The organism is Pseudomonas sp. NCHU5216 (assembly GCF_052156495.1).
Taxonomy (GTDB): Bacteria; Pseudomonadota; Gammaproteobacteria; order Pseudomonadales; family Pseudomonadaceae; genus Aquipseudomonas.
In genome coordinates this window covers 112,602-223,325 of record NZ_JBQLIX010000004.1, presented here as the reverse complement: position 1 = coordinate 223,325, position 110,724 = coordinate 112,602, and the positions used below count along the sequence as shown (strand labels likewise).

Annotated in this window: 104 protein-coding genes, 1 tRNA gene and 2 pseudogenes (2 of these 107 running past the window's edge); 58 read left to right on the top strand and 49 right to left on the bottom strand. The window is 63.8% G+C overall.

Translation table 11 applies throughout. The features are described from left to right. The 5 genes from mdcE to madM all read left to right on the top strand — a co-directional run. Positions 1 to 684 carry the 3' portion of a biotin-independent malonate decarboxylase subunit gamma gene (gene mdcE / locus ACSVIK_RS05380; protein WP_442443329.1) on the top strand. The gene continues 123 nt to the left of window position 1, outside the view, so 684 of the gene's 807 nt are visible here — the last part of the coding sequence; its start codon lies off the left edge, out of view; its stop codon occupies positions 682 to 684. 86 nt (positions 685 to 770) lie between these two features. After that, positions 771 to 1,406 (top strand): malonate decarboxylase holo-ACP synthase, encoded by a 636-nt coding sequence (locus ACSVIK_RS05375; protein WP_442443328.1) that lies wholly within the window; start codon positions 771 to 773, stop codon positions 1,404 to 1,406. After that, the gene (gene mdcH / locus ACSVIK_RS05370) at positions 1,403 to 2,329 is read left to right on the top strand and encodes a malonate decarboxylase subunit epsilon (protein ID WP_442443327.1); all 927 of its coding nucleotides are present in this window, start codon (positions 1,403 to 1,405) and stop codon (positions 2,327 to 2,329) included. Before ACSVIK_RS05375 ends, mdcH begins: the two co-directional genes overlap by 4 nt. A 54-nt stretch (positions 2,330 to 2,383) precedes the next feature. Further along, positions 2,384 to 2,785, top strand: coding sequence for a malonate transporter subunit MadL (gene madL / locus ACSVIK_RS05365; RefSeq protein WP_442443326.1), 402 nt, complete (start codon positions 2,384 to 2,386; stop codon positions 2,783 to 2,785). 5 nt (positions 2,786 to 2,790) lie between these two features. Then, positions 2,791 to 3,555 (top strand): malonate transporter subunit MadM, encoded by a 765-nt coding sequence (gene madM / locus ACSVIK_RS05360; RefSeq protein ID WP_442443325.1) that lies wholly within the window; start codon positions 2,791 to 2,793, stop codon positions 3,553 to 3,555. A gap of 146 nt (positions 3,556 to 3,701) precedes the next feature. Here the strand turns inward: madM and ACSVIK_RS05355 are convergent, their stop codons facing one another. Beyond that, a complete protein-coding gene (locus tag ACSVIK_RS05355) occupies positions 3,702 to 4,613 on the bottom strand; it encodes a LysR family transcriptional regulator (RefSeq protein ID WP_442443324.1) in 912 nt (303 codons plus the stop codon). A 218-nt stretch (positions 4,614 to 4,831) separates the two neighbouring features. Here ACSVIK_RS05355 and ACSVIK_RS05350 point away from each other — a divergent pair, with 218 nt between their 5' ends. Together ACSVIK_RS05350 and ACSVIK_RS05345 are read left to right on the top strand one after the other, a co-directional pair. Next, entirely contained in the window at positions 4,832 to 5,284 is a 453-nt protein-coding gene (locus ACSVIK_RS05350) for a PaaI family thioesterase (protein WP_442443323.1), read from the top strand. An 8-nt stretch (positions 5,285 to 5,292) separates the two neighbouring features. Next, a complete protein-coding gene (locus ACSVIK_RS05345; protein ID WP_442443322.1) occupies positions 5,293 to 6,297 on the top strand; it encodes a zinc-dependent alcohol dehydrogenase in 1,005 nt (334 codons plus the stop codon). Positions 6,298 to 6,302: 5 nt separating this feature from the next. Here ACSVIK_RS05345 and ACSVIK_RS05340 read toward each other — a convergent pair whose 3' ends face one another. Next, entirely contained in the window at positions 6,303 to 6,770 is a 468-nt protein-coding gene (locus tag ACSVIK_RS05340; RefSeq protein ID WP_442443321.1) for a MarR family winged helix-turn-helix transcriptional regulator, read from the bottom strand. A gap of 80 nt (positions 6,771 to 6,850) precedes the next feature. On the opposite strand from ACSVIK_RS05340, the gene ACSVIK_RS05335 reads away from it, so the two are divergent. Continuing rightward, complete coding sequence (locus ACSVIK_RS05335; RefSeq protein WP_442443320.1) at positions 6,851 to 7,456, top strand: glutathione S-transferase; 606 nt, start codon at positions 6,851 to 6,853, stop codon at positions 7,454 to 7,456. 6 nt (positions 7,457 to 7,462) lie between these two features. Here ACSVIK_RS05335 and ACSVIK_RS05330 read toward each other — a convergent pair whose 3' ends face one another. Further along, the gene (locus ACSVIK_RS05330) at positions 7,463 to 9,088 is read right to left on the bottom strand and encodes a methyl-accepting chemotaxis protein (RefSeq protein ID WP_442443319.1); all 1,626 of its coding nucleotides are present in this window, start codon (positions 9,086 to 9,088) and stop codon (positions 7,463 to 7,465) included. A 59-nt stretch (positions 9,089 to 9,147) separates the two neighbouring features. Next, the gene (locus ACSVIK_RS05325) at positions 9,148 to 9,945 is read right to left on the bottom strand and encodes an EAL domain-containing protein (protein ID WP_442443318.1); all 798 of its coding nucleotides are present in this window, start codon (positions 9,943 to 9,945) and stop codon (positions 9,148 to 9,150) included. A gap of 373 nt (positions 9,946 to 10,318) precedes the next feature. Here ACSVIK_RS05325 and ACSVIK_RS05320 point away from each other — a divergent pair, with 373 nt between their 5' ends. Then, positions 10,319 to 11,320: an AraC family transcriptional regulator ligand-binding domain-containing protein gene (locus tag ACSVIK_RS05320; protein ID WP_442443317.1), complete on the top strand. Its 1,002-nt coding sequence runs from the start codon at positions 10,319 to 10,321 to the stop codon at positions 11,318 to 11,320. 170 nt (positions 11,321 to 11,490) lie between these two features. After that, on the top strand, positions 11,491 to 13,074 hold the full coding sequence (locus tag ACSVIK_RS05315; protein ID WP_442443316.1) for an aldehyde dehydrogenase (NADP(+)): 1,584 nt from the start codon (positions 11,491 to 11,493) through the stop codon (positions 13,072 to 13,074). Positions 13,075 to 13,209: 135 nt separating this feature from the next. On the opposite strand, the gene ACSVIK_RS05310 is transcribed toward ACSVIK_RS05315, so the two are convergent. From ACSVIK_RS05310 to paaF, 23 genes and pseudogenes are all read right to left on the bottom strand, one after another. Further along, the gene (locus ACSVIK_RS05310; RefSeq protein ID WP_442443315.1) at positions 13,210 to 13,755 is read right to left on the bottom strand and encodes a cytochrome C; all 546 of its coding nucleotides are present in this window, start codon (positions 13,753 to 13,755) and stop codon (positions 13,210 to 13,212) included. A gap of 15 nt (positions 13,756 to 13,770) precedes the next feature. Beyond that, a complete protein-coding gene (locus ACSVIK_RS05305) occupies positions 13,771 to 14,292 on the bottom strand; it encodes a methylamine dehydrogenase light chain (protein ID WP_061237223.1) in 522 nt (173 codons plus the stop codon). A gap of 16 nt (positions 14,293 to 14,308) precedes the next feature. Beyond that, entirely contained in the window at positions 14,309 to 14,920 is a 612-nt protein-coding gene (gene mauD / locus ACSVIK_RS05300; protein ID WP_442443314.1) for a methylamine dehydrogenase accessory protein MauD, read from the bottom strand. Between the two features lie 3 nt (positions 14,921 to 14,923). Next, complete coding sequence (locus tag ACSVIK_RS05295; protein WP_442443313.1) at positions 14,924 to 15,463, bottom strand: MauE/DoxX family redox-associated membrane protein; 540 nt, start codon at positions 15,461 to 15,463, stop codon at positions 14,924 to 14,926. 9 nt (positions 15,464 to 15,472) lie between these two features. Further along, complete coding sequence (locus ACSVIK_RS05290; RefSeq protein ID WP_442443312.1) at positions 15,473 to 16,630, bottom strand: amine dehydrogenase large subunit; 1,158 nt, start codon at positions 16,628 to 16,630, stop codon at positions 15,473 to 15,475. A 321-nt stretch (positions 16,631 to 16,951) separates the two neighbouring features. Then, on the bottom strand, positions 16,952 to 17,707 hold the full coding sequence (locus tag ACSVIK_RS05285; RefSeq protein ID WP_442443344.1) for a methyl-accepting chemotaxis protein: 756 nt from the start codon (positions 17,705 to 17,707) through the stop codon (positions 16,952 to 16,954). Between the two features lie 102 nt (positions 17,708 to 17,809). Further along, a pseudogene (locus ACSVIK_RS05280) lies at positions 17,810 to 18,802 on the bottom strand (HAMP domain-containing protein); the annotation flags it as partial. A 341-nt stretch (positions 18,803 to 19,143) separates the two neighbouring features. Further along, positions 19,144 to 20,469, bottom strand: coding sequence for a hypothetical protein (locus ACSVIK_RS05275; RefSeq protein ID WP_442443311.1), 1,326 nt, complete (start codon positions 20,467 to 20,469; stop codon positions 19,144 to 19,146). Positions 20,470 to 20,691: 222 nt separating this feature from the next. Beyond that, the gene (gene paaZ / locus ACSVIK_RS05270; protein WP_442443310.1) at positions 20,692 to 22,752 is read right to left on the bottom strand and encodes a phenylacetic acid degradation bifunctional protein PaaZ; all 2,061 of its coding nucleotides are present in this window, start codon (positions 22,750 to 22,752) and stop codon (positions 20,692 to 20,694) included. A 58-nt stretch (positions 22,753 to 22,810) separates the two neighbouring features. Next, a complete protein-coding gene (locus ACSVIK_RS05265; RefSeq protein WP_442443309.1) occupies positions 22,811 to 24,043 on the bottom strand; it encodes an OprD family porin in 1,233 nt (410 codons plus the stop codon). Between the two features lie 27 nt (positions 24,044 to 24,070). Then, on the bottom strand, positions 24,071 to 25,714 hold the full coding sequence (locus ACSVIK_RS05260) for a cation acetate symporter (RefSeq protein WP_442443308.1): 1,644 nt from the start codon (positions 25,712 to 25,714) through the stop codon (positions 24,071 to 24,073). Further along, entirely contained in the window at positions 25,711 to 26,019 is a 309-nt protein-coding gene (locus tag ACSVIK_RS05255; protein ID WP_442443307.1) for a DUF485 domain-containing protein, read from the bottom strand. The genes ACSVIK_RS05260 and ACSVIK_RS05255 overlap by 4 nt, the downstream gene beginning before the upstream one ends. A 165-nt stretch (positions 26,020 to 26,184) precedes the next feature. Continuing rightward, the gene (gene paaE, locus ACSVIK_RS05250; protein ID WP_442443306.1) at positions 26,185 to 27,261 is read right to left on the bottom strand and encodes a 1,2-phenylacetyl-CoA epoxidase subunit PaaE; all 1,077 of its coding nucleotides are present in this window, start codon (positions 27,259 to 27,261) and stop codon (positions 26,185 to 26,187) included. A gap of 58 nt (positions 27,262 to 27,319) precedes the next feature. Further along, the gene (gene paaD / locus ACSVIK_RS05245; RefSeq protein ID WP_442443305.1) at positions 27,320 to 27,850 is read right to left on the bottom strand and encodes a 1,2-phenylacetyl-CoA epoxidase subunit PaaD; all 531 of its coding nucleotides are present in this window, start codon (positions 27,848 to 27,850) and stop codon (positions 27,320 to 27,322) included. After that, on the bottom strand, positions 27,837 to 28,598 hold the full coding sequence (gene paaC, locus ACSVIK_RS05240; protein ID WP_442443304.1) for a 1,2-phenylacetyl-CoA epoxidase subunit PaaC: 762 nt from the start codon (positions 28,596 to 28,598) through the stop codon (positions 27,837 to 27,839). The genes paaD and paaC overlap by 14 nt, the downstream gene beginning before the upstream one ends. A 10-nt stretch (positions 28,599 to 28,608) precedes the next feature. After that, positions 28,609 to 28,890: a 1,2-phenylacetyl-CoA epoxidase subunit PaaB gene (gene paaB / locus ACSVIK_RS05235; RefSeq protein ID WP_442443303.1), complete on the bottom strand. Its 282-nt coding sequence runs from the start codon at positions 28,888 to 28,890 to the stop codon at positions 28,609 to 28,611. A gap of 50 nt (positions 28,891 to 28,940) precedes the next feature. Continuing rightward, a complete protein-coding gene (paaA, locus tag ACSVIK_RS05230; RefSeq protein ID WP_442443302.1) occupies positions 28,941 to 29,933 on the bottom strand; it encodes a 1,2-phenylacetyl-CoA epoxidase subunit PaaA in 993 nt (330 codons plus the stop codon). A 418-nt stretch (positions 29,934 to 30,351) separates the two neighbouring features. After that, positions 30,352 to 31,668 (bottom strand): phenylacetate--CoA ligase PaaK, encoded by a 1,317-nt coding sequence (gene paaK, locus ACSVIK_RS05225; RefSeq protein WP_442443301.1) that lies wholly within the window; start codon positions 31,666 to 31,668, stop codon positions 30,352 to 30,354. Positions 31,669 to 31,842: 174 nt separating this feature from the next. After that, positions 31,843 to 33,063, bottom strand: a complete 1,221-nt coding sequence (gene pcaF / locus ACSVIK_RS05220) for a 3-oxoadipyl-CoA thiolase (protein WP_442443300.1) — start codon at positions 33,061 to 33,063, stop codon at positions 31,843 to 31,845. Beyond that, positions 33,056 to 33,505: a hydroxyphenylacetyl-CoA thioesterase PaaI gene (paaI, locus tag ACSVIK_RS05215; RefSeq protein ID WP_442443299.1), complete on the bottom strand. Its 450-nt coding sequence runs from the start codon at positions 33,503 to 33,505 to the stop codon at positions 33,056 to 33,058. The genes pcaF and paaI overlap by 8 nt, the downstream gene beginning before the upstream one ends. Continuing rightward, entirely contained in the window at positions 33,492 to 35,015 is a 1,524-nt protein-coding gene (paaH, locus tag ACSVIK_RS05210) for a 3-hydroxyacyl-CoA dehydrogenase PaaH (RefSeq protein ID WP_442443298.1), read from the bottom strand. Before paaH ends, paaI begins: the two co-directional genes overlap by 14 nt. Positions 35,016 to 35,019: 4 nt before the next feature. After that, on the bottom strand, positions 35,020 to 35,811 hold the full coding sequence (gene paaG / locus ACSVIK_RS05205) for a 2-(1,2-epoxy-1,2-dihydrophenyl)acetyl-CoA isomerase PaaG (RefSeq protein WP_442443297.1): 792 nt from the start codon (positions 35,809 to 35,811) through the stop codon (positions 35,020 to 35,022). Between the two features lie 41 nt (positions 35,812 to 35,852). After that, the gene (paaF, locus tag ACSVIK_RS05200; RefSeq protein ID WP_442443296.1) at positions 35,853 to 36,626 is read right to left on the bottom strand and encodes a 2,3-dehydroadipyl-CoA hydratase PaaF; all 774 of its coding nucleotides are present in this window, start codon (positions 36,624 to 36,626) and stop codon (positions 35,853 to 35,855) included. A 400-nt stretch (positions 36,627 to 37,026) separates the two neighbouring features. Between paaF and paaN the strand changes: the two genes are divergently transcribed. The 5 genes from paaN to ACSVIK_RS05175 all read left to right on the top strand — a co-directional run bounded on the left by paaN (position 37,027) and on the right by ACSVIK_RS05175 (position 41,901). Further along, entirely contained in the window at positions 37,027 to 38,736 is a 1,710-nt protein-coding gene (paaN, locus tag ACSVIK_RS05195; protein ID WP_442443295.1) for a phenylacetic acid degradation protein PaaN, read from the top strand. Then, positions 38,723 to 39,322, top strand: coding sequence for a phenylacetic acid degradation protein PaaY (paaY, locus tag ACSVIK_RS05190; RefSeq protein WP_442443294.1), 600 nt, complete (start codon positions 38,723 to 38,725; stop codon positions 39,320 to 39,322). Before paaN ends, paaY begins: the two co-directional genes overlap by 14 nt. A gap of 91 nt (positions 39,323 to 39,413) precedes the next feature. Further along, positions 39,414 to 40,337, top strand: a complete 924-nt coding sequence (gene paaX / locus ACSVIK_RS05185; protein WP_442443293.1) for a phenylacetic acid degradation operon negative regulatory protein PaaX — start codon at positions 39,414 to 39,416, stop codon at positions 40,335 to 40,337. A 74-nt stretch (positions 40,338 to 40,411) separates the two neighbouring features. Further along, positions 40,412 to 41,335, top strand: a complete 924-nt coding sequence (gene feaR / locus ACSVIK_RS05180; protein ID WP_442443292.1) for a transcriptional regulator FeaR — start codon at positions 40,412 to 40,414, stop codon at positions 41,333 to 41,335. 197 nt (positions 41,336 to 41,532) lie between these two features. After that, positions 41,533 to 41,901 (top strand): c-type cytochrome, encoded by a 369-nt coding sequence (locus ACSVIK_RS05175; protein WP_442443343.1) that lies wholly within the window; start codon positions 41,533 to 41,535, stop codon positions 41,899 to 41,901. 113 nt (positions 41,902 to 42,014) lie between these two features. Here the strand turns inward: ACSVIK_RS05175 and ACSVIK_RS05170 are convergent, their stop codons facing one another. Next, complete coding sequence (locus tag ACSVIK_RS05170; protein WP_442443291.1) at positions 42,015 to 43,502, bottom strand: aldehyde dehydrogenase family protein; 1,488 nt, start codon at positions 43,500 to 43,502, stop codon at positions 42,015 to 42,017. Between the two features lie 141 nt (positions 43,503 to 43,643). Then, positions 43,644 to 44,705 (bottom strand): extracellular solute-binding protein, encoded by a 1,062-nt coding sequence (locus ACSVIK_RS05165; RefSeq protein WP_442443290.1) that lies wholly within the window; start codon positions 44,703 to 44,705, stop codon positions 43,644 to 43,646. 333 nt (positions 44,706 to 45,038) lie between these two features. On the opposite strand from ACSVIK_RS05165, the gene ACSVIK_RS05160 reads away from it, so the two are divergent. From ACSVIK_RS05160 to ACSVIK_RS05150, 3 genes are all read left to right on the top strand, one after another. Beyond that, positions 45,039 to 45,197, top strand: coding sequence for a YqaE/Pmp3 family membrane protein (locus ACSVIK_RS05160; RefSeq protein WP_003084988.1), 159 nt, complete (start codon positions 45,039 to 45,041; stop codon positions 45,195 to 45,197). 288 nt (positions 45,198 to 45,485) lie between these two features. After that, a complete protein-coding gene (locus ACSVIK_RS05155; protein WP_442443289.1) occupies positions 45,486 to 45,764 on the top strand; it encodes a BrnT family toxin in 279 nt (92 codons plus the stop codon). Then, positions 45,742 to 46,002, top strand: a complete 261-nt coding sequence (locus ACSVIK_RS05150) for a BrnA antitoxin family protein (RefSeq protein WP_442443288.1) — start codon at positions 45,742 to 45,744, stop codon at positions 46,000 to 46,002. The genes ACSVIK_RS05155 and ACSVIK_RS05150 overlap by 23 nt, the downstream gene beginning before the upstream one ends. Before the next feature lie 145 nt (positions 46,003 to 46,147). On the opposite strand, the gene egtD is transcribed toward ACSVIK_RS05150, so the two are convergent. Beyond that, positions 46,148 to 47,110, bottom strand: coding sequence for an L-histidine N(alpha)-methyltransferase (egtD, locus tag ACSVIK_RS05145; RefSeq protein ID WP_442443287.1), 963 nt, complete (start codon positions 47,108 to 47,110; stop codon positions 46,148 to 46,150). A 2-nt stretch (positions 47,111 to 47,112) separates the two neighbouring features. Next, positions 47,113 to 48,393: an ergothioneine biosynthesis protein EgtB gene (egtB, locus tag ACSVIK_RS05140; RefSeq protein ID WP_442443286.1), complete on the bottom strand. Its 1,281-nt coding sequence runs from the start codon at positions 48,391 to 48,393 to the stop codon at positions 47,113 to 47,115. 288 nt (positions 48,394 to 48,681) lie between these two features. Here egtB and ACSVIK_RS05135 point away from each other — a divergent pair, with 288 nt between their 5' ends. Both ACSVIK_RS05135 and ACSVIK_RS05130 read left to right on the top strand, forming a co-directional pair. After that, positions 48,682 to 48,933: a helix-turn-helix transcriptional regulator gene (locus ACSVIK_RS05135; protein WP_442443342.1), complete on the top strand. Its 252-nt coding sequence runs from the start codon at positions 48,682 to 48,684 to the stop codon at positions 48,931 to 48,933. A 167-nt stretch (positions 48,934 to 49,100) separates the two neighbouring features. Then, a complete protein-coding gene (locus ACSVIK_RS05130) occupies positions 49,101 to 49,352 on the top strand; it encodes a hypothetical protein (protein ID WP_442443285.1) in 252 nt (83 codons plus the stop codon). Between the two features lie 198 nt (positions 49,353 to 49,550). On the opposite strand, the gene ACSVIK_RS05125 is transcribed toward ACSVIK_RS05130, so the two are convergent. Then, a complete protein-coding gene (locus ACSVIK_RS05125) occupies positions 49,551 to 50,078 on the bottom strand; it encodes a BRO-N domain-containing protein (RefSeq protein WP_442443284.1) in 528 nt (175 codons plus the stop codon). 96 nt (positions 50,079 to 50,174) lie between these two features. On the opposite strand from ACSVIK_RS05125, the gene ACSVIK_RS05120 reads away from it, so the two are divergent. Beyond that, positions 50,175 to 50,462, top strand: coding sequence for a helix-turn-helix domain-containing protein (locus tag ACSVIK_RS05120; protein WP_442443283.1), 288 nt, complete (start codon positions 50,175 to 50,177; stop codon positions 50,460 to 50,462). A gap of 209 nt (positions 50,463 to 50,671) precedes the next feature. On the opposite strand, the gene ACSVIK_RS05115 is transcribed toward ACSVIK_RS05120, so the two are convergent. From ACSVIK_RS05115 to ACSVIK_RS05105, 3 genes are all read right to left on the bottom strand, one after another. Next, a complete protein-coding gene (locus tag ACSVIK_RS05115) occupies positions 50,672 to 53,701 on the bottom strand; it encodes an SIR2 family NAD-dependent protein deacylase (protein WP_442443282.1) in 3,030 nt (1,009 codons plus the stop codon). 207 nt (positions 53,702 to 53,908) lie between these two features. Then, a complete protein-coding gene (locus ACSVIK_RS05110) occupies positions 53,909 to 54,823 on the bottom strand; it encodes an NERD domain-containing protein (RefSeq protein WP_442443281.1) in 915 nt (304 codons plus the stop codon). Between the two features lie 427 nt (positions 54,824 to 55,250). After that, positions 55,251 to 55,327, bottom strand: a tRNA-Arg gene (locus ACSVIK_RS05105). 340 nt (positions 55,328 to 55,667) lie between these two features. Between ACSVIK_RS05105 and gabD the strand changes: the two genes are divergently transcribed. Next, entirely contained in the window at positions 55,668 to 57,119 is a 1,452-nt protein-coding gene (gene gabD, locus ACSVIK_RS05100; protein ID WP_442443280.1) for an NADP-dependent succinate-semialdehyde dehydrogenase, read from the top strand. Between the two features lie 234 nt (positions 57,120 to 57,353). Then, entirely contained in the window at positions 57,354 to 58,634 is a 1,281-nt protein-coding gene (gene gabT, locus ACSVIK_RS05095) for a 4-aminobutyrate--2-oxoglutarate transaminase (RefSeq protein ID WP_442443279.1), read from the top strand. A 233-nt stretch (positions 58,635 to 58,867) separates the two neighbouring features. Here gabT and ACSVIK_RS05090 read toward each other — a convergent pair whose 3' ends face one another. The 3 genes and pseudogenes from ACSVIK_RS05090 to ACSVIK_RS05080 all read right to left on the bottom strand — a co-directional run bounded on the left by ACSVIK_RS05090 (position 58,868) and on the right by ACSVIK_RS05080 (position 60,463). Continuing rightward, on the bottom strand, positions 58,868 to 59,236 hold the full coding sequence (locus ACSVIK_RS05090; RefSeq protein ID WP_442443341.1) for a CZB domain-containing protein: 369 nt from the start codon (positions 59,234 to 59,236) through the stop codon (positions 58,868 to 58,870). Between the two features lie 24 nt (positions 59,237 to 59,260). Beyond that, positions 59,261 to 59,536 (bottom strand): annotated as a pseudogene (locus tag ACSVIK_RS05085) (methyl-accepting chemotaxis protein); the annotation flags it as partial. A gap of 567 nt (positions 59,537 to 60,103) precedes the next feature. Then, positions 60,104 to 60,463, bottom strand: coding sequence for a cupin domain-containing protein (locus ACSVIK_RS05080; protein ID WP_442443278.1), 360 nt, complete (start codon positions 60,461 to 60,463; stop codon positions 60,104 to 60,106). Between ACSVIK_RS05080 and ACSVIK_RS05075 the strand changes: the two genes are divergently transcribed. From ACSVIK_RS05075 to ACSVIK_RS05065, 3 genes are all read left to right on the top strand, one after another. Then, positions 60,456 to 60,713 (top strand): hypothetical protein, encoded by a 258-nt coding sequence (locus tag ACSVIK_RS05075; protein ID WP_442443277.1) that lies wholly within the window; start codon positions 60,456 to 60,458, stop codon positions 60,711 to 60,713. The two genes, ACSVIK_RS05080 and ACSVIK_RS05075, sit on opposite strands and share 8 nt — an antisense overlap. Beyond that, the gene (locus ACSVIK_RS05070) at positions 60,710 to 62,203 is read left to right on the top strand and encodes an aldehyde dehydrogenase (protein WP_442443276.1); all 1,494 of its coding nucleotides are present in this window, start codon (positions 60,710 to 60,712) and stop codon (positions 62,201 to 62,203) included. The genes ACSVIK_RS05075 and ACSVIK_RS05070 overlap by 4 nt, the downstream gene beginning before the upstream one ends. A gap of 107 nt (positions 62,204 to 62,310) precedes the next feature. Beyond that, a complete protein-coding gene (locus tag ACSVIK_RS05065; protein WP_442443275.1) occupies positions 62,311 to 63,468 on the top strand; it encodes an MFS transporter in 1,158 nt (385 codons plus the stop codon). Between the two features lie 194 nt (positions 63,469 to 63,662). On the opposite strand, the gene ACSVIK_RS05060 is transcribed toward ACSVIK_RS05065, so the two are convergent. Beyond that, on the bottom strand, positions 63,663 to 65,114 hold the full coding sequence (locus tag ACSVIK_RS05060; protein WP_442443274.1) for an aminotransferase-like domain-containing protein: 1,452 nt from the start codon (positions 65,112 to 65,114) through the stop codon (positions 63,663 to 63,665). 163 nt (positions 65,115 to 65,277) lie between these two features. On the opposite strand from ACSVIK_RS05060, the gene ACSVIK_RS05055 reads away from it, so the two are divergent. Further along, the gene (locus tag ACSVIK_RS05055; protein WP_442443273.1) at positions 65,278 to 65,496 is read left to right on the top strand and encodes a DUF1127 domain-containing protein; all 219 of its coding nucleotides are present in this window, start codon (positions 65,278 to 65,280) and stop codon (positions 65,494 to 65,496) included. A gap of 133 nt (positions 65,497 to 65,629) precedes the next feature. Here ACSVIK_RS05055 and ACSVIK_RS05050 read toward each other — a convergent pair whose 3' ends face one another. Then, positions 65,630 to 66,931, bottom strand: coding sequence for an NAD(P)/FAD-dependent oxidoreductase (locus ACSVIK_RS05050; RefSeq protein WP_442443272.1), 1,302 nt, complete (start codon positions 66,929 to 66,931; stop codon positions 65,630 to 65,632). A gap of 190 nt (positions 66,932 to 67,121) precedes the next feature. On the opposite strand from ACSVIK_RS05050, the gene ACSVIK_RS05045 reads away from it, so the two are divergent. Further along, positions 67,122 to 67,475: a YkgJ family cysteine cluster protein gene (locus tag ACSVIK_RS05045; protein WP_442443271.1), complete on the top strand. Its 354-nt coding sequence runs from the start codon at positions 67,122 to 67,124 to the stop codon at positions 67,473 to 67,475. Positions 67,476 to 67,646: 171 nt separating this feature from the next. On the opposite strand, the gene dadR is transcribed toward ACSVIK_RS05045, so the two are convergent. Further along, entirely contained in the window at positions 67,647 to 68,135 is a 489-nt protein-coding gene (gene dadR, locus ACSVIK_RS05040; protein ID WP_442443270.1) for a transcriptional regulator DadR, read from the bottom strand. A 156-nt stretch (positions 68,136 to 68,291) separates the two neighbouring features. Between dadR and dadA the strand changes: the two genes are divergently transcribed. The 7 genes from dadA to ACSVIK_RS05005 all read left to right on the top strand — a co-directional run bounded on the left by dadA (position 68,292) and on the right by ACSVIK_RS05005 (position 75,793). Next, complete coding sequence (gene dadA / locus ACSVIK_RS05035; protein ID WP_442443269.1) at positions 68,292 to 69,590, top strand: D-amino acid dehydrogenase; 1,299 nt, start codon at positions 68,292 to 68,294, stop codon at positions 69,588 to 69,590. A gap of 39 nt (positions 69,591 to 69,629) precedes the next feature. Continuing rightward, a complete protein-coding gene (locus ACSVIK_RS05030; RefSeq protein ID WP_268180551.1) occupies positions 69,630 to 69,977 on the top strand; it encodes a RidA family protein in 348 nt (115 codons plus the stop codon). Positions 69,978 to 70,106: 129 nt separating this feature from the next. Next, positions 70,107 to 71,195 carry an alanine racemase gene (alr, locus tag ACSVIK_RS05025; RefSeq protein ID WP_442443268.1) on the top strand — a complete coding sequence of 363 codons (1,089 nt, stop codon included), beginning with the start codon at positions 70,107 to 70,109 and terminating at the stop codon, positions 71,193 to 71,195. Positions 71,196 to 71,302: 107 nt separating this feature from the next. Beyond that, on the top strand, positions 71,303 to 71,851 hold the full coding sequence (locus tag ACSVIK_RS05020) for a cupin domain-containing protein (RefSeq protein WP_268180555.1): 549 nt from the start codon (positions 71,303 to 71,305) through the stop codon (positions 71,849 to 71,851). 186 nt (positions 71,852 to 72,037) lie between these two features. Next, positions 72,038 to 72,460 (top strand): c-type cytochrome, encoded by a 423-nt coding sequence (locus tag ACSVIK_RS05015; protein WP_346772060.1) that lies wholly within the window; start codon positions 72,038 to 72,040, stop codon positions 72,458 to 72,460. Positions 72,461 to 73,039: 579 nt separating this feature from the next. Further along, complete coding sequence (locus ACSVIK_RS05010; protein WP_442443267.1) at positions 73,040 to 74,407, top strand: glutamine synthetase family protein; 1,368 nt, start codon at positions 73,040 to 73,042, stop codon at positions 74,405 to 74,407. 75 nt (positions 74,408 to 74,482) lie between these two features. Continuing rightward, positions 74,483 to 75,793, top strand: a complete 1,311-nt coding sequence (locus ACSVIK_RS05005) for an NAD(P)/FAD-dependent oxidoreductase (RefSeq protein WP_442443266.1) — start codon at positions 74,483 to 74,485, stop codon at positions 75,791 to 75,793. 9 nt (positions 75,794 to 75,802) lie between these two features. Here ACSVIK_RS05005 and ACSVIK_RS05000 read toward each other — a convergent pair whose 3' ends face one another. Beyond that, the gene (locus tag ACSVIK_RS05000; RefSeq protein WP_322979539.1) at positions 75,803 to 76,585 is read right to left on the bottom strand and encodes a helix-turn-helix transcriptional regulator; all 783 of its coding nucleotides are present in this window, start codon (positions 76,583 to 76,585) and stop codon (positions 75,803 to 75,805) included. Between the two features lie 140 nt (positions 76,586 to 76,725). Here ACSVIK_RS05000 and ACSVIK_RS04995 point away from each other — a divergent pair, with 140 nt between their 5' ends. The 3 genes from ACSVIK_RS04995 (at position 76,726) to ACSVIK_RS04985 (ending at position 81,277) form a co-directional block, all read left to right on the top strand. Continuing rightward, the gene (locus tag ACSVIK_RS04995; protein WP_442443265.1) at positions 76,726 to 77,541 is read left to right on the top strand and encodes a carbon-nitrogen hydrolase family protein; all 816 of its coding nucleotides are present in this window, start codon (positions 76,726 to 76,728) and stop codon (positions 77,539 to 77,541) included. Positions 77,542 to 77,648: 107 nt separating this feature from the next. After that, a complete protein-coding gene (locus ACSVIK_RS04990) occupies positions 77,649 to 78,974 on the top strand; it encodes an APC family permease (RefSeq protein ID WP_442443264.1) in 1,326 nt (441 codons plus the stop codon). Positions 78,975 to 79,144: 170 nt separating this feature from the next. Next, complete coding sequence (locus ACSVIK_RS04985) at positions 79,145 to 81,277, top strand: acetyl-CoA hydrolase/transferase C-terminal domain-containing protein (RefSeq protein ID WP_442443263.1); 2,133 nt, start codon at positions 79,145 to 79,147, stop codon at positions 81,275 to 81,277. A 46-nt stretch (positions 81,278 to 81,323) separates the two neighbouring features. Here the strand turns inward: ACSVIK_RS04985 and ACSVIK_RS04980 are convergent, their stop codons facing one another. Continuing rightward, on the bottom strand, positions 81,324 to 81,953 hold the full coding sequence (locus ACSVIK_RS04980) for a class I SAM-dependent methyltransferase (RefSeq protein ID WP_442443262.1): 630 nt from the start codon (positions 81,951 to 81,953) through the stop codon (positions 81,324 to 81,326). A gap of 432 nt (positions 81,954 to 82,385) precedes the next feature. Here ACSVIK_RS04980 and ACSVIK_RS04975 point away from each other — a divergent pair, with 432 nt between their 5' ends. Continuing rightward, on the top strand, positions 82,386 to 83,627 hold the full coding sequence (locus tag ACSVIK_RS04975) for an MFS transporter (RefSeq protein ID WP_442443261.1): 1,242 nt from the start codon (positions 82,386 to 82,388) through the stop codon (positions 83,625 to 83,627). Positions 83,628 to 83,899: 272 nt separating this feature from the next. Here ACSVIK_RS04975 and ACSVIK_RS04970 read toward each other — a convergent pair whose 3' ends face one another. From ACSVIK_RS04970 to ACSVIK_RS04960, 3 genes are all read right to left on the bottom strand, one after another. Next, on the bottom strand, positions 83,900 to 84,517 hold the full coding sequence (locus ACSVIK_RS04970) for a hypothetical protein (protein WP_442443260.1): 618 nt from the start codon (positions 84,515 to 84,517) through the stop codon (positions 83,900 to 83,902). A gap of 103 nt (positions 84,518 to 84,620) precedes the next feature. Continuing rightward, positions 84,621 to 85,496 (bottom strand): hypothetical protein, encoded by an 876-nt coding sequence (locus tag ACSVIK_RS04965; protein WP_442443259.1) that lies wholly within the window; start codon positions 85,494 to 85,496, stop codon positions 84,621 to 84,623. A gap of 27 nt (positions 85,497 to 85,523) precedes the next feature. Then, the gene (locus ACSVIK_RS04960; protein ID WP_442443258.1) at positions 85,524 to 85,766 is read right to left on the bottom strand and encodes a hypothetical protein; all 243 of its coding nucleotides are present in this window, start codon (positions 85,764 to 85,766) and stop codon (positions 85,524 to 85,526) included. A 770-nt stretch (positions 85,767 to 86,536) separates the two neighbouring features. On the opposite strand from ACSVIK_RS04960, the gene kdpF reads away from it, so the two are divergent. The 6 genes from kdpF to ACSVIK_RS04930 all read left to right on the top strand — a co-directional run bounded on the left by kdpF (position 86,537) and on the right by ACSVIK_RS04930 (position 94,539). Then, the gene (gene kdpF, locus ACSVIK_RS04955) at positions 86,537 to 86,626 is read left to right on the top strand and encodes a K(+)-transporting ATPase subunit F (RefSeq protein WP_017676012.1); all 90 of its coding nucleotides are present in this window, start codon (positions 86,537 to 86,539) and stop codon (positions 86,624 to 86,626) included. A 10-nt stretch (positions 86,627 to 86,636) separates the two neighbouring features. Then, positions 86,637 to 88,325, top strand: coding sequence for a potassium-transporting ATPase subunit KdpA (gene kdpA / locus ACSVIK_RS04950; RefSeq protein ID WP_442443257.1), 1,689 nt, complete (start codon positions 86,637 to 86,639; stop codon positions 88,323 to 88,325). A 13-nt stretch (positions 88,326 to 88,338) separates the two neighbouring features. Continuing rightward, positions 88,339 to 90,411: a potassium-transporting ATPase subunit KdpB gene (kdpB, locus tag ACSVIK_RS04945; RefSeq protein WP_442443256.1), complete on the top strand. Its 2,073-nt coding sequence runs from the start codon at positions 88,339 to 88,341 to the stop codon at positions 90,409 to 90,411. Positions 90,412 to 90,630: 219 nt separating this feature from the next. Next, on the top strand, positions 90,631 to 91,188 hold the full coding sequence (kdpC, locus tag ACSVIK_RS04940; protein WP_442443255.1) for a potassium-transporting ATPase subunit KdpC: 558 nt from the start codon (positions 90,631 to 90,633) through the stop codon (positions 91,186 to 91,188). Between the two features lie 10 nt (positions 91,189 to 91,198). Beyond that, on the top strand, positions 91,199 to 93,847 hold the full coding sequence (locus ACSVIK_RS04935; protein WP_442443254.1) for a DUF4118 domain-containing protein: 2,649 nt from the start codon (positions 91,199 to 91,201) through the stop codon (positions 93,845 to 93,847). Next, positions 93,847 to 94,539, top strand: a complete 693-nt coding sequence (locus ACSVIK_RS04930; protein ID WP_442443253.1) for a response regulator — start codon at positions 93,847 to 93,849, stop codon at positions 94,537 to 94,539. The genes ACSVIK_RS04935 and ACSVIK_RS04930 overlap by 1 nt, the downstream gene beginning before the upstream one ends. Here the strand turns inward: ACSVIK_RS04930 and ACSVIK_RS04925 are convergent. Continuing rightward, positions 94,536 to 94,991 (bottom strand): GNAT family N-acetyltransferase, encoded by a 456-nt coding sequence (locus ACSVIK_RS04925; protein ID WP_442443252.1) that lies wholly within the window; start codon positions 94,989 to 94,991, stop codon positions 94,536 to 94,538. The two genes, ACSVIK_RS04930 and ACSVIK_RS04925, sit on opposite strands and share 4 nt — an antisense overlap. 117 nt (positions 94,992 to 95,108) lie before the next feature. Here ACSVIK_RS04925 and ACSVIK_RS04920 point away from each other — a divergent pair, with 117 nt between their 5' ends. From ACSVIK_RS04920 to cysW, 10 genes are all read left to right on the top strand, one after another. Beyond that, entirely contained in the window at positions 95,109 to 95,747 is a 639-nt protein-coding gene (locus tag ACSVIK_RS04920; protein WP_442443251.1) for a peroxiredoxin, read from the top strand. A 9-nt stretch (positions 95,748 to 95,756) separates the two neighbouring features. After that, positions 95,757 to 96,350 (top strand): NADPH-dependent FMN reductase, encoded by a 594-nt coding sequence (gene ssuE, locus ACSVIK_RS04915; protein WP_442443250.1) that lies wholly within the window; start codon positions 95,757 to 95,759, stop codon positions 96,348 to 96,350. 161 nt (positions 96,351 to 96,511) lie between these two features. Beyond that, positions 96,512 to 97,474 carry a sulfonate ABC transporter substrate-binding protein gene (locus tag ACSVIK_RS04910; RefSeq protein ID WP_442443249.1) on the top strand — a complete coding sequence of 321 codons (963 nt, stop codon included), beginning with the start codon at positions 96,512 to 96,514 and terminating at the stop codon, positions 97,472 to 97,474. Positions 97,475 to 97,566: 92 nt separating this feature from the next. Continuing rightward, on the top strand, positions 97,567 to 98,715 hold the full coding sequence (ssuD, locus tag ACSVIK_RS04905; protein WP_442443248.1) for an FMNH2-dependent alkanesulfonate monooxygenase: 1,149 nt from the start codon (positions 97,567 to 97,569) through the stop codon (positions 98,713 to 98,715). Between the two features lie 322 nt (positions 98,716 to 99,037). After that, positions 99,038 to 99,832 (top strand): aliphatic sulfonate ABC transporter permease SsuC, encoded by a 795-nt coding sequence (gene ssuC / locus ACSVIK_RS04900; protein ID WP_442443247.1) that lies wholly within the window; start codon positions 99,038 to 99,040, stop codon positions 99,830 to 99,832. After that, positions 99,829 to 100,656 (top strand): aliphatic sulfonates ABC transporter ATP-binding protein, encoded by an 828-nt coding sequence (ssuB, locus tag ACSVIK_RS04895; RefSeq protein ID WP_442443246.1) that lies wholly within the window; start codon positions 99,829 to 99,831, stop codon positions 100,654 to 100,656. The genes ssuC and ssuB overlap by 4 nt, the downstream gene beginning before the upstream one ends. A gap of 51 nt (positions 100,657 to 100,707) precedes the next feature. Next, positions 100,708 to 100,923, top strand: coding sequence for a TOBE domain-containing protein (locus ACSVIK_RS04890; RefSeq protein WP_268180608.1), 216 nt, complete (start codon positions 100,708 to 100,710; stop codon positions 100,921 to 100,923). Between the two features lie 230 nt (positions 100,924 to 101,153). Then, positions 101,154 to 102,170 (top strand): thiosulfate ABC transporter substrate-binding protein CysP, encoded by a 1,017-nt coding sequence (gene cysP, locus ACSVIK_RS04885; RefSeq protein WP_442443245.1) that lies wholly within the window; start codon positions 101,154 to 101,156, stop codon positions 102,168 to 102,170. Between the two features lie 255 nt (positions 102,171 to 102,425). Then, the gene (gene cysT / locus ACSVIK_RS04880; RefSeq protein ID WP_442443244.1) at positions 102,426 to 103,265 is read left to right on the top strand and encodes a sulfate ABC transporter permease subunit CysT; all 840 of its coding nucleotides are present in this window, start codon (positions 102,426 to 102,428) and stop codon (positions 103,263 to 103,265) included. Beyond that, entirely contained in the window at positions 103,193 to 104,089 is an 897-nt protein-coding gene (gene cysW / locus ACSVIK_RS04875) for a sulfate ABC transporter permease subunit CysW (protein WP_442443340.1), read from the top strand. The genes cysT and cysW overlap by 73 nt, the downstream gene beginning before the upstream one ends. 4 nt (positions 104,090 to 104,093) lie before the next feature. Here cysW and dibA read toward each other — a convergent pair whose 3' ends face one another. Beyond that, positions 104,094 to 106,385 carry a phosphodiesterase DibA gene (gene dibA / locus ACSVIK_RS04870; RefSeq protein ID WP_442443243.1) on the bottom strand — a complete coding sequence of 764 codons (2,292 nt, stop codon included), beginning with the start codon at positions 106,383 to 106,385 and terminating at the stop codon, positions 104,094 to 104,096. Positions 106,386 to 106,562: 177 nt separating this feature from the next. Here dibA and desA point away from each other — a divergent pair, with 177 nt between their 5' ends. The 3 genes from desA (at position 106,563) to ACSVIK_RS04855 (ending at position 110,554) form a co-directional block, all read left to right on the top strand. After that, positions 106,563 to 107,753 carry a delta-9 fatty acid desaturase DesA gene (desA, locus tag ACSVIK_RS04865; protein ID WP_442443242.1) on the top strand — a complete coding sequence of 397 codons (1,191 nt, stop codon included), beginning with the start codon at positions 106,563 to 106,565 and terminating at the stop codon, positions 107,751 to 107,753. 106 nt (positions 107,754 to 107,859) lie between these two features. After that, positions 107,860 to 108,831: a GGDEF domain-containing protein gene (locus ACSVIK_RS04860; RefSeq protein WP_442443241.1), complete on the top strand. Its 972-nt coding sequence runs from the start codon at positions 107,860 to 107,862 to the stop codon at positions 108,829 to 108,831. 424 nt (positions 108,832 to 109,255) lie between these two features. Continuing rightward, positions 109,256 to 110,554: an OprD family porin gene (locus ACSVIK_RS04855; RefSeq protein WP_442443240.1), complete on the top strand. Its 1,299-nt coding sequence runs from the start codon at positions 109,256 to 109,258 to the stop codon at positions 110,552 to 110,554. Between the two features lie 135 nt (positions 110,555 to 110,689). On the opposite strand, the gene ACSVIK_RS04850 is transcribed toward ACSVIK_RS04855, so the two are convergent. Beyond that, a protein-coding gene (locus ACSVIK_RS04850) for a DUF2388 domain-containing protein (RefSeq protein ID WP_442443239.1) crosses the window boundary here: on the bottom strand, positions 110,690 to 110,724 show its 3' end. 301 nt of this gene lie beyond the right edge of the window; the window shows 35 of its 336 coding nt (coding positions 302–336); the start codon falls outside the window, past its right edge; it ends in the stop codon at positions 110,690 to 110,692.

Sequence of the window (110,724 nt, the reverse complement as noted above, 5' to 3'; positions counted from 1 at the left end):
GTGCGCTATCTGGCGGTGATCGCCGATGCCGACAATCCCTTTCCCCGCGCCCGCAATGGCGAGGTCGGCCTGCTGGAAGGCTGGGGGCTGGCGCAGGCCGTGGATGAGGCCATCGAGGCCGACCGCGACCAGGCGTACAAGCGCGCGCTGATCGCCATAGTCGACGTGCCGAGCCAGGCCTACGGCCGCCGCGAGGAAGCCTATGGCATCCATCAGGCGCTGGCCGGTGCGGTGGACGCCTATGCCCGTGCCCGCCTGGCCGGCCATGCGGTGATCGGTCTGCTGGTGGGCAAGGCCATGTCCGGCGCCTTTCTCGCCCACGGTTACCAGGCCAATCGCCTGATCGCCCTGCGCGACGCCGGGGTGATGGTGCACGCCATGGGCAAGGCCGCCGCTGCGCGTATCACCCTGCGCAGCGTCGACGAGCTGGAGGCGCTGGCCGCCACGGTGCCGCCCATGGCCTACGACCTGGACAACTACGCCTCGCTTGGCCTGCTCGCGGATGTGCTCGACGTGGAGCAGGCGGCGCAACCGACAGCGGCCGATCTGGCCCGCGTGCAGGACGCCCTGAGCCGCGCCCTGGCCAATATCGCCGCCAGCCCGCGCGACCTGCGAGGCCGCCTGGGCGCCGCCAATCGTGCGGCGTCCTCCCAGGTGCGCGAGACGCTGCGCGCGCAGTGGTGAATGGGTCGCGCACGGCACCGTAGGGTGCGCCGTGCGCACCAGAAACCGAATCGGTGCGCATAGCGCACCCTACAGAGGAAGCATCGATGCACACGACACCCTGTCCACATGACCTGCTCTGGGGCCTGCGCCCCGAGCACCTGCCGCAGGAGGCGCCGGCCTGGGCTCGCGCCGCCCTGGGCGGGCATGTGCCGGTGGTGGTGCGTCGTGCTCCCGCTGAGCCCGGCTGGGTGGCGGTGGGTATACGGGGCGCTGCCCGTGAGCAGCGCCATGCCGCGTGGATGCGCCTGAGTGATATCAGCCGCCTGGTCACCCCGCAGGCAGTCGCGCGGGCAGGGCGCTGGCGCAGCCATGCCCAGCCGCAGTGGCCGGCATTGCGCGCGCTGAGCCAACTGGCGCCGCGTCTCGATGCCCTGGGCCTGGCCTGGGGCGTGACCGGCAGCCTGGGTTTCGAGCTGGCCAGTGGCATCGCCGCCGCGCATGCGGATAGCGATCTCGATTTGCAATTACGCGCGCCGTATCACCTGTCCCGCGAGTGGGCCCTTAGGCTGTGCCGCCTGCTGGACGAAACGCCGGGGCGTATCGACCTGCAACTGGAAACCCCATACGGCGCCGTAGCGCTGCGCGAATGGGCCGGCGAGGCACCGCGCGTCTTGCTGAAAACCCAGAACGGCCCGCTGCTGGTCAGCGACCCCTGGCAAGCGCAGCAGGTGGCGGCATGAGCGCGCTCTGGGCCTTCCCCGGCCAGGGCGCGCAGCAGCCCGGCATGCTGCAGGCCTTGCCCGAGGCGCCGGTGGTGCAGGCCTGTATCGAACAGGCCAGCACCGCCCTGGGTGAAGACGTGCGCCGGCTGGATTCGTCCGAGGCGCTGCAAGGCACTCGCGCCGTGCAACTCTGCCTATTGATTGCTGGCGTGGCGGCTGCCCGGCTGCTGGGCGAGCGCGGCCATCGCCCCGATTATGTGGCGGGCCTGTCCATCGGTGCCTATGCCGCCGCCGTGGTGGCCGATGCGCTGGATTTTGCCGATGCCGTGCGCCTGGTGGCCCTGCGTGGCGAGCTGATGCAGCGCGCCTACCCCAACGGCTACGGCATGACCGCCATCCTCGGCCTCGATCAGGCCAGCATCGAACGCCTGCTGGCCGACGCCGAAGGGCCGGTGTACCTGGCCAATATCAATGCCGAAACCCAGTTGGTGATCGCTGGCAGCGATGCCGCCATGGCCAAGGTCGCCGAGCGTGCTCGCGTCCTCGGTGCCGGCTGCGCCAGGCGCCTGGCGATGAGCGTGCCGTCGCACTGCGATCTGCTCGATGAACCGGCCCGTGAACTGGCCGCCGCATTCGCCAAGGTCGAGCTGCGCGCGCCGCAGGCGCGCTACCTGAGCGGCAGCTCGGCGCGCCTGATCCGTGACACCGAAACCCTGCGCGACGACCTGGCCATGAACATGAGCCGCGTCGTCGACTGGCAGGCCACCCTCGTCACCGCCTATGAACGCGGCGTGCGCCTGCACCTGGAACTGCCGCCCGGCGGTGTGCTGACCGGGCTGGCCCGCCGCGTTTTCGAGCCTGGCCAGGCCATCGCTTTCACTGGCGCGCGCCTGGATACACTCGACGCCATGTTGCGTCAGGAGGTAAGCCGCGACCGCTGAGCCGTAGCCTTTACCGAAGCACAAGAACAACAACTTCAAACGAGGACAACAACAATGATCATCTACGGTGTCGCCTTTCTGGCGTTCTGCACCCTGGCAGGCATCTTCATCGGAGAGCTGCTGGGCAAACTCATCGGCGTACCCGCCAACGTCGGCGGTGTCGGCATCGCCATGATGCTGCTGATCTTCCTCGGCAGTTACCTGAACAAACGCGGCCTGTTCACCGGCAAGTCGGAACAGGGCGTGGAGTTCTGGAGCGCCATCTACATCCCCATCGTGGTCGCCATGGCCGCCCAGCAGAACGTCTACGGCGCCCTCAAGGGCGGCCCCATGGCGATTCTCGCCGGTATCGCTGCGGTCGTGATCGGTTTCGCCCTGGTGCCGGCACTGAGCCGGGTGGGGCAAAAGAAGCCTGAAACCGACGCCGCCTCCTCCCTGACCAAAGCGCCACGGTGACTGCCATGTACGAATCTCTGATGAAGGTCATTACCGGCTACGGCCTGCTCAGCGGCTTCGCCATCATCGGCATCACCATGTGGGTGTCGTACTGGTTTTCCGACAAGTTCACCAAGGGTCGCCTGCACGGCTCGGCCATCGCCATCCTGCTCGGCCTGCTGTTGTCCTATATCGGCGGCGCCTACACCGGCGGGCAGAAGGGGCTGGTGGATATCCCCTTGTTCGCCGGCATCGGCCTGCTTGGTGGCTCCATGCTGCGCGACTTCGCCATCGTCGCCACCGGCTTCGGTGTGAGTGTCGAGGAGCTCAAGCGCGCCGGCTTCGCCGGGGTGCTGGCGCTGTTCGTCGGGGTTTTCGCCTCCTTCGTGGCCGGTGTCGGGGTGGCCATGGCTTTCGGTTACACCGACGTGGTCAGCCTCACCACCATCGGCACCGGCGCGGTGACCTATATCGTCGGCCCGGTCACCGGTGCAGCCATCGGCGCCAGCTCCGACGTGATGGCGCTATCCATCGCCGCCGGGTTGATCAAGGCGATTCTGGTGATGGTGGCGACGCCCTTCGTGGCGCCCTACATCGGCCTGAACAACCCGCGCAGCGCGGTGATCTTCGGTGGCCTGATGGGCACCTCCAGCGGCGTGGCCGGCGGCCTGGCGGCCACCGATCCCAAGCTGGTGCCGTACGGCTGCCTGACCGCGGCCTTCTACACCGCCCTGGGCTGCCTGCTTGGCCCATCCTTGCTCTACTTTCTGATGCGCGGCCTTCTGGGCTGACCTTTCGCCCGCCCTCGTGGCGGGCTTTTTCTATACGGCGGGAACATCGTCCCGGGTTTCGCTTCGCTCGACCCAGGCTACGGTGCTTCGCTCGACCCAGGCTGTAGGGTGCGCTGCGCGCACCATGAGCGGCGCCTCGGCACTCCCTAGGATTGTCGGCTGTACATCCGGCACTCGGCCAGCAGCGCCAGCAGGTTGGGGTCGCGCTCGCGGGCCTTGAGGAATACCACGCCGATATGCTGCTGCAGGTGGTACTTGGCCTGCAGCGGGATGAGCTTCACCCGGTTCTCGTACACCGCCGCCACCCGTCCCGGCAGCAGGGCGTAACCCACCCCTGAGCTGACCATGCTGAGCAGGGTGAAGATGTCTTTCACCTGCATCGCCACCTTGGGCTCGAAGCCGGCCTGCTGGAACACCCGCTCGCCGTCACGGAAGGTGGCGTAGCCCTGGGTCAGGGTGATGAAGGTGTCGTTGCGCAGCTCGGCCAGATCCACCTCGGCGTGATCGGCGAAGGGCGAGTCGTTCGGTGCAGCGAGGAAGATGTCGTCGGAGAACAGTGCCAGTTGCTCGCAGTCCGGGTCGCTGACGCCGTCGTCGAGGGCGATGAGGATGGCGTCCAGCTCCATGTTCTTCAGCTTGTACAGCAGGTCGACGTTGGAACCGAGCACCAGGTCGATATTCAGCTCGCTGCGCCGCAGTTTGAGGCCCATGATCAGTTGCGGCACGGTCTTCACCGTCAGCGAATAGAGCGCGCCGAGCTTGAAGCGCTCGGCGCCGAAGCCCGCCGCCTGGCGGGTCAGGCGCACCATCTCCTGGGCATCCTGAATCAGCTTCTGCGCTTTCTCCTCCAGCACGTAGGCGCTTTCCAGCGGGATCAGGTTGCGCCCCTCGTGCTTGAACAGCGGGCAGCGCAGGGCGCTCTCCAGCGAATGAATGGCGCGGTGCACGCTGACGTTGCTGGTCTGCAGCTCACTGGCGGCGCGCGCCAGATTGCCGCTGCGCATGAAGGCGAGGAAGACCTCCAGCTTTTTCAGGGTCAGTTCTTCATCGATCAGCATCGTGCAGTTCCCTCAGGCGCGGTGGGCCATTGTGCCGCATCCACGCTGTCGAGCGGTGAATCGTCCTCGGGGTTGTCGGCAGATGGCGCGCCTGTCTGAAATGCCCGCGCGTTTGTCATTTCAATAATGTTGATGTGATAGCCGCTCAGGGGCTACCGTACAGGCAGCCCTGCATCGCCACCTGCGCCATGCTCCGTCCCCGCCTGAGGAATACCGCCATGAACGACTCCGCCTCGCTGCCCACGACCTCCGGCCTGAAGGCCCTGCAAGCCTTGATCCGCGGCGAACTGCCGGCGCCTTCCATCGGCGAGACCATGGGCATCCAGGCGGTGCAGGTGGAGGTGGGTAGCATCACCCTGGAGGGCCGCCCGGATCAGCGTCATCTCAACCCGGCTGGTGCCGTGCATGGCGGCTTCGCCGCCACCTGCCTGGATGGCGCCGCGGCGCTGGCGCTGTTCTCCACCCTCGAGGTGGACGTGCCGCATTCGACGGTGGATCTCAACGTCAAGTACGTGCGCCCGTTGCGCTCCGGTGAGGTCTATCTGGTGCGCGGCTGGGTGGTCGAGCGCACCCGCAGCCTGGCGATCTGCGACGCGCAGATCGTCGATGCGCAGGGCAAGCTGTGCGCCAAGGCCACCACCACCTTCGTCATCGGCACGGCCAGATCATGAAGGCGCTCATGGTTCAGGGCGCTGGCCAACTGGCCTGGGTCGAGGCACCCGACCCGCAGCTCGCCACGCCGGCCAGCGCGCTGGTGCGGCCAATCGCTTCGGCGTCCTGCGATCTGGATCGACGCCTGATCGCCGGCACTACGCCGTTCAAGCCGCCCTTTGCCCTGGGCCATGAATGCGTGGCCGAGGTGCTGGAAGTGGGTTCGGCGGTGCGCAACCTGCGCCGTGGCGATCTGGTCTCGGTGCCCTGGAAGATCGCCTGCGGCACCTGCGCCCAGTGCCTGGTCGGGCGTTCCAGCGCCTGTATGGCGGTGCCGCCCATGGCCTGCTACGGCGTGCCGGCGGGCGGGCACTGGGGCGGGCTGTTCTCCGAGCGGGTGATGGTGCCTTTCGCCGACGCCATGCTGGTGCCTTTGCCAGCGGGGCTCGACCCCGTGGCCGTTGCCAGTGCCAGCGACAACCTCACCGACGCCTGGGTGGCCGCCAGCCGCCCGCTGGCCACGCGGCAGGATGCTCGTGTGCTGGTGGTCGGTGGCACGGAAAGCCTCGGCGTACTCGCCGTGCAGATGGCCCGGGCTGCTGGTGCGACCAGCGTGGATTACCTCGATGATCATCCCCTGCGCCAGCGACTGGCGGCCAGCAGTGGCGCCGGGGTCGATCTGATGGCGCGCGACCTCGACCGCAGCTACGACCTGGTGATCTCTGCCACCCGCGATCACCAGGCGCTGCGCCGTGGCCTGCTGGCGCTGGCGCCCGGCGGGCATTGCTCGTGCATCGGCATCATCTTTGACGACCCGAAGATCCCGCTGTTCGACATGTACCTGCGCGACGTCACCTTCTCGGTCGGTGCCTGCAGCGTGCGGCAGCATATCCCCAAGGTGCTCGATCTGGTGCACAGCGGTCGCTGCGATCCGTTGCTGGTCGAGCCGCAGGTGGTGGGCTGGGAGGAGGCGCCGCAAGCGCTGATTCAACCGCTGACCAAGTGCATCGTGGTGCGCGAGCGCAGCACCTGATGGCCTCAGTTGAGCTGCTCGGCCAGTGCTCGCATCACCCGGCGCCAGGCCTCCTGGCCGTCGGCGTCGGTACTGGCCAGCGCTTCGCGCAGGGTGCGCCGTTCCAGCTCGGTGGCCTCGGCCTCCAGCGCCGTGCCGGCCTCGCTGAGTGCCAGCAGCTTGAAGCGATGCCGGCCCGGCTCGCGGCTGTATTGCACCAGTTGCTGATCGAACAGATGCGACAGCGGGCGGTGCAGCGCCTGGTTGCTCACACCCAGGGTGCTGGCCAGTTCGCCGACGCTGATTGCTTCGGTACGGGCGATCACATACAGGATGCGATGATGCACACGGGACAACCCGCGCCCTTCGAGAAAGCGGTCGGCCGCCACCGTCAGGCCACGGAAGCCGAAATGCAGCAGCTCGAGACTGGTGTCGAGCGGGTCCAGCGACTTCAGGTTCACGGACGCCGTGTTGATCTTTTTCTCGATGACCATGGGATATTCGCCCTGGTTGAAATGACGCACAGCCTAAGGCTTGCACCAGCCTCCTCACAACACGACACAGGAACACGCCCATGCAACTGATCTACGCCGCCGCTTCACCCTTCGCCCGCAAGGTTCGTGTGCTGGCTGCCGAAACCGGGCTGCTGGGGCGTATCGAACTGCTCGATACCGCTGTGCTGCCGACCACGCTGAACGAGCGGGTCAACGTCCTCAACCCGCTGGGCAAGATCCCGGTGCTGCTGACCGACGAGGGCCAGGCGCTGTACGACAGCCGGGTGATCTGCGAGTACCTCGATACCCTGCACCCAGGGGCGAAGTTGCTGCCCGACGGCGCCGCGCGCTGGTCGGTGCTATGCCTGGCGGCGCTGGCCGACGGCCTGATGGATGCTGCCCTGCTGGCGCGCTATGAGCGCGGTGTGCGACCCGCCGAACTGCAATGGCCAGCCTGGCTGGATGGTCAACTGGGAAAGATCCAACGGGCGCTGGCGGAGCTGGAGCGCCGGGTCGAGCAACTGCAGGGGCCGCTCGACCTGGGGCAGATCGGCGTCGCCTGCGCTCTGGGCTACCTGGACTTTCGCCTCGCCGGCCTCGACTGGCGCGCCGCGCATCCCGGTCTGGCGGCCTTCCAGCAGGCCTTCGCCCAGCGCCCCTCGATGCAGGTCAGCGCGCCGGTGTGAATGCACTCAAAGACGGAAGCGCGTCAGCAGCGTACTGAGCGCCACGGCCAGGCGCGACAGCTCCTGGCTCGCCGCAGTGGTCTGGTCGGCACCAGCCGAACTCTGCAGCGACAGATCACGGATATTGACCAGGTTGCGGTCAACTTCGCGGGCCACCTGCGCCTGCTGTTCCGAGGCGCTGGCAATGACCAGATTGCGCTCGTTGATGGTTCCGATGGCCTCGGTGATCTCATCCAGTGCAGCACCAGCGGACTGCGCCAGTTCCAGGGTCGAGTCGGCGCGCTCCATGCTGGCGTTCATGGTCGCCACGGCCTGCTCGGTTTCCTTTTGGATGGCGCCGATCATCTGCTCGATCTCGCCCGTGGACTGCTGGGTACGCTGAGCCAGCGCGCGGACTTCATCGGCTACCACGGCAAAGCCGCGTCCTTGCTCGCCGGCACGCGCTGCCTCGATAGCGGCGTTGAGCGCCAGTAGGTTGGTCTGGTCGGCGATGGCGCGGATCACGTTGACCACCTGGCCGACGTTGCGCACATTGCCGGCGAGCAGGCTGACCTCTTCCCCCGCGCTGCCGATGTCCGCCGTCAGCAGGCGGATCGAGTCGATGGTTCGGCCGACCTGGGCATGACCATGACGCGCACTCTGATCGGTATCGTGCGTGGCTTGCGAGGTGCTCACGGCATTGCGCGCCACTTCCTCCACCGCTGCGGTCATCTCGGTCACGGCAGCGACGGCCTGCTCGATTTCGGCATTCTGTTGATACAGGCCCCGCCTGCCGTCTTCGGTGACCGCGTGCAGCTCCTCGGACGAGGAAGCCAGCAGGCTGGAGGAGTCGGCGACCTGTTGCAGGGTCTCGCGCAGGTTATGGCGCATGGTGTCGAGTGCCTGGAGCAACTGCGCCGGTTCATCCGTCCCGGTGTCGGAGATGTCGTGGTTGAGGTCGCCAGCGGCGATGTCTTGGGCGATGCTGACGGCCTGAACGAGTGGTTGGGTGATACTCCGTGTGAGCAGCAGCGCGAGGACAATGGTGCTGGCGATGGCGGCTACAAGGGCGATGAGCACGACCTCGATGGCGTTGCTGTAGGCTGACTTGCTTTCGCTAGCAGCCAGCTTGGCGCCTTTCTCGTTCTGCCGTACCAAGGCCTGCAAGGCGACGACGACGGCATTGGCATGCGTGCTCAAGTCGCCTGCGACCAGTTGTTGAACCTGAGCTTCATCGCCCGCGCTCATCGCATTCATGACCTGCGCCTGCGTGTTCATGTAGCGTTCGCGCTCATCCCGAAAACGCTCATAGACATGCTGCTCTTCGTCCGAATTGATCAGCGCGACATAGGCCTGCTCGGCTTGCTCAAGGAGATGCGTGCACTGTTCTATCGTCGCCTGATCGGCGGCCCATTGCTGTGCGTCGCGGATGATATGAGCGCGCAGAGTCAAGGCGCGCACCCTGGACATGTTCATGCTTATGTCTTCGAGGGCCAGTATGGCCGGCAACCAGTTCGTTGCGACGTCATCGGACGCGGCGTCCATGCGCTTCATCTGCGCCAGGGTGATGCCACCCAGCAGTAATACCAGCAAGGCCAGCAGGGCGAAGCTTGCCGCCGCTCGCGTACCGATACGGAGTTTTCTCAACAACATACGAACCTCATGACAGAACGGAGAGCTTGGCTCGGCTCAGTGGATCGGCAGGGTGAGCGCTAGCGAGGTATCCGCTGAATGCCGGGCAGGTCGGCGAGTGCGAAGTCCGGGCGGCCGAACAGGTAACCCTGCAGCCAATCGCTGTCGAGGCTCCTGGCGCGCTGCAGATCTTCTTGCGTCTCGATGCCCTCGACGATCACGCAGGGCGCCAGCGTCTTGCACAGCTCCAGCAGGTACTTGAGGGTTCGCTCGCCTTGTGTAGTGGTGCGGGCACGCTGGATATAGCTCTGGTCGATCTTGATGATGTCCGGCTGGCTCTGCTGGATGAAGGCCAATGTGCCGAAGCCCGAACCGAAGTCGTCTACCGCCACTTGGCAGCCGCTGTTGCGCAGGTGCGTCACCAGTTCCACGGCGCTGCTGTGGCAGGGCGGTACGGTGCTTTCGGTGATTTCCACGACCAGCCGCCGAGCCACGGAATGGTCGGCCTCCAGCGCTTCCAGCGTGCTGTCCCAGTCCTGATCCCAGACCGTGCTCAGGGCCGAGATGTTGCAGCCCAGGGTGAGTGTGGGATGCGCCTGTAGCAGGCCGATCAGGGTGTTCAGCACGCGGTGATCCAGTGGGCGGATGACGTGCAGGCGTTCGAGCAGCGGAAAGGGGTTGAAGCCCAGCCCGCCACCTTCATGGCGCAACAGGCTTTCTCGATAGAGGATCTGCTCGGGGTCATGCGCCGCGACCACCGCCTGGAAGGCCAGGCAGAAGTGCCCACGCTGCAGTTCGTCGTAGAACAGGTGGGCGCGTTGCAGGTCGTCCAGTGCCTCGGGGGCGATGGGCGGCATGAGAGAGGGGTTGCGGATCATGCCCGCGCCCCGTGGCAGAACCTGCATATCGCTGGGCCGTACATCTTTCATTCCTTTGGCGAGGCCGTTGTCGAGCACAGCAACGCGCGTGACGGCGAGAGCCAAACGCCCTTGCCGATGCGGGTTTAAACAAAGCCTGGAGAGTGGTGACGCTGTCGCGATTGCGCCCGCCTGGGCAGGGCGCTCCGCCGCGCAGGCAGCCTCGCTGCGGTGGGCGGACAGGCATCCGCTGTTCTCGGCCAAGGCTGTGAACAGCTAGGTACTATCGTCCCATTCCTGGGCTGGGCAGGAGAAGTGTTCTCAGATACCAATCGCATGTCCACGGAGTCACCACCCCGGTGGCCCGTGGCTCGAACGAGATACAGGAGTTTCGATGCATTCGCTTACCACGTCCTGCTTCCAGGTGCTGTTCAAGGCCTTTGCTGGCCGTGACTCAGCTATTCCGGGGCTGGAGCAGATGCTTGCCAGCGCTGCCCAGATTCCCGTGCTGCAGGTCTACCGTTTTCTCGAGGCGCAGGTGGCCGAGAGCGGTGACCTGGATCTGGGCTTGCGTGCCTACGCACATTTCCATCCCAGCCTGCTGGGGGTGAAGAGCTACGCCATGATGTCCAGCGCGACCCTGAAGGACGCACTGCAGCACATGGTGGATTACCACCCGCTGACCAGTGATGGCTCGCACCTGTTTCTGGAGCAGGATCAGGCCCAGCTCAGGCTGGTGGGGCTGGAGATAGGGGCCGTGCGGCGTCAGGCCCCACGGGCCTTCATCGATGCCGGGGCGGCCCTGGCACTGGCGGCGGTGCATTGGCTGGCGCCCTTCCAGCGGCCGATGCCACTGATGCTGGAGCTGACCTATGCGCAACCCGAGGACACCCGAGCACTACGGCGGCTGTTTGGCGCCGAACTACGCTTCGGCGCTGCCAGGAACTGCATGACCTTCAGTCTGGCCGATGGTGCGATTGCCTTGCCGACGGCCGCGCCAGCGCTGCATCCGTTGCATGTCGAATACGCCAGAACCTGGCTGGACGAGCAGGTCGACGGCTCGCTCGAAGCCAGAGTCCGCCGGGTGCTCAGCACCCAGCTCAGCCTGGGTATCAGCCCTGGCCTGGGCGAGGTGGCGGATCAGCTCGGCATGAGCAGGCGTAGCCTGCAGCATGGCCTGATGCGCGACGCGGTGAACTTCACCCGTTTGCTCGACGACACGCGGCGGCGGCATGCGTCCAGCCTGTTGCGCAACAGCACACGCAGCCTCAAGTACATCTCCGCGCAACTGGGTTTTCGTGACCAGAGCAGCTTCCACAAGGCCTGCATGCGCTGGTTCGGCGTGTCGCCCCAGCACTATCGGCTCACACCCGCTGCGCTCGAGGGTAGCGCCTGAGCAGCAGCCAGGCGCGTCCGTCGATTGTTGGCTCTGCCGGGGGACAAATCTGTTGTTGTCACTTATCATACGTCTGACAACTGCATAGACGGTTGTTCATCCCGGCGCTGCAGCCGGGCCTCATTCAGTGTCCCCGGGTGACCTCGTCGCCCCTCTGACAGGAGAACACCATGCTGAGTCTGACTGGCCACAACTATATCGGCGGTGAGCGCCGCGCTGCCGGCACCACCCGGCTCGAGAGCCTCGACGCCAGCAGCGGTGAAGCGCTGCCCTACAGCTTCATCCAGGCCACGGCGGAAGAAGTCGACGCTGCCGCCCAGGCTGCCGCCGCCGCTTACCCCAGCTACCGCAGCCTGTCGGCCGTGCGCCGTGCCGAGTTCCTCGAGGCCATCGCCGACGAGATCGACGCCCTGGGCGATGACTTCGTCGCCCTGGTCTGCCGTGAAACCGCGCTGCCGGCTGCCCGTATCCAGGGTGAACGTGGTCGTACAAGTGGCCAGATGCGCCTGTTCGCCAAGGTGCTGCGCCGGGGTGACTTCTACGGTGCCCGTATCGACCGCGCCCTGCCGGATCGTCAGCCGCTGCCGCGCCCGGATCTGCGCCAGTACCAGATCGGCGTCGGCCCGGTCGCCGTGTTCGGCGCCAGCAACTTCCCCCTGGCCTTCTCCACCGCCGGTGGCGACACCGCGTCCGCCCTGGCGGCCGGCTGCCCGGTGGTGTTCAAGGCGCACAGCGGCCACATGGCCACCGCCGAATGCGTGGCCGATGCGGTGATCCGCGCCGCCGAGAAAACCGGCATGCCCAAGGGCGTGTTCAACATGATCTTCGGTGGCGGCGTCGGCGAGATCCTGGTCAAGCACCCGGCCATCCAGGCGGTCGGCTTCACCGGTTCGCTGAAAGGCGGTCGCGCCCTGTGCGACATGGCCGCTGCCCGTCCGCAGCCGATCCCGGTGTTCGCCGAGATGTCCAGCGTCAACCCGGTGATCGTCCTGCCGGGTGCGCTCGCGGCCCGCGGCGCTACCGTGGCCAAGGAATTGGCCGGTTCCGTGGTGCTGGGCTGTGGCCAGTTCTGCACCAACCCGGGCCTGGTCATCGGCATGCGCAGCGCCGCGTTCAGCGATTTCGTCGCGGCCCTCAGCGACGCCATCGCCAGCCAGCCGGCACAGACCATGCTCAACGCCGGCACCCTGCGCAGCTACGCCAGCGGCCTGGCACACCTGCACGCCCACGCCAAGGTCACTCACCTGGCCGGCAACGAGCAGGCCGGCAACCAGGCGCAGCCGCAACTGTTCAAGGCCGACGTCAGCATGCTGCTCGAAGGTGACCCGTTGCTGCAGGAAGAAGTCTTCGGCCCCACCACCATCGTCGTCGAAGCCGCCGACAGCGCCGAACTGACCCGTGCCCTGCAGAGCATGCACGGGCAACTGACCGCCACTCTGATCGCCGAGCGTGACGATCTGAGCGCCTTCCGCGACCTGCTGCCGCTGCTGGAGATGAAGGCTGGCCGTGTGTTGCTCAACGGCTACCCGACCGGCGTGGAAGTCTGCGATGCCATGGTGCACGGCGGCCCCTACCCGGCCACCTCCGATGCCCGTGGCACCTCCGTCGGCACACTGGCGATCCACCGCTTCCTGCGCCCGGTGTGCTACCAGAACTACCCGGACGAGGTGCTGCCCGAAGCCCTGCAGAACGCCAACCCGCTGGGCATCCAGCGCCTGGTCGATGGCGTGCATACCCGTGATGCGCTGAGCTGAGCAAGGCCAGCCGTGCCACGGCTGCGCGACTGGCTCAGGAGGCTCTGCCAGCTCTCGCCCTTGCGAGGCTGGCGGAGCAAGCATGTTCGGCGCAACGAAAAGCTCCAGATGATCTGGAGCTTTTTCATGCAGGCCTCACTTGCTGGTGGCCTGTGCTTGCGGATCGCTCATGCCGTCGTTGATCTCGATGCCTTGCTTGACCATCTGGCGAATCAACCCGGCGCGTACATCGGGGAGATTGAGCAAAGAAGCCTTGCGGATTCTCGCCACCTCTTCCGCGGTGTAGGGCTGGTAGTGCTCCGGCATGCTGGCGCCAGCCATGCCATTCTTGTCCAGCAACCAGTTGAGCAGGTCGGCCAGTTGCGCATTGTTCAACGCTGATTGCGACATGCCCGGCACGCGCACGAGAAACTCACGCCCGCCCTCGACCTTGAGGAAATTGCCGACGAAGCCCTTCATCTTCGGCGTGTCGTTGGCCTTCGAGCCCGTGCCGTCACCGAGGTGGCAGCCGGCGCACTGCAGTTGATAGTTCACCGGCGTGCTGTAGCCCGCTTGTGAAATCGGCTTCTGCGGTGCTTCGTTACCTGGCGCGTGCTTCTGATTCGGATCCGGGATGGCACGTGCCATGGCCTGTGGAAGGGCCATGGCAGAGGCCAGCGCAATGATCAGTGGCAAACGCATGGCAGTGCTCCTGGCTCAGATTGCCACGCCACGGATGATCGAGACCGTGCAGTGGTAAATATGCGACTTGGCCGCGAGGCACCAGTTGACGTCGTTGTTGTTGAACGGCCGGTACAGCGGCTCCTCACTGTCGTTGCGGGTACAGGCGCACTGGGCGCAGCTGTGCTTACCGCAGCAGTCGTTGTAGGAAATGATGTAGTCCTTGCCGTCTGCCGGGTTGCGGCAGGTGCCGATCCAGGTCACCTGAGAGGCTTCGGTGCCCGGTGGGCAGGAGGTGACGGAGCCGCCGCAGCAGGAGCAGAGGAAGCCGTCTATGGAGCAGTAGCGCCAGTAGTCGCAGCTATTGGGGTCGCCTGGATCCCCGGCCTGCGGGTTTTCGGCGGCCAAGGCCTTGCTGGTGCGGTCGATGGGCAGCAGCACCGGCAGGGCGGCACCGGCCACCATCATTGAGCCGAGGCGACCGAGGAAGTTGCGCCGCGAGGTGGTGTCGGCCACGTGGCGAGTGGAGCGTTCGAACAGGCGGTCTAGCAATTTCATGTCAGGGCTCCCTGGCTCAGTGGTTGTGCACGCCTTGGGCGGGCTGGCTGTTATGCAGGTACTGCTGGAGGGTGGCGCTGCCCAGGTGTTCGGTCTCGAACAGGCTGTCGAGGTGCTCACGGGAGTTGACCAGGCCCTTGGCACGCAGCACGCCGCCGTTGTCGATCAGCGCGGCGTAGGGCAGCTTGCCGATCTGGTAGGTCATGCCCACTTCCGGGCCGACCACATAGGTGGCGTCTTCCAGCTTGTGCTCGGTGATCAGCGCCTGCTGCGCGTCCATGTCACCGTCGCTGACGTAGACCACGTCGAGGCGATGGGCCTGCTCCTTGGCGATGGACTTGATGGCCGGCAGCAGCGATTTGCAGATCGGGCAGGTTGGCGAGAGGAAGAACAGCAGTTGCGCCTTCTCGCCGGCGTAGCCGAAGTTCACCGGGCGACCGTGACGGTCGGCGGCGGTCACTTGCGGGGCGGGCTCGTTGACGGCCACGCCTTTGTCGACCATCAGTGCGCCGGCGGGCGCCAGGCGACCATGCAGCACGCCGATCTGACGAACCAGGCCCATGATGGCGAAGGCCAGGGCGATCAGCAGGCACCACAGCAGAATGTTAGAAACGATCAGAGCTTCCATGATTCACCTTCCGATGAGTTTGAGCAGACGGGGACCGTTGGCCAGCAGGCCTTCGGCGGTGGCGTAGATGAGCAGGGTCACGGCACTGGCGGCGATGACGACGAAAGCGTCGAACAGGCCCAGGCTGCGGCTCAGTGGCGGCAGGCTCGCAACCAGCGCCAGACCTACCAGAACGGCATTGCGTGCCAGTAGCTGCGGGCGGATCGGCTGAGCTTGCTCCGGGCCCGAGCAGCCGCAGTCGATGTCGCGGCGGCCGCGCCACAGGTTGATGGCGATGGCCAGCGCGTAACCGGCCAGCAGTGCGGCGGCGCCGAGTGCCGCCAGGTGGCGAGCGGCCGGTACCAGCAGAGCGAAAGCCAGGGCAGCCTCGATCCAGGGCAGCGTGCGGGCAACCGGACGTACCAGGGCCGAGGGCAGCAACTGGTAATCCTCCAGTTGATTGGCGAAGCGGGCTGGCGCACGCAACTTGTGGGTCGCGGCGCTGGCCAGGATCACCGTCACAGTGAGTGCGGCGGTGATGATGAAGATCGGATCAGGTTGCATGGGTGCACCTCACCAGTGGCTGAGGATCTGAGTCGCGGTCTTTTGGATGCCTTCCATGGTGCCGGTATGCTTGCCACTTTTCAGATCGAAGACTTCCAGGCCGCCAGTGACGTTGACGCCGAGCAGCAGCGGATTGTCGTCGTTGGTGGCGTTCAGGCTCCAGACCGGGGCAGGGGCTTCCAGGGTGCCGACACGCTTGTGCGTCTTGAGGTCGAAGGCCCAGATGATCGGGCTCGGGTCTTCCCACTTCATCGGCTCATGGGCGTCGTGCATCAGTACGTAGAGGCGGTTGAGCTTCGGTGCCACCGTGATCAGTTGCCAGCCGCCCGGCGCCCAGCCAGCCTTCTTGTCGGCAGCGTCGGTCACCAGTTCCCAGGCGGGGAGAATATTCGGCTGCTTGCCGGAGAAGTCCACGGCGCGCACGGTGCCGGTGGTGCTGACGAAGTAGTAGGTGTCGCCTACGGCGTAGGCGCGTTCCACCAGCTTCTCGGTGTTGGGGTCGAAGAACGCGGTATTGCTGCGGGCGACCTCCTTGCCTTCGTCGTTCAGTGTCACCACCTGCAGGTTGCCGTCGCCGCAAAGTGCGGCGAAGCGGCGCTTGCCCACCGGGTAGTTGAGCATGCAGCCGGGCATGGCGATCTCGCCAGCGACGGTCTTGGCCTGGGTATCTACCACGGTCACCGAGGTGGAGGGGGTGAAGTTGAAGACGTAGACGAAGCGGTCGTCGCTGCTGGTGCCCAGGGAATAGCGTTGGGTCAGGGCCTCGATACGTTTGCTGGGGATCACCACTTCCCAGTCCGGAGACAGGGTGCTGGTGTTCCAGGCGGTGAGCACGTCGGTGCGGGTGCCGCGGGTGCCGCGTGAATAGAACAGATCGGCGGTGTACAGATACTTGCCGTCCCGGCTCAAGGTGGAGGGTGCGGCGAAGCCGGTGCTGACCATGCCGAGCATTTTCTTCTTGTCCGGGTCGACGACAACCACACGACCCGTCACGAAGTTATCGAACTCCACATCGACGATGTAGGCGCGATGTGGCTCGGGGGGGAAAGGAAGGGTGGTTTGTCCTATGCCTGGGTCGGCCGGTAGCTCGGCGTGGGCATTTCCCAGGCCGATGAGCGTGATGCTCAGTGCAAGCGAGGCATGGGCGAGGATCCTGTTTATTCGCATAGGGGGGCTCCCTGATTTTTTGAAATGGATCAACGAGTGCGGAATGAGCCGCTAGCCCTAGTATGCTGCTTGGTTTCCTGGCCGGACTTTAGTGTCCGTGCCATTCGGTTTCCCGTTCGTGCCAGTATCCAGGCTGGCTGTGCCAGCACAGGATCGAGCATTCGCAGGGCGCCAGTCGATTGCGGCGCGCTGATCGGCGACCTCGGCGGGCCTCCGAGCGGTTTACCTTTCGCGTGGCCAGGTGTTGGTCAGCAGGAACGCCACTGCCAGTGCCACAGCAGTGGTCGTTGCTGAGGCCGCCAGTGCGGCCTTGAGCCGTAGTCAGGTACGGAACTGTTGCATGAGCTCTTGCTGGTGGTTGGCGAGCTCGTTGAGCTGGTGGCTGACATGGGCGGATTGATCGGCCTGGCCGGCAAGGGATTCGGTCACATTGCGAATCGCCTCGACATTGCGGTTGATTTCCTCGGCGACGCTGCTTTGCTCTTCAGCGGCGCTGGCGATCTGCAGGTTCATCTCGGTGATGAGGCTGACGGCCTTGTCGATGCGTTCCAGTGCGGCCACGGCCTGTTGCACCTGGCTGACGTTGCGCTGCGCCTGGCCATGGCTGGCTTGCATGGTCTGACTGACTTCATGGGTACCGTTCTGCAGGTTTTCGATGACCTGGCGGATTTCTTCTACCGAGTCCTGGGTGCGCTTGGCCAGGTTGCGCACCTCATCGGCGACCACGGCGAAGCCGCGCCCGGCCTCACCGGCACGGGCCGCCTCGATGGCGGCGTTGAGGGCCAGCAGGTTGGTCTGCCCGGCGATGGAGAGGATCACTTCCAGCACGGAGCCGATCTGCTCGCTGCTTTGCGCCAGGCTCTGTAGCTGCACCATCCCCGCGTTCATTTCCCGTGCCTGGGCCTGAATCGCTTCCGTGGTCTCGGTGATCACATTCAGGCCTTCACGACTAGCGGTATCGGCATTGCGTGCTGCATCGGCTGCCTGCGCCGCACTCTGCGCCGAGGTGTTGGCTGTCGCGGACATCTCGTGCAGGGCGGTGGCCACCTGGTCTATCTCGCGGAACTGATGCTGCATGCCCTCGCTGATCTGGTGGGCGATCTGCGCGGATTGGTCTGCTGTATGGCGGGCGTCGCTTACCGTGCCTTGAACCTTGGCGATCACGGGCTGTAGCTTGTCCAGGAAGCGGTTGAAGGCCAGGGCCAGTCGGCCTAGCTCATCGCGTCGGGCATAGTTCAACCGGCGGGTCAGGTCGCCCTCGCCATCGGCGACGTCTTCCAGCATCCCGGCCAGGCGCAGCAGTGGCCGGGTGATGCCGCGCGCGGTCAGCCAGATCATCGCCACGCCGAGAAAAGCTGCAGCCAGGCCGAGGCCGAACTCCAGCACGGAGCGTTGAACCAGCTCTTGTTCCATGCGTGCTTTCATGGCCTCGGCAGGGGCCAGCAAAACCTGCTCGGGCACGCTCAGCAGAATGCCCCAGGGCTTGCTGCCGGCAAGCGGGATCAGGGGTTGCAGCACGCCTAGGCGTTTCTCCAGGGAGATGGCATGAGGCTTCGTATCGCTCAGGTGGGAGAGAATCTCGTCAGCCTGATTGGGCAGCACCTCCTGCAAGGTCTTTCCCAACTGCACGGCATCCTGACTATGGGCCGCCAGCAGGCCCGCCGGGCTGATGATGCTGACCGAGCCTTGGCCTTCGTACAATTCGTTGCTGGCGGACAGGGCGTCCTGTTGCAGGCTGTCGAGGCTGATGTCGAGGCCGATCACCGCCACGACCTTGCCGTTCTCCATCAGTGGGAAGGCCACGCTGGTGACCAGTCGGCGGGTGCCCGACGAGTCGTCGAAATAAGGTTCCAGCAAGCATAACTGGCCGCTGTCCCGGGGGCAGGTGAAGAACGCATTGAAGGGGGCACCGCTCGGGCCGGGCGAGGTATCGGCCAGCAGTGACTCGTCGCCAAGCACGGCCTGCAGCTCACCGGGCTTGGCTTGCAACCAGTAGAGGGCGAAGCGACCGGCATCGTTGCTGCCCAGGTCGTTCTGCCCGCGGAACTGGCCGTCCTGGCCATCGAGGGCATCGGGCTGGAAGATCAGGAACAGGCCGAGCAGTTCCGGGCGTTGCTCCAGGGCCTTGCGCAGCTCGCTGGTCAGCCTGCTGCGCAGTTGCTCCGGGGGCATCTCGCCCTGGGCGGCCAGCTCGCGCAGGTACATCAGGTGGCGGGCCAGCCCCAGGCCGTATTCGTGCGCGCGGGTGAAGCTGCGCTGGATGCGCAGCGCCTGTACCTGGCCTTGCGCCTGCAGGTTCAGGCGTGCGGCCTCGGCGAGCATCTGGGAGCTGGAGTCCTTGACCCGTTCGGTGCTGGCACGGGTCTCGTAGAGGGACAATCCCACCAGCATGGCCACTATCAGAATCAGGCAAAAGCTGACCAGCAGAGTGATCTTGCTTTGGATGCTCAAATTGGCTCCAGGCATCGTGTGGCGCTCCGCAAGAGATCGGGACACCAGCGCCCCGCAGACAATCAGAACTGAGTAACGAACACCAGTTGGCTATAGAGGTTGCGATCGTCGTTACCTAGCTGGGTACCGCCCTGGTTTGCCTGGCGGTCAGGTTGGTACAGCCCAACGACAGGCATCACGATCAGGTTTTCGCTGACCGCCCACTCAGCATAGACATCCAGCTCACGCCCGTCGAAATTACCCAGGTTGCGATCCAGGGTATTGAAGTCGAACCAGAGGGCACCGACGCTGAGGTTCTCCAGCGGCGACACCTTGAGGGCCACGTGATGAACCTGGGTATTGCTGTTGAACGGCCCGGCGTAGTTGGCCGCGACCTCGCCCTGGAACCAGGTGCCATAGCCCCGGCTGAAGCCGAAGAACAACGGGTCGTAGCCTTCCGAGAAGCGGCTGTAGCGATAGTTGACGCTGGGGCTCCAGGTCACGTCGGAAAAGGTCCAGCCGGCTTCCAGGTACCAGGCGTCTTCCTTGCCGCCGCTCTTCCTGTCCTGCCAGGCATACTCGCCGGAAAGGAACAGGTTCTCTACCCCCGCATTACCCTGGCCGCGCACGCTGTAGGTCTTCATGCCGTCACGCCCGAGTTGCGCGGGTGAGGCGTACTGCTTGTCGATATCGCGGATATCGATGACGGTCAGGCCCAGGGTGCCGGCGTCGGAAACATGCTCCAGAGTACCCACCAGCATCTCCGGCTTGGCCTGGGCGCGGTTGTCCGACTTGAGCCACATCAGGTCGCCACGCAGGCCCTGGTTGCCGCCCAGACGCAACACGGCGGTCTGGTCGAAGGCCTTGCGCGCTGCCAGCCAGTAGGCGCCGCCGCGATCGAACTCGCCATCGGCCAGGCCATTGCCCAGGTTCAGGGCGTCGCCATTGATCAGGAAGCCATCACCGACACGGATGTTCTGACGGCCGAAAGACAGATCCACACCGTCTTCGCCGAGGGCCTCGAAGAGGTTGCCCGAGCGCCAGCCCAGGTAGGCGTCCTCGATCTTGGTGGTGCGCTCGGAGCCGTCGGTGAAACCGGCGGCATCCCCGTCGCCCCAGGTGCCCGAACTCAGCAGGTTGAAGGCGCCGTAGCCGGTTCCCGAACCGGCCAGGCCCTGGTCGAAGCTGATGCCGTACTTCACGTAGCCTTCGCGCCAGGACGAGGTCCCCTCTTTCTTGCTGCCGCTGGTGGCGTAGTTTTCCCGACTGTGGAACAGGCCGAAGGCGGCCTCGAGGTTGGCGTTCAGATGAGTGTCATCGTCCGCATACAGCTCGTAGGCGCTGGCTTGAGTCGCGGTGCCGATCAGGAGGGCGAGAGAGGAGAGTCGTAGTAGACGGGACCTGTGCATGGCGGTTTCCTTGTTCTTAGTATGGGTGCAGGCGTGTGGCTTTGAGCGGATACTAAGACGCCATGAAGAACCTGCCTTGTGCGTCTTTGCCAAGGACTTGATCCTCTGTGCCAGATTAGCCTAGCAGGGAGTGGGTGAGAGTAGGGCGAGCCTGCTCGATTGAGAGTGCGCGCGATGCAGAAACCGGCCCGAGGGCCGGTTGTTCAGCATTTGTAACCTGCGTTACTGCGCCTGTGGGCGTTTCAACACCAGGGTCAGGATGTCGTAGCTGGCCACCAGCTCGCCGAGCTGGTTGCTGACTTCCACGTCCCAGGCCACCACGCCTTGCGGTTCGCCTTTGGGGCTCTTCTTGCCCTGGTCGATCTTGCGCTTGCAGGTCAGGCGCGCCTGGATGGTGTCGCCGATGCCTACCGGGTTGATGAAGCGCAGGCTGTCCAGGCCGTAGTTGGCCAGCACCGGGCCCGGTGCCGGGGAGACGAACAGGCCGGCGGCGGCGGAGAGCACGAAGTAGCCGTGGGCGATGCGCTTGCCGAACTGCGACTCGGTAGCCGCCAGCTCGTCGAAGTGCATGTAGAAATGATCGCCCGACAGGCAGCCGAAGTTGACGATGTCTGCTTCGGTGACGGTGCGGCGATGAGTCAGCAGGGATTCACCGATCTGCAGTTCATCGAAGTAGCGGCGGAACGGATGCACCTCGCTCTCGATCACCTGAGCGCCGCGCACGTGCTCGCGGGTCACCGCCGCCAGCATGGTCGGCGAGCCCTGGATGGCGGTGCGTTGCAGGTAATGCTTAACCGCACGCAGGCCGCCCAGCTCCTCGCCGCCACCGGCGCGCCCCGGGCCGCCATGCTTGAGTACTGGCAGCGGTGAGCCGTGGCCGGTGGATTCGGCAGCGGCCTGGCGATCAAGGATGTGCACGCGGCCGTGCAGAGCAGCCATCACTGGCACTGCGCGGGCGGCGACGGCGGGATCCCTGGTGACCAGGCTGGCCACCAGGCTGCCCTTGCCGCGGGCGGCCAGGGCGATGGCTTCGTCCAGGTCGTCGTAGGCCATCAGCGTGCTCACTGGGCCGAAGGCCTCGATGTCGTGGGCGCCGCCTTCGGCGTGCGGGTCGCGGGCGCGCAGCAGGGTGGGGGCGAAGAAGGCACCTTCGTTGACGCCCTCGCCACGGGGGGCGAAGCCGTCCTGGGCACCGAACAGCAGCTCGCTACCGGCCAGCAGGGCATTCACTCGTTCGCCAACGTCGGCCTGCTGCGCGTGGGAAGCCAGGGCGCCCATCTTTACGCCTTCCACCGAGGGGTCACCCACTACCACCTTGGCCAGGCGCTCACGCAGGCGTTCGGCCACGGCGTCGATGTGTTTCGCCGGGACGATGGCGCGGCGAATGGCGGTGCACTTCTGCCCGGCCTTCACCGTCATCTCGCGGGCCACTTCCTTGACGAAGAGATCGAACTCCGCATCGTCCGGGGTGACCTCCGGGGCGAGGATGGCGCAGTTCAGCGAGTCGGCCTCGGCATTGAAGGGGATCGAGTTGCGCACCAGGTTGGCATTGACGCGCAGCTTGGCGGCGGTGTCGGCGGAGCCGGTGAAGGTCACCACGTCCTGGCCCTGCAGGCGGTCGAGCAGGTCGCCGGTGCCGCCGATGATCAGTTGCAGACTGCCTTCGGGCAGCAGGCCGGACTCATGCATCAGGCGCACCGTGGCCTCGGTCAGGTAGCTGGTGGCGCTGGCCGGTTTGATGATGCAGGGCATGCCGGCGAGGAAGGTGGGAGCGAATTTTTCCAGCATCCCCCAGATGGGGAAGTTGAAGGCGTTGATGTGCACGGCCAGGCCGCCGCGCGGCACCAGGATGTGGCTGCCGGCGAACAGGTTCTGCTTGCCCAGGGCCATGGCTGGGCCTTCGTGGACGATGTTGCCGGAGGGCAGCTCACGGGCGCCGACGCCGGCGTAGGCGAACAGGGTGCCGGTGCCGCCCTCGATGTCGATCCAGCTGTCGGCACGGGTGGCGCCGCTGTGGTGGGAAATGGCGTAGAGCTGTTCCTTGCGCTCGTTGAGGTACAGCGCCAAGGCCTTGAGGCGCGCGGCGCGCTGCTGGAAGTCCAGGGCCATGAGCGCCGGGATGCCGCGCGAGCGACCGAAGTCCAGGGCTTCGGCGAAGTCCAGCGCCTCTTCGTGGGTGCGGAACAGGGGCTGGCCGTTGACCGCGCTACGCAGTAGCTGGGCGCCGTGTTGGCCGATCCAGCGGCCACCGATGAAGCTTTGCAGGGTGGGGGCGTTGCTCATGGGAATTCTCCGTGACAAGGGCCGGCACCTGGGGTACCGGCCGGGGTTCGTGGTTGGCCTACCAGAGGGCGAGGGTGTAGCCGAGGATCAGGCGGTTCTCGTCGAGGTCGGTGCTCAGGCCGTTACCCGAGCGAAAGGTGACGTTGCGCCAGCGCAGACTCAGGCTCTTGAGGGCGCCGCTCTGGATGACGTAGGCGAGGTCGCTGTCGCGCTCCCACTCTTCGCCGCGATCGCCGCTGGCGGTCTTGGCGTTGCGGCCGTCGACGTAGCGGGTCATGAAGCTCAGGCCCGGCAGGCCAAGGGCGGCGAAGTCGTAGTCGTAGCGCAGTTGCCAGGCGTCCTCCTCGGCGCGGGTGAAGGTGTTGTAGGTCACCAGGTTCACCACGTAGGGGTCGCCGCCGTTGAGGAAGGGAAAGGCGCTGCTGCCGGACATGCGTTGCAATGCCGCGCTGAGGCGGTGCCCGCCGTTGCTCAGGCTGAACATGGCATTGAGGTTGCGGTTGTCGATGCGCCCGGCGCGTGCGGCGCCGTCGCCACGGCTGTCGAAGTAGCGCAGGTCGCTCTTGAGGCTGAAGCCGCCCGGCAGCGGCAAGCTGTGCACCAGGCCGACGAACTGCTGGCGGTAGATACCATCGAGCTTGCCGTAGTAGTAGCTGGCGACCAGTTGCGGGTTGATGGCGTAGCTGCCACCGGCGAAATCGAAGGCGTCGCTGCTGGCGGCGCTATAGCCGATGTCGTCTCGCCCCGAGGAGTCGCGCAGGTTGACGCGGGTCAGGCGGCCAGCGTTGAAGGTCAGGCCGTCCAGCTCCTGGCTGGTCAACATCCCGCCCTGGAAGGTGGAGGACAGCAGGCGAGTATCGTTGTAGCTGACCACGGGTAGCACCGGCTGCAGGGTGCCCAGGCGCAGCACGCTCCTGGAGGCGCGCAGCTTGGCGGTCAGCCCCAGCTCGCTATAGTCGTCCACCGGCTGCTTGCCGTTGGGGCCGAAGGGCAGCAGGCCGGTGCCGCGGCGGTCACGGCTGGAGTCCAGCTTGATGCCGAGCTGGCCGATGGCGTCGAGGCCGACGCCGATGCTGCCCTCGGTGAAGCCGGACTCGATCCGCGCGGTGAAGCCCTGGGCCCATTCTTCGGCCTTGGACTGAGCGGCGCCGGGTTGGCGAAAGTCGCGGTTGAGGTAGTGGTTGCGCAGCTCCAGGCTGGCCTTGCTGTCGTCGACGAAGTCGGCCAGGGCTGGCGTGGCCAGAGGCAGAACCAGGGTGGCGAGGAGCGCTAGGGTACGGTCGAGGTTCATTGTTGTTGTGTCCGTCAATCCGTTGGGTTAGTGGCGGCTGGCAGTGCTGGCACCGATGCCGGTCATGGAGCGAATGAACTGCGCCAGGTAGCGGCCGCGCTCCTGGCGGGCGCGCTCGGAGGTGTCGGTCACCGACAGCAGCCAGGCGCTGAAGAAGGCCAGGCTCATGGAGAACAGCGCCGGGTTGGAGTAGGGGAACAGCGGCGCCTCGTGGTGCAGCACGTTGACCCATACCGCCGGGCTCAGCACCAGCAAAACGATGGCCGAGAGCAGACCGGCAACGCTGCCGGCGACCGCGCCACGGGTGGTCAGGCCTTTCCAGAACATGGAGAGGAACAGCACCGGGAAGTTGACCGAGGCGGCGATGGCCAGCACCAGGCCGGAGAGGAAGGCGATGTTCTGCGACTCGAAGAGCAGCCCGAGGATCACCGCCAGCACGCCGACAGCGAGGGTGGCGATGCGTGATACGCGCATCTGCTCGCGCTCGCTGGCCTTGCCCTGGCGCATCACGCAGGCGTACAGATCGTGGGACACGGCAGAGGCAGCGGACAGCGCCAGCCCGGCCACCACGGCGAGGATGGTGGCGAAGGCCACGGCGGAGATGAAACCGAGCAACAGGCTGCCGCCCACCGCCTGCGACAGATGCACCGCCACCATGTTGCCGCCGCCGATGATGGCGCCAGCCGCGTCGCGGAATTCAGGGTTGGTACCGACCATGACGATGGCGCCGAAGCCGACCACGATCAGCAGCAGGTAGAAATAGCCAATGAAACCGGTGGCGTAGAACACGCTCTTGCGCGCTTCACGGGCGTCGCTGACGGTGAAGAAGCGCATCAGGATGTGCGGCAGGCCGGCGGTGCCGAACATCATGCCGAGCCCCAGAGAGATGGCATCGATGGGGTTCGACAACAGCCCTCCCGGCGCCATGATCGCGGTGCCCTTGGCGTGTACCTCGGTGGCGGCGGCGAACATCGCCTCGGTGCTGAAGCCGAAGTGGCGCAGCACCATGAAGGCCATGAAGCTGGTGCCGCAAAGCAGCAGTACCGCCTTGATGATCTGCACCCAGGTGGTGGCCAGCATGCCGCCGAAGGTGACGTAGCAGACCATCAGCACGCCCACCAGCAACACCGCCTGCAGGTACGACAGGCCGAACAGCAGCTCGATCAGCTTGCCGGCACCGACCATCTGCGCCACCAGGTACAACAGCGCCACGGTGAGGGTGCCGAAGGCAGCGGTGATGCGGATCGGTCTCTGCTCCAGGCGGTAGGAGACCACGTCGGCGAAAGTGAACTTGCCCAGGTTGCGCAGGCGTTCGGCGATCAGGAAGAGGATGATCGGCCAGCCGGCGAGCACGCCGAGGGCGTACAGCAGGCCGTCGTAGCCGTTGATGAACATCATTGCCGAGATGCCGAGGAAGGACGCCGCGCTGATCATGTCGCCAGCGATCGCCAGACCGTTCTGGAAGCCACTGAGGCCGCCGCCGGCGGTGTAGAAGTCGGCGGTGGAGCGGGTGCGCAGCGCGGCCCAGCGGGTAATGCCGAGGGTGAACAGGACGAAGGCCAGGAACATGTAGATGGCCGTCCAGTTCAGCGGGCGGCCGCTGTCGGCGGCGAAGGCCAGCGGCGAGGCCAGCAGGCCGACGCCGAGCAGCAGGGAGGTGAGTGCTTTCATGGGGCGAGCACCTCTTTGACCTTGTCGTTGAGCGGATCGATGACGCTGTTGGTACGCGTGACGTAGATACCGGTGAGGGCGAACGACAGCAGGATCACGCCGACGCCCACCAGCATGCCGACGCTGGTGACGCCGCCGCTAAGGGACTGGCCGAGCACGCCGGGAGCGAAGGCCACCAGCAGCACGAAGCCGTAGTAGACGACCAGCATGGCGGCGGTGAGGGACCAGGTCAGACGCTGCTTGCGCCGTACCAGTTGGATGAAGTCCGGGTGTTGCTGGATGCGTTCCAGTTCGTGCGGGCTCATGGTTGCTCTCTCTTGTTGTGTTTGTCAGAGGCGGTGCGACGCAGGTGAAGCGGGTGGAGTCTTTTGCAGGAGCGAGTTCTGCTCGCGAAACCTTGGCTTGAGCATGTGTTCGTTCTCGAGCGGAGCTCGCTCCTACGATTCGGGTGACGCCTTGGCGGGGCGCTGTCAGAGCTGGTCGAAGTCGAGAACCACCTTGTCGCTGAGCGGAAAGGTCTGGCACGACAGCACGTAGCCGGCGGCCACCTCGTAGTCCTCCAGGGCGAAGTTGCTATCCATCTCCACCTCGCCCTCGATGACCCTGCACTTGCAGGTGGAGCACACCCCGGCCTTGCACGAGTAGGGCAGTTCCAGGCCCTGGGCGTTGCCGGCGTCAAGCACGCTCTGGCTGTTGCGCGGCAGATCGAAGGTGAGCTCGCGGCCATCGCTGATCACGGTGATCCGGCTCAGGGCGCTGTCCGCACCTTGGGCCGCCTCGCGGGCTTCGCGGCGTTGCTGGCTACCGGCAGCGGCGAACAGCTCGAAGTGCACGCGCTCGGCGGGCATGCCGTGCTCCTGCAGCAGGTCGCGCACGGTTTCGGTCATCGCCTGTGGGCCACAGATGAAGGCGGCGTCCAGGGCCTTGACGTCGATCCAGCGGCTGAACAGTTGGTTGCACTTGTCGGCATCGATACGGCCGTTGTACAGGTCGACGTCCTGTTGCTCGCGGCTGAACACGAAGATCAGGTTCAGGCGTTGCAGGTAGCGGTTCTTCAGTTCTTCCAGTTGCTCGCGAAACAGCGCCGAGGCACTGGAACGATTGCCGTAGAGTAGGGTGACGCGGCTCTTGGGCTCGTTTTCCAGGGTGGTCTTGATGATCGACAGGATCGGCGTGATACCGCTGCCGGCGGCCACCGCCAGGTAGTGGCCTGTGCGGGCCGGGTCGAGTTCGACATGGAAGTGACCGGCGGGCGGCATCACCTCCAGCCGTTGGCCGGCCTTGAGGCTTTCGTTGGCGTAGGCCGAGAAGCGTCCGCCGGCGACGCGCTTGATGGCCACGCGCAGCTCACCGTCGTTGGCGCCGGTGCAGATGGAGTAGGAGCGGCGTACTTCCTCGCCGTCCAGTTGTGCGCGCATCACCAGATGCTGGCCCTGGGTGAAGCGGAAGGTATCGGCCAGCTCGCCGGGAATGTCGAAGGCGATGGACACCGCGTCGCGGGTCTCGGGACGTACTTCCTTGATGGTGAGGCTATGGAACTTGCTCATTGTCGTTCTCCGGCGCAGGAACGGCGGCGCATGCATGCAGCGCTCGCGGCGGTTCCCTCTATATGCACTTGAAGTAATCGAAGGGTTCCCGGCAGTCCTTGCAGCGATGCAAGGCCTTGCAGGCCGTGGAGCCGAATTCGCTCAGTCGCTCGGTATTGGCGCTGTCGCACTGCGGGCAGCGGATCTCGCCGCCTTCGCCCAGCAGGCTGCGCTTGCTGGCGCTGCCGGCGGGTGGGGCGATGCCGAACAGGCGCAGCGCCTCGCGCCCGCGCGGCGTGATCCAGTCGGTGGTCCAGGCGGGTGTCAGGCGACGCTCCAGGTGCGCGGTGAAGCCCGCCTGATAGAGCGCCTGCTCGATGTCCCGCTCGATCACCTCGGTGGCCGGGCAGCCGGAGTAGGTCGGCGTGACCACGACGTGCAGCGCTCTGCCCTGGACTTCCAGCGCCCGGACGATGCCGAGGTCGACCACGCTGACCACCGGCACCTCCGGATCCATCACCGCTTCCAGAACCTCCCAGGCGCGCTGCAGGTCGTCAGGCTCCAGCGGGTCGCGGCCACGGTCGCTGACGATCAGTTCACCAGGATGCATCGGGGTAGGCTCGCTGGAGGAACTGCATCTCGGCCAGCAGCAGGCCCAGATGCTCGGTGTGCAGGCCGCGGCGACCGGACAGGTAGAAGTGGCTGGCCGGTTCCGGCAGCGGCAGGGTAGCGCTGGCCAGAACGTCGCCGACCTTGGCCTGCCAACCGCTGGCGATATGCTGCGGATCCGGGGCGATGCCGGCGTCGAACAGGCGTTGCTCCACGTCGTCGGCATTCACCAGTTCGACGGTGAAACGCCACACTTCTTGAACGGCGGCGAGCATGCGGCGGTGGCTTTGCTCGGTACCGTCGCCCAGGCGCTCGACCCATTCGGCCGAGCGGCGCAGGTGATAGGTGACTTCCTTCAGGGCCTTGGCGGCGATGCCGGCGACACGTGGATCCTGGGAGCTGCACAGGCCATGCAGTACCTGGAAGTGCCAGGCGTCGTAGAGGAATTGCTTGGTCATGGTGACGGCGTAGTCGCCGTTGGGTTGCTCCACCAGCAGCAGGTTGCGGTAGGCGCGCTCGTCACGACGGTAGGCCAGGTGGTCGGCGTCGCGGCCGTCGTCCAGCAGCTCGGCGGCATAATCCAGCCAGTTGCGGGCCTGGCCCACCAGGTCGAGGCCGACGTTCATCAGCGCCAGTTCTTCTTCCAGCGCCGGTGCGCGGCCGCACCATTCGCACAGGCGCTGGCCCTGGATCAGGGCGCTGTCGCCGAGGCGCAGCAGGTATTCGATCAGATCGTGCTTGGCATTCATGGCGGGTGCCTCACATATGGCCGACTTCAGGCGGCAGCTCATAGAAGCTGGCGTGGCGGTAGACCTTGTCCTGGGCGGGGTCGAACAGCGGCTCCTTCTCGTCCGGCGAGGAGGCGGTGATCAAGGCCGAGGGCACTACCCACAGGCTCACCCCTTCATTGCGGCGGGTGTAGAGCTCGCGGGCGTTCTCGATGGCCATGCGGGCATCGGCGGCGTGCACGCTGCCGACATGCTTGTGGTTGAGGCCGTGCTTGCTGCGCACGAAGACCTCGAAAAGGATCCATTCACTCATGCGGGTATCTCCTCGCGTTGGCCTGCCACGGCAGGCCAGGGGTTGTCGGTTCAGGCGGCGTCGCGTTTGTGTTGTCGTTTGCGGGCATGGGCCACGGCGGCTTCACGCACCCAGGCACCGTCTTCGATGGCCTTGCGGCGGGTGGCGATGCGCTCGTGGTTGCAGGGGCCGTTGCCCTTGAGCACTTCGTAGAATTCGCTCCAGTCGATGGCGCCGAAGTCGTAGTGGCCGCGCTCTTCGTTCCACTTGAGTTCGGGGTCAGGGGCGGTGCAGCCGAGCAGCTCCAGTTGTGGCACGGTCTGGTCGATGAAGCGCTGGCGCAGCTCGTCGTTGCTCTGGCGCTTGATCTTCCAGGCCATGGACTGGGCACTGTTGGGGGAGTCGGCGTCGCTCGGGCCGAACATCATCAGGGCCGGCCACCAGAGACGGTTGATGGCGTCCTGCACCATGTCCTTCTGTGCCTGGGTACCGTGGCGCATCATGTGCAGGAGGATTTCGTAGCCCTGGCGCTGGTGGAAGGATTCTTCCTTGCAGATACGGATCATGGCGCGCGAGTAGGGGCCATAGGAGGTGCGCTGCAGCACCACCTGGTTGACGATGGCGGCACCGTCAACCAGCCAGCCAACGGCGCCCATGTCGGCCCAGTTCAGTGTCGGGTAGTTGAAGATGCTGGAGTACTTGGCCCGGCCGCTGTGCAGCTTGGCCACTTCCTCGTCGCGGCAGGCGCCCAGGGTTTCCATGGCGCTGTACAGGTACAGGCCGTGGCCGGCCTCGTCCTGGATCTTGGCCATCAGTTGCAGTTTGCGCTTGAGCGTCGGGGCGCGGGTGACCCAGTTGCCTTCCGGGAGCATGCCGACGATCTCGGAGTGGGCGTGCTGGGAAATCTGCCGGATCAGCGTCTGCCGATAGGCGTCCGGCATCCAGTTCTTGGCTTCGATCTTGATCTCGGCGTCGATCTTTTCCTGAAAGGCGCGCTCCTCGGGGGACATCTCCTCCAGCGCCTTCACGTGCTTCACGCCTGTCTCAACCAATTGTGCGTACATGCCGTTCTCCAGTCATGCAGGGTTCGTGGGGTGGCTAGGCCATGGCTTCATTTTTAAATGATACGTAAAAAAATATCAAACACTGATATGTGTATCGTATTAGATTTTTGTATCGCTTCTGTCGCTCGTCCTCATGCTTTCTGGTCATGAGCGATGGAAAGGCGATCGCCTCACAATGCCCATGAATGCAGAGTTTCTCTGCTTCGCAGGGGCGTTGCAGTGGTGCTGATAGCGCCCGAGGCCGTGGCGCGGGGTATTCCATAAAGGGATACAAAAAACTTTTAATAGTCTTTTTCTTGGGTTTTATATGGCGAGCGAATGCAGCCCGAGGGGCAGCCGGCTGCCGCTCGGGTCGCTGTCGGTAATGAGGGTCGGCGTGCGGGACGCTGGCGATGCAGCGCTCCGCACGGTGGTGCGCTTACTGGTTGCGCTTGTCGTACACGTGGCAGGCCTTGCCTTCGGAGCGCTTCAGCGAATAGCTGGGGCGCAGGACGATGCGCGAGCTGATGCCGATGTAGGTCTTGATGTGCTTCGACAGCTCGTCGCAGAGCGCTTTCTGCCGGTCTTCGGCAAGGCTTTCGTGCTCGTGCTTGAGTTCGACGTGTACTTCGATGCTGTCCAGGTTGCCATTGCGGAACAGGTGGATCTCGTAGTTCTCGGATAGCTGGCGCACCTTGAGCACCTGCTCCTCGATCTGCGTCGGGAACACGTTGACGCCACGGATGATCAGCATGTCGTCGCTGCGCCCGGTGATCTTGTCCATCCGCCGCATCGGACGTGCAGTGCCGGGCAGCAGGCGGGTGAGGTCGCGGGTGCGGTAACGGATCATCGGCAGCGCCTCCTTGGACAGGGAGGTGAACACCAGCTCGCCGTATTCGCCGTCCGGTAGCACCTGGCCGGTCACCGGGTCGATTATTTCGGGGTAGAAATGGTCTTCCCAGATGGTCGGGCCGTCCTTGCTTTCCGCGCATTCCATGGCGACGCCCGGCCCCATGATCTCCGACAGGCCATAGATGTCCAGGGCGGTGATGCCCAGGCGCTCCTCGATGGCGCGACGCAGCTCGGCCGTCCAGGGTTCGGCACCGAAGATGCCGAGGCGTAGCGCCAGCTTGTGCGGGTCGATGCCCTGGCGCTCGATCTCGTCCGCCAGGTTCAGCATGTAGGACGGCGTGACCATGATGATGTCGGGCTGGAAATCGCGGATCAGTTGCACCTGTTTCTCGGTCTGGCCGCCGGACATGGGGATCACGGTGCAGCCCAGGCGCTCGGCACCGTAGTGCGCGCCCAGGCCGCCGGTGAACAGGCCATAGCCATAGGACACATGCACCTTGTCGCCCTTGCGCCCGCCGGCGGCGCGGATCGAGCGCGCCACCACGTTGGCCCAGGTGTCGATGTCGTTCTGCGTATAGCCCACCACGGTCGGCTTGCCGGTGGTGCCGCTGGAGGCATGGACGCGCACGACCTCGCTCTGCGGCACGGCGAACATGCCGAAGGGGTAGTTGTCGCGCAGGTCGTTCTTGCCGGTGAAGGGGAACCTGGCCAGGTCGTCCAGGGACTTGAGGTCGTCCGGGTGCACGCCGGCTTCATCGAAGCGGCGGCGGTAGAGCGGCACGTTGTCGTAGGCGTGCTTCAGGCTCCAGCGCATGCGCTGCAACTGGTGCTGGCGCAGTTCGTCGACGCTGGCGGTTTCGATCGGGTCAAGCAGGGCACGTTTGGCATCATGGTACATGTTCATGGTTTCACTCGATTTGTTCTTGTGCGCCAGCCCCTCGAGGGGCCGCGAGTGTCATGAGGGAGCATAACGCTCCCCGTTCTTGGGGCAGTTCGTGCTGCGTGTCAGAGGCTTTGCTGTGCCTGCCAAGCCGGCGTTTTCACGACGGACGGCACGCGGCTGGCTGCCTTCTCAGGATCAGATTCGTTCGATGATCAGGGCGATGCCCTGGCCTACGCCGATGCACATGGTGCACAGGGCGTAACGGCCACCGCGTTCTTCCAGTTCATGCAGGGCGGTGGTGACCAGGCGGGCGCCGCTCATGCCCAGCGGATGGCCGAGGGCGATGGCGCCGCCGTTGGGGTTGACCCGGGCGTCGTCGTCGGCCAGGCCCAGTTCGCGCAGTACGGCCAGGCCCTGGGCGGCGAACGCCTCGTTGAGTTCGATCACGTCCATGTCGGTCAGGGCCAGCCCGGTCTGCTCCAGCACCTTGCGGGTGGCCGGTACCGGGCCGATGCCCATGATGCGTGGCTCGACCCCGGCGCTGGCCATGCCGACCACTCGGGCGCGGGCCTTGAGGCCATGGCGCCGGGCGGCGGCAGGGCTGGCCAGGAGCAGGGCGCAGGCGCCGTCATTGACCCCCGAGGCGTTGCCGGCGGTGACCGAGCCACCGGCACGGAACGGCGTACCCAGTTTGGCCAGTTGCTCCAGGGTGGTATCTGCGCGCGGGTGTTCATCCTGGCTCACCACCTTGGGCGGGCCTTTGCGCTGGGGAATTTCTACCGCGACGATCTCCTTCGCCAGACGACCGTTGGCCTGGGCGGCGGCGGCGCGCTGCTGGCTGCGCAGGGCGAAGGCGTCCTGATCGGCGCGGGAAATGGCGAATTGCTCGGCGACGTTCTCGGCGGTCTCGGGCATGGAGTCGATACCGAACTCGGCCTGCATCAGCGGATTGACGAAGCGCCAGCCGATGGTGGTGTCGAAGATCTCTGCCTGGCGGGAGAAGGCGGTTTCCGCCTTGCCCACCACCAGTGGGGCGCGGGACATGGACTCCACGCCGCCGGCGATCATCAGCCCGGCCTCGCCGCAGCGCAGAGCCCGGGCAGCGCTGCCCACGGCGTCTAGGCCGGAGCCGCACAGGCGGTTGAGGGTGGTGCCGGGCACGCTCTGCGGCAGGCCAGCGAGCAGGGCAGCCATGCGTGCGACGTTGCGGTTGTCCTCGCCGGCCTGGTTGGCGCAGCCGTAGATCACGTCGTCCACGGCGCTCCAGTCCAGCTCCGGATGCCGGCTCATCAGGGCGCGGATCGGTACCGCGCCGAGGTCGTCGGCGCGTACGCCGGACAGCGCGCCGGCGTAGCGGCCGATTGGCGTGCGCACGGCATCGATGATCAGGGCGTCGTTCAACTGGGCATCATTCATCAGGGGTCTCCTGCGCGAGCACCGTGCCGCGCACTTTGTAGGATTTGCCGCGGAACAGGGCGATCAGTTGGCCGTCCTGGTTCTCGATACGCACGTCGTAATTGCCGGTGCGCCCGCTACGGCTCTGCTCGCTGGCCTGGGCGGTAAGGGTGTCGCCCAGGCGCGCGGGGGCCACGTAGTCGATGCTGCAGCCGATGGCCACGCTGGCCTCGTTGTAACTGTTGCAGGCGAAGGCGAAGGCCGAGTCGGCCAGGGCAAACAGGTAGCCGCCGTGACAGGTGCCGTGGCCCTGCACCATGTCGGCGCGCACGCTCATGCCGACCTGTGCCTGGCCCGGCGCCACCGAGAGCAGGCGCATGCCCATGGCCTGGCTGGCGGCATCGCGCTCGAACAGCTTGCGGCCACAGTCCACTGCCAATGACAGCGCTTCATAGTTGGTCATGGAAAAGCCTCCCTTGCGCTGCGTGACGACGCAGTAGCAGTGATGGGCGGTAGCGCGTTTCGCCGTAAGCCGCCTGCAGGTTGTCCAGAATGCGCAGCACACTTGGCAGGCCGATGGCGTCGGCCCAGGCCAGCGGGCCCCTGGGGTAATTGACGCCGGCCTGCATGGCCAGGTCGATGTCCGCCGCCGAGCCAACGCCTTGCAGCACGGCATCGGCGCCTTCGTTGGCGAGCATCGCCACCGTGCGCAGCACGACCAGGCCTGGCAGGTCGGCCAGCGGGCTGACCGCAATGCCGGCGCGCTGCAGCAACGCCACAGCCTGGTCGCGGGCGAGGGTGGAGGTGTCGGCAGACCAGGTGATGCCGAGGCGACTGGCCTTGCCGTAGTCCAGCGCCAGATCCAGCAGCACCAGGTTGGCCAGGCCATCCTCGCGGGCGCGCTGGCTGGCCAGACGCCCGTCGGACAGCGCCAGCACCGCGTCGCCGACTCGCAGCAAGCCGGCGCCGTCACGCCGGGTCACCGCCAGGCCGGCGGCCTGCAGGCGTGTCACCAGCGGCTCGGCCGCGCCGAGGTCGCCCTCCACCACGCAGCTATCAACCACCAGTTGGCTGCTCAGCTCGCTGGCTGCCGGGCGCTGGGCGCCTTCGGCGTAGTCGTAGAAGCCACGACCGCTCTTGCGGCCCAAGCGGCCGGCGTCCACCAGTTCCTTCTGGATCAGTGAGGGCTGGAAGCGGAAGTCGCCGTAGTAGGCGTCGAACACCGAGCAGGTGACGGCATAGTTGACGTCATGGCCGATCAGGTCGGTGAGTTCGAAGGCGCCCATGCGAAAGCCGCCCGCATCACGCAGCAGTGCGTCGAGGGTGGCGCAGTCGGCGGCGCCTTCCTGCAGCAGGCGCAGGCTTTCGGCGTAGAAGGGGCGCGCCACGCGGTTGACGATGAAGCCCGGGGTGGAGCGGGTATGTACCGGCTTCTTGTTCCAGGCTTTGGCGGTGGCATGCAGGCTGTCGGCCAGCGCCGGGTCGCTGTCCAGACCCGATACGATCTCCACCAGCGCCATCAGCGGTGCCGGGTTGAAGAAGTGCATGCCGATCACTCGACCCGGGTGCTTGAGGCCGGCTGCCAGGCTGGTGATCGACAGCGACGAGGTGTTGCTGGCGAGGATGCAGGTGGGGGCGCACAGCGCTTCCAGCTTGTGCAGCAGGCTGCGCTTGACCTCCAGATTCTCGACTATGGCTTCGATCACCAGGTGGGCATCGGCCAGCTCCTCCAGGGCGTCTGCCGGATGCAGGCGGGCGACGATGGCACGTTGGGCGTCGGCATCGAGCTTGCCTTTCTCCACCAGGCGAGCGAGCTGTCGGGCGATGCCTTCCACGGCCTGGGCCGCGGCGCCGGGGCGGTTGTCATAGAGGCGCACCGGATGGCCGGCCTGGGCCGCTACCTGGGCGATACCGGCACCCATGGCGCCAGCACCGATGACGGCGACGAGTGAGGTGTTGGGCAGGGCAGGCATGGGCTCAGCGTCCTTTGAAGGCAGGGGTGCGTTTGGCCATGAAGGCGCTGACGCCCTCGCGGTAGTCCTCGCTGCGACCGGCCAGGCGCTGCAGGTCGCGCTCCAGCTCCAGTTGCTCGTCGAAGCTGTTGTTCAGGCTGGCGTTGAGGCTGCGCTTGATCAGCGCCAGGCCGTAGGTGGGCTGAGTGGCCAGATGGCGGGCGAGCTTGAGGGCTTCGTCGCGCAGCTCGGCATCGTCCACCACGCGGTAGATCAACCCCCACTGCTCGGCCTGCTCGGCGCTGAGACGCTCGCCCAGCAAGGCCAGGGCCTTGGCGCGGGCCATGCCGACCAGGCGCGGCAGAGTCCAGGTGCCGCCGGAGTCGGGGATCAGGCCGATCTTGCAGAAGGCCTGGATGAAGCTGGCGGAACGGGCGGCCAGCACCAGGTCGCAGGCCAGGGGGATATTGGCGCCGGCGCCGGCGGCGACGCCATTGACCGCGCAGATCACCGGCATGGGCAGGTCGCGCAGGGCGCGGATCAGCGGGTTGTAGAACTGCTCGATGGAGGCGCCCAGATCCGGTGCTGCGCTGTCCGGCGCAACGTTGCGGTCGGCCAGGTCTTGCCCGGCGCAGAAGCCACGGCCCTCGCCGGTCAGCAGCAGGACGCGAACCTCCGGGTTCTGGCGCACCTGCTTGAGGGCCTCGCGAACCTCGCCGTGCATCTGGGCGTTGAAGCTGTTCAGTTGGTCTGGGCGATTGAGGCTGAGGGTGGCGACACCTGCCTCGATGGCAAAGAGGATGTGGTCGAAAGTCATGTCTCGGGCGCTCCGGTGCGGCGGGAGAGGGTGGCCAGTGGTCACTGGCCGGTGAAGTCGGGGCGGCGCTTTTCCTGGAAGGCACGAATACCTTCGTCGCGGTCGCGGGTGCCGGCCAGCAGGGTGAAGGCGTGGCGCTCGAAGCGCAGGCCGCTGGCCAGGTCGGTGTCCTCGGCCTTGAGCACGGCCTCCTTCGCCAGGCGCACGGCCAGCGGCGCCTTCTGGGCGATGAGGCGGGCGATGGCCATGGCGCGCTCGACGGTGAATTCGGGCTGGGTCACTTCGCTGACCAGGCCGGCGCGCAGGGCGTGGCGGGCGTCGATGGCCTCGCCGCTTAGCACCATCTGCATGGCCAGGGACTTGCCCACGGCGCGCAGCAGACGTTGCGTGCCGCCGGCGCCGGGCATGATGCCGAGGTTGATTTCCGGCTGGCCGAAGCGTGCGTCCTCACCGGCGATGAGGATGTCCGCGTGCATGGCCAGTTCGCAGCCGCCGCCCAGGCAGAAGCCGTTGATGGCGGCGATCAGCGGCTTGCCGAAGCGGGTGATGCGCTGCCAGTGGGCCAGGCGCGGATCCTCGAGGATGCCCACCAGGTCGCGTTCGGCCATCTCCTTGATGTCGGCACCGGCGGCGAACGCCTTGCGGCTGCCGGTGATTACCACCACGCGGGTGTCGGCGTCCTGCTCGGCGTGATCCAGCTCGGCGGCCAACTCTGCGAGCAATTCGGTATTCAGGGCATTGAGCGCCTCGGGGCGCTGCAATGTGATCAGGCGAACGCCCTGCTCTGGCTGCAGGACGGCAAGGGTACGAGGCATAACGAATGTCCTCTGCTGCACGCGCGACTTGGTGCCAGCCGCTCTTATTGGTTAGTGGCTCGGGGCGCTGCCCTTCGCGGTGACGAGCGGGTGTCCCACGGCTCGTTCTGGCTTCGAGTATATGCATGAAGCGATACAAAACAAGATTAAAAAATAATATTTACGTGTCTTTTATGCCTGCTTTTGGCATGAGGCGTCTCTTCATGAATGGGCCGCATCTGGCTCTGGCCTGGCTATTTCAGGGCTTTTGAGCGGCGTATTGAGAGGTTCGCGGGCGTGCTCCGGGCATCTGATACAAAAAACTGATGCTTTTCTGGATTTTCATGATGTGATACAAAAAATGAAATGCTGCTGTGCCATTTGCGCCATTTCAGTACCTGCATCAGTCGAGGAGTTCGCCATGTCCACTCAAACCCAGGTTGCCGCTGCCGAGTTGTTCGAGCGGCACCGCCCGACCCTGGAGCGCGCCAGCGAGGCCATTGGCGAGCGCGGTTATTGGTCGCCGTTCCCGGAGAGCCTCAAGCAATACCCGGAGACGGCAGTGCAGAGCGCGCAGGCGGAGTTCGAGGCACTGCTGGGGCGGCATTTCACCCTGGCGGGGCCGGACGCCATTGCCCGGGTAGGAGGCGAGCGCTCCCCTTACGGCCTGGAACTGGGTGTCAGTTACGACCAGTACGACGCCGACGCACTGATGGCGCGCATGGAGGCCGCCCTGCCCGCCTGGCGCGATGCCGGGCCGCGTGCGCGCCTGGGGGCCTGCCTGGAGATACTGCAGCGTCTCAATGCAGCGAGCCCGACGCTGGCCCATGCGGTGATGCATACCAGTGGGCAGGCCTACATGATGGCGTTCCAGGCCGGAGGGCCGCATGCCCAGGATCGTGCCCTGGAAGCGTTGGCCTATGCCTGGCAGGCCATGTCGGCGGTGCCGGAGAGCGCCAGTTGGATCAAGCCGCTGGGCAAGCAGGCGCCGCTGGCCTTGAACAAGCGCTGGCATATCGTGCCGCGCGGCCTGGCGCTGGTGATCGCCTGCTCCACCTTTCCGACCTGGAACACCTACCCGGGGCTGTTCGCCAGCCTGGTCACCGGCAACCCGGTGATGGTCAAGGCGCACCCACACGCCATCCTGCCGCTGGCGATGACCGTCAGGGTGGCGCAGCAGGTACTGGCGGAGCTGGGTTTCGATCCGGCTCTGGTCAGCCTGGTGGTGGACACTCCCGAGGCACCCGTGAGCCAGCGCCTGGCGCTGGATGCGCGGGTGAAGCTGGTGGATTTCACCGGCTCCAATGCCTTCGGTAACTGGCTGGAGGGCAACGCCCGGCAGGCCCAGGTGTTCACCGAGAAGGCCGGCATCAACAGCGTGATCATCGACAGCGTGCAGGATTTCAAGGCCGTGGCGCGCAACCTGGCGCTCTCCCTGAGCCTCTATTCCGGGCAGATGTGCACTACGCCGCAGGCCATCTACGTGCCGCGCGGCGGTATCGCCACGGCTGACGGCCGTCTGTCCTTCGACGAGGTGGCCCAGGGCCTGGCTGGCGCCATCCGTGACTTTCTCGGCGACAATGAGCGCGCCTGCGCGGTGCTCGGTGCCATCCAGTCGGAGGCCACCGCCGAGCGCATCCAGGCCTGCCGGGCGCTGGGTGAAATTCTGCTGGACAGCGAAGTGCGCGAGCATCCGCAGTTCCCGGGGGCGCGTGTGCATACGCCGCTGTTGTTGCGGGTCGATGCCAGTGCCAGGCAAGCCTATGGCGAAGAGCGCTTCGGCCCCATCGCCTTCGTCATCGCCACCGACGATAGCGCCCACAGCCTGCAGCTCGCCGGCGAGGTGATCGCCGAGAAAGGTGCGCTGACCCTGGGCGTCTACAGCACCGACGACAAGGTGCTGGCACGTGCCGAGGCGTTGTCCCTGGAGGTGGCCGTGGCGCTGTCGATCAACTTCGATGGCGGCGTGCTGGTCAACCAGTCGGCGGCCTTCAGTGATTTTCATGCCAGTGGCGGCAACCCGGCGGCGAACGCGTCGATTACCGACATGGCCTTCGTCGCCCGGCGTTTCGTCGTGGTGCAGAACCGCCGCCATGCCGCAGCCTGGGAGCGTGCCGATGACCTGCTATAGCCTCGACGGCCTGGTGCCGGTGGTGCACCCCACGGCCTACGTTCACCCCAGCGCGGTGCTGATTGGCGATGTGATCATCGGCCCGGGTTGCTATGTCGGGCCGCTGGCCAGCCTGCGTGGCGATTTCGGCCGGATCATTCTCGAAGAAGGCGCCAACATCCAGGACACCTGCGTCATGCATGGTTTCCCCGACAGCGATACGGTGGTCGGGCGCAATGGCCATATCGGCCACGGCGCCGTGCTGCATGGTTGTCGCATCGGCGAGGACGTGCTGGTGGGCATGAATGCGGTGGTGATGGATGGCGCCGAGATCGCCGCGCGCTCCTTCGTCTCTGCCACTGCCTTCGTCAAGGCGGGTTTCACCTGCCCCGAGCAGTCACTGGTGATGGGCGCGCCGGCGCAGGTCAAGCGCAGCCTCAGCGATGAGGAGGTGGCCTGGAAACGCGCGGGCACCCACGAGTACCAGGTGCTGGCTCGGCGTTGCATGGAGAGCCTCGCGGTTTGCGAGCCGCTGCCGGCCATCGAGGCGCAGCGGCCGCGCATCGCTGATCGAGGCTTGCGGCCCAAGGGCAACTCGTCGCCATGATCGCTCATATCTCGAGACGGCACCCGGCGCCGATGGTCATGCCGAAGTACCTGCGGGTATATTCGGCATCTTTTCCGCTTCCAGAATGCTCATGACTTCGCTCGCGCCCTTGGATCAACTCATCACCCGCTTCCAGCAGCAGACGCCCATCCGTGCCAGCTCGCTGATCATGACCCTGTACGGCGACGCCATCGAACCCCATGGCGGCACCGTGTGGCTGGGTAGCCTGATCCAGTTGCTCGAGCCCATGGGCATCAACGAGCGGCTGATCCGAACCTCGATCTTCCGCCTGACCAAGGAGGGCTGGTTGAGTGCCGAGAAGGTGGGGCGGCGCAGTTACTACAGCCTGACCGGTACCGGCCGGCGCCGGTTCGAGAAGGCCTTCAAGCGGGTCTACAGCTCCAGCGTGCCTGCCTGGGATGGCGCCTGGTGCCTGGTGGTGCTTTCGCAGTTGTCCCCGGACAAGCGCAAGCAGGTGCGCGAAGAGCTGGAGTGGCAAGGTTTTGGTGCAATCGCCCCGACCGTGCTGGCCAATCCCCGCTGCGACCGGGTCGATGTCGGCGCAACGCTGCAGGAGCTCGATGCCCTGGAAGACAGCATCATCTTCGAGACCCGTACACAGGACGTCCTGGCTTCGAGAGCGCTACGTGCCCAGGTTCGCGAGAGCTGGAACATCGATGAGCTGGGCAGGCATTACAGTGAATTCATCCAGTTGTTCCGCCCCCTGTGGAAGGAACTCAAGGAGCAGGAAAACCTGCAACCTGCAGATTGCTTTCTGGCCCGAACCTTGCTGATACATGAGTATCGCAAGCTATTGCTGCGCGATCCGCAGTTGCCGGATGAGCTCCTCCCGGGCGATTGGGAGGGGCGTGCGGCACGCCAGTTGTGCCGCAACATCTACCGTCTCATCTATCGCAGTGCCGAAACCTGGCTCAATGCAACGCTGGAAACCGCGGACGGCCCTCTGCCTGACGCCAACGAGAGTTTCTATCAGCGTTTCGGAGGGCTAAAGTAGCAATCGCTGGCGGTAACAAGCTGGCACGGCGGCAACCTATAACAAGATCCAGCCGAGTGTGAGGCTCTAGAGCCATGACGACCTTACGAGCAGAAATAGCCGGGCGTTTCGACGAATGGCTACATGATGTCAATCAAGCCTGTGGACACTTCGATGCCCAATGTCTGGGCGAAGGATTCTCCGGCGCCATCCGTGAACACCGCACGGGCGCTCTGCGATTGAGCTTCGTTGACATTGCCCAGGCCCGCCTGTTTCGCTCGTCGAAGGAAGTGGCGCAGAGCGACGGCAGGCATTTCTACCTGGTGAGCCAACTGGCGGGGCGCGCAGGCATGGAGCAGTCGGGCAATTGCGTCGAGATGCAGCCTGGCGATCTCACCCTGATCGACTCCAACGTGCCGAACAATTTTCTTTATGAAGATTCTTCGCGGCAGATATCCCTGATCCTTCCGCGTCATCTGCTCGAGCAGAACCTGCGTTTCTCCGAGGTTCATTGCGCCCAGCGCATTCCTGCCAGCGCACCGATGGCCGTCATGGCCAATCGTCTGCTTCTCGAATCGACGCTGCAGGGCGGGCTGAGCGTGAGTGAAAGCGAGGCGACCCTCGAGGCGCTGGTCAGCCTGTTGCGGCCCATGCTCTGTGCTAGCGAGAGCGTGCCCGATGCTCACGAGAAGATGTTCCGCAAGACGGTACGCTTCATCGACGAGCATCTGCGCAGCGAAGCGCTCTGCCCGGAGGTCATCGCCAGGGAGGTGGGGGTTTCCGTGCGGGGGCTGTATCGCATGTTCGCCAAGAAGGGCCTGGTCGTGGCGCAGTACATCAAGAACCGCCGGCTGGACTTCTGCGCCGAGTCATTGCGCCAGGCCAGCGGCGAGCAAAAACTCTCGGCACTGGGCTACGAGTGGGGGTTCACCGACTCCAGCTATTTCTCCACCGCATTCAAGGCGCGCTTCGGGGTTTCCCCCAGCGACTACCGCCGGCGTTACAGCCAGGGGCTTTAGATCGCGCAAGAGCAGTGCCTGCGCGCCTCCGTCAGTGTTTTGGCAAGTTGGCAAACAGGCCTGGCACGGGCAATAAAACTCCATCGATGTCGAGCGAGGACAATCAGGTTGTCAATCGGCCGGGTTTGGCGCTATCGCCGCGGGCCGGTTCAGCAAACTGGATGATGTGAGGTTCTGACTTGAAAGCCCTAACCAAGATGGCCGGCCTTGGCTGCCTGCTGCTGTCGGTGCCCGTGTTCGCGGCACAATGCCTGACTGCGCAGCAGCAGAAGGGCGAGACGCTGTTTACCAACGAATGCTCGGTGTGCCACTCGGTCACTACCGGGGGGGCCAGCAAGATGGGGCCTAATCTCAAAGGCCTGTTTGGTCGAACCTCGGGTAGCCTGCCCGGCTTCAGCTATTCCCAGGCGATGAAGGCCAAGGCGGTCGAATGGCAGATGGAAAGCCTGGAACAGTTCATCACCTCGCCGCAGGCCTTCGTGCCTGGCACCTACATGCCCTACATGGGGCTGGCGAATGCCGAGGATCGTCATGCGCTGGCGTGCTTCCTGAGTACGCAGAAGTAACTCGCGCAAATCCCCTCCACGCAATCTGTGGCGCAGGCGAGTTCCCGGCCTGTTGCCTGGCTCTTGTGCGGCGCGGCGCCCGGTCTGCGATGCTGACCGGGCGCGCCTTGGCCTCAGTAGCGGATGATCACCGACTTCAGCTCGGTATAGTCCTCGATGAAGGCGCTGCCGAACTCACGTCCAATGCCAGAAGCCTTGACGCCGCCGAACGGCACCGACGGGTCGATGAAGGTGTGCATGTTGACGTACACCGTACCGGCCTCGATCTGCGGAATCAGACGTAGCGCCTGGGACAGGTCATTGGTCCATACGCTGGCGGTGAGGCCGAAGGGGGAATCGTTCATCAGCGCCGGCAGCTCTTCCACCTCGTCGTAAGGCACCACGCAGAGGAGCGGGCCGAAGACTTCCTCGTGCAGGAAGCGATCCTGCCTGTCGTTGGCCAGGATCACGGTCGGCTCGACGAAGAAACCTGGCCCCGCGAGTGGGTTGCCGCCACAGATGACCTGGTTGTCCTGGCGCGCCGCGGCGAGCAATTGCGACACCTTGTCGAACTGCGGCTTGTTGGCCAGCGGGCCGAACTGCACGCTTTCGTTCAGCGGGGAGCCGGTACGCAAGTCCTTGAGCGCGGCGGCGAACTGCGCCAGGGTTTCTTCGAGCTGCGAGCGGTGCACGTAGATGCGCTCCGGCGACGCGCAGACCTGGCCCTGATGGACGTAGCCGGTCTGCACCAGGCCAGCCACGGCGCTGGCGATATCGGCATCGGGCAGCAGCGCGGCGGCGTTCTTGCCACCCAGCTCCAGGGTCACGCGGGTCAGGTTGGCGGCCATCGCGCTCTGGCCAACCTTCATCCCCGTCGGCACCGACCCGGTGAAGGACACCTTGGCCACCTGCGGATGCTCGATCAACTGAGCGCCGATCTCGCCCGTGCCGTTGACCACGTTCAGCACGCCCGCCGGCACCCCGGCCTCCACGGCCAGTTCGGCCAGGCGCAGCAGGGTGATCGGGGTGAACTCGCTTGGCTTGAGAATGATCGTGCAGCCGGTGGCCAGTGCGGCGCCGAGTTTCCAGATGGCGATCATCACCGAGAAGTTCCAGGGCACGATGCCGGCGACCACGCCGACGGGTTCGCGGCGCGTCATGGCGGTGTACTGCTCGCCTGCCATGGAGGGCAGCGAGGGCGTCATGGTCTCGCCGTTGATCTTGGTGGCCCAGCCGGCGTAATAGCGCAGGAACATCGCGCTTTGGCCAACCTCGAACAGGCGCGATAGCTGGATGTGCTTGCCCGAGCAGAGGGTTTCGAGTTGCGCCAGCTCCTCGCCATTGGCCTCGATAAGGTCGGCTAGGCGATTGAGGATCAGGCCGCGTTGATAGGGTGATGTCTGCGCCCATTCACCCGTGAAGGCGTTTCTGGACGACTGGCAGGCCGCTTCGACATCGGCGCTGGTGGCACCGTTGACATGAGCGATGACCTCGCCATCGGCCGGGTTGATCACGGCGATGCGCGTGTCGCTCGTGCCGCTGTGGTAACGGCCGTCGATGAAGTGGCCGTGATCGCGTTGCAGGTATTCACGTACTTTGGGCAGTAACTGGATGTCGCTCATGGAGTCTCCTGTGGGGCATGAGTGGCCCGAGCTTCTCGGTATTGACGAGGGTAAGTGGCGCCCGAATGCAGCGGAGTGCGGGTACCTGAATGCTCATGGCGTGCAACTCGCCAAAACCCTTGCACGTCTCTGGCCGCTGGCTCATTTACGTACGGCCTCGAGGCCTGACCAGGCTTCATCGAGTGTCTTTCGCTGGGCGGCTGGCACGGTTTCGAGCAGGTAGCTGCGTCTTCGCTGATCCGTGGTCAGCACCTGTCCTGGATTTGCCTTGGCAAAAGCCTGCATGGTCTGCGTGTCGTTGGGCAGCGGTGGGTAGAAATGAGAGTTGAGGGCGTTGCGAATGGCGACCGGTGGGCTGATGAGGAAGTCGATCAGGCGGTAGGCCAGTTTGGGGTTGGCGGCATCGCTCGGGATCGCCAGGGTATCGACGATGATTGCTGCGCCTTCCTCGGGGATGCTGTAGGTGAGCTTGGGGTTGCCTTGCATCGCACGCACGGCGTGGCCGCTCCAGGCCATGGCCAGACACAGCCTGCCATCGACGAGACCATCGACGAAGTCCCAATTGTTCATCTGCTGAACGAGCGGCATGACCGGCTTCAGCGTCTCCAGTTGCTTGCCGAGCTGCCGGTCGGTGGTGCGCGACAGGCGCCTTCCACGGTAATTGAGCAGCAGCGAAGAGACCTCGTCGGCTGCATCCAGCATGGCCACGCCGCAGCTACTGAGCTTGGCCAGCTCGGCCGGCGCGAACAGCAGCCGCCAGCTATTGGGCAGGGGGCCGCCGTAACTGGCTTGCGCCAGAGCGGGTGAGATCACCAGGCCGGTAGAGCCCCACAGGTAAGGCACGGCATGCTGATTGGCGCCAGGCAGGCCGGCGAGGATCGACAGCAGCCAGGGATCGAGATCAGCGTAATGAGCGAGCTGGTGGGTATCCAGCGGGGCCAGGCGCTTCTCGTCGATCAGTTGCTTGAGCATGAAGTGGCTCGGCATCACCAGGTCGTAGCGAGAGCCAGCGCCGAGTGCCTGGCGCAGTTCGTCGTTGCTCGTATAGCTCTGGTAATCGACGGCGATGCCGGTCTGCTTCTGAAAATCTTCCAGTACCCCGGGTTCGAGATAGTCCTTCCAGCCATAGACGTGCAGCACCTGCTGAGCATGGGCCTGCACGCTGCCGGCAAGCAGAACGATCGTGGCAAGCAGCAGTTTCATCAGGCACCCCCGGTGGCAGGCATGGACATTCGTTCAGTCGCTCGAACTGCAGAACGCTGGACCTATGCAAGGCATTTAAGCCAGATCGGCCGGGCGATATTTGCTTCTGGGTGCCAAGTTCTGGTGCTGGGGTGCCAATCGCTCGATGAACCCTGGGTAGTGGCAAGAGGCGGTGGCGTCAGCGTGCAGGTAGACATGAAACATGCTGCGCGCTTCGCCCCTGCAAGCCCTGACAGAAGGCTTCTACGCAGCCAGGCATCAGGCGAACTGAACTGCGCGGCGTGTGGCCGGGTCTGTTTCAGTACCCCATCATGGAATGCAAAGGAGCACCGCATGGATCTTATCCGTATCCTCATCGCCATCCTGCTGCCGCCGCTGGGCGTGTTTCTTCAGGTGGGTTTCGGCGGCGCGTTCTGGCTGAACATCCTGCTCACCCTGCTGGGCTACATTCCCGGCATCGTGCACGCGGTGTACATCATCGCCAAACGCTGAAGCCGTAACGAACGCAACGAGCAGGGGTGCAGAGCGTCCCAGGCGGCATTCCCACGCGGAGCGTGGGAACGATCTAAAAAACGCGCCCGTGCGCGGATTTTTGGTCCCCGGTAGGAGCGCAGAGGAGGCGTTCCTAACGGGGATCAGGCTCTCTTTCCAGTGAATTCCTACATCGATCTTGTCTTGTCACTCCAGACGCAGAAGTTGCGCGCCGAATAGTTGGCACAGGCTGCGCTTTTGCGCACAGAGGCGTATTGTGTATGTACATAAGTACATACAGGAGGTGTCGTGCGCTTTGAATGGGACGAAGCCAAGAACCAGGCCAACATCCGCAAGCACGGCATCGACTTCAACGACGTGCCGGATATCTTTCAACACCCGATGCTGGCCTTGCGTGATGACCGAGCGGACTACGGCGAAGAGCGCTGGGTCAGCATCGGCTGGATCAAGGTACTGATCGGTGTGGTCGTATACACCGAACGGCGAGGCGATGTGATTCGCATCATCTCTGCCCGAAAAGCCACCAAGCAGGAGGCCAGACGCTATGTCGAAAGCATCGAAAACTGACTGGGAACGCCTGGCCAAGCAGGACGACCAGGACATCGACACCAGTGACATACCCGAGCTGGGCGATGATTTCTTTCGTCGTGCCGAGCTACGCGTGCCGGTGAAGCAGGCGGTGACCATCCGTCTCGATGCCGATGTGCTGGAGTGGTTCAAGAGCCAGGGCGCGGGCTACCAGACGCGCATCAACCAGCTACTGCGCCAGTACATGCAGGGCCAGCAGAACAATTCGCCACGGTGATGGGGGCGCTAAGCGCCTGTAGTGATGACGTGTTCGATCCTGTAAGTCTCTCTGTAGAGTGAGCGGGTGGCCCCTCGCTTTATCCGCGAAAGAGCCAGGCATCAAAGCGACAAGCATCGCGAATGAATTCGCTCCTACACTGACCTCACTCGCGCCGCAAGAAGTGCACGCTGAACAACTGCGCCGGGTCGCGCCACATGGCCACGGAGGCGAAGCCACAATCGCCTGCCAGCTCGCGAAAGCCGCCCGGCGTGTACTTGTAGGAATTCTCCGTGTGCAGCGTCTCGCCGGCAGCGAAGTCGAACACGCGGTCTTCGATGCGTACCCGCTGCGCCTGGCGGCTGACCAGGTGCATCTCGATGCGCGACTCGGCCTCGTTGTAGAAGGCCCGATGCTCGAAGCGGCGTGGGTCGATATCGCAGTCCAGCTCGTTGCGCATGCGCTCCAGCAGGTTGAGGTTGAACTGCGCGGTGACCCCGGCCTGATCGTTGTAGGCGCGCTCCAGCACCTGACGATCCTTGACCAGATCCACGCCGATCAGCAGGCCACTGCCGGCTGGCAAGGCCTGATGCAGGTTGCGCAGAAAGGCGCGGGCCTCGCTCGGGTCGAAATTGCCGATGCTGGAGCCGGGGAAGAACGCCAGCGGGCGCTGCCCCAGCGCGTCGGCGGGCAGCTTCAGCGGTAGGCTGAAGTCGGCGCACAGGGCGTGCACGTCCAACCAGCGATAGTCGGCCGCCAGGCGCCGGGTGCAGATCTCCAGAAACTCGCGGGAGATATCGATGCCCAGGTAACGCGCCGGGCGCAGCGCTTCGAGCAGCAGGCGAATCTTGCGGCTGGCGCCGCTGCCCAGCTCCACTAGGCTGGCGTTGCGCCCGGCCAGCTCGGCGATATCCTTGGCCGCCAGGCGCAGGATGGTTTCCTCGGTGCGCGTCGGGTAGTACTCCGGCTGCTGGCAGATCAGCTCGAAGAGCTGCGAGCCACGATGATCGTAGAAGAACTTCGGCGACATCGCCTTCGGGCTGGCCGCGAAGCCGCGCAAGGCTTCCTCGCGCAGTGACTCCTGTTCCGGGCTGAGGGTTTGTTCGTGGGTGCGGATTGCCAATGCCATGCTCAAAGCTCCTTGGCCAGGCGCAGGCCGGAGAACTGCCAGCGCATCGTGGGGTAGAAGAAGTTGCGGTAGGTGGGGCGCACGTGGTCTTCCGGCGTGGCGCAACAGCCGCCGCGCAACACCATCTGCCCGGACATGAACTTGCCGTTGTACTCACCCAGGCTGCCGCCCAGCGGGCGAAAACCGGGGTAGGGCCGGTAGGCGCTGGCCGTCCATTCCCAGACATCGCCATAGAGCTGCTGTAGGCCATCGCCCGCGCCCGCAGCCACCGGCTGCAGGTGATCGTTCTCGACGAAGTTGCCCCACAGCGGCTCATCCTGCGCGGCCACCTCCCATTCCTCCTCGCGCGGCAAGCGTGCCTGCGCCCAAGTGGCGAAGGCCTCGGCCTCGTAGTAGCTCAGGTGGCAGACCGGTGCATGCAGATCCAGCTCGCGCGGGCCGCCCAGGGTCAGCTCCAACCAGTCGTCGCCCTCGCGCAGCCAGTACAGCGGCGCCTGCCAGCCTGCGCGCTGGATATGATCCCAGCCGTCCGCCAGCCACAGCGCCGTGCTGCGATAACCGCCATCACGGATGAACTGCAGATACTCGCCATTGCTCACCGGCCGGCTGGCGAGCTGGAAGGCCTCGACGAATACCCGGTGGCGCGGCCGCTCGCAATCGAAGGCAAAGCCCTCGCCGGCATGGCCGACATGGCGCAGCCCGGCGGGAAAGTCCACCCAGCGCAGCTCGCTTGCGGCAGCCCCGCCCGGCTTGAGGTCGCGGCGGTAAACCGGGCGCAACGGGTTCTGCGCCAGGATGTGCTTGATATCCATCAGCAGCAGCTCCTGATGCTGCTGCTCGTGCTCCAGGCCCAGCTCGATACGCTGCAGCACCTCATCGGCCAGTGCGCTGCCCGGCTGAAGCAAGCGCTCCATGGCCAGGTCGACATGGCTGCGATAGGCGTACACCTCGTTCACCGTCGGCCGTGACAACAAACCCCGCCGCGCCCGCTCGAAGGGCGTGCCGTGGGTCTGGTAATAGGAGTTGAACAGGTGGTCGTAGCGCTCATCCAGCGAGCGATAGCTCGGCAGGAAGGGCTTCAGCACGAAGGCCTCGAAGAACCAGGTGACATGGGCGAGATGCCACTTCGGCGGGCTGACGTCCGCCATGCTCTGGATCACATAGTCTTCCGGTTCCAGCGGCTCGCAGAGCCGCTCGCTGGCGGCACGCACCCGCTGGTAACGCTGCCATAGCTGTTCGAGTCGAGAAGGTGAGGCGTCGATCCTGCTGGCGCGGTCTCGCATATCGCGCATCCTTTGCTGGCGTCGCGAAGCGCGACGGTTCTTAAAACCGACTGGGCGATAAGGGCAAAGGTTCAGGGAAAAGTGTGGCGTTTATATGGCAGGGGGCGGAAGCGGGGGTTAACGGTTGGGGGGGTGGGCATCAAGAACTGGGCGGGGCATACCATCTGTATGGCACTGGCTGCCTCGCCTGGGGTTTTCAGCGGCCTGCTCGAGCAATCTGATTCGCTTTGCTTTCTCGGATGGTTCGGTATACGTTACATTCAATATAAATTGTTACGTATACAAAACATGGACTATTCCCTTATCACGCAGCGGCTTGGCGAGCAGCTTCGGCAGCGCCGCTTGAATCGCGGGCTGACGCAGGCCGCGCTGGCTTCGCTGGCGGGTATCACGCGGCAAAAGGTCATTGCCATCGAGAAGGGCGACCTCTCGGTTGGGATGATGGCCTATGCGCGTGTGCTGGGGGCGCTAGATGGTGAGTTTGAGGTTGTCCCTGCGCGAATGCCCACGCTGGACGAAATCCATGGCGTATTCGACTGATGCATGTCCGTGGCCCAGGAACTGGGCATTCGGTGCCGGAGTTCTACCTTTCCGACAACGCCAAACTGTTCGTCGTAAATCGTGGCCTGTCCATGATTATTTAAGACTCAACTCTTACCTCCGCCTACATCATGAGAAAATGTATCGTCCTGTTTTTTATTCTATTCGTGGCTCATCTCTATATCGGGTTCTATGAGACTCGCTGGGCGGAAGACAACAAGAGGGTTTTCTTCATCAAGAAGTACCCATCTCTACAGGTCGAGTTTGTGAATCTCTTTGCTAGCGATGCGGATGACAAGCCCTTGGAGCAGTTGAGCCCGCTGGAGCGAGCTACGGTGCGCGATTACTGCAAGTTCCGCCTGGGCATCGAAACGCATCTTGAAACTCAGGAAGAGCTCAATGCCTGCAAGGCTCGGTAACCCGCTTCGTCCGAATCTTCGACACCTTCCAAATTCAGCAGGTGACCCTGACCTTCCGGCATTTCATCGGAGGGCGGCGGGATTGATGTATACAGCCGCCTCCATCCTGCTGCATTCGGGCGAAACCAAGTTTTCCAGTCCACTGCGAGTCACGAAGTACACATCCTTCACTTCAACTTTAAATAAGACAGGCGGCATTCAACGATCTGCTCCGGCTCGAAAACGTACACGCCACCAGCGCGTCAGCCACGATTGGGGTTGGCGGGGTGTCGGGTGAGGCTGTCGATGGAAGCGCGGCAGCTCGCCCAGGGCGATCCACAGCTCACCTTGCCACTCCAGCAAATTGACCTGCTGGTTATCCCAGGCCATCAGGCAGCGCGAGGGCTCATGATCGGCGGCTGCTTCACTGTCGCGCAGCGCCGGCAAGGCCACATGGCTAAGCCAGCGCCGCAGGTGACGGTTCTCCGGATGTGAGAAGCGCCACAACGCCCTGTACATACCTGACTCACTAAGCACCTCCACCGCCTCCAACTGCCCGCTGGCCAGTTGGAAGTGCACTACTCGCACTTGGTCGGTATCCATCAGCCGGCAGATCCGCTCCGGGTGGCGATGACCCAGCAAACGCGCAAACTCACGGGCACAGACCCACGGCTGGCGGTCGATCATCACGCCACGTAACGGGCGGTTATGGCGCATCAGCACGATGGGGATGTAGGCGTCTTCCATAAGGCCTCCAGCAATCTAAATTGCATTATCTGAAAATCAGATATCTGGAGATTAGATATACCGTACCTGTCCTGTCAACGGACGGATGCGCCTCCTGTGGAAAAGTCGGTTTATCGAGACGAAAACCTCGTTTTCTTGAAATTGCTCAAACAGTGCCGGGTCGAGGCAGGGCTGACCCAGGGCGACTTCGCCAAAGCGCTTGACCGCCCACAGTCCTTTGTCAGCGACGTAGAACGCGGACTGCGTCGGTTGGATCTGATCCAACTACGGGATATCTGTCAGGTGCTGGGCATTAGCTTGAGCAGCTTTGTGCAGCGGTTTGAGGATGAGTTGGCTGGTGATAGTGATGGCGGGGACAAAGGGAAGAGCCAGTGCGACGGGTAGTGGTTGCACCCAGAGTGGTGTACCACTACCAGAGGAAATCTGTCCCCCGATTTCCCTGATTCTCTATGCCCCTGACTCTCCTAGTCGTCACGATTGTCTAATAGACTCGAAAGAAATAAATCGTCATGTCAGATCAATAGATAAATAAGGCCATGTCCTCAAGACATGACCAAGTTGTCGTGATGGCTCGCAATTTTCTGGGGCTATGACTAACGAAGTAAACTACTTGAACGGCCATGATAGTATGATCGTGCAGGATCACGCTCGGAGCCGGCAAGAGAGCTGGAGCGTTCAAGTTTTTGAAGGTGGCTTAATGCGTTAAGTTCGGCTTTAGAGTTGTCTCTGAGTCGCCAAAATAGCGAGCTGTACTTGAAGAGTTGAAGTAAATTTAATATGTCGTTGTTTTGAGAAAATACAGTCCACAACAGGTTGTGGCATTTGTCGTGAAGTTTTGCCAGGTTATCATTATGCAAATGATGATATATCCCTATTAGCTCAGAGATTACCTGAGGCTCTAGTCGTTTATTTACCTTGAGCAAAGTGGAAGCTAAGTCGAGAAAAGATCTAACGCGACTATAGTGTAGGCTGTTTGATTTGCAAAAATCTACAACCTGCTCCAGTTCTTTAATTTTAAAGCTGTCATCAGGAAGGGCGATGATTCTATCAAGTGCGATGTTTACATATGGAGCGCCCTTGGCTTTTTTGGCTCGAACTTCAAGTTGCGATAGCTCTTTATCTAGTCCTGGCTCCTGTTTGGCTAAAAGAATAACATGAGCTGCCTGCAAAGAGTCTCCGCCGCGGGCTAGCTTCTGAACTTTTTCAGCATGCTCTATCGCCTTGTCATGCTGCTTGCGCTTTGAGTAGATCAGCGCAATTATCAAATGTATTGATGCGGAAGTCTTTGAGTCTTTTAGCCTTTGCTCAGCATTGAGCAAGAGTTCTAATGCTTCACTTGAAGCACCTTCCACATCAGACATCCTTAATGCCTTTGCATACAAATAGCTAAGATACCAATATTCGCTATCTTGGATGCTTAACTCGAACCATGGCTTGAGAGAAATGTAAAGGTCTTGAACAGCTTTGTAGTACGACTTCCTTGTGATCATTGCACAAAACTGAGAGGCCAAACTCATGGCGACAGATACTGACCTTTCAGAACCCACTGCAGTGGAAAACACATCAACGATAAAGGATCTGGCGTTATTTATTTCTGAGGATTGCTCACCTATACTTCCGGACTTGAATATAGAGTGAAATTTAATATTATTTGTTTCCCAGGAATCTCCAAAATAAAGCTTAATGGCGTCACTTTTGATTTTTTTTAACTCTCTTGCTTTTACCTCTTGCTGGATCCATTGGCGTGCGCCTCGCGTTACAACTAGCCTTTTTTTAGGGGTGCGAACACCTGCATGCCCGAATCTGTCTTGCTCTTCTATATAGATAAATCCCTCTTTGAGCAGAATAAGAACATGGTCAGTTGTGAACTTTTTGACCTTGTTTACCCTTTTGATGTTTTCAAGGTACTCACCATAGGGAAATGCTGACAAGCTTTTCAGCAATGAAAATGCATACTGGCGCTTTATGTCTTTCGAGTTCGCGAGGTTGGATAATAAAACACTCAGCCTGCCACTTATGTCGACATTGGTCGCTCCTCGCTCCGTGACTATCTCATGCATGGAAGCTACTGTGAGCTTCTCAAGGGCTCTAATTATGAGTCCAGGAACTCCATTAGAATATTCAAATAGTTGATGAAAATCTTCTCGGTTAAGCCCTCCACGGTATAAAGAATGATTTTCTATATATGCCATTGTGTCTGCAGCACTGAGCGCCAGCAACTCGACTGTTTTTACGCTTACAGGTGGGGGTTGCCGAGAAATCATGATTACTCGTAAATCATGGCAAAATGAAGTTAGAATTTGAGATAGCGTCTCAAACTCTAAATAAAGAGCATCCTTGCTCTCCGTTGAGTCAAATGGTACATCTCTAAATATAAGGTACGAAGCTCCAGAGACCGATAGCTCATTACAAAATGACTCGAAGGACTGGCCGAAAATTTCTTGAACCTGTCGGCCAAAAAGCTCTCGCGTTGTGTAATTTTCAACATTGATTTCATATACTCCCTCGATATCAGCTGACTCCTGCGAAACGAGTGCCCAAACAAACTCATCTTCATGCATACCCCAGTCAGCGGCTATCCATAGACTTCGCTGTTCTTCTAATCCTTTTTTTGCCTGATGTAGCTGTGCATGCCTTACAACTGTTGATTGTGGTGATGGCATCAACGAAATACGTATTGCATCTAGATTGACACGCTTTATACCTTGTTCCATGAGCCTCATAGGCGGAGTGCTTTCAATCTCGCCAATCCCCGGTGAAGTCTTATTGGTGATACTTGAAAACAGGTTTTCAAGAAAGCCGGGAAGTTGTGCGCGTTCTGCCCCATACTCTACTGTCTCAACAAGGCCGTACCACTCCTTTTTGCGACTAGCACTTTCGGCGCTGCTGGTGAGTGCAAAGTTTGGTATTCGTCCAGACTTTAAGTCTGAATTAAGCCATTTTAAAATATTCTGAAAGTTCGGGTCGTTGAATGTTCCGCCGCAGCCGACGAAAATCAATGTCTGTAGAACAGTTAAATTCTGCTGAAAGAAATCTCTCGGTTTATTACCCAGTATTCTCTCGTAGTCAGAGTCGCTCAGTACACACGACTCTGTTTTTTCCCAATATCCATGAAGATGCAATATCGCTTTCTTATCACCTTTCAGCCATGAGATTACGCTATCTGTATCGTCTATGGTAATAGATGGTAAACCTGTTGCTTGTTCTAGAAGAGAGTCATAGTTGAGTGTGCAGAATCGCACTCCAGCATCGGAAATATTTTTCAAGATATTTCGCAGGTTATCATCTGCAATTGTTACTTGGCTGAATGCTTTATTGAACCATCTAGCATAGTTTACATGACCGGGACCTGATAGTTTTTTTGATAAGAAACCAGCGACCGACAAAATCTCATCAGTGCCACTGTCACCTGATAGCATTCCAAGCCATTTCTCTTTTGATTCTTCCTCCAGAAGACCACTTTCTGTTGCGTAATCATAGCCATGCTTAATAAGCCCGAGCCATGACAGTTGTGGGTAAGAGTTTTCTGTAAGGGCAAGACTTAGTCCGGTTCCGGTTACAAGTATAGTGTCTTTGGTTGGTCGTATCTTTGAAATTGCCTCGGCGATATATTCTTTTGACATGCTATATTCTCATAAATCTATTAATTTCTAATGAGCACTAATTCAAGCGAGAGATAATTTATACAAAATCTGGCTTCTTGCTGTTCTGCTGTATCTATCAGATATGTTTTTTCCCAGTGTTTGGAAACGCAAGGAGAAGAAATTGCGGAAATGGGGGCAGATTTATTTAAGAGCGCGTGATTCATGCTGGTCTCCTGGCTCTATCTCTCAAAGACTTTGCATCGTCCTGCACTTCGGAAACCCCGAACACCCCCAAAACTGCTGCCCCGCCTTCGGCCCTGTCTTCACTGTACGAATCAGCAGCGCATTGCCGCATTTCGGGCACTGCCGCTCGGCTGTCGGATCACTACGTCGCTCGAGGTTCTGCACATGTTCGCGGTGTGTGGCGAGGGTCGGCACACGGCGGCCGGTTTGCAGGGTGTGCAGCATGGCGTCGACTTCGGCCTCGCTGAATACCGGCTGCTGGAATGACTGGATATAGCGGATAAAGCCGATGCCTTGGGTGACGTTGGCTGGCACTTCGGTTTTGAAGGTGCTGCCGCCGATAAAAGTGATGACCGAATGCAGATGCTCGGGGCTGACGCCAAGGGTGGCTTCCAGGGCTTTGAGGTGCTTGTAGTTCTGCCGTAGCGGGTTCTGGAATTTGAAGGTGCGTTTGTAGAGCTTCTGCGTCCACTGCGTCTGCTTTTCGCTGCCGAAGATCCAGCCGCTCATATTCTTCGTTTCCAGCACGAAGATGCCGTAGGGCGAGAGGAATATGTGGTTGAGCTGTGTGGTGCCGTTCGGCGTATTCAGGGCACCTCTAAAAACTACCTGCGTTGCCGTCGCTGCGTTAAAAACAGGCTCAACATGCTCATTTACAACACGTAAACTGCGCTTTTTCGCCTGTTTTTGCCTTGCGCTGGCTGCCTCGCCTACGTTTTTAGAGGCACCCTTCAGGGTGATGTTGTGCAGGCGGCGGTAGGTCTGCTTATCCAACTGCCAATGGGCGAACAGGCGCACCAGCAATTCACCGATCTGCCCCTTGGCCCAGGGCGATTTGAGCAGGCCGATCAGCAGGGCCGCCGGGATAAACCAGGCCAGCATGCCCCACACCTGGGCGACTATCGGGGTGAAATCCATTTTTCTTCCTTGGCCGTGCTGCTTGAGGGGCGCCTTTACCACGGGCGAGCAGATGTGCCGAAATCCAGATGCCTGGCACTGCTTCGGATAATGGCTAATTGCTTTCGAGTGCTCAAGTGGATTGAGACCATCGTCCTATGGGCGGTGGGTCGTTATGTGGCAGCTCTTCAGGGAGGGGGCATCAGGTATTCGTGGAGAGGCTGTTCTGTTGGGATTCAGCTAATGGCGAGTGCTCTCGCTGTGAGCCGATTGGACAGGCTATTCGGCTCATTCGATGAGCCGAATCACGCCGAACAAGTGACAGGTTCAATTGCACGAGCGTGCAGTAGGCGCAGAGCCCCAGGCGCGGCAGCTATCGGGCGGTGGGATGAACCAGTCATGCAGAAACGAAAAAGCCCCAGGTTTTCACCTGGGGCTTTTCGCGATCTGGCGCATCCGGCGGGATTCGAACCCACGACCCCTGCCTTCGGAGGGCAGTACTCTATCCAGCTGAGCTACGGATGCGTTGCGGGGCGCAATCATACTCATATGGGCGCTTAGCGTCCATTGTGCATGGATGTTCGTTATTCCGAACGTACTTTACACTTTTTGGCGGCTTAAGCGTCTTGTGCGTGAGTTTTTTGTCATTATTTTGGGGTTTTTGCCTTGGCGGCTATTGCCCTTTACCCCTGCCGCTCCTAGGATTCGTTTGAGATTTCAAACGCAGTGTTCGCTCATCCCGAACCCTTCGCCAATCAGCGGCTCTTAATTCTTTACCAGGCCCGTGTCGCGCTTCTTGCGCGGCGTGGTTCGTGTCCATGACTCCACCCCGACGCCTGGGCGTCGGAACCCGAAGGAGACTGCCATGCAACTGAAAGACGCCCAACTGTTCCGCCAGCAGGCCTATATCGATGGCCAGTGGCTCGATGCCGACGGCGGCCAGACCATCGCCGTGAACAACCCGGCGACCGGCGAGATCATCGGCCAGGTGCCGAAGATGGGCCGCGCGGAAACCCGCCGCGCCATCGAGGCCGCCGAGAAGGCGCTGCCGGCCTGGCGTGCGCTGACCGCCAAGGAACGTGCGAACAAGCTGCGTCGCTGGTTTGAGCTGCTGATGGAAAACCAGGATGACCTAGGCCGCCTGATGACCCTGGAGCAGGGCAAGCCGCTGGCCGAGGCCAAGGGTGAGATCGCCTACGCCGCTTCCTTTATCGAGTGGTTCGCCGAAGAGGCCAAGCGCGTCTATGGTGACGTGATTCCGGGCCACCAGCCGGATAAGCGCCTGATCGTGATCAAGCAGCCGATTGGCGTTACTGCCGCCATTACCCCGTGGAACTTCCCCGCCGCGATGATCACCCGCAAGGCCGGCCCGGCGCTGGCTGCCGGTTGCACCATGGTGATCAAGCCGGCTTCGCAGACGCCGTTCTCCGCACTGGCTCTGGTCGAGCTGGCCGAGCGTGCCGGCATCCCCAAAGGTGTGCTGAGCGTGGTGACCGGCAGCGCTGGCGAAGTGGGTGGCGAGCTGACCAGCAACCCCATCGTGCGCAAGCTGAGCTTCACCGGCTCCACCGAGATCGGTCGCCAACTGATGGCCGAGTGCGCCCAGGACATCAAGAAGGTGTCGCTGGAGCTGGGCGGCAACGCGCCGTTCATCGTCTTCGATGACGCCGACCTGGATGCCGCCGTGGAAGGCGCGCTGATCTCCAAGTACCGCAACAACGGCCAGACCTGCGTCTGCGCCAACCGCATATACGTGCAGGATGGCGTCTACGAGGCCTTCGCCGAGAAGCTCAAGGCCGCTGTGGCCAAGCTGAAGATCGGTAACGGCATGGAAGACGGCACCACCACCGGCCCGCTGATCGACGAGAAGGCCGTGGCCAAGGTGCAGGAGCACATCGCCGACGCCGTGAACAAGGGCGCCAAGGTGGTGCTGGGCGGCAAGCCGCATGCGCTGGGCGGCACCTTCTTCGAGCCGACCATTCTGGTGGACGTGCCGAAGAGCGCCGCCGTGGCCAAGGAAGAGACCTTCGGCCCGCTGGCGCCGCTGTTCCGCTTCAAGGACGAGGCCGAGGTGATCGCCATGGCCAACGATACCGAGTTCGGCCTGGCCTCCTACTTCTATGCCCGCGACCTGGGCCGCGTGTTCCGCGTGGCCGAGGCGCTGGAGTACGGCATGGTGGGCATCAACACCGGGCTGATCTCCAACGAAGTGGCGCCGTTCGGCGGCGTGAAGGCCTCTGGCCTGGGCCGCGAGGGTTCCAAGTACGGGATCGAGGATTACCTCGAGATCAAGTACATGTGCCTGGGCGGTATCTGATCCGCTGGCGAGAGCGCGGGGCAATCGGCTCTGCGCCTCGCTTGAAATACCCTGGTGCGCACGGCGCACCCTACGAGTTCGCGACGCGCCTGGCGCTTTGATCTAGAGCGTAGCGAGCCAGAATTTCCCCCGCCTCCGGCGGCCCGACGCAGTCGATCATCGTATGCTGCGGCGATCCCCCTCCAGAGGCATTTCCTTGCAACCGAGCCGCCCGATGACGGCCATGAGGACACCATGAGCAAGACCAACGAATCCCTGCTGCAACGCCGCCAGGCCGCCGTACCGCGCGGTGTCGGCCAGATCCACCCGATCGTCGCCGAGCGCGCCGAGAACGCCACCGTGTGGGATGTGGAAGGTCGCGAGTACATCGATTTCGCCGGCGGCATCGCCGTACTCAACACCGGCCACCTGCACCCGAAGGTGGTAGCGGCCGTGCAGGAGCAACTGACCAAGCTCAGCCACACCTGCTTCCAGGTGCTGGCCTACGAGCCCTATATCGAGCTGTGCGAAGAGATCGCCAAGCGCGTGCCGGGTGACTTCGCCAAGAAGACCCTGCTGGTCACCTCTGGCTCCGAAGCCGTGGAGAACGCAGTGAAGATCGCCCGTGCCGCCACCGGCCGCGCCGGCGTGATCGCCTTCACCGGCGCCTACCACGGCCGCACCATGATGACCCTGTCGCTGACCGGCAAGGTGGTGCCGTACTCCGCTGGCATGGGCCTGATGCCCGCCGGCGTTTACCGCGCCCAGGCGCCGTGCCCGCTGCATGGTGTGAGCGAGGACGAGGCCATCGCCAGCATCGAGCGCGTGTTCAAGAACGACGCGCAGCCGCAGGACATCGCCGCCATCATCATCGAGCCGGTGCAGGGCGAGGGTGGTTTCTACGTCAACTCGCCGGCCTTCATGCAGCGCCTGCGCGCCCTGTGCGACCAGCACGGCATCCTCCTGATCGCTGACGAAGTGCAGACCGGCGCTGGCCGTACCGGCACCTTCTTCGCCACCGAGCAACTGGGCGTGGTGCCGGATCTGACCACCTTCGCCAAATCCGTTGGCGGCGGCTTCCCGATCTCCGGCGTATGCGGCAAGGCCGAGATCATGGACAAGATCGCCCCCGGTGGCCTGGGCGGCACTTACGCCGGCAGCCCGATTGCCTGTGCCGCGGCCCTGGCCGTGCTCAAGGTGTTCGACGAGGAGAACCTGCTGGCGCGCTCCAACGCCGTGGGCGAGAAGCTCAAGGCGGGTCTGAAAACCATCGCCGAGAAGCACAAGGTGATCGGTGATGTGCGTGGCCTGGGTTCGATGGTGGCCATCGAGCTGTTCGAGGGCGGTGACCACAGCAAGCCGGCTGCCGAGCTGGTGGGCAAGATCGTTGCTCGTGCACGCGAGAAGGGCTTGATCCTGCTGTCGTGCGGCACCTACTACAACGTCATCCGCTTCCTGATGCCCGTCACCATTCCGGACGCGCAACTGGAAAAAGGCATCGCCATCGTCGCCGAGTGCTTCGACGAGCTGGCCTGAGGCATTTCCGCTGTACTTGCGCCCGTGGCTCACCAGGCCGGGCGCACCTGAGACCCGCCGCGTGCGGGTCTTTTTTTGCCTGGAGCAAGTTGGCCGGTCGCCGCTGAAGCGCCTCCCACAGGTGCGCTGCTGGTCGGGCTGCAGCCTGTGGGAGGGGCTTTAGCCGCGACGGATCGCCTGCCTGCGAAATCCCCGGATTGCATCCGGGCTACGGTTTGGCATCAGCACTGGGCTCAGTGTGCGCGACTCAATGCGTCGAGCTGCTGGTTGACGTCATGGCTGGCCCGCTCCATCTGCGCCACGGCCTGCAGGGTACGTTCCCAATCCTCTGCCTGGGCGGCGTGCAGCGCTTCCTGGGCGGCTCCGTGCACCTGGCGGTGCGGTGCCTCCAGTTGCTGGTAGGCGCGTGTATTGCCGTAGCGGGCAATGGTCTCGGCATTCTGGTACCAGTGGCCGAGGCGACAGTGCTGATGATCGACCAGTTCGGTATTGGCATGCTGGTGCTGCAGGCGCTGGTAGATGTCGAACTTGAACAGCAGGTGGTCGAGCTTGACCGCCTCGCAGAAGGAGCTGAGCGCGATGCGCTCGATCAGCCCGTTCATGTGCGCGCCGAGTTCGACCATTCTGTCCAGGGTGCTGGCCGACTGCGAGACCTCCGTCGATAGCCGCGAGGCTTCGCCGGAGAGCAGGCCGATGGCGCCACTGGCGCGCTCGGTGTCCTGGTTGATACCGGCAACGAGCTGGCTGATTTCCTGCGTGGCCTGATGGGTGCGCTGGGCCAGGGCACGCACCTCGTCGGCGACCACGGCGAAGCCACGGCCCTGTTCGCCGGCACGGGCCGCTTCGATGGCGGCGTTGAGGGCCAGCAGGTTGGTCTGATCGGAGATCGCCTTGATCAACTCGACGATGCGGCTGATGTCGCCAACCCGCTCCTGCAATTGCTCGACGCTCTGCACGCTCTGTACGCCCTGCTCGGACATGTTGCCGAGCGCGCTGGAAAAGCCGGCGAGCAGGGTGGCGGTCTGGTGGAACACGTCCTGATGCTCGCGCTGTTTGTCGACATCGACGCGCAACTGTTCGGCTTGCACCACCACACCATCGCGGGTGGCCGAGAGCGACTCCTGGAAGTGGCCCAGCTCCTGCTGGAGCTGCTCGTGAAAGCGGCTCATGGCATTGAGCTGGTTCTGTTCTTGTTGCGTCTGGCGCAACAGCTCGCGGGCATCTTCCAGCTCGCGCTGCATGGCCTGTCTTTCGGCCTCCAGGCGCTCGATCTGGCGTTGCTGATCATGGCATTGCTGGCGCAGTTTACGGTTGAACATTCGGGGCAACTCCCATGGGGCATAAGCGACTGCATGGTGGCAGTGTGCCGTGCGGTTCTCTGCCCGATATTGACGCCGAGCAGGCGTATGGGCAGAAAAAGGCCCGCACGCGGCGGGCCAAAGGGTGACAAGCAACAGGAATCGGGGAACTTACTTGGGCTCGAAGATCACATACACCTTGCGGCAAGCTTCCAGCACTTCCCAGGTGCCGGAGAACCCGGCGGGGATGACGAAGCGGTCGCCGGCGCGCACCGTCTTGGCGTTGCCCTCGGTGTCGCGCAGCACGGAAACGCCCTGGAGGATCTCGCAGTACTCGTGCTCGGTGTAGTTCACCGTCCACTGGCCCACCGCGCCTTCCCAGATGCCGGTGCTGAACTGGCCGCAAGGGCTGCTGTAGTGGTTGCGCACGCTTTGTGCCGGGTCGCCCTTGAGCACCTTTTCCGGGGCGGGGCGGTAGTGCTCGGCGGCCGTGCCGGCCTGGGCGAAGTCGACGATCTGCTCGATGTTCATCTGGCGCTTCCGTGATGGACGAGGTGGTTGGCTGGGATGCTGCCGCACGACTGTATTTGCAGCAGTCTATGTGTGGAAAAACGAACATGACAAGGGTTTATCTGTTGTTTTTGTCAAAAATATTGAAAACCCCTGCGCCGCTGGTTTAGTGTGGCGAACAGCTTTGGCCAGCGCGCTGGCCTGCCCAGATTTTCGCCGGTGCCTGCCCTCGCGGGCGCACCCAGGCCCACATGAGAGGATGCCGGAATGACTAGCCTGACCCGTGCCGACTGGGAACAACGTGCCCAGGATCTGAACATCGAAACCCGCGCCTTCGTCCATGGCGAGTACCGCGCGGCCGAATCCGGGGCCACCTTCGAGTGCATCAGCCCGGTCGACGGCCGCATGCTCGGCCTGGTGGCGAGCTGCGACCAGGCCGACGCCGAGCTGGCGGTCAAGGACGCCCGCGCCACCTTCGACTCCGGCGTGTGGTCGCGCCTGGCGCCGGTCAAGCGCAAGCAGGTGATGATTCGCTTCGCCGACCTGCTCGAGGCTCACGCCGAAGAGCTGGCCCTGCTGGAAACCCTGGACATGGGCAAGCCCATTGGTGACTCGCTGGGCATCGACGTGCCGGCCGCCGCCCGCGCCATCCGCTGGAGCGGCGAGGCCATCGACAAGATCTACGACGAGGTGGCCGCCACCCCGCACGATGAGCTGGGCCTGGTCACCCGCGAGCCGGTGGGGGTGGTCGCCGCCATCGTGCCGTGGAACTTCCCGCTGCTGATGACCTGCTGGAAGCTCGGCCCGGCGCTGTCCACCGGTAACTCGGTAATTCTCAAACCCTCCGAGAAGTCGCCGCTGACCGGCATCCGCATCGCCCAACTGGCCATCGAGGCCGGCATCCCGGCTGGTGTGTTCAACGTGCTGCCGGGCTTCGGCCATACCGTGGGCAAAGCCCTGGCCCTGCACATGGACGTCGACACCCTGGTGTTCACCGGCTCGACCAAGATCGCCAAGCAACTGATGATCTACGCCGGCGAGTCGAACATGAAGCGCGTGTGGCTGGAGGCCGGTGGCAAGAGCCCGAACATCGTCTTCGCCGACGCCCCGGATCTGCAGGCCGCTGCCTCTGCCGCCGCCAGCGCCATCGCCTTCAACCAGGGCGAGGTGTGCACCGCCGGCTCGCGCCTGCTGGTGGAAAACTCGATCAAGGACAAGTTCGTGCCCATGGTGGTCGAGGCCATCAAGGCCTGGAAACCGGGCCATCCGCTGGATCCGGCGACCAACGTCGGCGCGCTGGTGGACAGCACGCAGATGAACAACGTGCTGAGCTACATCCAGGCCGGCCATGAAGACGGCGCCAAGCTGGTGGCCGGTGGCAATCGCGTGCTGGAGGAAACCGGTGGCACCTACGTAGAGCCGACCATTTTCGACGGCGTGAGCAACGCCATGCGCATCGCCAAGGAAGAGATCTTCGGCCCGGTGCTGTCGGTGATCGGTTTCGATGACGAAGCCGAAGCCGTGGCCATCGCCAACGACACCGTCTATGGCCTGGCGGCTGGTATCTGGACGAGCAACCTGTCCCGTGCCCATCGTGTCGGCAAGGCAGTGCGTGCCGGCAGCGTGTGGATCAACCAGTACGACGGCGGTGACATGACCGCGCCGTTCGGCGGCTTCAAGCAGTCCGGCAACGGCCGCGACAAATCGCTGCATGCCTTCGACAAGTACACCGAGATCAAGGCCACCTGGATCAAGCTCTGAACAGCAGCTACAAGCTGCAAGCCATAAGCTGCAAGTGAAAGCGGCTGGGCTTCCTGGGGAAGTCCAGCCGTTTTGCATCCCCGCCACGACAAAGAAGGAATCTGGCCATGCGTTGGGGCACCTATTTCGCCGTCTGCTCGGCGGTCATCAGCATCGGCCTGGCACTGGGCGTGACCATGCCACTGGTGTCGTTGCGCCTGGAGAGCTGGGGCTACGATTCCTTCGCCATCGGCGTGATGGCGGCCACGCCGGCAGTGGGCGTGCTGCTTGGCGCCTCGCTGGCCGGGCGCCTGGCGGCGCGTTTCGGCACCACCTTGCTGATGCAACTCTGCCTGTTGCTTGGCGCGCTGTCGGTGGCCGGGCTGGCGCTGGTGCAGAACTATGCCGTGTGGGTCGCCTTGCGCCTGTTCATCGGCGTGGCGCTGACCGTGGTGTTCGTCCTTGGCGAGAGCTGGATCAACCAGCTTGCCGTGGAGAAGTGGCGCGGGCGTCTGGTGGCGCTGTATGGCACCGGCTATGCGCTGAGCCAGCTCAGCGGCCCCTTGCTGCTTACTGCCTTGGGCACGGACAGCGACCGGGGCTTCTGGACGGGCGTGGGGCTGCTGGTCGGCGGTTCGCTGATCCTCCTCGGCCGCAGCGGCGCCCCCAGCGTCGATGCGCACAGCGCCTCGGGCCGGGGCCTGCCGCTGTTCTGCCGCAAGCTGCCGGCGATTGCCTGGGCGGTGATGCTGTTCGCCGCCTTCGAGGCGATGATGCTGACCCTGCTGCCGATCTATGGCTTGCGCCAGGGCTTCACCCAGGAGGTGGCGCTGCTGATGGTCAGCGTGGTGGTGATCGGCGATGCCGTACTGCAACTGCCCATCGGCTGGCTGGCCGACCGCATGTCGCGGCGTACCCTGTTCCGTGGCTGCGGGCTGGTGCTGCTGCTGTCCAGCCTGGCGATTCCGCTGTTGTTGCACACGCCGCTGATCTGGCCGGTGTTCATCGCCTTCGGTGCCAGTGCCGGCGGCCTGTTCACCCTGTCGCTGATCCTGATTGGCGAGCGCTACCGGGATGACGAGCTGGTGCGCGCCAATGCCCATGTCGCCCAGCTCTGGGGCCTGGGCTGCCTGATCGGGCCGCTGCTCACCGGCGCGGTGAGCCAGTGGCTGAGCGGCCACGCCCTGCCGCTGATGATGGCCGCTGGCGCCCTGGTGTTCATCGTGCTGGCGAGCCAGCGCAGTGCCTTTGCCGAATTCGACGGGGCGTCTGCCGCGCGTTCCTGATTCAGCGCCACTGGCTTAGCAGGCTGTTGAAAAACTACCTGCGTTGCCATTGCTGCGTTAAAAACAGGCTCGTGCGCGAGTCCGATCAAAATGCTCATTTACAACTCGTAAACCCGAGTGCGGGCCCAGTGCTTTTTTCACCTGTTTTTGCGGGGCCGCCATCGGTATTGCACTGGCTGCCTCGCCTTCGTTTTTCAACGGCCTGTTAGCGCTTGTGACTGCTCCAGCTCGCTGTCTTCGAGCAGCTCGGCGATGGTCGCGCCGATCTGCCGCACGGCGGCTTCGAGTGCCGCGCTGGGCGGCTCGGCGTAGTTCAGGCGGATGCAGTTACGGTACTTGCCGGCTGCCGAGAAGATGCTGCCCGGCGCCACCTGGATCTTGTGCGGCAGCAGGGCGCGATTGAGCTTCTGGCTGTCGAAGCCCTGGGGCATCTCCACCCAGAGCATGAAGCTGCCCTGTGGCTGACTGACCCGCGTGCCCGGCGGGAAGTAGCGGCTGACCCAGTCCACCATCAGATCACGGCCCCGCAGGTACTGCGCGCGCATGCGCCGCAGGTGCGGCTCGTAGTGGCCGTCGGCGAGGTATTCGGCCAGTGCCAGTTGCGGCAGTTGCGCGGTGCTGCCGGTGCCCAGGTACTTCATGTGCACTACCTGCTCCAGGTAGCGCCCTGGCGCTATCCAGCCCACGCGCAGGCCGGGCGCCAAGGTTTTGGAAAAGGAGCTGCAGAACAGCACGCGGCCGTCTTCGTCATAGGACTTGATGCTGCGCGGGCGCGGGTAGCTGTAGGCCAGGTCGGCGTAGACGTCGTCCTCGATGATGGCCACGTCGAAGCGTTGCGCCAGGGCCAGCAGGGCGCGCTTGTTGGCCTCGGGCATGATGTAGCCGAGCGGGTTGTTGCAGGTGGGCGTGAGCTGGATGGCCTTGATCGGCCACTGTTCCAGGGCCATTTCCAGGGCGTCGAGGTTGATCCCGGTGAGCGGGTCGGTGGGCAGCTCCAGGGCCTTCATGCCGAAGCCCTTGAGCGCCTGCATCACGCCATGGAAGCTGGGCGAGTCCACCGCGACGATGTCTCCCGGCTGGCAGATGGCGCGGATCGCTGCCGAGAGCGCTTCATGGCAGCCGGTGGTGATGACCAGGTCTTCGGCGGCCAGGCGGCAGCCGGAGTCGAGCATCAACCGGGCGACCTGCTGGCGCAGGCGAAGCTCGCCGCGTATGTCGCCGTAGGTGAGCACATCCGGTTCCTGGCGCCGCGCCTGACGCGAGAGATTGCGCAGCAGCGGCTTGAGGCTGGCACCGCTGATGTCCGGGCGGCCCCGGCCCAGTTGCAGGACATGCGGCTGCGCGGTGCTGCTGATCAGCTCCAGCACGTGATCCCACTGCGAGACCTCCACCGGCCTCTGTGCCGGCCGGCTGATCTGCGGCAGCGCGGGTGCCTGGCGCGGCGCACAGACGAAGTAGCCCGACTTGGGGCGCGGCGCGGCCAGGCCCTGGTCTTCCAGCAGGCGGTAGGCCTGCTGCACCGTGCTCAGGCTGACGCCGTGCTCCTGGCTCAGGTTGCGCACCGAAGGCAGGCGATCACCCGGGCGATACAGCCCCTGCTTGATGCGTGTGCCGATCTGTTCGGCCAGGTTCAGGTACAGCGTCATGGCAACCTCGTCGGCGAAACCAGTACAGATTGGCCCTCATTCGAGCATGCAGATGCTACTCAAGAGGTTTCTGTATGGAGTTAATAGAGGTTTTTTGAATCTGTCATGGTTTTTCTGTCTGGCGCATTCTGGTTTCCCATGAACGCACCAGGAGGACGGAGCCATGCGTGTGATCGACGAGGTAGCGAGAGGAGCGGACGGCATCGGCTTGCGTGAGACGGCGACCCAGCCTGAGCAGGGGCGGGGTTGGGCGAACGTCTGGCGCCGTTTCCACACCAGCCGTGAACTGCGCCACCTGAGCGACGAGGCCCTGGCCGACATCGGCCTGAGCCGCGCCGAAGCGAACCGCGAAGCGTATCTGCCGCTGTGGAAGATGTTCTAGGGTATAAATCCAGGCGGGGGGATTGGCCTCGTAGGGTGGGTTAGCAGCGCCGTGCACCACTCTGGCAGCCACGGCCAGGTTCGTGCGCTGCGTAACCCACCAGGCGGCCTATCAGGCGCTTGCCGAACCCCGCTTACAGCACTTCCTTCAATCGATGCCAGAGCATGCCCAGCGCCAGCAAGGGCGAGCGCAGGTACTGGCCGCCAGGGAAGGTCATGTGCGGCACCTTGGCGAACAACTCGAAACCGCCGCCGACCTGGCCGGCGATGGCCTCGCCGAGCAACTTGCCGGCCAGGTGCGTGGCATTCACGCCATGGCCGGAATAGGCCTGGGCGTAGAACACATTGGGCTGATCCTTGAGCTGGCCGATCTGCGGCAGGCGGTTGGCACCGATGCCGATCATGCCGCCCCACTGGTAGTCGATGCGCACGTTGGCCAGTTGCGGGAACACCTTGAGCATCTTCGGCCGCATGTAACCGGCGATATCCGCTGGGTCGCGCCCGGAGTAGTGGCAGGCGCCGCCGAACAGCAGGCGGCGGTCGGCGGAGAGGCGGTAGTAATCCACCGTCACGCGCTGGTCGCACAGCGCCATGTTCTGCGGGATCAGTTGCCGCGCCTGCTCTTCGGACAGCGGCTCGGTGGCGATGATGTAGCTGCCGGCGGGCAGCACCTTGCCGCCCAGCTGCGAGTTCAGGCCATTGAGGTAGGCATTGCAGGCCAGCACCAGGGTGCTGGCGCGCACCTGCCCGCTGGCGGTGTGTACGCGCACTTCGCTGCCGTAGTCGATGCGGGTGACGGCCGAATCCTCGAACAGTTGCACGCCCAGCGACTGCGCCGCCGCCGCTTCGCCGAGCGCCAGATTGAGCGGGTGCAGGTGGCCGGAGCCCGTATCGATCATGGCGCCGTGGTAGTTGTCCGAGCCCACCACCTCGTGCACGCGTTCCTTGGGGATCAGGCGCAGTTCGTGACGGTAGCCGAGGCTTTCCAGCTCGGCCTTGTCGGCGGCGAAGTCATCGAGGTGGGCGGGCTTGTTGGCCAGGTCGCAATAGCCCCAGGTCAGGTCGCAGTCGATCTGGAACTGGGCGACGCGCTCGCGCACGATCTCCACCGCCTCCAGGCCCATCAGCTTGAACTGGCGCACGCCTTCCTCGCCGACCGCCGACGCGAACTGCTCGACGCCATGGCCGACACCGCGAATCAACTGCCCACCGTTGCGCCCGCTGGCGCCCCAACCGATCTTGTGGGCTTCCAGCAGGGCCACGCTGAAACCCTTCTGCGCCAGCTCGATGGCCGTGTTCAGACCACTGAAGCCGCCACCGACCACGCACACGTCCACCTTCAGCTCGCCTTGCAGCGGCGGGTAGGCCAACTGGCGATTGAGGCTGGCGGCATAGTAGGACGCGGCATGTTGAGGCTGGTGAACGCGGGCGTTCATGTGCGAAATCCTGAATGGCTGTGTGGAAAATTCAACGCAGAATAAGCGCGGTAGCGGCAGTGCGCCAAGAGGTTAGTGGAAAATGCCTGTGGTTTCGTCCGTCGCCGCGCAGAAAGGGTTCGGCAATGAGCGGCCCCGGATTGCATCCGGGCTACGCTAGACTGTCGGTTCCGTTTCAGGATCACCGAACATGAGCTGCACCGACCGCAAGATCGATCACCTGCGCCGGCAGATTCCGCGCTTCGACTGCGTGCCCGGCTGCCATGACTGCTGCGGGCCGGTCACCGCCTCGTCCGAAGAGCTGGCGCGTCTACCGGTCAAGAGCGATGCCGAGCACGATGCCGCCCTGGCCGAGTACAACTGCGTGCACCTGGGGCCCAATGGCTGCGAGGTGTATGACCAGCGCCCGCTGATCTGCCGCCTGTTCGGCACCACACCGAACCTGCCGTGCCCCCATGGGCGCGGCCCCGAGCAGCCCATCGAGCCGGCGGTGGAGCGCCAGGTGCACCACCTGATCGCCACCACCCGCCAGCGCCTGGTGTAAATCCCTGGGGATGCTGTGGCGCAGCGCATAAAGAACGCTATTCCGTAGGAGCGAGCTCTGCTCGCGAACCTGGCCACGCAAAAGCTTCGCGAGCAGAGCTCGCTCCTACGGATTCACTCCGGTACGGAGAGTGCCAGCGTTCATCCTTCTTGCTTGTAGCTTGCCGCTGCTTCACTCCGGCACGGGCAAGGCCAGCGATTCCTTCACCTCTTCCATGACGATATAGCTCTTCGATTCGCGCACATGTGGCAGCTTGAGCAGGATGTCGCCGAGCAGCTTGCGATAGCTGGCCATCTCGTTGATGCGCGCCTTCACCAGATAGTCGAAGTCGCCGGAGACCAGGTGGCATTCCAGTACGTGCGGCAGCTTGAGCACGGCGCGGCGGAATTCCTCGAAGGTGTCGCCGGACTTGTAGTCCAGGCTGATCTCGACGAACACCAGCAGGCTGGCCTTGAGGTGCTGCGGGTTGAGGCGGGCGTGGTAGCCCATGATGATGCCTTCGCGCTCCAGGCGGCGTACGCGTTCGGTGCAGGGCGTGGTCGACAGCCCCACGCGCTCGCCCAGTTCGGTGAAGCTGATGCGCCCGTCCTCCTGCAGGAGACGCAGGATGTTGCGGTCGATCTTGTCCAGTTCACGACGGCTTTGATGTTGGGTTCTCATGGGGAATCCGCCTCTGTAAATCGACTTTTTGCCGAGAATTCTCGCCAAATATAGCTGTGTATATGGTGAAAAGCACTGCTCGGCTCTTCCTATACTGCGCCCATCGACAACAATGGCCTGTGATGCACGCGCCCTGGGCGCGGCGGGGAGAAAAACATGCGTGTTCTGGTTCTCGGCAGCGGTGTGATTGGCACTGCCAGTGCTTACTACCTCGCCCGTCAGGGCTTCGAGGTGGTGGTGGTCGACCGCCAGGACGGCCCGGCCTTGGAAACCAGCTTTGCCAACGCCGGCCAGGTCTCCCCTGGCTATGCCTCGCCCTGGGCCGCTCCGGGCGTGCCGCTGAAAGCTATCAAGTGGTTGCTGCAGAAGCACGCGCCGCTGGCGATCAAGGCCACTGGCGATGTCGACCAGTACCTGTGGATGGCGCAGATGCTGCGCAACTGCACCGCCAGCCGCTATGCGATCAACAAGGAGCGTATGGTGCGTCTGTCCGAGTACAGCCGCGACTGCCTCGACGAGCTGCGTGCCGAAACCGGCATCGCCTACGAAGGCCGCCAGCTCGGCACCACCCAACTGTTCCGCACCCAGGCCCAGGTCGATGCCGCCGCCAAGGACATCGCCGTGCTGGAAGCTTCCGGCGTGCCCTTCGAGCTGCTCGACCGCGATGCCATTGCTCGCGTCGAACCGGCCCTGGCCGGCGTCAAGCACAAGCTGGCCGGCGCCCTGCGTCTGCCCAACGACCAGACCGGCGACTGCCAGATGTTCACCACCAAGCTGGCGGACATGGCCAAGGCGCTCGGCGTCGAATTCCGTTTCGGCCAGAACATCCAGCGCCTGGACGCTGTAGGCGAGCGCATCAACGGCGTGTGGATTGACGGCAAGCTGGAAACCGCCGACCGCTACGTGCTGGCCCTCGGCAGCTACAGCCCGCAACTGCTCAAGCCGCTGGGCATCCGCGCACCGGTGTACCCGCTCAAGGGCTATTCGCTGACCGTGCCCATCGTCGATGCGGACATGGCGCCCAAGTCGACCATCCTCGACGAAACCTACAAGGTGGCCATCACCCGTTTCGACAATCGCATCCGCGTGGGCGGCATGGCCGAGATCGCCGGTTTCGACCTGTCGCTCAACCCGCGTCGCCGCGAAACCCTGGAGATGATCACCGCCGACCTCTACCCGCAAGGCGGCGACCTGCAGCGCGCCGATTTCTGGACCGGCCTGCGTCCGGCCACGCCCGATGGTACCCCCATCGTCGGCGCCACCGCCTACCGCAACCTGTTCCTCAACACCGGTCACGGCACCCTGGGCTGGACCATGGCCTGCGGTTCCGGTCGTTTGCTCGCTGACCTGATGGCCAACAAGCGCCCACAGATCAGTGCCGACGGCCTGGATATCTCGCGTTATTCGCGCAAGGCCCGTGAGGTGCACAGCGCGCCGCAGCCGCTGCGCACCTGATAGCCTTCGCGTTCTTTCAGTTCAAGGAGCTTTACCCCTATGTCGATCCAACGCCTGCATGTGGAAAAGCGCTACAGCGAAGTGGTGATCCACAACGGCACCGTCTACCTCGCCGGTCAGTTGGCCGATGACTTCGGCGGCGACATCCGCGAGCAGACCCGTCAGACCCTGGCCAATATCGACAAGATGCTGGCCGAGGCAGGCAGCGACAAGAGCAAGATTCTCTCGCTGACCATCTTCCTCAAGGACATGGCCGATTACGGCGGTCTCAACGCCGAGTACGACGCCTGGGTCGCCGAAGGCAACGCACCGGCTCGCGCCTGCGTCGAGGCGCAGATGTACAAGCCCGAAGTGCTGGTGGAAATGTGCGTGGTGGCCGCCGTTTGAGGTGGCCACCTGTTCCAGACAATTTTTGTGTTGGCTTCTCGCCCGGTTCCCCGCCGGGCTTTTTTATAGCCTGTAGCCCGGATGCAATCCGGGCTACGAAACCAGCGAAGCAGTGAGAAATAACGAACCATGCGCCCCGCCCGTGCCCTGATCGACCTCGATGCCCTGCGTCATAACTACCGACTGGCCCGCGAACTGAGCGGCGCTCGTGCCTTGGCCGTGGTCAAGGCCGACGCCTATGGGCACGGTGCGGTGCGTTGTGCACAGGCGTTGGAAAGCGAGGCCGACGGCTTCGCCGTGGCCTGCATCGAAGAGGCGTTGGCGCTGCGCGAGGCCGGTATCCGCGCGCCTATCCTGTTGCTCGAAGGCTTCTTCGAGGCCGAGGAGCTGACGCTGATCGACCAGCATGACCTGTGGTGCGTGGTGCATGCCCAGTGGCAGATCGAGGCCATCGAGCAGGCGCGCCTGAGCAGGCCGCTGACGCTCTGGCTCAAGCTGGATTCCGGCATGCATCGGGTCGGCCTGCACCCGGCCGAGTACCAGGACGCCTACCGTCGCCTGCTGGCCAGCGGCAAAGTCAGCAAGATCGTGTTGATGAGCCACTTCGCTCGCGCCGACGAACCTGAGTGCGAGCGCACGGCCGAGCAACTGGCGGTGTTCCAGCAGGCGCGCGAGGGCCTGGCTGCCGAGGTCAGCCTGCGCAACTCGCCGGCCGTGCTGGGCTGGCCACAGCTATTTGAAAAGACGGGGGCGAGCGACTGGGTGCGCCCGGGCATCATGCTGTATGGCGCCACGCCGTTCGAGCAGGCGCAGGAGCAGGCGGCGCGCCTGCAGCCGGTGATGACCCTGGAATCCAAGATCATCAGCGTGCGTGAGCTGCCGGCCGGCGAGCCGGTGGGCTATGGCGCGCGCTTCATCGCCGAGCGACCGACCCGCGTCGGTGTGGTTGCCATGGGCTATGCCGACGGTTATCCGCGCCACGCGCCAAGCGGCACTCCGGTGGCGGTGGATGGCCAGCTCAGCCGGCTGATCGGCCGCGTATCGATGGACATGCTCACCGTCGACCTCACCGACCTGCCGCAGGCGGGTCTGGGCAGCCGGGTCGAGTTATGGGGCAAGCAGGTGCTGGCCAGCGAGGTGGCCATGGCGGCGGGCAGCATTCCCTACCAGATCTTCTGCAACCTGCGCCGGGCGCCGCTGCACTATGTCGGGGAATGAGCCCGCCTTCTGTAGGGGAGTCTGCACGCTGCTGTTGTAAATTCCGAACGCTATGCCATGATACGGACACTTTTTCCGTATCCACCTCTTGAGGGAGGGCAACCACATTGGACGTCGGCGTTCGCCTGCAATCGATTCGTAAGCTCAAAGGTCTATCCCAGCGTGAACTCGCCAAGCGTGCGGGCGTCACCAACAGCACCATCTCGATGATCGAGAAGAACAGCGTCAGCCCCTCCATCAGTTCGCTGAAGAAGGTGCTCAGTGGTATTCCCATGTCGCTGGTGGAGTTCTTCTCCCTCGATCTGGAGCAGGAGAACCAGACTCAGGTGGTCTACCGTGCGGCCGAGCTGACCGACATCTGCAGTGGCGCCATCACCATGAAACTGATCGGCAAGGCCCATCCCAGCCGCGCCATCGCCTTTCTCGACGAAACCTACCCGGCCGGCGCCGACACCGGCGACGACATGTATGCCCACGAAGGTGAAGAGGCCGGCATGCTGGTCGAAGGGCGTCTGGAGCTGACCGTCGGCAACGAGGTGTTCGTGCTGGAGCCGGGCGACAGCTACTACTTCGAGAGCAGCAAACCGCACCGCTTTCGCAACCCCTTCGACGTGCCCGCGCGGCTGATCAGCGCCACCTCGCCGGCGAATTTCTAAAAGGCAGCTATAAGCCACAAGCTTCAAGCTGCAAGTAACAGCACTGGGGCCAACCGTTTTGCTTGTCGCTTGTGGCTGCCTTCCTGCGACAAATGTGTTGTTTCAGCCAGGCTGGCTAATCGTTATACTGTCGCCCGCTCGCGAAACCGTGGCCGCGGGCGTGACTAGCCACGAAGAGGGTGTACCGTGAATCTGATGAAGAACATGCTGGCAGCTCCGGCTGTCGTATTGGCCCTGTGGGCAGTGACTGCTCAGGCCACGACCGATGAAGCCATTGCCGAACGCCTCAAGCCGGTCGGTGAAGTGTGCGTCATGGGTGAAGAGTGCAAGGGCGTGGAAACCGTCGCTGCATCCGCCGGTGGTGGTGCGCGCAGCGCCGATGACATCATCGCCAAGCACTGCAACGCCTGCCATGGCACTGGCGTGCTGGGCGCACCGAAGATCGGTGACACCGCTGCCTGGAAAGACCGCGCCGACCACCAGGGCGGCCTCGACGGCATCCTGGCCAAGGCCATCTCCGGCATCAACGCCATGCCGCCGAAGGGCACCTGTGCTGATTGCTCGGAAGACGAGCTGCGCGCCGCCATCAAGAAGATGTCTGGCCTGTAAGCCCAACGCTTCCGAAAGAGCCGCCTCAAAACAGACTGTGTGAAAACTACTGCGCTCGGTCATGCTGCGTTAAAAAACGACTCAAAATGCTCATTTACAACTCGTAAACTGCGCTTTTTCGCCGTTTTTTGCCTTGCCTGACCTTCGCTCGCTACGTTTTCACACGGTCTGCAAAAGGCGGCTTTTTTCTGCGCGTCGTTCGGCAGTTTGCGGGCTGATTGTTTAGCCAGTTGCAATCCGAAGGTCTGAAAAACCCGATTTAACGCACGTCAAACCCTGTGCGACGCTGCCAAACCATGATCTCCCTGGCCTGCCAAGTCCATGTTCCGCTCTACCGCGCCCCGGCGCGCAGGCGCCCGTTGCAGCAGCTCAACCCGCTGCTGACGATCATCCTCGCCTTCTGGGCCTTGTGGCACTGCCGCCACGCGCGCCCGCCGGATACCGTCCCCGCCCGCTGAATACCGATGGCTGCGCCATGCCCGCAGCCGCTGCTATCACCTTGTCTGCCTGTGCAACCCGTCGAGCCATCGTGCGGGCCGTGCGGACACCGAGCGCGCCACTGGCGCAAGCGAGCGCAACATGACGAGTTTCGCCCCCGTGCAGGAAGCCCAGGGCTTCCTGAGCGATAACCCCGATATCGAACTGATCGAGCTGTTCATCCTCGACGCCAATGGCGTGCCGCGCGGCAAGCTGCTGCACCGCGAAGAACTGTTGGCGCTGTACCAGAGCGGCCGGCCACTGCCGAGCACCATGCTCGGCCTGAGCATCCAGGGTGAGGATGTCGAGGACACCGGCCTGGTCTGGGAGGTGGGCGATATCGATTGCCGTGCCTACCCGCTGCCCGGCAGCCTGGTGCGCCTGCCCTGGCGGCAGATTCCCACCGCCGCCGTGCAGGTGTCCATGCACCCGAGCGAAGGCCTGCCGGCCACCCCGGCTGATCCACGGCAGTTGCTGGTGCGAGTGATCGAGCAGCTTGAAACCGATGGCTACCACCCGGTGATGGCCTGCGAGCTGGAGTTCTATCTGCTCGACCAGCAGCGCGACGCTCAGGGCCGCCCGCAACCGGCTCTGGACGCCGACGGTGGCCGCCCACGGCAGACCCAGGTCTATGGCTTGCGCGAGCTGGAGCAGATCGAACCCTTCCTGCGCGATCTCTATGCCGCCTGCAAGGCGCAGGGCATTCCGGCGCGCACGGCGATTTCCGAATACGCTCCCGGCCAGGTGGAAATCACCCTGGAGCATGGCCCGGCGCTGGCGGCCATGGATCAGGCGGTGCGCTACAAGCGCCTGGTCAAGGGCGTGGCCCATGCCCACGGCATGCAGGCCTGCTTTATGGCCAAACCTTTCGACCACCTGGCCGGCACCGGCATGCATATGCATGTCAGCCTGGCCGATGGGCAGGGCAACAATCTGTTCGCCAGTGAAGATCCCGCCGGTACGCCGCTGCTGCGTCAGGCGGTGGGCGGCATGCTCGCCTGCCTGCTCGACTCGCTGCTGCTGTTCTGCCCCAATGCCAATTCCTACCGGCGTTTCCAGGCCAACAGCTATGCGCCGCTGGCGCCCACCTGGGGTGTGGATAACCGTACCGTCAGCCTGCGCGTGCCGGGCGGCCCGGCCAATACCCGGCATGTCGAGCACCGTATCTGTGGTGCCGATGCCAACCCCTATCTCGCCGCTGCGGCGATACTCGCCGGCATTCACCGAGGCATTCGCGAAAACCTCGACCCCGGTGCGCCGGTGGAGGGCAACGGCTATGCCCAGGCCACGGAACATCTGCCGACCCAGTGGTCGGCGGCTATCCAGGCGCTGGAAGATTCAGGCTGGGCGCGCGAAGCCTTTGGCGGCGAGTTCCTCAAGGTCTATCTCGCGGTCAAGCGCGCCGAGTATCGCCAGTTCATGGGCGAGGTCGGTGAGCAGGACTGGCGCTGGTATCTGAGCAATGCCTGACCGCGAACCGCGAATTTTTCGGTGCGCACAGCGCACCCTACGGCGGTGCAGCCGCCCCAAGGACATGCAATGAACATGATCGAGCAACCCGTCAAACCCGCCGCCGAGCGCGCGCCGTCCTACTATGCGGCCTCGCTCAATTTCGAGAGCGACTACCCGACGCTGCAAGGCAGCGTCACCGTCGACGTGGCCATCATCGGTGGCGGTTTCACCGGCATCGCCACAGCGGTGGAGCTGGCCGAGCGCGGCCTCAAGGTGGCCGTGGTGGAAACCCACAAGGTCGGCTGGGGGGCCAGTGGGCGCAATGGCGGCCAAGTCACCGGCAGCCTGTCCGGCGACGAGGCCATGCGCAAGCAGATGCGCAACAGCCTGGGTGAGGAGGTGGACGACTTCATCTGGCACCTGCGCTGGCGCGGCCACGAGATCATCAAGAACCGCGTGGCCAGGTACGGCATCGCCTGCGACCTCAAGCACGGCCACCTGCATACGGCGATGAAGCCCAGCCACATGGACGAGCTCAAGGCCTCCTTTGAGGAAGCGCTGCGTCGTGGCATGGAGGCTGATGTCTCTCTGCTCGATGCTGCCGGTGTGCGTGCGCAACTGGGCAGCGAGCTGTACTGCGGCGCGCTGAAGAACACCCGCAACATGCACTTGCACCCGCTCAACCTGTGCCTGGGCGAGGCCAGGGCGGCCGAGAGCCTGGGCGCGCTGATCTTCGAGCACTCCGAGGTGCTGGATATCGTCCACGGCCCGCGCCCGGCGGTGGTCACCACGGGCGGGCGCATCGAGGCCAAGCAGGTGCTGCTGGCCGGTGACGTCTACCACAAGCTGGAGCGGCGCAAACTCAAGGGCCTGATCTTCCCGGCCATGGGCGGCATCGTCACCACCGCGCCCCTGAGTCAGGCGCAGATCGAGGCAATCAACCCCTTCGATCTGGCGGTCTACGATTGCCGCTTCGTGCTCGACTACTACCGCCTTACCGGCGACGGCCGCCTGCTGTTCGGCGGCGGCGCCAACTACTCCGGGCGCGACTCACGCGACATCGCCGGCGAGCTGCGCCCGTGCATCGAGCGCACCTTCCCGCAGCTCAAGGGCGTGCCGATCGACTTCCAGTGGAGCTGCGCCATGGGCATCGTGATGAACCGCATCCCGCAACTGGGCAAGCTGTCGAGCAACGTCTGGTACTGCCAGGGCTACTCCGGCCATGGCGTGGCGACCAGCCACATCATGGGTGAGATCATGGCCAAGGCCATCACCGGCGATCTGGAACAGTTCGACACCTTCGCCGCCTGCAAACACATCAAGGTGCCGCTGGGCGACCAGCTCGGCAACCCGATGCTGGCGGCGGGCATGTGGTACTACCAGATGTTGGAGAAACTGCGCTGACGCCAGGTATTAACCGCCCTGCGCCTGCAGGAACAAGGCAAACAACTCCGACTGCGACTTGATCCCCAGCTTGCTGTAGACGTGCTTGCGGTGCACCTTCACGGTTTCCGCCGAGATCGCCAGCTTGCGCGCCACTTCCTTGCTAGAGTGGCCGCTGAGCATCAGCCGCACCACTTCCAGTTCGCGCCCGGTCAGCGCCGTTTCCACTTGCCGGGCCATCTGTTCCAGGCGTTCCTGCCAGGGCGGCGGGGCGCTGGGTTCGCCCGGCTCCGGTTCAAAGGCCAGGCGCTGGCGCATCAGCGCGGTGACCCAGGGCTGCACCAGGCTGAGCAGGGCGATCTGTTCCGGGCGGAAGGCCTGGCGCGAGCCCAGCGACAGGCACAGGGTGCGCTCGCCGGGCAGCGGCAGGTTGATCTGCACTTCGTCCGCCACCACGTTGAGGCTGAAGTAACGGCGGAAGTAGTCGGTCTGCTCGAAGCACTCCGGGGCCACGTCGGCCAGGCGCACCAGGCCGTCGCGGCGGCCTTCGCGGCTGGCGATGTAGAAGGGGTCGAGCAGGTACAGACCGCGCAAGTAATCCTGAAACAGCAGGTCGGGCTCGCCGTCGTCGCCAGCGCATTCGGCCAGCACCTGCGGCCGCCCTTCGCTGAAGATCAGCGCTACCCAGCTGTCGTGCGCCACGTACTGGCCCAGGGTGCGCACCAGGGCGCGCCAGAAGTGCGGGCTGGGCAGGGCGTCGATGAGTTCGCCTACGCTGCGGTGAAAGGCGATGTCGTGCAAGGTCATGGTCATGCCTCTACCCCCCGGGGGTTACCCCACGTGCGTGATTTCGCCCGGGCGACCCTGTCTCCATACTCGAACCCTGGCGGATGGCTGCCGGCATTCTGGGTAGCCGCCGCGCGCCGTGCAACAACAAGAATCGGAGCCCTGTCATGCAAGTCGAACTCGTCCAGCTCGCTGGCCGTGATGGCGATACCGCCTACAACCTCGCTGCCGCGCTGGAGGCCATTGCCGGTTGCGCGGCTGGCACTCGCCTGGTGGTGTTCCCGGAAACCTACCTGACCGGCTTCCCCACTGCCGAGAACATCGCCGCCCTGGCCGAGCCGCTCGATGGCCCGAGCCTGCAGGCGATCCGTCGCGCCGCTGCCGAACGTGGCCTGGCCGTGGCCATCGGCATCGCCGAAAACGACAACGGCCGCTACTACAACACCACGGTATTGCTCGATGGCGACGACCTCGTGCTCAAGTATCGCAAGACCCACCTGTGGGCATCGGATCGCGGCGTGTTCGAGCCGGGCGACCGTTACGCCACGGCGTTGCTCGATGGCGTGCGCGTCGGCCTGCTGGTGTGCTTCGACATCGAATTCCCGGAAAGCGCCCGCGCCCTGGGTGAGCTGGGCGCCGAGCTGCTGATCGTCACCAACGGCAACATGGATCCCTACGGGCCGACGCACCGCACCGCGATCATGGCGCGGGCCATGGAGAACCAGGCCTATGCGGTGATGACCAATCGCGTCGGCGAGGGCGACGATGGCCTGGTATTCGCCGGCGGCAGCGCGGTAGTCGACCCCAGCGGCAACCTGCTGCTGGAGGCTGGGCGCGAGCCGTGCCGGCAGACCATCGAGCTGGATTTCCAGCGCCTGGCCGAGGCGCGTCGCGACTACCGCTACCTGGATGAGCGACGGATACCGCTGCCCGGCCAGCGTATCGATCACGCAGACGGTCTGCGTGAGCTGCTGATCCCCTGACTTCTCTTATCGACGGGCGCCATCGATGCGCCCGCAGTGGCTTTTGCCGCGCGTTTTTGCCGACTTCGGCTCTGCCATAACAATTTAAAGAACGGGAGTAGCAAGTAATGGCTCGTCTGCAACGATCCCTCTCACTGGGCGCGGTGGTGCTGTTCGGCATCGCCTACATGACACCCATCATCGTCCTCGGCACCTTCGGCATCCTCGCCGAGATCAGCCGTGGCGCGGTGCCCGCCGCATACGTCGCCGCCTCGCTGGCGATGCTCTTCACCGCCCTCAGTTATGCACGCATGGCCGCGTTGTTCCCGGTGGCCGGCTCGGCCTACAGCTATGTGCGCCGCAGCATCAACGATCACCTGGGCTTCATCGCCGGCTGGTCGGTGTTGCTCGACTACCTGTTCCTGCCCATGGCCATCTGGTTGATCGGCGCGGCCTATCTGCACTCGGCTTTTCCCGAGGTGCCGCAGGCGTTGTGGGTGCTGGCCTTCATCCTGGTCACCAGCCTGATCAACGTGATCGGTCTGCGCCTGGCCAAGGGCATCAACGGCGTGCTGATGCTGGTGCAGTTTCTGGTACTGCTGGCCTTCGTAGCACTCTGCGTGCACTACGTGCTGGGCGATGCCAGCAAGCCTTTGTGGTCGCTCGAGCCCTTCATCGGCGAGGGCGTGAACGTTTCGCTGGTGATGGCCGGCGCGGCAGTGGCCTGCTACTCCTTCCTTGGTTTCGATGCGGTCAGCACCCTGACCGAGGAAACCCATGAACCGCAGCGCACCATTCCGCGAGCGATCCTGCTGATCACCCTGATCGGCGGCCTGATCTTCGTGGTCACCGCCTACTTCGTGCAGTTGGCGCACCCGTCCAGCGTGTTCGAGAGCAGCGATGCGGCGGCCTACGAGATTGCCCGCAACATCGGCGGCGATCTGTTCGTGTCGTTCTTCCTCATCGGGCTGATCGTTGGCCAGTTCACCTCGGGTCTATCGGCTCAGGCCAGCGCCTCGCGCCTGATGTACGCCATGGGCCGCGACGGCGTGCTGTCGCGTGCCCTGCTGGGCACCCTGAGCCCACGTTTCGGCACCCCGGTAGGCGCCATCGTGGTGTGTGCGGTGGTGGCCTTGCTGGCGCTGAAGCTGGATGTAACCACCTCGACGTCCTTCATCAACTTCGGCGCCTTCCTGGCCTTCAGCCTGGTCAACCTCTCGGTGATCGTGCACTTCGCCCGTCAGCCGCAGGCGCGCGGCCCATTGCAGGTGCTGCGCTACCTGCTGTGCCCGGCACTCGGCATGCTGGCGACGCTGTGGCTGATGGTCAGCCTGGATCGCCTGGCGATCATGCTCGGCTGCGCCTGGCTGGTGATCGGTGGTCTGTATCTGGCCTGGCTTACCGGCGGTTTCCGACGCCGTCCGCCGGAGCTGCACTTCGACGCGGATGCCTGAGCCTTGGCCTGCTTGCCAGAGCACCAACGGCACTCTAGCCCTACCCGCCGTCAGGCGGGGAGGGCTGAGCTCGACCCCGGCCCATCCTGCGAACGGTTGCTGGCATGCAACCATGACGGCGACGATGCAGTCCAAGCCGCAATTGCCAGGCATGTCCTGAGGAGCGCCAGATGCCGTACACCTGTAGCCTCGAGCAAGCCGTCGACCGCGTCTTGAGCGAAATCGACGGGCCCATCCACCTCGGTTTGCCGTTGGGGCTGGGCAAGCCCAATCGCTGGGTCAATGCGCTCTATGCGCGGGTGCGGCAGATGCCCGAGCGGCAAATGACCATCTACACCGCGCTGTGCCTGGCGCGTCCGCGTGCCGGGCAGGAGCTGCAGCAACGCTTTATCGAGCCCTTCGTCGAGCGGGTCTTCGGTGATTACCCCGAGCTGGATTTTCTCGCCGATCTGCACAGCGGCGACCTGCCGACCAACGTCAGGGTCGAGCAGTTCTTCTTCCAGCCGGGCAGCCTGCTGGAGTGCGAGCCGGCGCAGCAGGATTACATCAGCAGCAACTACAGCCACGTCGCCCGTGACCTCAATGCCAAGGGCTTGAACGTGGTGGCCCAGCTCGTTGCCGCCGATGCCGGGCAGCCCGAGCACTTCAGCTTGAGCTGCAACCCAGACGTCAGCCTCGACCTGCTGCCCTTGCTGCAGCGGCGTCGCGCCGCTGGCGAAACCATTCTCAGCGTGGCCCAGATCCACAGCGACCTGCCGTACATGGCGGGCGATGCCGAGGTGCCGCGCGAGACCTTCGACATTCACATAGTCGAGGACGAGCGCACCACGCTGTTCTCCACGCCGAACATGCCGGTGTCGCTGCAGGATCATTGCATCGGCCTGCTGGCCAGCAGCCTGGTGCGCGATGGCGGCACCCTGCAGATCGGCATCGGTTCGATGGGCGACGCCCTGGCGGCGGCGCTGATGGCGCGCCAGCAGGACAACGCCGGCTATCGCGCCCTGTTGCAGGATCTTGGCGCGCAGCACTGGGCGCAGGCGATCTCCGCCAATGGCGGCCTGCAACCCCTAGATCAGGGCCTGTACGGCTGCAGCGAAATGTTCGTCAACGGCCTGCTGGCCCTGGCCGAGGCTGGCCTGGTGCGGCGCCAGGTCTACGCGGATCTGCGTCTGCAACGCCTGGCCGACAGCGGCGCGCTGGATGAGCAAGGGCGCCTGCGCAGCGTGCAGGCCCTGCTCGACGCCGGGCTGCCGGCGCAACTGGGGGCGGATGACCTGCACTGGTTGCGCGGCAGTGGCCTGCTGCAAGACGATGTGCAGTGGCAGGACGGCTGTTTGCAGTGGCCCGACGGCAGCCGCGTGGCGGCGGATCTACGCGACCCGCAGACGCAGGCGCGCCTGCAAGCCTGCCTCGGCAGTGCCGGTAATGGGGTGGTGCTGCATGGTGGCTTCTTCCTCGGCCCGGCAAGCTTCTATCGACGCCTGCGTGAACTCGATGACGGCGAGCGCCAACGCTTCGCCATGACCGGCATCCGCTACATCAACGAGCTGTACGGCGAGGAGGCGCTCAAGCGTCTGCAGCGTCGCGACGCGCGCTTTATCAACACCGTGTTCACCATGACCCTGCTCGGTGCCGGCGTGGCCGACCAGCTGGAGGATGGCCGCGTGCTCAGCGGTGTGGGTGGGCAGTACAACTTCGTCGCCCAGGCCCATGCCCTGGAGGATGCCCGTTCGATCCTGCTGCTGCGCAGTTGGCGCGAGTCAGGCGGTGAGCTCAGCTCCAACATCGTCTGGGAGTATGGCCACGCCACCATTCCCCGGCACCTACGCGACATGGTGGTGACCGAGTACGGCATCGCCGACCTTCGCGGCAAGACCGATGCCCAGGTGATCGAGGCACTGCTGAACATCAGCGACTCGCGCTTCCAGCCGCAATTGATCGAGCAGGCCAAACAGGCCGGCAAGCTGCCCGAGGATTTCTGCCTGGACGAACGCTTCACCCAGAATCTGCCAGAGCGTCTGGAACAAGTGCGCGAACGCCATGCGGCATTGCTGGACGAATACCCCTTGGGCTGCGACTTCAGCCCCGTGGAGCAGGATCTGCTGCGCGCCCTCAACTGGCTCAAGAGCAAGCTGCGCCTGAGCGAGGTGCTGGAGCTGGGCAAGGCCACCCTCGATGCCCCGGAGCCGGCTGCCTTCGCCGAGCATCTGCGGCGCATGAGCCTGGAGGCGCCGGAAGGTGTGCGCGAAGCCCTGTATCAGCGCTTGTTGTTGGCGGGTTTGCAGGCAACGAGCGTGGGTTAGGCGCAGTCACCCATAGCCTGCGCATCGGCTCGATCGAGAGGGCGCACTAGCCCGGCCGCCGCCACACACTGGCCAGCCAGGGTTGCTGCTCGCGGGGCAGGCCGGCGGGGCGGTAGTAATGCTCCAGCTCGACGAAGCCGGCGGCGGTGAGTCGGGCGCGCCAGCGTTCCAGGTCGTGGTAGCTGCCGTAGCGCGGGCCGTTCCAGCCCTCCTGGTTGTCGCCGCGCGGGTTGGAGCAGAACAGCACACCGCCGGGCTTGAGCGCTGCATGCAACTGGCCGAGCACGCGCGGCAGTTCCTGATCCGGCACATGGAAGAGGCTGGCGTTGGCGAAAATGCCGTCGAAGTGCGCGGTCGGCAGATCCAGTTCGAGAAAGCTCTGCTGCCATACCTGGCAGCCGCTGTCGGCACGCGCCATGGCAACGAATTCGGCGCAGCCATCCAGGCCGATGGCCTCGTGGCCGAGGGCGCGGAAGGTACGCAGATCCCGCCCCGGCCCGCAGCCGAAATCGAGGATGCGCCAGGGGGCGATGCCCTCGATATGACGCAGCAGCGCGGCGATATTCTGGCTCACGTCATGGTCGCGGGTGCCCTCGCGAAAGTCTTCGGCGCTGCCTTGGTAATGGGCCAGGGTGAGGGCGCTGATCTGTGCGAGTTCGTCGGGGCTCAGGGGCATGGTGGGGCTCCGGCAAAAAGGGCCATTAAACCCCGTCACTGTGCTTCGGGGTAGCCAGGCGTGGATGACGCATATCATCCACCGCTGTTCTCGCCTCTTGGTGGACGGGTGAAGCGTCGTCCACCCTACGCTGGACTGTGGGAGGGGGTTTAGCCGCGACAGTCCGTAGCCCGGATGCAATCCGGGGACGCTGTGCCAGGGATTCCCGGATTACATCCGGGCCACGTGGATGGTCAGTGCGGGTGGATCGCACTCTATCGAGCCAGCCGGGCTCATGTCCCGTTGTCTTCACGGAGGTGACAGATTCCACCGCGTATCGGTGCAACCTACGCAACAGCCTGTTCGTTCGTTTGCCCCGGGCTTGGGCTTTGCCGTAGATTGGCCGGCTCACCTCGACCGGAACCCACCGGTCATGCTTCCGAGATATCTGTCGTGTCCGCTGCCCCTGCCTCCGTTTACCGCCTGCCCGGCTTCCTGCCATTTCTCATCGCCCGCATCGTGGTGGTCTTCGCCGTGCAGATCCAGGCCATCGTGGTCGCCTGGCAGGTCTACGACCTGACCCGCGATCCGCTGTCGCTGGCCTATGTCGGCCTGGCTCAGTTCATCCCCATGCTGCTGCTGCTGATGCCGGCGGGCGATCTGATCGACCGCTACGACCGCAAACTGATCCTCATGCTCAGTTGGCTGGTGGAGGGCCTGTGCGCCGGTGCGCTGCTGTGGTTGTCGCTGAGTGGAGCGTCGGTCACCTGGTACTACGCAGTGCTGGTGCTTTACGGCTGCGGCCGCGCCTTCACCGGGCCTGCGCTGTCCAGCTTGCTGCCACAGATCGTGCCGCGCGAGCGCCTGGCGGCAGCCATCGCCGCCAACAGCATGATCATGCGCGGCGCGACCATCTCCGGCCCGGTGATTGGCGGCGGCCTGTACGCTATCGGTGGCGGCGGGTTGACCTACTCGGTGTGCCTGGCTTGCTTCCTCGCTGGCTGCGTGCTGCTGCAGCGCGTACCGGTGCTCTATGCCGAGAAGATGCAGGCGCTGGAGTCCACTGCCTGGGCGCGCTTCACCGCTGGCATCCACTTCATCCGCACGCGGCCGATCATCCTCGGCACCATCTCGCTGGATCTGTTCGCCGTGCTGCTTGGCGGCGTGGTGGCGCTGCTGCCGATCTACGCCCAGGAAGTGCTTGAGGTTGGCCCGACGGGCCTTGGCTTGCTGCGTAGCGCCATGGCCATAGGTGAGGTGTCGGTGGGCCTGTACCTGAGCATGAAACCCTTCAACCGCCATGTCGGCCTGGTGATGTTCGGCGCGGTGGCCTTGTTCGGCCTGGCCAACCTGGTGTTCGCCCTGTCCAGCCTGTTCTGGCTGTCGTTCGCCGCACTGGTGGTGGCCGGCGGCGCGGACATGGTGAGCATGTACATCCGCTCATCCCTGGTGCAGTTCTCCACCCCGGACGCCATGCGTGGTCGGGTCAATGCGGTGAACATGCTGTTTATCGGCTCCTCCAACGAGCTGGGCGAATTCCGCGCCGGCACCAGCGCCGCCTGGTTCGGCGTGGTGCCGGCCGCGCTGCTCGGCTGCGCCTGCACTCTGACCGTCACCGGCGGCTGGATGCTCGGCTTCAAGAGCCTGCGCAAGGTCGATCGCTTTGAGGATGCTTCGCCGAGCAAGGCAGGCTGACGTAGGGCGGCCCGGGACGCCGGCCGCTCGTTCTCGAAGCGAGCAGCCCGCCAGCGAGTGCGGGTGTACGTAGATCAACGACCGTAGGATGGGTAGAGCAATGTCAAACCCATCACCGCAATTGTCTTGATCAACTCAGGCGACTTGCTGCTCCTGCCCAGGAATGGTGGACAAGCTTCGCGTTGCCCACCCTACACCACGGTTTTCCCGTAGGGTGGATAACGTTTTTTTCATCCGCCGTTGGGCGAGGTTGTTCAGGCTACTTGCTAACTCTATTCGGTAGATATATTGATTATTTTTCTAGTGCTATGGTAAGGCCAGTTCAGGCTAGAGAATACTACTGCGGTGACAAGGAGCAGTAGAGCCAAAAGAGTTAGACCCAGAAATGTGAGGCTGTTGCTCGAGTCGATGTTAAAGCCTGCGTAAATCATTACAAATATTGCATATGCACCTACTAAGTAGCAAAGAGTCGTTACGATCCAGCGCATTATGTGCTCATGCCATTCTAGTTTGGCAGAGATTTTAGTGCCTGTTAATGAGATGTTTGAGTATGCTCTTCTTATGTCGTGCCAGCCAATCTTGCGCTGATATTTTTTGTGAAATTTTATAAGCGCCTCTCTCATTTCGGCGTCTGCATTTATTTCATAGTACTTGCGGAAGGCGTGTCTCTCCAGGTGCTCTCTAAGAAATTCGTTGGCATCTTTTCCGAGCTTTTGAGAATCAAGCAGGACTCGTGCCAAATCATGTTCTTTTTCTTTTCTGTCAGAAAAGTGAGCGAAAATCTTGAATGGCTCCTTCTTTAAGGTGTAGTAAACAGCTAGGAATAAAAAAGCAATCCAAACTTTGTCGCCTGTTATGTTTGTGGTGAAGTATTTTATTAGCTCTTCCATGATAGCGGGCTCTGAGGTTTGTTTAAAAGATGTACGTTTCTTCCTGCGAAGAATATGGGCTTTTTGTTGGTGGTGTCAGTGCGTGTCCTCTTTTAATTAGGGGTTATGTTATGCGGGAAATATGTAGAACAAAAAATTCAGATGCCCAGAATGCTAGTTTCTTACAAAGCTCTAAATGCTCATGACTGACGGTTTGCTCTCCGTGGGCGATGTCATTTCGTATGTCCGATAGTTTAATACATTGATCTATATCAAATTCGTGTTCTAAAGCGCTTAGCAGAAAATATATTTTTGTGCGTTGGCTGCCTTTTGTGCTTAGAGAGAATTCGGCGATATCAATTGCTATCTGGCTATTTGATGGGCAATGTTTGTTAGAAGCTAAATCATCTGAAATTATTTCCAGTACGCTGTAGTAGGAAAGAAAGCTGTATCTTCTCGAGATGGTCTCGAGATTACCTGCTTCTTTCAGTCGGTTGCGTATGGCTGCGGCTTTCTTTGATCTTCTGTCCAGCCTTGTAGAAACCTTTTCATAGGCATCTACGATGCTATGAATATTTTTATTAGGTAGGCTTTGGTGGCGGCTCTGCATTGATACTCGACCTCCGCCGCCAATAGCTTCTATCCATTCTCCGTCGTACTCTTCCCACTGAGTATAATTAAGCGGTAAGCGATAATTAAATCCTACAAGTGGGAGAACTCTATCAAGGCATTCATGAATGTCAAAATTGTTACCCGCACGGTGTGTTTCGCTTTCTGAAATAATTTCGCACACGAAGGCTGGCATGTATCCTTCGATTTCCCCGTGAAAGTTATTGACTTCTGGCAGGGGGATTAAAGATAGTTCGTATCCGTTAAGCTTGAAATTTGCCTGAGTTAATATGCTGTTGCTTGAATAAACAAGTGATCTCAGTTTGTATCTGGTCGGTGGTATTCCTGCTCTGTGATAATGTAACCACTTTTCAGCATCTTCGCGCTTCAATTTTATCTGCCCTTAGCATAACTGTGGTTAGGCGAAGTAGGTGTCGTGTTTGTCCGCGACGCCAGTCGCACAACCTTCCTTATCGCCCTGCAAGTCCTTGTTTCGCTGAGAGAGGTCGCAATAAACGCGATAGTCTCTGGAGAGAAACACGAAAGAGATAACGGCAAGCCCAATCCGCTGGATCAGCGCACCAGCAGAACCAAGCCAGAAACCTATTCCATCCACCGCTGCACTGTCCATGCTTTGCGGGCGAAATGCCATCTCGGTCATTTTCCCGTCGCATGGCGTGGATCCAGATCTCTCCACTCCCACCCACAAATTCTGTGAAAACCTCTGTGGATAACCTTTGCAAAAGCCCTCCTCGCCTAGCATTCAAGCGGGTCATGGTAGGCCGCTCAGTTTTTGCCCAATGACGCTCTGCTGACGTTATCGCCAGGCGGAATATCCCAGTGAATCAATCACTTGGTGGGAGTTTTCAACAGCCGGGCAGGGCAGCGGCGGGTTGCCGGGCGTCATGCACAGAATCTGGGGAAAGCGCTGTGGATAAGGTCTGGGAAAACCTCTTGGAGCCAGGCGGGGCAAGGGTTGCGTGGGGCTGGTGGTTTTTCGTGCGATGTCGCTCGGCTGTCATCTTCTATAGCTAAATTGGCCGGCTGATCGTAGGGCGGCCTCAGGAGCGCCAGCGAACAGCCCGCCGGGCCATGCCGAGTTCGGCACCATGACTCACGGCCAACACTCCCGCCAACGGCGTACTGCTCCGTGCCTAAGCCCTACGCGCAACTTGCCATCGCTTGGTGGGTTACGCGGCGCGTTGAGTGGGAGAGTGGCTGTTAGTGAGGGTTTTTGCGCCGCCCACCCTACGGGTGCCATGTTCATGCCGCGCAGCGGCCCTGTCGCCGCTGAAGCGCCTCCCACAGGGCTGATCCCACTGCATCAATACGATTTATTTACGCCCCAGTGGTGGGACGGCAATCGAATTTTTACGGCCTGCCTTCCGACAATGCTCGCGAGCGGATTCCCCGCATCGTGGAGCTTTGCACATGAACGCAATCGATGGTGTGTCGCTGATCCTGGTGGTCGGCCTCTTCGCCTATCTGCTGGTGGCGCTGCTCACCGCAGGGCGTGGTTGAGGAGGCGGCCATGCATGACTACGACTGGCTGCTGCTGGCGGCCTTCTTCCTGCTGGTGCTGGCACCGGCCCCTTTTCTCGGGCGCTATTTGTACCGGGTGATGGAGGGCCAGCGCACTTGGCTCAGCCCCGTGCTGCAGCCGGTGGAACGCCTGTGCTACCGCGTGGCTGGCGTCGACCCGGAGCAGGAGCAAAGCTGGCGCGGCTACGCCCTGGCGCTGCTGGCCTTCACCCTGGTCTGCCTGCTGGGGCTGATGAGCATTCTGCTGCTGCAGGGCGGGTTGCCGCTCAACCCGCAGCAGCTCGCCGGGCTGAGCCTGCCGCTGGCGTTCAACACGGCGGTGAGCTTCGTCACCAACACCAACTGGCAGGCGTACAGCGGCGAGGCGCAGCTGAGTTATTTCAGCCAGATGCTCGGCCTTGGCGTGCAGAACTTCGTCAGCCCGGCAGTGGGTTTGGCGGTGCTGGTGGTGCTGTGCCGGGGTTTGGCGCGGCAGTCCAGCGACCGTCTGGGCAATTTCTGGGTGGATATCACCCGCGCCGTGCTCTACGGCCTGCTGCCGCTGTGCCTGGTGCTGGCGGTGCTGCTGGTATGGCAGGGTGTGCCGCAGAACTTCAGCGACTACATCTCGGCCACCACCCTGCAGGGCAGCGAGCAGAGCCTGCCAATGGGGCCGGCGGCCAGCCAGATCGCCATCAAGCAACTGGGCACCAATGGCGGCGGCTTCTTCGGCGTCAACTCGGCGCATCCGTTCGAGAACCCCACGGCGCTGAGTAACCTGCTGGAGCTGGCGTCGATCCTGCTGATCCCGGCGGCGCTGGTATTCACCTTCGGTCACTACGTGCGTGACCTGCGCCAGAGCCGGGCGATCCTCGCCAGCATGCTGCTGTTGTTCGTCATCGGCCTGGGGGTGTGCGCCTGGGCGGAGTTGCAGCCGAACCCGGCGCTGGTGGGGCTGCCCATCGAGCAGGTCGGCTCGCTGGAGGGCAAGGAGGCGCGCTTCGGCACCTTCGCCTCGGCGCTTTGGGCGACCACCACCACGGCGGCGTCCAACGGTTCGGTGAACGCCATGCACGACAGTTTCAGCGCCCTCGGCGGCCTGGTGCCGCTGGTCAACATGCTGCTGGGCGAGATCGTCTTCGGCGGCGTCGGCGCGGGCCTCTACGGCATGCTGCTGTTTGTGCTGATCGCGGTGTTCCTCGCCGGCCTGATGATCGGCCGCACTCCGGCCTACCTGGGCAAGAAACTGGAAGCACGTGAAGTACGGCTGATGGTCGCCACGCTGCTGGTGATGCCGCTCGGCGTGCTGGTGTTCGGCGCCCTGGCGGTGAGTTTCGCAGGGCCGGCGGCCTCCATCGGCAACCCCGGCCCGCACGGCTTCAGTCAGGCGCTGTATGCCTACGGCTCGGCTACCGGCAACAACGGCTCGGCCTTTGCCGGCTTCAGCGCCGACACCCCCTACCACGACCTGATGCTCGGCCTGGCCATGCTGCTCGGGCGCTTCGGCTACATCCTGCCGGTGCTGGCGATTGCCGGCAGCCTGGCGGCCAAGCGCGCGGCGCCGCAGGGGCAGAACAGCTTCCCCACCCATGGGCCGCTGTTCGTCGTGCTGCTGACCCTGACCATCCTCCTGGTGGGTGGCCTGACCTTCATGCCGGCGCTGGCCCTGGGCCCGCTGGCCGAACACCTGGCGTTCTGAAGGAGAAACCGTGATGAATGCCCCCGTAACGGCGCAACGCAGCGCCCAATCGTCCAGCAGTCAGCCGCAGACCGGCCTCGGCGCGCTGTGGCGCCCGGCCCTCAAGCAGGCCTTCGTCAAGCTCGACCCACGGCAACTGGTGCGCTCGCCGGTGATGCTGGTGGTGGAGCTGACGGCGCTGGTCACCAGCGTACTGTGCTTCGTCCCCTCCGTTCGTCCAGAAGCGGGGGGCGTGAGCACCGCCTTGGGCGTGCAGATCGCCTTGTGGCTATGGTTCACCGTGCTTTTCGCCAACTTCGCCGAGGCCTTGGCCGAGGGCCGTGGCAAGGCTCGCGCCGACAGCCTCAAGTCCGGCAGCCAGGGCTTGATGGCGAACAAGCAGGTCGGCGCGCAGTTCCAGTCCGTGCCGGCCAGCAGCCTGCGCAAGGGCGATGTGGTGCGGGTCGAGGCCGGTGAGCTGATCCCCGGCGACGGCGAGGTGATCGAAGGTGTCGCGGCGGTCAACGAGGCGGCGATTACCGGCGAATCCGCGCCGGTGATCCGCGAGTCCGGCGGCGACCGCTCGGCGGTCACCGGCAACACCCGCCTGGTGTCGGACTGGCTGCTGGTACGCATCAGCGCCAACCCCGGCGAGTCCACCCTCGACCGCATGATCGCCCTGGTCGAAGGCGCACGCCGGCAGAAGACGCCCAACGAAGTGGCGCTGGATATCCTGCTGATCGGCCTGACCCTGATCTTCCTGCTAGTGGTGGCCACGCTGCAGCCATTCGCCCGCTTCGCCGGTGGCGACTTGCCGCTGATCTACCTGGCGGCGCTGCTGGTGACGCTGATCCCCACCACCATTGGCGGCCTGCTTTCGGCCATCGGCATCGCCGGCATGGATCGCCTGGTGCGCCTCAACGTCATTGCCAAGTCCGGCCGCGCCGTGGAGGCCGCCGGCGATGTGCACACCCTGTTGCTGGACAAGACCGGTACCATCACCTTCGGCAACCGTCGTTGCAGCGCCATGGTCAAGGCGCCGGGGGTATCTACGCCGGAGCTGGCCGAGGCGGCGCTGCTGGCCTCGCAGGGCGACGACACGCCGGAGGGCAAGTCCATCGTCGAATACCTGGCGGCGCTGCACCCGATGGAAGCGCCCGAGCGCAGCGGCATGACGCTGATCGCCTTCAGCGCCGAGACGCGCCTGTCCGGTGCCGACGTGAATGGCGTGGCCTACCGCAAGGGCGCGGTGGATGCCGTGCTGGCCTACCTCGGCCTGGGCCGAACTGATCTGCCGGCACCGCTGGCCCGTGAGGTGGAGAAGATCGCCCAGAGTGGCGGCACGCCGCTGCTGGTGGCCGGGGACGGGCGCCTGCTCGGCGCCATCCACCTCAAGGACGTGGTCAAGCCGGGTATCCGCGAGCGCTTCGCCGAGCTGCGCGCCATGGGTATCCGCACCGTGATGGTGACCGGCGACAACCCGCTGACCGCTGCGGCCATCGCCGCCGAGGCGGGAGTTGATGACGTGATCGCCGAGGCCACGCCGGAGAAGAAGCTCTCGCGTATCCGTGCCGAGCAGGCCGAAGGCAAGCTGGTGGCGATGTGCGGCGACGGCGCCAATGACGCCCCGGCGCTGGCCCAGGCCGACGTTGGCCTGGCCATGAACGACGGCACCCAGGCCGCCCGCGAGGCTGCCAACCTGGTCGACCTGGACAGCGACCCGACCAAGCTGATCGACGTGGTGCAGGTGGGCAAGGAGCTGCTGGTGACCCGTGGCGCGCTGACCACCTTCTCGGTGGCCAACGACGTGGCCAAGTACTTCGCCATCCTCCCGGCGCTGTTCGCCGGCATCTACCCGCAGCTCGGCACGCTCAACCTGATGCAGTTGCACAGCCCGCAGAGCGCGATTCTCTCGGCCATCGTGTTCAACGCGCTGATCATCGTTGCGCTGATCCCGCTGGCGCTGCGCGGCGTGCGCATCCAGGCGCTGGACGCCGGCCAGTTGCTGCGGCGCAACCTGCTGATCTACGGCCTCGGCGGGCTGGTCGCGCCCTTCGTCGGGATCAAGCTGCTCGACCTGCTGCTGGTGGGGTTGGGTTGGGTGTAAACGCGTTTTGTAGGAGCGAACTCTGCGCGCGAATCTCTGGTGCGTGAAAAGCTTCGCGAGCAGAGCTCGCTCCTACAAGGGCTTCATTGCGCCCGACGGCACGGCCGGTAGGAGCGGATTTATCCGCAAAATGGCCAGGCACGGCGCCAAGACGAATGACACAAGCCAAGCGACGTAGCCCGGATGCAATCCGGGGCAATCTGAATCAGGAGACTCATCATGCTCGACCATATCCGCCCCGCCATCGCCACCCTGGTGCTGATGACGCTGCTCACCGGCGTGGCTTACCCGCTGGCGGTCACTGGCGTGGCCCAGGTGGCCTTCCCCGATCAGGCCGCTGGCAGCCTGGTGCGTGACGACGCCGGCCAGGTGCGCGGCAGCCGCCTGATCGCCCAGGCCTTCGACGGCGATCAGTGGTTCCTACCGCGCCCTTCGGCCGGCGACTACGCCACCGTGGCCAGCGCCGCCAGCAACCTGGCGCCGAGCAATCCGAAGCTGCGCGAGCGTATCGAGCAGGCCAGCGCGGGTCATGCCGGCCAGGCGCCGGTGCCGATGCAACTGGTGACCACCTCGGGCAGCGGCCTCGACCCGCAGCTATCGCCCGAGGCCGCCGCCTGGCAGATCCCGCGTATCGCCAAGGCCCGAGGCTTGGCCGAGGCCGAGCTGCTGCGCCTGGTCGAGGCACATACCGAGCGCCCACTGTTCGGCCCGGCGGTGGTCAATGTGCTGGCTCTGAACCTGGCGCTGGCCGACAATTCCTTCACTTCTTCCCAGTAACGAGTGCTCGATGAACGACAGCCTGCGCGCCGAAGCGTTGCTCGCCGACCTGCCCCGCGAAGGGCGGGGCCGGCTCAAGGTGTTTCTCGGCGCGGCGCCGGGTGTCGGCAAGACCTTTGCCATGCTCCAGGCCGCCCATGCGCAACTGCGCCAGGGCGTGGCGTTGCGCGCCGGGGTGGTGGAAAGCCACGGCCGCAGCGAGACCGAGGCGCTGCTGGTGGGGCTGCCGCAGCAGCCGCCATTGCGCCTGCCGTACCGTGGTCTGGAACTCAGCGAGATGGATCTCGACGGCCTGCTAGGCGACCCGCCGAAGCTGGCGCTGGTCGACGAGCTGGCGCACAGCAACGCTCCGGGCAGCCGCCATGCCAAGCGCTGGCAGGACGTGCAGGAACTGCTCGCCGCCGGCATCGACGTCTACACCACGGTCAACGTCCAGCACCTGGAAAGCCTCAACGATCGCGTGCGCGACATCACCGGCGTGCAGGTGCGCGAGACGGTGCCCGACTGGGTGCTGCAGGAGGCCGACGAGATTCAGCTGGTCGACCTGCCGCCGCGCGAACTGCTCGAACGCCTGCGCGATGGCAAGGTGTATATGCCCGAGCAGGCGCGTGCGGCCATCGACGCCTTCTTCTCGCCGACCAACCTCACCGCGCTGCGCGAGCTGGCCATGCAGACCGCCGCCGCGCGGGTCGATGCCGACCTCGACCAGCGTTACCGCCAGCTTGGTCAGGCCGCACCCAGCGTGCTCGGCCGCCTGCTGGTAGGGGTGGATGGTGACGGCGAGGCCGAGCGCCTGGTGCGCCACGCCTGCGCGGTGGCCGAGCGGCGTCATCTGCCCTGGTCGGTGGTGCATGTGGACAGCCGCGTGGCCATGGACGAGGAGCAACGGGCGAGGCTGCAAACGGCACAGCGCCTGGCCGAGCGCCTTGGCGGCGAAGTGGTGACGCTGCATGGCGACTCGGTGGCGCGCACGCTGCTCGACCACGCCCGCGAACGCCGCGCCAGCCTGATTCTGGTCGGCAGCAGCACGCGGCGCCTGCGTCGGCGCTGGTTCGGGCGTGGCCTCGGCGAACGTCTGCTGGCTGCCGGTGCCGGGCTGGAGGTGAGCGTGCTGGATGCCGCCGCTACGCAGCCCGCGACTGGCCGGCGTAGGCGCATGGCCCCGCATTGGCGCGACTACCTGTGGGCCACCCTGGCCGCCGCCTGCGCCACGCTGATCTCCCTCGGCCTGGCGCAGGTGCTGGAGCTGCCGAACATCTCCCTGGTGTTCCTCGCCGCTGTGTTGCTGGTGGCGGTGCGCAGCAGCCTGGGCCCGGCGCTGGCCTGCTCCGGACTGTCGTTCCTGGCCTACAACTTCCTGTTCATTCCGCCGACCCTGACTCTGCGCATCCAGCGTCAGGAGGACGTGCTGACCCTGCTGTTCTTCCTGCTCATGGCCGGGCTGACCGGCAACCTGGCCAGCCGTCAGCGCCGCCAGGTGCAGGCGCTGCGTCAGGCGCAGGGCGAGACCACGGCGCTGCTGGAGCTGTCGCGCAAGCTCACCGCCGCCGCCGACCGTCAGGCCGTGCTGGCGGTGGCCGAGCAACAATTGGGCGGTTGGACGGAGATGCACCTAACCCTGCTGTCGCGCAACGCCGATGGCCAGTGGCAGCACGAGGGCGGCCAGCATACCGAGCTGGCCGATGCCGAGCGCGCCGCCGCCGACTGGGCCTGGCAGCATGAGCAGCCCGCCGGGCGCGGTACCGATACCCTGCCCAACAGCCGTTGGTGGTGGTGGCCGCTGTGCGGGGAGGAGGGCGCGTTGTTGCTGATCGGCCTGCAGCATGTCGACGGCGCGCCATTGGCCGACGAGCGCCGGCGCCTGGTCGCCGCCCTGGGCCAACCGCTGGCGCAGGCCCTGGCCCGCGCGCAACTGGCCGAGGAGCTGGAGGCCGCGCGCCTGCACGGGCAGACCGAAGAACTGCGCAGTGCGCTGCTGGCCTCGGTATCGCACGATCTGCGCACGCCGCTGACCGCCATGCGTGGCTCCATCGACAGCCTGCTGGCGCTGGGCGAGGCGATCCCCCTGGCGGATCGCCGGGAACTGCTCGAAGGCACCCGTGACGAGGCCGAGCGCCTCGACCGCTATATCCAGAACCTGCTCGACATGACCCGCCTCGGCCATGGCGGGCTCAAGCTGGCGCGCGACTGGGTGGCGCCCAGCGACATCGTCGCCAGCGCCCTGCAACGCCTGCGCGCGGTGCTCGCGCCGCTGCAGGTGGAATGCCTGTTGCCGCCGGAGCCGCCGCTGCTGCACGTGCACGCGGCGCTGGTCGAGCAGGCGCTGGTCAATGTGCTGGAGAATGCCGCGCGCTTCTCGCCGCCGGCCGGGCGCCTGCGCGTGGCGCTGGAGTACGACGAACAGGAGCTGCGCTTTGTCGTCGCGGACCAGGGCCCTGGCATTCCCGAGGCGGAGCGGGCGAAGATCTTCGACATGTTCTACACCGCAGCGCGGGGGGATCGCGGCGGCCAGGGCACCGGCCTAGGCCTGGCCATCTGCCAGGGCATGGTCGGCGCTCACGGCGGCCGCGTCACGGTCGGCGAAGGCCTCGATGGCCGTGGCGCCAGCCTGATCCTGCACCTGCCATTGACCGCACAACCGCAAGCCGAGGACGACTGATGAGCCAGGGGCCGAGCATTCTGCTGATCGACGACGAAGCGCAGATACGCAAGTTCCTGCGCATCGCCCTCAGCGCCCAGGGCTATCGGGTGCTTGAGGCGGCCAATGGCGAAGACGGCCTGGCTCAGGCGGCGCTGCACAGCCCCGATCTGGTCGTGCTCGACCTCGGCCTGCCCGACCTCGACGGCCAGCAGGTGCTGCGCGGCCTGCGCGAGTGGAGCCAGGTGCCGGTGCTGGTGCTTTCGGTGCGTGCCAGCGAGGGTGAGAAGGTGCTGGCGCTGGATGGCGGCGCCAATGACTACGTGACCAAGCCGTTCGGCATTCAGGAGTTTCTTGCCCGCGTGCGCGTGCTGCTGCGCCAGGGCCAGGGCCGCGAAACGTTGCCGGCGAGCATCGCCTGCGGTGCGTTGAGCATCGACCTGGCCTATCGCCGGGTCAGCCTCGACGGCGCCGAAATCGCCCTGACGCCCAAGGAATACGCGGTGCTGGCGCTGCTCGCCCAGCACCTCGGGCGGGTGGTGACCCAGCAGCAACTGCTGCGCGATATCTGGGGGCCGAGCCATGTTGGCGACAGCCATTACCTGCGCGTGGTGGTCGGCCACCTGCGGCAGAAGCTCGGCGACAATCCGGCTGCGCCGCGTTACCTGATTACCGAGGCGGGGGTCGGGTATCGCCTGCGCGAGCCTTCTTAAAGCTCCAGAGTCAGGCGCAAACGATCCCGATGCTGCAGGCCGCTCTCGAACAGCGGTTCGGGGTAGTGCTGCAGGAAGTAATCCGGCTCCACCGCCACCACGCGAAATCCGGCGCGCTGGTAGAAGGTCAATTGGTGGCCGAAGCTGCCGGTGCCCAGTTCCAGGCGCTTCGCACCCAGTTGCCGGGCCTGGTCGATGGCGTGGTGCAGCAGCAGGACGCCGATACCCTGACCCTGGTGTTCCGGCGTCACGGCGATGTTCATCAGTTCCCAGGTGTTGGCCGTCAGAGCTTTGATCACGTAGACACCGACGGTCGCTTTGCCCAGGCGCGCGACCACGCAGCGACCGTCCTGTAGATAACTGGCGATGAGGGCGATGCTGGGATCGGCTTCCAGCAACAGCGCCATGGGCGCCTGTTCGCTGGGAATCTCGTGCAAGGTTGGGGTGGTCATGATGGCCTTTCTTTAAAAATGTTTTGGTTATAAATAAATCATTATTTATTCTTTTTAATTCGATTTGTTCCTGAGCATAGTGAGCACCACACCCAGCCACTGCCGAGGAGCACCAGCATGACCATCCGTCTGGGCGACATCGCCCCCGATTTCGAGCAGGATTCCAGCGAAGGCCGCATTCGCTTCCATGAATGGCTGGGCGAAAGTTGGGGCATTCTCTTCTCCCACCCGGCTGACTTCACCCCGGTGTGCACCACCGAGCTGGGCTTCACCGCCAAGCTCAAGGATGAATTCGCCAAGCGCGGCGTCAAGGCCATCGCCCTGTCCGTCGATCCGGTGGATTCGCACCTCAAGTGGATCGACGACATCAACCAGACGCAGAACACCCTGGTCAACTTCCCGATCATCGCCGATGCCGACCGCAAGGTGTCCGACCTCTACGACCTGATCCACCCCAACGCCAACGACACCCTGACCGTGCGTTCGCTGTTCATCATCGACCCGCAGAAGAAGGTGCGCCTGATCATCACCTACCCGGCCAGCACCGGGCGCAACTTCCATGAAATCCTGCGCGTCGTCGATTCGCTGCAACTGACTGACAACCACAAGGTGGCCACCCCGGCCAACTGGCAGGACGGCGACGAGGTGGTGATCGTGCCCTCACTCAAGGATGAGGCCGAGCTCAAGCAGCGCTTCCCCAAAGGCTATCGGGCGGTGAAGCCCTATCTACGTCTGACGCCGCAACCCAACAAGTAAGGATCGAGCATGCACGTCGTATTGCTCTCCGGCAGCCCTGCGGCGCGTTCGCGCACCGAGGTACTGCTGGATCATGTGCGTCAGCGTCTCGAGGCGCAGCAGGTGGAAGTGAGCCTGCTCAAGGTGCGCGACTTTCCCGCCGAGGATCTGCTGCATGCAAGGTTCGACAGCCCGGCGGTGCAGCATTTGCAGGCCGTGCTGGCCAGCGCCGATGGCCTGGTGATTGGCACGCCGGTGTACAAGGCGTCGTTCACTGGCGCGCTGAAGGTGCTGCTGGATCTGCTGTCCGAGCGCGCCCTGGCGCACAAGGTGGTGCTGCCCCTGGCCAGTGGCGGCAGCCCGGCGCACCTGCTGGCGGTGGATTACGCGCTCAAGCCGGTGCTGGCTGCGCTGAAGGCGCAGGAAATGCTCTCCGGCGTGTTCGCCGTGGATAAGCAGATCGCCTATCCCGAAGGGGGCAGGCCTGCGCAGATCGACGATGAGTTGCGCGAACGCCTCGACGAGGCACTGGAACAACTGGGCGCAGCCCTGGCGCGACGGCCGAGGCCGATCGATCCGAAGCTATTGAATGACCGGCTGGTGAACGCTCGCTGGAGTATCTGAAAGAGCAGCGATGAGCTGCAAGCTACAAGCTGCAAGTAAAAGCCAGAGCAACAGCGGCACGCCCGCTTGTAGCTTGAGGCTTGAAGCTTGCGGCTGCTTCCCCGCCTTACTCGCCCGCCAACGGGCAAGCAGGCCCACACTCAACTGCAAAGGAGGTCGCCATGGGCGGCAACACTTTGCGTCGGAGTCTGGTCGCCCTGCTTGCCGCGACCCTCGCCTTCGGCGCTATCCACGCACAAGCCGAGACACTGCGTATCGGTTACCAGAAATACGGCCCGTTGGTGCTGCTCAAGTCCAGCGGCGCCCTGGAAAAACGCCTCGCCGCCCAGGGCGTGGACGTGCAATGGACGGAGTTTCCCGCCGGCCCGCAGTTGCTCGAAGGGCTCAATGTCGGTTCCGTCGATTTCGGCACCACAGGTGAGACGCCGCCAGTATTCGCCCAGGCTGCGGGTGCTGACTTGCTATACGTGGCCTTCGAGCCGCCAGCGCCACTGAGCGAAGCGATTCTGCTGCCCAAGGATTCGCCGATCACGTCCGTGGCCGAACTCAAGGGCAAGAAGGTCGCCCTGAACAAGGGATCCAACGTGCATTACCTGCTGGTGCGCGCCCTGCAAGAGGCCGGCCTCAAGTACCGCGACATCACTCCGGTCTACCTGCCCCCCGCCGATGCCCGCGCCGCCTTCGAGCGCGGCAGCGTCGATGCCTGGGTGATCTGGGATCCCTTCCTGGCAGCCGCCGAGCAGCAGTTGCAGGCGCGCATCCTGCGTGATGGCCGTGGTCTGGTGAACAACCACCAGTTCTATCTGGCCGCGCGCCCCTTTGCCGAGAAGCACCCGCAGGTGGTGGCCGCTCTGGTCGAGGAGATCCGCAATACCGGCGAGTGGACACGAACGCACCTCGACGCAACCACTGCCCAGGTCGCGCCGCTGCTCGGGCTTTCCCCAGCGATCACCCGTGCTGCCGTTGAACGGCAGAGCTACGGCGCGCAGTTGATTACCCCCGAGGTGGCCGCCGCGCAGCAGAAGATCGCCGACACCTTCAGCGACCTCAGGCTGATTCCCAGGCGCCTGAGCATTGCCGAAGTGGTCTGGCAGCCGCCGGCCAGGGTCGCCCAGGCCCAGTAATTCGTAGCCCGGATGCAATCCGGGACGGCAGCACGATATTTCCCGGATTGCATCCGGGCTACCGCAACGCGTTCGCAAAAGGAAACCTTTCCATGAGCCTCAATATCTTCTGGTTCCTGCCTACCCATGGCGATGGTCAGTACCTGGGCACTACCGAAGGCGCCCGATCCGTCGATCACGGCTATCTCACGCAGATCGCCCAGGCCACCGACCGCCTCGGCTATGGCGGCGTGTTGATCCCCACCGGGCGTTCCTGCGAGGACTCCTGGCTGGTGGCGGCCTCGCTGATCCCGGTCACGCAGAACCTGAAATTCCTCGTCGCCCTGCGCCCGGGGATCGTTTCGCCGACCGTGGCCGCGCGCCAGGCGGCGACCCTGGATCGCCTGTCCAACGGTCGGGCCTTGTTCAATCTGGTGACCGGTGGTGACCCGGATGAACTGGCCGGCGATGGCCTGCACCTGTCCCATGCCGAACGTTATGAAGCCTCCGTGGAATTCACCCGCATCTGGCGCCGTGTGCTGGAAGGCGAAAGCGTCGACTACGCCGGCAAGCACATCCAGGTGAGGGGCGCCAAGTTGCTCTACCCGCCGATCCAGCAGCCGCGTCCACCGCTGTATTTCGGTGGTTCATCCGACGCGGCGCAGGATCTGGCCGCTGAGCAGGTCGAGTTGTACCTGACCTGGGGCGAGCCGCCGGCCGCGGTGGCCGAGAAGATCGCCCAGGTACGCGAGAAGGCGGCCAGGCAGGGCCGTGATGTGCGCTTCGGCATTCGCCTGCATGTGATCGTGCGCGAGACCAATGACGAAGCCTGGGCCGCGGCGGATCGCCTGATCAGCCATCTGGATCAGGCCACCATCGACCGTGCCCAGGCGTCCTTGGCGCGTTTCGATTCGGTCGGCCAGCAGCGCATGGCTGCGCTGCACGGTGGCAAGAGGGACAACCTGGAGGTATCGCCGAACCTCTGGGCCGGGATCGGCCTGGTGCGCGGCGGCGCCGGTACCGCGCTGGTGGGCGATGGCGCGACGGTGGCGGCACGGGTCAAGGAATACGCGGAGCTGGGCATCGACACCTTCATCTTCTCCGGTTACCCGCATCTGGAGGAGTCGTACCGAGTCGCCGAACTGTTGTTCCCGCACCTGGACGTGGCCCAGCCCCAGCGCCCTGAGAGTCGCGGTTATGTCAGCCCGTTCGGCGAAATGATCGCCAACGACATTTTGCCGAAGGCGGCTGCGGCGAGTTGAAAAGCGCCCTCTCCCCCAGCCCCTCTCCCATGAATGGGAGAGGGGGGCAAAGCGAGCCACTGGGCACTCCGGCGGCACCTGACAGCTCCCTCGCCCCTTTGGGGAGAGGGATGGGGAGAGGGGGCTAGCGCACGGATTTCCCGGATTGCATCCGGGCTACTGAGTGAATCGTAGGGTGCGCTGCGCGCACCTCGATTGCCTGCGCTGCCATTGGTGCGCATGGCGCACCCTACGGCTCGCCTCCGGCTCTCCCACTCATGGGAGAGGGTTTGTAGCCCGGATGCAATCCGGGGACAGAAACACAGAATTCTTCGAGGCAACCATGAACAACACGACCCTGCACAAACTGGCCCTGCGCGCCGCGCCCTGGGCCTTGCCGCTGGGGCTGCTGGTGGCCTGGCAACTGGCGGTGGCCGGTGGCTGGCTGTCCAGCCGCATCCTGCCGGCACCCAGCGCGGTGCTCGCCGCCGGCTGGCAATTGCTGGTCTCCGGGGAGATCTGGCGGCACCTGGCGATCAGCGGTCAGCGCGCTGCTATCGGCTTCGCCATCGGCGGTGGCATCGGCCTGCTGTTGGGCTTCGTCACCGGCCTGTCGAAATGGGGCGAGCGCCTGCTCGACAGCTCGGTGCAGATGATCCGCAACGTGCCGCACCTGGCGCTGATTCCGCTGGTGATCCTGTGGTTCGGCATCGATGAAGCGGCCAAGGTGTTTCTGGTCGCGCTCGGCACCCTGTTTCCCATCTACCTCAACACCTACCACGGTATCCGTAACGTCGACCCGGCGCTGGTGGAGATGGCGCGCAGCTATGGCCTGTCCGGTTTCGCCCTGTTCCGCCAGGTGATCCTGCCCGGTGCGCTGCCGTCGATCCTGGTCGGCGTGCGTTTTGCCCTCGGCTTCATGTGGCTGACCTTGATCGTCGCCGAGACCATCTCCGCCAGCGCCGGCATCGGCTACCTGGCGATGAACGCCCGCGAGTTCCTGCAGACCGACGTGGTGGTGCTGGCGATCCTGCTCTATGCGGTGCTCGGCAAGCTGGCCGACGTCGCCGCCCATGGCCTCGAACGCGTCTGGCTGCGTTGGCATCCGGCCTATCAGGCCAAGGCAGGTGCTCAATGACGGCGCTGCACAGCATTCGCCAGGGCCTCCCCTTGGTCATCGACAAGATCGAGAAAACCTTCGGCGCGCGTCAGGTGCTCAAGGGCATTGACCTGCACATTCCCACCGGCCAGTTCGTCGCCGTGGTCGGTCGTAGCGGCTGTGGCAAGAGCACCTTGCTGCGCCTGCTGGCCGGGCTGGATCAACCCAGCGGCGGCCAGTTGCGCGCAGGCAGCGGCTCGCTCAACGCCGTGCGCGAGGATATCCGCCTGATGTTCCAGGACTCGCGCCTGCTGCCCTGGAAACGGGTGATCGACAACGTTGGCCTGGGCCTGTCCGGCAACTGGCGCAGGCAGGCCGAGGAAGCGTTGGCGGCAGTCAGCCTGGCGGATCGCGCCCAGGAATGGCCGGCGGCGTTGTCCGGCGGGCAGAAGCAGCGCGTGGCTCTGGCTCGGGCGCTGATCCACCGGCCGCGCCTGCTGCTGCTCGACGAGCCGCTGGGCGCGCTGGATGCGCTGACCCGCATCGAGATGCAGCGCCTGATCGAACGCCTGTGGCAGCAGCATGGCTTCACCGTGCTGCTGGTCACCCACGATGTTGCCGAAGCGGTGGCCGTGGCGGATCGGGTAATCCTGATCGAGGACGGCCAGATCGGCCTGGATCTGGACGTGCACTTGCCGCGCCCACGCGCCCATTGCTCGCCGCAATCGGCTGCACTGGAAGCGCGAGTGCTCGACCGGGTGCTGGCGCAGCCGCAAGCGGCAAGCCACAAGCTTCAAGTAAAAGCAGCAAAGCAAAAACCCAACGCTAAGAGCTTCGAGCAAGAACCGCAGGCTTCTACTTGAGGCTTGCAGCTTGAAGCTTGCCGCTGATTTTCGACCCCAGGAGAAAATCCCATGACCATCAAAGCCATCAACGTGCGCAACCAGTTCAAGGGCAGCATCAAGAACATCGTCATCGGTGACGTACTGTCGGAAATCGACGTGCAGACTGCCGCCGGCATCGTCACGTCGGTCATCACCACCCGTTCCGTGCGCGAGCTGGAGCTGCAGGTGGGCAGCGAGGTGATTGCCTTCGTCAAATCCACCGAGGTGTCCATCGCCAAGCTCTGACGCTCCTCCGTGGCCCCGGCCGCAATGGCCGGGGCAAGCTGTCTGGCGCCTTCGGTTCGCCTGGCCGGACGACATGCCTTATCCTTGTCGGCCCTTGTGGCTGATCGTCTTCTGCAAGTCTTGTTATAAAGAGATAAGAAAAAGATATTTTTCGGCTATATGCTTTTTCTGCAGAATCGAGCCATCAAAACGCCTGCCTGCAGGCACCGCTCTCGATAAGGATGCCTTAGATGCTGAAGAAGATCGTTCTGGCCGCCGTGGCCGGCGCCACCCTGCTGACTGGCTCGTTGAGCCATGCTGCCGTCGACACCCCTTTCCACAACGCTTCCTACGACATCGCCCGTGAGCTGTTCGGCGAGATCAACCCCAAGTTCGTCGAGTACTGGAAGGAGAAGACCGGCAAGGAGGTGAAGATCATCCAGTCCTTCGCCGGCACCTCGCGCCAGGCGCAGGACATCATCCAGGGCAAGAAGGTGGATGTGGTCACCTTCAACCAGGTGACCGACGTGGACATCCTGGCCAAGCGCGGCCTGCTGCGCGAAGACTGGGCCAAGCAGTTCCCCAACAACAGCTCGCCCTACTACAGCACCACCGCCTTCCTGGTACGCGAAGGCAACCCGAAGAACATCAAGAGCTGGGACGACCTGATTCGCGATGACGTGAAGCTGGTGTTCCCCAACCCGAAAACCTCCGGCAACGCCCGCTACAGCTACCTGGGCGCCTGGCTGTTCGCCAACGAGAAATTCAACGGCGACCAGGAGAAGGTCAAGGCCTTCGTCGGCAAGCTCTTGAAGAACGTCGAGAACTTCCCCACCGGCGGCCGTGGCGCCACCGTGGCCTTTGCCCAGAACGGCCAGGGCGACGTGCTGCTGACCTTCGAGTCGGAAGTGATCAACATTGCCAAGGGTGACGAGTTCAAGTCTTCCAACCTGCAGATCGTGGTGCCGGAGGTCAGCGTGCTGGCCGAATTCCCGGTGGCCATCGTCGACAAGGTGGCCGACGAGCGCGGCACCCGCGAGCAGGCCAAGGCCTTCCTCGACTTCCAGTACAGCAAGGACATCCAGCAACTGCTGACCCGCTACAACTACCGCGTGCACAACCCGGAAGTGGTGGAGGCGACCAAGGCCCAGTTCGCCCCGGTACGCCTGATCAACCCGACCGAGGTGCTGGGTAGCTGGGACGAGATCACCGCCAAGCATTTCGACAACGGTGGTATCCTCGACCAGCTTCTCGCTGCCGGTCGCTGATCGGGACTCAGGGCGGGTGTAACCCGCCCTGGTGTTACGCTACAGATCAACTGTCGCTCGGACGGCTTTCGGGTAGGGTGCGCCGTGCGCACCAAGCACGCACTGCGGTCTTCGTGGTGCGCGCAGCGCACCCTACCCGAAAGCAGCCGAGCACATGCCGACATGTGATCTGTGTTGAGGCACTGGGCAAGCATCGTATTGGTCTGTTGGCCGCCATCTTGGCGGCCAACTGCATTTGTAGAGCCGAGCTTTTTCGTGAGCAAACCGACGCTGTTCTTCCGACAGACCCCGCTGCTGCCTGGCTTTGGCCTGAGCTTCGGCGTCAGTGTGCTGTACCTGTCGCTGGTGATCCTGCTGCCGCTGTCGGCGCTGCTGCTGTACGTCAGCGACATGACCTGGGCGCAGTACTGGTTCGCCATCAGCGACCCGCGCGTGGTGCAGAGCTACAAGGTGACGATCTCGGCGGCGTTCTACTCCACCCTGGCGGTGTTGGCGATCGGCCTGCTGCTGGCCTGGATCATCACCCGCTACGACTTTCCCGGTCGGCGCCTGGTGGATGCGCTGATCGACCTGCCGTTCGCCCTGCCCACCTCGGTGGCCGGCCTGACCCTGGCCACGCTGCTGGTGCCCAACGGCTGGATCGGTCAGTGGCTGGGCTTCAAGGTGGCCTATGCCTACACCGGTATCGTCGTGGCCATGGTGTTCACCAGCATTCCCTTCGTGGTGCGCACGGTGCAGCCGGTGCTGCAGGATCTTGGCGCCGAGTACGAAGAGGCCGCGCGCACCCTGGGCGCCAGCCGCCTGCAGACCTTCCGCCACGTGGTGCTGCCGACCCTGACGCCGGCGCTGGTCACCGGCGGCTCGCAGGCCTTCATCCGCAGCCTCGGTGAGTTCGGCGCGGTGATCATGATAGCGGGCAACATCCCCTACAAGACGGAGGTCAGTTCGCTGATGATTTTCGTCCGCTTGCAGGAATTCAATTACCCGGCGGCAGCGGCCATCGCTTCGGTGATCCTGCTGGCATCGCTGACTCTTCTCTTTCTCCTGCAACTGGTGCAGGGGCGTCTGTTCGCATGGCAACGGCAAGGTCGATGAAAAAGCCCCAGGATTGGCGCCAATGGGCGCTGGTAACACTCGGTCTGACGCTGGTGGCACTGATTCTGCTGGTGCCGCTGGCGCTGATCTTCAGCAAGGCCCTGGCCGGCGGGCTCGACCTGCTGTGGAGCAACCTGAACGAAGACTACATGCTTCACGCCATCGGCCTGACCCTGTTCGTGGCGGTGATCACCGTGCCGCTGAACCTGTGCTTCGGCATCTGCCTGGCCTGGTGCGTGACCCATTACGACTTCCGTGGGCGCAAGGTGCTGACCACGCTGATCGACATTCCCTACGCGGTGTCGCCGGTGGTCGCCGGCCTTTGCTACCTGGTGGTGTACGGCCTGGAAAGCTTCATCGGCCGCTGGTTCTACGATCATGGCATGCAACTGATGTTCGCCTGGCCGGGCATCGTCATGGTCACGGTATTCGTCACCGCGCCCTATGTGGCGCGCATCCTGATTCCGGTGATGCAGGCCCAGGGCCAGGACGAGGAAACCGCCGCCATGTGTCTGGGCGCCAGCGGCTGGCAGATCTTCCGCCGCATCAGCCTGCCGAAGATCAAGTGGGCGCTGCTGTACGGCGTGGTGGTCACCAATGCGCGTGCGGTGGGCGAGTTCGGCGCGGTGTCGGTGGTGTCCGGCACCATCATCAACCAGACCCTGACCCTGCCGCTTTTGGTCGACCAGCTCAACAACGACTACAAGCCTGCGGCCGCCTTCACTGCCGCTGGCCTGCTGGCTTGCATGGCCCTGCTCACGCTGTTCCTGAAAACCTTCATGGAGTGGCGCCAACGGCGCCTGCTGCAGCGCGCCGAGGCCTGATCCCTCAGCTACCCGCACCTGGCGGCAGCGCTGCCTGCATGCGCTGCGCTGCCCGTGCCTGGTCATGCACGGCGGCGGGTTGCGGGTGGCCGAAGTGATAGCCCTGGCCATAGTCGCAACCCAGTTCGCGCAGGAAGTCGGCCTGGGCCTCTTCCTCGATGCCTTCGGCCAGCACTTTGAGGCCCAGGCTGTGGCCGAGGGCGATCACCGCTCTTGAGATGGCGGCGTCCTCCGGGTCGTCCGGCAGGCCTCGCACGAAGCTCTGGTCGAGCTTGAGCTTGTGCACCGGCAGGCGCTTGAGACGGGCCAGCGAGCTGTAGCCGGTGCCGAAGTCGTCGATGGCCAGGCGCACGCCCAGCGCGCGCAGGCGGGTCAGCAGGTTGAGGGCCGCAGTGGGGTCTTCCATCACCGCGCTCTCCGTCACTTCAAGTTCTAGCTGTGCTGGATTCAGTCCCGTCTTGGCCAGCACCTGGGCAACGTGCAGATCCAGCTCGCCGCGCCCGAACTGACGGCTGGACACGTTTACCGCGACGAACTGCGGGCCGTTGCGCTCGAGGTTCCACTGCACCATCTGCGCGCAGGCCTGCTCCAGCACCCAGGCGTCGATGGCTCCGATCATGCCGTTTTCCTCGGCCACCGGAATGAACTCCGCCGGTGACACCAGGCCGCGCTCGGGGTGCTGCCAGCGCACCAGGGCCTCCATGCCCACCAGATTGCCGTCATGCAGGTCGTGCAGGGGCTGGTAGAACACGCGCAGTTCACCGTTTTCCAGGGCATGGCGCAGGCTGCTGGCCAGCTCCACCCGTTGCCGGGCGTAATCGGTCAGTTCCTGCGCGTAGAAGGCGAAGCTTTCGCGGCCCGTGCTCTTGGCCTTGAACAGCGCCGAGTCGGCATTGCGCAGCACCTGTTCGACGCCCTCGGCATCGTTGGGGAACAGGCTGATGCCAATGCTGGCGCTGATGTAGAGCTCGTTGCCATCGAGGCGAAAGGGCGCATGCAGGCTATTGAGCAGGGCTTGCGCCAGTTCGGCGGCCTGTGCCGCTTCGTGGCATTGCTCGTGCAGCAGGCCGAACTCGTCACCGCCCAGGCGAGCCAGGGTCACGCCGCTGGGAATGACTTGCTGCAGACGTTCGCCGACGGACTTGAGCAGCAGGTCGCCGACGTTATGCCCGAGGCTTTCGTTGATGTGCTTGAAGTGATCCAGATCGAGCAGTAGCACGGCGCCGGAGCGTGACTCCTGGCTGCGCTCCATGGCATGGGCGACCCGTTCGGTGAACAGCAGGCGGTTGGGCAGGTTGCTCAGCGGGTCGTGGTGGGCCAGGTAGTCCAGCTCGCGCTGCGAACGCTTGAGGGCGGTGATGTCGGAGAAAACCGCCACGTAATGGCTGATCGCGCCCTGGGGATCGTGGATCACCCGAATGCATTGCCATTGCGGGTAGATCTCGCCGCTCTTGCGCCGATTCCACACCTCGCCGGCCCAGGCGCCGTGGCGCTCCAGGGCGTGCCACATGTCGCGGTAGAACACACTGTCGTGACGCCCGGACTTGAGCAGGGTCGGTGCCTGGCCGAGGATTTCTTCGCGGCTGTAGCCGGTGATGCGCGAGAACGCCGGGTTGACGTGCACGATGCATTGCCTAGCATCGGTGACCAGCACGCCTTCCTGAGTGGCGTCGAACACCGCGGCGGCCTGGCGCAGGCTGTCTTCGTCGGCGCGGCGCTGGGTGATGTCGCTGGCAATACCGATAAAGCGCATGGGCTGACCCGCGGCGTTGCACAGCAGGCGGCCGCGCGAATGGATCCAGCGGTAGTTGCCGTCGGCATGGCGCAGGCGGTAGACGTTCTCGTACTGGGTGCCTTGCAGGTTGAGGTCAATCTTCTCCAGCACGCGCTGACGGTCTTCGGGGTGCAGGTATTCGGCCCATTGCTCACGGGTGTCGCCGAGGGCGGCCTTGTCGATGCCAAGCAGGGCCGCGTAGCTATCCGAATAGAACACCCGCTGGCTGCTCATATCCAGATCCCACAGGCCGTCACGGGTGGCATCCAGTGCCAGGCGCAGACGCTCTTCGCTGGTGCTCATGGCCCGCTGCGCGCGGCGGTAGTGAATGGCATGCCGACGTAGCAAGGCATACAGCAGGAAGGCACTGAAGATGACGAACAGCAGCCCCTTGAGCGATTGCAGGTGCTTGTATTGGGCGGGAGCGAGCAGGTCGAGCAACTGATCACTGAGCAGCACCCACAGCGAAGCGACCAGCAGGTAAGCCAGGGTCAGACGCAAGGCGGTTCTATCTATACGCATGGCGAGCAAGGTCGCTCCTGTTATTGTGTGTGCATGCCGGCTGTCCTTGGGGATGGCCTGGCTGAAACATTCTTATCTAAAAGTCCATCTGGTTTTCTGACATGGCTCGGGGATAATGCAGAAAGGTTGGCCCTTGTAGGGCAAACCGCTTACACCTATCAAGAGGCAACAGCGCTCATGTGGTACAACGGTCTACTCGATCTTTCGGTCTGGCAACTGGTGGCAGTCACTCTGCTGATGACGCACGTCACCATCGTCAGCGTCACCGTCTACCTGCACCGCTACTCCGCGCACCGTGCGTTGGAGTTGCATCCTGCTCTCAAACACTTCTTCCGTTTCTGGTTGTGGCTGACCACGGGCCAGAACACCCGCGAGTGGACGGCCATCCACCGCAAGCACCACGCCAAATGTGAAACCGAGGACGACCCGCACAGCCCGGTGATCAAGGGCTTGGGCACGGTCATGCGCAAGGGCGCGGAACTCTACCGCGCCGAAGCCAAGAACCAAGATACCCTGCGCATCTATGGCAAGAACTGCCCGGATGACTGGATCGAACGCAACGTCTACAGCCGCTATCCCATCGGTGGTGTGACCCTCATGGCGATCATCGACCTGGCCCTGTTCGGCGTGCTCGGCATGACCGTCTGGGCGGTGCAGATGATGTGGATTCCGTTCTGGGCCGCTGGTGTCATCAACGGCCTGGGGCATGCCGTCGGCTACCGCAACTTCGAGTGCCGCGACGCCGCCACCAACCTGGTGCCCTGGGGCATCATCGTTGGCGGTGAGGAATTGCACAACAACCACCACACCTACCCCAACAGCGCCAAGCTGTCGGTGCGCAAGTGGGAGTTCGACATGGGCTGGGCCTGGATCAAGCTGTTCAGCTTCCTGGGCCTGGCGCAGGTGCAGCGTGTCGCGCCCATCGCCCATCAGGTCGAAGGCAAGCGCAACCTGGACATGGACACCGCCATGGCCATCCTCAACAACCGCTTCCAGATCATGGCGCAGTACCGCAAGCTGGTGATCGCGCCGCTGGTGAAACAGGAAGTGGCCAAGGCCGATGAGTCCGTTCGTCACCTTTTCCACCGCGCCAAGCGTCTGCTGTCCCGTGAGCCGAGCCTGCTGCATGACCAGCATCATGCGCGCATCGCCGACCTGCTGGCGCAGAGCCAGGCGCTCAAGGTGATCTACGAGAAACGCCTAGCGCTGCAGCAGATCTGGGCCAAGACCAGCAGCAACGGCCACGACATGCTCGAGGCGATGAAACAGTGGGTACACGAGGCCGAGGCCAGCGGTATCCAATCCCTGCGTGAATTCGCCGATCAGCTCAAGACCTACTCGCTGCGTCCGGCGGCTGCACTGGCCTGAAGCCACTGCGCTGCTGGCAAAAGGCCTGCCGAACGGCAGGCCTTTGTCTTTGTCCAAAACCCACTACGCTCAATTTCAGGGTATGAGGGGTTTTATGGCGGCAGTGATGGACGAACAGGATGGCGCGGTAAGCAAGCGTGAGGAACTGACATTGGCGCTGCTGCACAGTCGCGCCGAAGTGGAGCGGCTGCGTGAGCGTGAGCAACTGTTCAGCAGCTTGCTGGGCAGCGTCAATGCCGTGCTCTGGGCCTTCGACTGGGATGAGCAGCGAATCATCTACGTCAGCCCCGCCTACGAACGGATATTCGGGCGCTCCGCCGCCTTGCTGCTGGCCGACTACGACGAGTGGCGCAACAGCATCTACCCTGATGACCTCGATTACGCGGCCGAGAGCCTGGCCAAGGTGCTGGAGACCGGCGCGGTGGAGCAGCGCGAGTACCGCATCCTGCGCAGTGATGGGCAATTGCGCTGGATCAGTGACAAATGCTTCATCAGCCCCAGGCAGGAGTTGGGGGGCGGCACCGTCATCGTCGGCATCGCCGAAGACATCACCGAGAAGAAGCGCCTGGAAGGCGAGCTGCATCGCCTGGCCACCACCGACGTGCTCACCCAGAGCAGCAATCGTCGGTACTTCTTCGAGTGCGCTCGACGCGAGTTCGAGCGAGCCCGCCAGGCTGGCACGCCCATGGCGTTCCTGCTGCTGGATGTGGACGATTTCAAGCAGATCAACGACCGCTATGGTCATCAGGTCGGTGACCAGGTGTTGCAGCGCCTGGCGCACTGCGGGGCAACCGCATTGCGTCGCGATGACCTGTTCGGGCGTATCGGTGGGGAAGAGTTCGCCGCCTTGTTCCCCGGTTGCGAGCAGGCCGTGGCGCTGCAGGTGGCCGAGCGCTTGCAGCGAGAGGTGCAGCGCCTGAGCTTCCAGCATGAAGGCAAGAGTTTCGGCGTGACCCTGAGCCAGGGCCTGACCGTGCTCACCCCCAAGGATGCCAACCTGGAGGCGCTCTATGCCCGTGCCGACGAGGCCATGTACCGGGCCAAGCGCCAGGGCAAGAACCAGATCGTCATAGGTTGACGTGGCGGTTTTCCGCCAAGAATGATCTTTGCATAGGCGGAAAGCTGCCTGCATCAGGCGCTTAATAAAAGTTTCATCGCGCAGCCTGAAAAATGTAACCTTGCGCGGTGGGCTTTACCTTGGCGCAGGGATCGATTGGCACGCTATCTGCCTAGGCATTCGCATCCAAGCCCGGCCAACGGACGCTGGCGCACAATAACAACGATGTGAGTGCTGACTATGAACCAAGTTCCCTGCTTCTGCCTGCCCGCTCACCTGGGTTTCCCCGCGTTGTCCCCTTCCTGAATTCGAGCGCATGCCCATGGGCATCCTTCGAGGATCGCTCGCGCCTGCGCGTACCTCATTCGCTCCGAGCCTGCCTCTTCGTGCTGAAGCCAGTGTTCGGGGGCGATGTGTCACCTTAAACACACTGGAGAGAAACATAATGAGAAAGACCTCCCTGGCACTGGCCGTAGCCGCCGGCACCCTGGGTCTGAGCCAAATGGCCTTCGCCGATCTGGTCGGTGATACCAAAGTCAGCCTGGAAGCCCGTAACTTCTACTTCAACCGTGATTTCCGTCAGGACAACAACGATACCCCGACCCCGGCGCAATCCAAGCAGGACGAGTGGGCACAGGGCTTCATCCTGCGCATGAACTCCGGTTTCACCGACGGCACCGTGGGCTTCGGCGCCGACGCCATCGGCATGTTCGGCTTCAAGCTGAATTCCGGTGGTGGCACTGGCAACAGCGGCCTGCTGGTTCCGGATCGCTCCCGCAAGGCAGGCTCCCAGGACAACTACTCGGATCTGGCCGTAGCCGCCAAGGCCAAGATCTCCAACAGCACCCTGCGTGTTGGCCAGATGCAGTTCAAGAACGCCGCCATCGCCTCCAGCGACGGCCGTCTGCTGCCCCAGGTCTTCGAGGCCGGTCACATCGTCTCCCAGGAAATCGACGGCCTGATGCTGGAAGCCGCTCACGTGCGTGAGGTCAACCACCGCAACTCCGGTGACTACGAAGACATCACCATCACCAACAACTTCAGCAGCAGGACTGGCAGCGCTGGTTCGCGTGGTATCACTGTTCGTGGCGGCGCCACCACCGACTCCTTCGACTTCATTGGCGGCACCTACAAGCTGACCAAGGAGCTGACCGCCGGTTACTACTATTCCAACCTGGACGAGCTGTACAAGCAGCACTCCTTCAACCTGGTGCACGTACTGCCGCTGGGCGACAAGCAGAGCCTGAAGACCGACGTGCGCTTCGCCCGTTCCACCGACGACGGCAACCGCAGCAACGTCGACAACAAGTCCTTCGGTGCCATGGTCACCTACGGTCTGGACGGCCATGCCTTCGGCCTGGGCTACCAGAAGATGAGCGGCGACACCGGCTTCGCCTATATCAGCGGTACCGACCCGTTCCTGGTCAACTACGTTCAAATTGGCGACTTCGCCAACAAGGACGAGAAGTCCTACCAGGCACGTTATGACTTCAACTTCGCCTCCATCGGCATTCCGGGTCTGACCTTCATGACCCGTTACCTGACCGGCGACAACGTCGACCGCGGTCGCACCGCTTCCGAAGGCCGCGAGTGGGAACGCAACACCGAGCTGATGTACGTCTTCCAGGAAGGCGCGCTGAAGAACCTGGGTGTGCGCTGGCGTAACGCGACCGTGCGTTCCAACTTCGCCAACGACATCGACGAGAACCGTCTGATCGTCAGCTACACCCTGCCGCTGATGTAAGTGGCCTGGCAGGGGCGATGTCTCTGCCTGTGGTGTTATTGAAAAGCCCGCCTCCCAGGAGGCGGGCTTTTTTTTGCGGTTGGGTTTTATGCGGGGGGATGACCGACCTACTCGATATCCCACGAACCTCTTTCCTCACTCCGCAGCCAGGCGTTGCGGCGCGTTCGTCG

What these genes read in the sequence shown, in the direction of transcription:
- ACSVIK_RS05375 (WP_442443328.1), top strand. Translation starts at nt 771, where the DNA reads ATGCACACGACACCCTGTCCACATGACCTGCTCTGGGGCCTGCGCCCC.
- mdcH (WP_442443327.1), top strand. Translation starts at nt 1,403, where the DNA reads ATGAGCGCGCTCTGGGCCTTCCCCGGCCAGGGCGCGCAGCAGCCCGGC.
- madL (WP_442443326.1), top strand. Translation starts at nt 2,384, where the DNA reads ATGATCATCTACGGTGTCGCCTTTCTGGCGTTCTGCACCCTGGCAGGC.
- madM (WP_442443325.1), top strand. Translation starts at nt 2,791, where the DNA reads ATGTACGAATCTCTGATGAAGGTCATTACCGGCTACGGCCTGCTCAGC.
- ACSVIK_RS05355 (WP_442443324.1), bottom strand. Translation starts at nt 4,613, where the DNA reads ATGCTGATCGATGAAGAACTGACCCTGAAAAAGCTGGAGGTCTTCCTC.
- ACSVIK_RS05350 (WP_442443323.1), top strand. Translation starts at nt 4,832, where the DNA reads ATGAACGACTCCGCCTCGCTGCCCACGACCTCCGGCCTGAAGGCCCTG.
- ACSVIK_RS05345 (WP_442443322.1), top strand. Translation starts at nt 5,293, where the DNA reads ATGGTTCAGGGCGCTGGCCAACTGGCCTGGGTCGAGGCACCCGACCCG.
- ACSVIK_RS05340 (WP_442443321.1), bottom strand. Translation starts at nt 6,770, where the DNA reads ATGGTCATCGAGAAAAAGATCAACACGGCGTCCGTGAACCTGAAGTCG.
- ACSVIK_RS05335 (WP_442443320.1), top strand. Translation starts at nt 6,851, where the DNA reads ATGCAACTGATCTACGCCGCCGCTTCACCCTTCGCCCGCAAGGTTCGT.
- ACSVIK_RS05330 (WP_442443319.1), bottom strand. Translation starts at nt 9,088, where the DNA reads ATGTTGTTGAGAAAACTCCGTATCGGTACGCGAGCGGCGGCAAGCTTC.
- ACSVIK_RS05325 (WP_442443318.1), bottom strand. Translation starts at nt 9,945, where the DNA reads ATGATCCGCAACCCCTCTCTCATGCCGCCCATCGCCCCCGAGGCACTG.
- ACSVIK_RS05320 (WP_442443317.1), top strand. Translation starts at nt 10,319, where the DNA reads ATGCATTCGCTTACCACGTCCTGCTTCCAGGTGCTGTTCAAGGCCTTT.
- ACSVIK_RS05315 (WP_442443316.1), top strand. Translation starts at nt 11,491, where the DNA reads ATGCTGAGTCTGACTGGCCACAACTATATCGGCGGTGAGCGCCGCGCT.
- ACSVIK_RS05310 (WP_442443315.1), bottom strand. Translation starts at nt 13,755, where the DNA reads ATGCGTTTGCCACTGATCATTGCGCTGGCCTCTGCCATGGCCCTTCCA.
- ACSVIK_RS05305 (WP_061237223.1), bottom strand. Translation starts at nt 14,292, where the DNA reads ATGAAATTGCTAGACCGCCTGTTCGAACGCTCCACTCGCCACGTGGCC.
- mauD (WP_442443314.1), bottom strand. Translation starts at nt 14,920, where the DNA reads ATGGAAGCTCTGATCGTTTCTAACATTCTGCTGTGGTGCCTGCTGATC.
- ACSVIK_RS05295 (WP_442443313.1), bottom strand. Translation starts at nt 15,463, where the DNA reads ATGCAACCTGATCCGATCTTCATCATCACCGCCGCACTCACTGTGACG.
- ACSVIK_RS05290 (WP_442443312.1), bottom strand. Translation starts at nt 16,630, where the DNA reads ATGCGAATAAACAGGATCCTCGCCCATGCCTCGCTTGCACTGAGCATC.
- ACSVIK_RS05285 (WP_442443344.1), bottom strand. Translation starts at nt 17,707, where the DNA reads ATGCAGCATCAGTTCCGCGAGATAGACCAGGTGGCCACCGCCCTGCAC.
- ACSVIK_RS05275 (WP_442443311.1), bottom strand. Translation starts at nt 20,469, where the DNA reads ATGCACAGGTCCCGTCTACTACGACTCTCCTCTCTCGCCCTCCTGATC.
- paaZ (WP_442443310.1), bottom strand. Translation starts at nt 22,752, where the DNA reads ATGAGCAACGCCCCCACCCTGCAAAGCTTCATCGGTGGCCGCTGGATC.
- ACSVIK_RS05265 (WP_442443309.1), bottom strand. Translation starts at nt 24,043, where the DNA reads ATGAACCTCGACCGTACCCTAGCGCTCCTCGCCACCCTGGTTCTGCCT.
- ACSVIK_RS05260 (WP_442443308.1), bottom strand. Translation starts at nt 25,714, where the DNA reads ATGAAAGCACTCACCTCCCTGCTGCTCGGCGTCGGCCTGCTGGCCTCG.
- ACSVIK_RS05255 (WP_442443307.1), bottom strand. Translation starts at nt 26,019, where the DNA reads ATGAGCCCGCACGAACTGGAACGCATCCAGCAACACCCGGACTTCATC.
- paaE (WP_442443306.1), bottom strand. Translation starts at nt 27,261, where the DNA reads ATGAGCAAGTTCCATAGCCTCACCATCAAGGAAGTACGTCCCGAGACC.
- paaD (WP_442443305.1), bottom strand. Translation starts at nt 27,850, where the DNA reads ATGCATCCTGGTGAACTGATCGTCAGCGACCGTGGCCGCGACCCGCTG.
- paaC (WP_442443304.1), bottom strand. Translation starts at nt 28,598, where the DNA reads ATGAATGCCAAGCACGATCTGATCGAATACCTGCTGCGCCTCGGCGAC.
- paaB (WP_442443303.1), bottom strand. Translation starts at nt 28,890, where the DNA reads ATGAGTGAATGGATCCTTTTCGAGGTCTTCGTGCGCAGCAAGCACGGC.
- paaA (WP_442443302.1), bottom strand. Translation starts at nt 29,933, where the DNA reads ATGTACGCACAATTGGTTGAGACAGGCGTGAAGCACGTGAAGGCGCTG.
- paaK (WP_442443301.1), bottom strand. Translation starts at nt 31,668, where the DNA reads ATGAACATGTACCATGATGCCAAACGTGCCCTGCTTGACCCGATCGAA.
- pcaF (WP_442443300.1), bottom strand. Translation starts at nt 33,063, where the DNA reads ATGAATGATGCCCAGTTGAACGACGCCCTGATCATCGATGCCGTGCGC.
- paaI (WP_442443299.1), bottom strand. Translation starts at nt 33,505, where the DNA reads ATGACCAACTATGAAGCGCTGTCATTGGCAGTGGACTGTGGCCGCAAG.
- paaH (WP_442443298.1), bottom strand. Translation starts at nt 35,015, where the DNA reads ATGCCTGCCCTGCCCAACACCTCACTCGTCGCCGTCATCGGTGCTGGC.
- paaG (WP_442443297.1), bottom strand. Translation starts at nt 35,811, where the DNA reads ATGACTTTCGACCACATCCTCTTTGCCATCGAGGCAGGTGTCGCCACC.
- paaF (WP_442443296.1), bottom strand. Translation starts at nt 36,626, where the DNA reads ATGCCTCGTACCCTTGCCGTCCTGCAGCCAGAGCAGGGCGTTCGCCTG.
- paaN (WP_442443295.1), top strand. Translation starts at nt 37,027, where the DNA reads ATGTCCACTCAAACCCAGGTTGCCGCTGCCGAGTTGTTCGAGCGGCAC.
- paaY (WP_442443294.1), top strand. Translation starts at nt 38,723, where the DNA reads ATGACCTGCTATAGCCTCGACGGCCTGGTGCCGGTGGTGCACCCCACG.
- paaX (WP_442443293.1), top strand. Translation starts at nt 39,414, where the DNA reads ATGACTTCGCTCGCGCCCTTGGATCAACTCATCACCCGCTTCCAGCAG.
- feaR (WP_442443292.1), top strand. Translation starts at nt 40,412, where the DNA reads ATGACGACCTTACGAGCAGAAATAGCCGGGCGTTTCGACGAATGGCTA.
- ACSVIK_RS05175 (WP_442443343.1), top strand. Translation starts at nt 41,533, where the DNA reads ATGGCCGGCCTTGGCTGCCTGCTGCTGTCGGTGCCCGTGTTCGCGGCA.
- ACSVIK_RS05170 (WP_442443291.1), bottom strand. Translation starts at nt 43,502, where the DNA reads ATGAGCGACATCCAGTTACTGCCCAAAGTACGTGAATACCTGCAACGC.
- ACSVIK_RS05165 (WP_442443290.1), bottom strand. Translation starts at nt 44,705, where the DNA reads ATGAAACTGCTGCTTGCCACGATCGTTCTGCTTGCCGGCAGCGTGCAG.
- ACSVIK_RS05160 (WP_003084988.1), top strand. Translation starts at nt 45,039, where the DNA reads ATGGATCTTATCCGTATCCTCATCGCCATCCTGCTGCCGCCGCTGGGC.
- ACSVIK_RS05150 (WP_442443288.1), top strand. Translation starts at nt 45,742, where the DNA reads ATGTCGAAAGCATCGAAAACTGACTGGGAACGCCTGGCCAAGCAGGAC.
- egtD (WP_442443287.1), bottom strand. Translation starts at nt 47,110, where the DNA reads ATGGCATTGGCAATCCGCACCCACGAACAAACCCTCAGCCCGGAACAG.
- egtB (WP_442443286.1), bottom strand. Translation starts at nt 48,393, where the DNA reads ATGCGAGACCGCGCCAGCAGGATCGACGCCTCACCTTCTCGACTCGAA.
- ACSVIK_RS05135 (WP_442443342.1), top strand. Translation starts at nt 48,682, where the DNA reads ATGGACTATTCCCTTATCACGCAGCGGCTTGGCGAGCAGCTTCGGCAG.
- ACSVIK_RS05125 (WP_442443284.1), bottom strand. Translation starts at nt 50,078, where the DNA reads ATGGAAGACGCCTACATCCCCATCGTGCTGATGCGCCATAACCGCCCG.
- ACSVIK_RS05115 (WP_442443282.1), bottom strand. Translation starts at nt 53,701, where the DNA reads ATGTCAAAAGAATATATCGCCGAGGCAATTTCAAAGATACGACCAACC.
- ACSVIK_RS05110 (WP_442443281.1), bottom strand. Translation starts at nt 54,823, where the DNA reads ATGGATTTCACCCCGATAGTCGCCCAGGTGTGGGGCATGCTGGCCTGG.
- gabD (WP_442443280.1), top strand. Translation starts at nt 55,668, where the DNA reads ATGCAACTGAAAGACGCCCAACTGTTCCGCCAGCAGGCCTATATCGAT.
- gabT (WP_442443279.1), top strand. Translation starts at nt 57,354, where the DNA reads ATGAGCAAGACCAACGAATCCCTGCTGCAACGCCGCCAGGCCGCCGTA.
- ACSVIK_RS05090 (WP_442443341.1), bottom strand. Translation starts at nt 59,236, where the DNA reads ATGAACGGGCTGATCGAGCGCATCGCGCTCAGCTCCTTCTGCGAGGCG.
- ACSVIK_RS05075 (WP_442443277.1), top strand. Translation starts at nt 60,456, where the DNA reads ATGTTCATCTGGCGCTTCCGTGATGGACGAGGTGGTTGGCTGGGATGC.
- ACSVIK_RS05080 (WP_442443278.1), bottom strand. Translation starts at nt 60,463, where the DNA reads ATGAACATCGAGCAGATCGTCGACTTCGCCCAGGCCGGCACGGCCGCC.
- ACSVIK_RS05070 (WP_442443276.1), top strand. Translation starts at nt 60,710, where the DNA reads ATGACTAGCCTGACCCGTGCCGACTGGGAACAACGTGCCCAGGATCTG.
- ACSVIK_RS05065 (WP_442443275.1), top strand. Translation starts at nt 62,311, where the DNA reads ATGCGTTGGGGCACCTATTTCGCCGTCTGCTCGGCGGTCATCAGCATC.
- ACSVIK_RS05060 (WP_442443274.1), bottom strand. Translation starts at nt 65,114, where the DNA reads ATGACGCTGTACCTGAACCTGGCCGAACAGATCGGCACACGCATCAAG.
- ACSVIK_RS05055 (WP_442443273.1), top strand. Translation starts at nt 65,278, where the DNA reads ATGCGTGTGATCGACGAGGTAGCGAGAGGAGCGGACGGCATCGGCTTG.
- ACSVIK_RS05050 (WP_442443272.1), bottom strand. Translation starts at nt 66,931, where the DNA reads ATGAACGCCCGCGTTCACCAGCCTCAACATGCCGCGTCCTACTATGCC.
- ACSVIK_RS05045 (WP_442443271.1), top strand. Translation starts at nt 67,122, where the DNA reads ATGAGCTGCACCGACCGCAAGATCGATCACCTGCGCCGGCAGATTCCG.
- dadR (WP_442443270.1), bottom strand. Translation starts at nt 68,135, where the DNA reads ATGAGAACCCAACATCAAAGCCGTCGTGAACTGGACAAGATCGACCGC.
- dadA (WP_442443269.1), top strand. Translation starts at nt 68,292, where the DNA reads ATGCGTGTTCTGGTTCTCGGCAGCGGTGTGATTGGCACTGCCAGTGCT.
- ACSVIK_RS05030 (WP_268180551.1), top strand. Translation starts at nt 69,630, where the DNA reads ATGTCGATCCAACGCCTGCATGTGGAAAAGCGCTACAGCGAAGTGGTG.
- alr (WP_442443268.1), top strand. Translation starts at nt 70,107, where the DNA reads ATGCGCCCCGCCCGTGCCCTGATCGACCTCGATGCCCTGCGTCATAAC.
- ACSVIK_RS05010 (WP_442443267.1), top strand. Translation starts at nt 73,040, where the DNA reads ATGACGAGTTTCGCCCCCGTGCAGGAAGCCCAGGGCTTCCTGAGCGAT.
- ACSVIK_RS05005 (WP_442443266.1), top strand. Translation starts at nt 74,483, where the DNA reads ATGATCGAGCAACCCGTCAAACCCGCCGCCGAGCGCGCGCCGTCCTAC.
- ACSVIK_RS05000 (WP_322979539.1), bottom strand. Translation starts at nt 76,585, where the DNA reads ATGACCATGACCTTGCACGACATCGCCTTTCACCGCAGCGTAGGCGAA.
- ACSVIK_RS04995 (WP_442443265.1), top strand. Translation starts at nt 76,726, where the DNA reads ATGCAAGTCGAACTCGTCCAGCTCGCTGGCCGTGATGGCGATACCGCC.
- ACSVIK_RS04990 (WP_442443264.1), top strand. Translation starts at nt 77,649, where the DNA reads ATGGCTCGTCTGCAACGATCCCTCTCACTGGGCGCGGTGGTGCTGTTC.
- ACSVIK_RS04985 (WP_442443263.1), top strand. Translation starts at nt 79,145, where the DNA reads ATGCCGTACACCTGTAGCCTCGAGCAAGCCGTCGACCGCGTCTTGAGC.
- ACSVIK_RS04980 (WP_442443262.1), bottom strand. Translation starts at nt 81,953, where the DNA reads ATGCCCCTGAGCCCCGACGAACTCGCACAGATCAGCGCCCTCACCCTG.
- ACSVIK_RS04970 (WP_442443260.1), bottom strand. Translation starts at nt 84,517, where the DNA reads ATGGAAGAGCTAATAAAATACTTCACCACAAACATAACAGGCGACAAA.
- ACSVIK_RS04960 (WP_442443258.1), bottom strand. Translation starts at nt 85,766, where the DNA reads ATGACCGAGATGGCATTTCGCCCGCAAAGCATGGACAGTGCAGCGGTG.
- kdpF (WP_017676012.1), top strand. Translation starts at nt 86,537, where the DNA reads ATGAACGCAATCGATGGTGTGTCGCTGATCCTGGTGGTCGGCCTCTTC.
- kdpA (WP_442443257.1), top strand. Translation starts at nt 86,637, where the DNA reads ATGCATGACTACGACTGGCTGCTGCTGGCGGCCTTCTTCCTGCTGGTG.
- kdpB (WP_442443256.1), top strand. Translation starts at nt 88,339, where the DNA reads ATGAATGCCCCCGTAACGGCGCAACGCAGCGCCCAATCGTCCAGCAGT.
- kdpC (WP_442443255.1), top strand. Translation starts at nt 90,631, where the DNA reads ATGCTCGACCATATCCGCCCCGCCATCGCCACCCTGGTGCTGATGACG.
- ACSVIK_RS04935 (WP_442443254.1), top strand. Translation starts at nt 91,199, where the DNA reads ATGAACGACAGCCTGCGCGCCGAAGCGTTGCTCGCCGACCTGCCCCGC.
- ACSVIK_RS04930 (WP_442443253.1), top strand. Translation starts at nt 93,847, where the DNA reads ATGAGCCAGGGGCCGAGCATTCTGCTGATCGACGACGAAGCGCAGATA.
- ACSVIK_RS04925 (WP_442443252.1), bottom strand. Translation starts at nt 94,991, where the DNA reads ATGACCACCCCAACCTTGCACGAGATTCCCAGCGAACAGGCGCCCATG.
- ACSVIK_RS04920 (WP_442443251.1), top strand. Translation starts at nt 95,109, where the DNA reads ATGACCATCCGTCTGGGCGACATCGCCCCCGATTTCGAGCAGGATTCC.
- ssuE (WP_442443250.1), top strand. Translation starts at nt 95,757, where the DNA reads ATGCACGTCGTATTGCTCTCCGGCAGCCCTGCGGCGCGTTCGCGCACC.
- ACSVIK_RS04910 (WP_442443249.1), top strand. Translation starts at nt 96,512, where the DNA reads ATGGGCGGCAACACTTTGCGTCGGAGTCTGGTCGCCCTGCTTGCCGCG.
- ssuD (WP_442443248.1), top strand. Translation starts at nt 97,567, where the DNA reads ATGAGCCTCAATATCTTCTGGTTCCTGCCTACCCATGGCGATGGTCAG.
- ssuC (WP_442443247.1), top strand. Translation starts at nt 99,038, where the DNA reads ATGAACAACACGACCCTGCACAAACTGGCCCTGCGCGCCGCGCCCTGG.
- ssuB (WP_442443246.1), top strand. Translation starts at nt 99,829, where the DNA reads ATGACGGCGCTGCACAGCATTCGCCAGGGCCTCCCCTTGGTCATCGAC.
- ACSVIK_RS04890 (WP_268180608.1), top strand. Translation starts at nt 100,708, where the DNA reads ATGACCATCAAAGCCATCAACGTGCGCAACCAGTTCAAGGGCAGCATC.
- cysP (WP_442443245.1), top strand. Translation starts at nt 101,154, where the DNA reads ATGCTGAAGAAGATCGTTCTGGCCGCCGTGGCCGGCGCCACCCTGCTG.
- dibA (WP_442443243.1), bottom strand. Translation starts at nt 106,385, where the DNA reads ATGCGTATAGATAGAACCGCCTTGCGTCTGACCCTGGCTTACCTGCTG.
- desA (WP_442443242.1), top strand. Translation starts at nt 106,563, where the DNA reads ATGTGGTACAACGGTCTACTCGATCTTTCGGTCTGGCAACTGGTGGCA.
- ACSVIK_RS04860 (WP_442443241.1), top strand. Translation starts at nt 107,860, where the DNA reads ATGGACGAACAGGATGGCGCGGTAAGCAAGCGTGAGGAACTGACATTG.
- ACSVIK_RS04855 (WP_442443240.1), top strand. Translation starts at nt 109,256, where the DNA reads ATGAGAAAGACCTCCCTGGCACTGGCCGTAGCCGCCGGCACCCTGGGT.